Annotated in this window: 93 protein-coding genes, 1 tRNA gene, 3 pseudogenes, 1 CRISPR repeat array and 1 riboswitch (1 of these 99 running past the window's edge); of the genes and pseudogenes, 33 read left to right on the top strand and 64 right to left on the bottom strand. The window is 57.6% G+C overall.

From position 1 onward, the window contains the following. The 4 genes from G1C95_RS00475 to hisD form a co-directional block, all read right to left on the bottom strand. A protein-coding gene (locus G1C95_RS00475; protein ID WP_169170991.1) for a hypothetical protein crosses the window boundary here: on the bottom strand, positions 1–616 show its 5' portion. It extends 185 nt beyond the left edge of the window; 616 of the gene's 801 nt are visible here — the first part of the coding sequence; its start codon is at positions 614–616; its stop codon lies beyond the left edge, outside the window. Then, a complete protein-coding gene (gene hisB / locus G1C95_RS00470) occupies positions 616–1,215 on the bottom strand; it encodes an imidazoleglycerol-phosphate dehydratase HisB (RefSeq protein WP_169170990.1) in 600 nt (199 codons plus the stop codon). Before hisB ends, G1C95_RS00475 begins: the two co-directional genes overlap by 1 nt. Positions 1,216–1,235: 20 nt before the next feature. Then, a complete protein-coding gene (locus G1C95_RS00465; protein WP_169170989.1) occupies positions 1,236–2,411 on the bottom strand; it encodes a histidinol-phosphate transaminase in 1,176 nt (391 codons plus the stop codon). A 126-nt stretch (positions 2,412–2,537) separates the two neighbouring features. After that, positions 2,538–3,935: a histidinol dehydrogenase gene (gene hisD, locus G1C95_RS00460; protein WP_169170988.1), complete on the bottom strand. Its 1,398-nt coding sequence runs from the start codon at positions 3,933–3,935 to the stop codon at positions 2,538–2,540. 166 nt (positions 3,936–4,101) lie between these two features. Here hisD and G1C95_RS00455 point away from each other — a divergent pair, with 166 nt between their 5' ends. Both G1C95_RS00455 and G1C95_RS00450 read left to right on the top strand, forming a co-directional pair. Next, complete coding sequence (locus tag G1C95_RS00455; RefSeq protein ID WP_169170987.1) at positions 4,102–4,890, top strand: DUF4391 domain-containing protein; 789 nt, start codon at positions 4,102–4,104, stop codon at positions 4,888–4,890. 113 nt (positions 4,891–5,003) lie between these two features. Beyond that, complete coding sequence (locus G1C95_RS00450; RefSeq protein WP_417852242.1) at positions 5,004–5,525, top strand: DUF4186 domain-containing protein; 522 nt, start codon at positions 5,004–5,006, stop codon at positions 5,523–5,525. A 376-nt stretch (positions 5,526–5,901) separates the two neighbouring features. Here the strand turns inward: G1C95_RS00450 and G1C95_RS00445 are convergent, their stop codons facing one another. The 4 genes from G1C95_RS00445 to G1C95_RS00430 form a co-directional block, all read right to left on the bottom strand. After that, positions 5,902–7,296, bottom strand: a complete 1,395-nt coding sequence (locus tag G1C95_RS00445; protein WP_169170986.1) for a sugar porter family MFS transporter — start codon at positions 7,294–7,296, stop codon at positions 5,902–5,904. A gap of 41 nt (positions 7,297–7,337) precedes the next feature. Further along, positions 7,338–8,474: an aldose 1-epimerase family protein gene (locus tag G1C95_RS00440; RefSeq protein ID WP_240947353.1), complete on the bottom strand. Its 1,137-nt coding sequence runs from the start codon at positions 8,472–8,474 to the stop codon at positions 7,338–7,340. Further along, positions 8,471–9,379: a carbohydrate kinase family protein gene (locus tag G1C95_RS00435; RefSeq protein WP_169170985.1), complete on the bottom strand. Its 909-nt coding sequence runs from the start codon at positions 9,377–9,379 to the stop codon at positions 8,471–8,473. The genes G1C95_RS00440 and G1C95_RS00435 overlap by 4 nt, the downstream gene beginning before the upstream one ends. Positions 9,380–9,492: 113 nt before the next feature. Beyond that, positions 9,493–10,182 (bottom strand): D-lyxose/D-mannose family sugar isomerase, encoded by a 690-nt coding sequence (locus G1C95_RS00430; RefSeq protein WP_169170984.1) that lies wholly within the window; start codon positions 10,180–10,182, stop codon positions 9,493–9,495. Between the two features lie 333 nt (positions 10,183–10,515). Here G1C95_RS00430 and G1C95_RS00425 point away from each other — a divergent pair, with 333 nt between their 5' ends. The 4 genes from G1C95_RS00425 (at position 10,516) to G1C95_RS00410 (ending at position 13,914) form a co-directional block, all read left to right on the top strand. Further along, positions 10,516–11,268 carry a DeoR/GlpR family DNA-binding transcription regulator gene (locus G1C95_RS00425; RefSeq protein WP_169170983.1) on the top strand — a complete coding sequence of 251 codons (753 nt, stop codon included), beginning with the start codon at positions 10,516–10,518 and terminating at the stop codon, positions 11,266–11,268. Positions 11,269–11,380: 112 nt separating this feature from the next. Continuing rightward, complete coding sequence (locus G1C95_RS00420; protein ID WP_169170982.1) at positions 11,381–12,091, top strand: beta/alpha barrel domain-containing protein; 711 nt, start codon at positions 11,381–11,383, stop codon at positions 12,089–12,091. A 133-nt stretch (positions 12,092–12,224) separates the two neighbouring features. Further along, positions 12,225–12,809 (top strand): 6-phospho-3-hexuloisomerase, encoded by a 585-nt coding sequence (gene hxlB / locus G1C95_RS00415; protein WP_169170981.1) that lies wholly within the window; start codon positions 12,225–12,227, stop codon positions 12,807–12,809. Between the two features lie 127 nt (positions 12,810–12,936). Then, positions 12,937–13,914 carry an AEC family transporter gene (locus G1C95_RS00410; RefSeq protein WP_169170980.1) on the top strand — a complete coding sequence of 326 codons (978 nt, stop codon included), beginning with the start codon at positions 12,937–12,939 and terminating at the stop codon, positions 13,912–13,914. 117 nt (positions 13,915–14,031) lie between these two features. On the opposite strand, the gene G1C95_RS00405 is transcribed toward G1C95_RS00410, so the two are convergent. Then, complete coding sequence (locus G1C95_RS00405; RefSeq protein ID WP_169171474.1) at positions 14,032–15,645, bottom strand: ATP-dependent helicase; 1,614 nt, start codon at positions 15,643–15,645, stop codon at positions 14,032–14,034. A gap of 158 nt (positions 15,646–15,803) precedes the next feature. On the opposite strand from G1C95_RS00405, the gene G1C95_RS00400 reads away from it, so the two are divergent. Both G1C95_RS00400 and G1C95_RS00395 read left to right on the top strand, forming a co-directional pair. Continuing rightward, a complete protein-coding gene (locus G1C95_RS00400) occupies positions 15,804–17,522 on the top strand; it encodes a phosphotransferase (RefSeq protein WP_169170979.1) in 1,719 nt (572 codons plus the stop codon). Between the two features lie 198 nt (positions 17,523–17,720). Beyond that, entirely contained in the window at positions 17,721–17,945 is a 225-nt protein-coding gene (locus G1C95_RS00395) for a DUF3107 domain-containing protein (RefSeq protein WP_169170978.1), read from the top strand. A 109-nt stretch (positions 17,946–18,054) separates the two neighbouring features. Here the strand turns inward: G1C95_RS00395 and G1C95_RS00390 are convergent, their stop codons facing one another. Beyond that, a complete protein-coding gene (locus tag G1C95_RS00390) occupies positions 18,055–18,939 on the bottom strand; it encodes a PHP domain-containing protein (RefSeq protein ID WP_240947352.1) in 885 nt (294 codons plus the stop codon). 373 nt (positions 18,940–19,312) lie between these two features. Between G1C95_RS00390 and G1C95_RS00385 the strand changes: the two genes are divergently transcribed. Then, positions 19,313–19,891 carry a vitamin K epoxide reductase family protein gene (locus tag G1C95_RS00385; protein ID WP_417852241.1) on the top strand — a complete coding sequence of 193 codons (579 nt, stop codon included), beginning with the start codon at positions 19,313–19,315 and terminating at the stop codon, positions 19,889–19,891. Positions 19,892–20,019: 128 nt separating this feature from the next. Here G1C95_RS00385 and dapF read toward each other — a convergent pair whose 3' ends face one another. After that, positions 20,020–20,913, bottom strand: a complete 894-nt coding sequence (dapF, locus tag G1C95_RS00380) for a diaminopimelate epimerase (protein WP_169170976.1) — start codon at positions 20,911–20,913, stop codon at positions 20,020–20,022. 92 nt (positions 20,914–21,005) lie between these two features. Here dapF and murI point away from each other — a divergent pair, with 92 nt between their 5' ends. After that, complete coding sequence (gene murI / locus G1C95_RS00375) at positions 21,006–21,782, top strand: glutamate racemase (RefSeq protein WP_169170975.1); 777 nt, start codon at positions 21,006–21,008, stop codon at positions 21,780–21,782. 91 nt (positions 21,783–21,873) lie between these two features. Then, positions 21,874–22,722: a patatin-like phospholipase family protein gene (locus G1C95_RS00370; RefSeq protein WP_169170974.1), complete on the top strand. Its 849-nt coding sequence runs from the start codon at positions 21,874–21,876 to the stop codon at positions 22,720–22,722. A 125-nt stretch (positions 22,723–22,847) separates the two neighbouring features. Here the strand turns inward: G1C95_RS00370 and G1C95_RS00365 are convergent, their stop codons facing one another. The 18 genes from G1C95_RS00365 to G1C95_RS00280 all read right to left on the bottom strand — a co-directional run bounded on the left by G1C95_RS00365 (position 22,848) and on the right by G1C95_RS00280 (position 41,634). Beyond that, the gene (locus tag G1C95_RS00365) at positions 22,848–23,768 is read right to left on the bottom strand and encodes an SPFH domain-containing protein (protein ID WP_169170973.1); all 921 of its coding nucleotides are present in this window, start codon (positions 23,766–23,768) and stop codon (positions 22,848–22,850) included. Positions 23,769–23,882: 114 nt separating this feature from the next. Further along, positions 23,883–24,545 (bottom strand): amino acid ABC transporter permease, encoded by a 663-nt coding sequence (locus G1C95_RS00360; protein WP_169170972.1) that lies wholly within the window; start codon positions 24,543–24,545, stop codon positions 23,883–23,885. A 152-nt stretch (positions 24,546–24,697) separates the two neighbouring features. Then, positions 24,698–25,534 (bottom strand): amino acid ABC transporter substrate-binding protein, encoded by an 837-nt coding sequence (locus tag G1C95_RS00355; RefSeq protein WP_169170971.1) that lies wholly within the window; start codon positions 25,532–25,534, stop codon positions 24,698–24,700. A gap of 142 nt (positions 25,535–25,676) precedes the next feature. Further along, positions 25,677–26,495 carry an amino acid ABC transporter ATP-binding protein gene (locus G1C95_RS00350; RefSeq protein ID WP_169171472.1) on the bottom strand — a complete coding sequence of 273 codons (819 nt, stop codon included), beginning with the start codon at positions 26,493–26,495 and terminating at the stop codon, positions 25,677–25,679. Between the two features lie 270 nt (positions 26,496–26,765). After that, the gene (locus tag G1C95_RS00345; RefSeq protein WP_169170970.1) at positions 26,766–27,026 is read right to left on the bottom strand and encodes a glutaredoxin domain-containing protein; all 261 of its coding nucleotides are present in this window, start codon (positions 27,024–27,026) and stop codon (positions 26,766–26,768) included. A gap of 157 nt (positions 27,027–27,183) precedes the next feature. Continuing rightward, complete coding sequence (locus G1C95_RS00340) at positions 27,184–28,551, bottom strand: O-acetylhomoserine aminocarboxypropyltransferase/cysteine synthase family protein (protein WP_169170969.1); 1,368 nt, start codon at positions 28,549–28,551, stop codon at positions 27,184–27,186. Continuing rightward, complete coding sequence (locus G1C95_RS00335; protein ID WP_169170968.1) at positions 28,548–30,299, bottom strand: amidohydrolase; 1,752 nt, start codon at positions 30,297–30,299, stop codon at positions 28,548–28,550. Before G1C95_RS00335 ends, G1C95_RS00340 begins: the two co-directional genes overlap by 4 nt. 53 nt (positions 30,300–30,352) lie before the next feature. Beyond that, positions 30,353–31,528: a glutathione S-transferase family protein gene (locus G1C95_RS00330; RefSeq protein ID WP_205832649.1), complete on the bottom strand. Its 1,176-nt coding sequence runs from the start codon at positions 31,526–31,528 to the stop codon at positions 30,353–30,355. An 84-nt stretch (positions 31,529–31,612) separates the two neighbouring features. Then, entirely contained in the window at positions 31,613–32,383 is a 771-nt protein-coding gene (locus tag G1C95_RS00325) for an amino acid ABC transporter ATP-binding protein (protein WP_169170967.1), read from the bottom strand. After that, complete coding sequence (locus tag G1C95_RS00320; protein ID WP_169170966.1) at positions 32,376–33,125, bottom strand: amino acid ABC transporter permease; 750 nt, start codon at positions 33,123–33,125, stop codon at positions 32,376–32,378. The genes G1C95_RS00325 and G1C95_RS00320 overlap by 8 nt, the downstream gene beginning before the upstream one ends. A gap of 50 nt (positions 33,126–33,175) precedes the next feature. Then, positions 33,176–34,051 (bottom strand): transporter substrate-binding domain-containing protein, encoded by an 876-nt coding sequence (locus tag G1C95_RS00315; protein ID WP_169170965.1) that lies wholly within the window; start codon positions 34,049–34,051, stop codon positions 33,176–33,178. 375 nt (positions 34,052–34,426) lie between these two features. Beyond that, on the bottom strand, positions 34,427–35,572 hold the full coding sequence (locus G1C95_RS00310; protein WP_205832648.1) for a glutathione S-transferase C-terminal domain-containing protein: 1,146 nt from the start codon (positions 35,570–35,572) through the stop codon (positions 34,427–34,429). A 51-nt stretch (positions 35,573–35,623) separates the two neighbouring features. Then, on the bottom strand, positions 35,624–36,760 hold the full coding sequence (locus G1C95_RS00305) for a glutathione S-transferase family protein (RefSeq protein WP_205832647.1): 1,137 nt from the start codon (positions 36,758–36,760) through the stop codon (positions 35,624–35,626). A gap of 75 nt (positions 36,761–36,835) precedes the next feature. Next, positions 36,836–38,092, bottom strand: coding sequence for a trans-sulfuration enzyme family protein (locus tag G1C95_RS00300; RefSeq protein ID WP_169170964.1), 1,257 nt, complete (start codon positions 38,090–38,092; stop codon positions 36,836–36,838). A gap of 409 nt (positions 38,093–38,501) precedes the next feature. Next, positions 38,502–39,410 (bottom strand): cysteine ABC transporter substrate-binding protein, encoded by a 909-nt coding sequence (locus tag G1C95_RS00295; protein WP_169170963.1) that lies wholly within the window; start codon positions 39,408–39,410, stop codon positions 38,502–38,504. A gap of 134 nt (positions 39,411–39,544) precedes the next feature. Continuing rightward, a complete protein-coding gene (locus G1C95_RS00290; RefSeq protein WP_169170962.1) occupies positions 39,545–40,324 on the bottom strand; it encodes an amino acid ABC transporter ATP-binding protein in 780 nt (259 codons plus the stop codon). Then, positions 40,317–40,991, bottom strand: a complete 675-nt coding sequence (locus G1C95_RS00285) for an amino acid ABC transporter permease (protein WP_169170961.1) — start codon at positions 40,989–40,991, stop codon at positions 40,317–40,319. Before G1C95_RS00285 ends, G1C95_RS00290 begins: the two co-directional genes overlap by 8 nt. Further along, positions 40,978–41,634, bottom strand: a complete 657-nt coding sequence (locus tag G1C95_RS00280; protein ID WP_169171468.1) for an amino acid ABC transporter permease — start codon at positions 41,632–41,634, stop codon at positions 40,978–40,980. Before G1C95_RS00280 ends, G1C95_RS00285 begins: the two co-directional genes overlap by 14 nt. A 438-nt stretch (positions 41,635–42,072) precedes the next feature. On the opposite strand from G1C95_RS00280, the gene G1C95_RS00275 reads away from it, so the two are divergent. The 4 genes from G1C95_RS00275 to G1C95_RS00260 all read left to right on the top strand — a co-directional run bounded on the left by G1C95_RS00275 (position 42,073) and on the right by G1C95_RS00260 (position 45,626). Further along, positions 42,073–42,720, top strand: coding sequence for an alpha/beta hydrolase (locus G1C95_RS00275; protein ID WP_169170960.1), 648 nt, complete (start codon positions 42,073–42,075; stop codon positions 42,718–42,720). Positions 42,721–42,937: 217 nt separating this feature from the next. Continuing rightward, positions 42,938–43,897 carry a hypothetical protein gene (locus G1C95_RS00270; RefSeq protein WP_169170959.1) on the top strand — a complete coding sequence of 320 codons (960 nt, stop codon included), beginning with the start codon at positions 42,938–42,940 and terminating at the stop codon, positions 43,895–43,897. Between the two features lie 269 nt (positions 43,898–44,166). Then, entirely contained in the window at positions 44,167–45,006 is an 840-nt protein-coding gene (locus G1C95_RS00265; RefSeq protein WP_169170958.1) for a YwiC-like family protein, read from the top strand. A gap of 44 nt (positions 45,007–45,050) precedes the next feature. After that, positions 45,051–45,626, top strand: a complete 576-nt coding sequence (locus G1C95_RS00260) for a GNAT family N-acetyltransferase (RefSeq protein ID WP_169170957.1) — start codon at positions 45,051–45,053, stop codon at positions 45,624–45,626. 67 nt (positions 45,627–45,693) lie between these two features. On the opposite strand, the pseudogene G1C95_RS12725 reads toward G1C95_RS00260, so the two are convergent. After that, a pseudogene (locus G1C95_RS12725) lies at positions 45,694–46,728 on the bottom strand (GTP-binding protein); the annotation flags it as partial. Between the two features lie 42 nt (positions 46,729–46,770). Next, a pseudogene (locus tag G1C95_RS12720) lies at positions 46,771–47,904 on the bottom strand (GTP-binding protein); the annotation flags it as partial. Positions 47,905–48,042: 138 nt separating this feature from the next. Between G1C95_RS12720 and G1C95_RS00250 the strand changes: the two are divergent. From G1C95_RS00250 to G1C95_RS00230, 5 genes are all read left to right on the top strand, one after another. After that, positions 48,043–48,762, top strand: a complete 720-nt coding sequence (locus G1C95_RS00250; protein WP_169170955.1) for a 3'-5' exonuclease — start codon at positions 48,043–48,045, stop codon at positions 48,760–48,762. 256 nt (positions 48,763–49,018) lie between these two features. Further along, complete coding sequence (locus G1C95_RS00245; protein ID WP_169170954.1) at positions 49,019–52,519, top strand: hypothetical protein; 3,501 nt, start codon at positions 49,019–49,021, stop codon at positions 52,517–52,519. Between the two features lie 303 nt (positions 52,520–52,822). Continuing rightward, positions 52,823–53,746, top strand: coding sequence for an ABC transporter permease (locus G1C95_RS00240; protein WP_169170953.1), 924 nt, complete (start codon positions 52,823–52,825; stop codon positions 53,744–53,746). Positions 53,747–53,777: 31 nt separating this feature from the next. Beyond that, a complete protein-coding gene (locus tag G1C95_RS00235) occupies positions 53,778–54,794 on the top strand; it encodes a carbohydrate ABC transporter permease (RefSeq protein WP_240947350.1) in 1,017 nt (338 codons plus the stop codon). A gap of 133 nt (positions 54,795–54,927) precedes the next feature. Further along, the gene (locus G1C95_RS00230; RefSeq protein ID WP_169170952.1) at positions 54,928–56,610 is read left to right on the top strand and encodes an extracellular solute-binding protein; all 1,683 of its coding nucleotides are present in this window, start codon (positions 54,928–54,930) and stop codon (positions 56,608–56,610) included. A 112-nt stretch (positions 56,611–56,722) separates the two neighbouring features. Here the strand turns inward: G1C95_RS00230 and G1C95_RS00225 are convergent, their stop codons facing one another. The 9 genes from G1C95_RS00225 to G1C95_RS00185 form a co-directional block, all read right to left on the bottom strand. Beyond that, positions 56,723–57,514: an isoprenyl transferase gene (locus tag G1C95_RS00225; protein ID WP_169170951.1), complete on the bottom strand. Its 792-nt coding sequence runs from the start codon at positions 57,512–57,514 to the stop codon at positions 56,723–56,725. Positions 57,515–57,606: 92 nt separating this feature from the next. Then, the gene (gene recO / locus G1C95_RS00220; RefSeq protein WP_169170950.1) at positions 57,607–58,350 is read right to left on the bottom strand and encodes a DNA repair protein RecO; all 744 of its coding nucleotides are present in this window, start codon (positions 58,348–58,350) and stop codon (positions 57,607–57,609) included. A 69-nt stretch (positions 58,351–58,419) separates the two neighbouring features. Beyond that, positions 58,420–60,309, bottom strand: coding sequence for an alpha/beta hydrolase family protein (locus tag G1C95_RS00215; RefSeq protein ID WP_240947383.1), 1,890 nt, complete (start codon positions 60,307–60,309; stop codon positions 58,420–58,422). Positions 60,310–60,370: 61 nt separating this feature from the next. After that, positions 60,371–61,582, bottom strand: a complete 1,212-nt coding sequence (gene ispG / locus G1C95_RS00210) for a flavodoxin-dependent (E)-4-hydroxy-3-methylbut-2-enyl-diphosphate synthase (RefSeq protein ID WP_169171466.1) — start codon at positions 61,580–61,582, stop codon at positions 60,371–60,373. Between the two features lie 156 nt (positions 61,583–61,738). Further along, complete coding sequence (dxr, locus tag G1C95_RS00205) at positions 61,739–62,926, bottom strand: 1-deoxy-D-xylulose-5-phosphate reductoisomerase (RefSeq protein ID WP_169170949.1); 1,188 nt, start codon at positions 62,924–62,926, stop codon at positions 61,739–61,741. Beyond that, positions 62,923–64,356 (bottom strand): DivIVA domain-containing protein, encoded by a 1,434-nt coding sequence (locus G1C95_RS00200; RefSeq protein WP_169170948.1) that lies wholly within the window; start codon positions 64,354–64,356, stop codon positions 62,923–62,925. Before G1C95_RS00200 ends, dxr begins: the two co-directional genes overlap by 4 nt. A 170-nt stretch (positions 64,357–64,526) precedes the next feature. Then, positions 64,527–64,600 (bottom strand) — tRNA-Val (locus G1C95_RS00195). A gap of 84 nt (positions 64,601–64,684) precedes the next feature. Continuing rightward, positions 64,685–65,101, bottom strand: a complete 417-nt coding sequence (locus tag G1C95_RS00190) for a DUF3052 domain-containing protein (RefSeq protein WP_335341380.1) — start codon at positions 65,099–65,101, stop codon at positions 64,685–64,687. Between the two features lie 72 nt (positions 65,102–65,173). After that, the gene (locus G1C95_RS00185) at positions 65,174–66,097 is read right to left on the bottom strand and encodes a YlbL family protein (RefSeq protein ID WP_240947349.1); all 924 of its coding nucleotides are present in this window, start codon (positions 66,095–66,097) and stop codon (positions 65,174–65,176) included. Between the two features lie 263 nt (positions 66,098–66,360). On the opposite strand from G1C95_RS00185, the gene G1C95_RS00180 reads away from it, so the two are divergent. Further along, positions 66,361–68,058: a zinc-dependent metalloprotease gene (locus tag G1C95_RS00180; RefSeq protein ID WP_169170945.1), complete on the top strand. Its 1,698-nt coding sequence runs from the start codon at positions 66,361–66,363 to the stop codon at positions 68,056–68,058. A 94-nt stretch (positions 68,059–68,152) separates the two neighbouring features. Here G1C95_RS00180 and G1C95_RS00175 read toward each other — a convergent pair whose 3' ends face one another. The 6 genes from G1C95_RS00175 to G1C95_RS00150 all read right to left on the bottom strand — a co-directional run bounded on the left by G1C95_RS00175 (position 68,153) and on the right by G1C95_RS00150 (position 78,535). Continuing rightward, positions 68,153–69,250, bottom strand: coding sequence for an Mrp/NBP35 family ATP-binding protein (locus G1C95_RS00175; RefSeq protein WP_169170944.1), 1,098 nt, complete (start codon positions 69,248–69,250; stop codon positions 68,153–68,155). A gap of 133 nt (positions 69,251–69,383) precedes the next feature. Further along, on the bottom strand, positions 69,384–72,038 hold the full coding sequence (ligA, locus tag G1C95_RS00170) for an NAD-dependent DNA ligase LigA (RefSeq protein WP_169170943.1): 2,655 nt from the start codon (positions 72,036–72,038) through the stop codon (positions 69,384–69,386). Positions 72,039–72,069: 31 nt separating this feature from the next. Further along, a complete protein-coding gene (locus G1C95_RS00165) occupies positions 72,070–72,693 on the bottom strand; it encodes a response regulator transcription factor (RefSeq protein ID WP_169170942.1) in 624 nt (207 codons plus the stop codon). Continuing rightward, positions 72,690–73,853 (bottom strand): sensor histidine kinase, encoded by a 1,164-nt coding sequence (locus G1C95_RS00160; RefSeq protein WP_169170941.1) that lies wholly within the window; start codon positions 73,851–73,853, stop codon positions 72,690–72,692. The genes G1C95_RS00165 and G1C95_RS00160 overlap by 4 nt, the downstream gene beginning before the upstream one ends. Before the next feature lie 89 nt (positions 73,854–73,942). Further along, positions 73,943–74,764 (bottom strand): hypothetical protein, encoded by an 822-nt coding sequence (locus G1C95_RS00155; protein WP_169170940.1) that lies wholly within the window; start codon positions 74,762–74,764, stop codon positions 73,943–73,945. Positions 74,765–74,968: 204 nt separating this feature from the next. Beyond that, complete coding sequence (locus G1C95_RS00150) at positions 74,969–78,535, bottom strand: tetratricopeptide repeat protein (RefSeq protein ID WP_169170939.1); 3,567 nt, start codon at positions 78,533–78,535, stop codon at positions 74,969–74,971. A gap of 139 nt (positions 78,536–78,674) precedes the next feature. Here G1C95_RS00150 and G1C95_RS00145 point away from each other — a divergent pair, with 139 nt between their 5' ends. The 3 genes from G1C95_RS00145 (at position 78,675) to G1C95_RS00135 (ending at position 83,689) form a co-directional block, all read left to right on the top strand. Then, a complete protein-coding gene (locus G1C95_RS00145; RefSeq protein WP_169171465.1) occupies positions 78,675–80,909 on the top strand; it encodes a hypothetical protein in 2,235 nt (744 codons plus the stop codon). A 243-nt stretch (positions 80,910–81,152) separates the two neighbouring features. Continuing rightward, complete coding sequence (locus G1C95_RS00140; protein ID WP_169171464.1) at positions 81,153–82,811, top strand: aryl-sulfate sulfotransferase; 1,659 nt, start codon at positions 81,153–81,155, stop codon at positions 82,809–82,811. A 74-nt stretch (positions 82,812–82,885) separates the two neighbouring features. Then, a complete protein-coding gene (locus G1C95_RS00135; RefSeq protein WP_169170938.1) occupies positions 82,886–83,689 on the top strand; it encodes an energy-coupling factor ABC transporter ATP-binding protein in 804 nt (267 codons plus the stop codon). Here the strand turns inward: G1C95_RS00135 and G1C95_RS00130 are convergent. Together G1C95_RS00130 and ppgK are read right to left on the bottom strand one after the other, a co-directional pair. Further along, a complete protein-coding gene (locus tag G1C95_RS00130; protein ID WP_169170937.1) occupies positions 83,650–84,804 on the bottom strand; it encodes a pyridoxal phosphate-dependent aminotransferase in 1,155 nt (384 codons plus the stop codon). The genes G1C95_RS00135 and G1C95_RS00130 overlap by 40 nt on opposite strands. A 107-nt stretch (positions 84,805–84,911) precedes the next feature. Next, positions 84,912–85,679, bottom strand: a complete 768-nt coding sequence (ppgK, locus tag G1C95_RS00125) for a polyphosphate--glucose phosphotransferase (protein WP_169170936.1) — start codon at positions 85,677–85,679, stop codon at positions 84,912–84,914. Between the two features lie 168 nt (positions 85,680–85,847). Here ppgK and G1C95_RS00120 point away from each other — a divergent pair, with 168 nt between their 5' ends. After that, positions 85,848–86,633, top strand: coding sequence for a nitroreductase family protein (locus G1C95_RS00120; protein ID WP_169170935.1), 786 nt, complete (start codon positions 85,848–85,850; stop codon positions 86,631–86,633). Between the two features lie 98 nt (positions 86,634–86,731). On the opposite strand, the gene G1C95_RS00115 is transcribed toward G1C95_RS00120, so the two are convergent. Beyond that, positions 86,732–87,745: a glycosyltransferase family 2 protein gene (locus G1C95_RS00115; protein ID WP_169170934.1), complete on the bottom strand. Its 1,014-nt coding sequence runs from the start codon at positions 87,743–87,745 to the stop codon at positions 86,732–86,734. A gap of 128 nt (positions 87,746–87,873) precedes the next feature. Further along, positions 87,874–88,028: riboswitch (FMN riboswitch) on the top strand. A 7-nt stretch (positions 88,029–88,035) separates the two neighbouring features. Here G1C95_RS00115 and G1C95_RS00110 point away from each other — a divergent pair. The 4 genes and pseudogenes from G1C95_RS00110 to G1C95_RS00100 all read left to right on the top strand — a co-directional run bounded on the left by G1C95_RS00110 (position 88,036) and on the right by G1C95_RS00100 (position 91,466). Continuing rightward, a complete protein-coding gene (locus G1C95_RS00110; RefSeq protein ID WP_169170933.1) occupies positions 88,036–88,716 on the top strand; it encodes an ECF transporter S component in 681 nt (226 codons plus the stop codon). A 21-nt stretch (positions 88,717–88,737) separates the two neighbouring features. Continuing rightward, a pseudogene (locus tag G1C95_RS12715) lies at positions 88,738–89,415 on the top strand (ABC transporter ATP-binding protein); the annotation flags it as partial. Next, positions 89,398–91,041 carry a CbiQ family ECF transporter T component gene (locus G1C95_RS00105; RefSeq protein WP_417852240.1) on the top strand — a complete coding sequence of 548 codons (1,644 nt, stop codon included), beginning with the start codon at positions 89,398–89,400 and terminating at the stop codon, positions 91,039–91,041. The pseudogene G1C95_RS12715 and the gene G1C95_RS00105, both read left to right, overlap by 18 nt. Positions 91,042–91,160: 119 nt before the next feature. Beyond that, a complete protein-coding gene (locus G1C95_RS00100) occupies positions 91,161–91,466 on the top strand; it encodes a YhbY family RNA-binding protein (RefSeq protein WP_169170931.1) in 306 nt (101 codons plus the stop codon). Between the two features lie 113 nt (positions 91,467–91,579). On the opposite strand, the gene G1C95_RS00095 is transcribed toward G1C95_RS00100, so the two are convergent. Continuing rightward, positions 91,580–91,945 carry a phage holin family protein gene (locus G1C95_RS00095; RefSeq protein WP_169170930.1) on the bottom strand — a complete coding sequence of 122 codons (366 nt, stop codon included), beginning with the start codon at positions 91,943–91,945 and terminating at the stop codon, positions 91,580–91,582. Positions 91,946–92,035: 90 nt separating this feature from the next. Between G1C95_RS00095 and G1C95_RS00090 the strand changes: the two genes are divergently transcribed. Together G1C95_RS00090 and G1C95_RS00085 are read left to right on the top strand one after the other, a co-directional pair. Further along, positions 92,036–92,680: a TM2 domain-containing protein gene (locus G1C95_RS00090; RefSeq protein ID WP_417852238.1), complete on the top strand. Its 645-nt coding sequence runs from the start codon at positions 92,036–92,038 to the stop codon at positions 92,678–92,680. A gap of 511 nt (positions 92,681–93,191) precedes the next feature. Beyond that, a complete protein-coding gene (locus G1C95_RS00085; protein ID WP_169170928.1) occupies positions 93,192–93,611 on the top strand; it encodes a glycerophosphodiester phosphodiesterase in 420 nt (139 codons plus the stop codon). Positions 93,612–93,842: 231 nt separating this feature from the next. On the opposite strand, the gene G1C95_RS00080 is transcribed toward G1C95_RS00085, so the two are convergent. The 3 genes from G1C95_RS00080 to G1C95_RS00070 form a co-directional block, all read right to left on the bottom strand. After that, positions 93,843–94,829, bottom strand: coding sequence for a D-2-hydroxyacid dehydrogenase (locus tag G1C95_RS00080; protein WP_169170927.1), 987 nt, complete (start codon positions 94,827–94,829; stop codon positions 93,843–93,845). Between the two features lie 67 nt (positions 94,830–94,896). Further along, positions 94,897–96,420: an MDR family MFS transporter gene (locus tag G1C95_RS00075; protein ID WP_240947348.1), complete on the bottom strand. Its 1,524-nt coding sequence runs from the start codon at positions 96,418–96,420 to the stop codon at positions 94,897–94,899. A 211-nt stretch (positions 96,421–96,631) separates the two neighbouring features. Continuing rightward, the gene (locus tag G1C95_RS00070; RefSeq protein ID WP_169170926.1) at positions 96,632–97,522 is read right to left on the bottom strand and encodes a gamma-glutamyl-gamma-aminobutyrate hydrolase family protein; all 891 of its coding nucleotides are present in this window, start codon (positions 97,520–97,522) and stop codon (positions 96,632–96,634) included. A gap of 236 nt (positions 97,523–97,758) precedes the next feature. On the opposite strand from G1C95_RS00070, the gene G1C95_RS00065 reads away from it, so the two are divergent. Further along, the gene (locus G1C95_RS00065; protein WP_169170925.1) at positions 97,759–98,646 is read left to right on the top strand and encodes a hypothetical protein; all 888 of its coding nucleotides are present in this window, start codon (positions 97,759–97,761) and stop codon (positions 98,644–98,646) included. 510 nt (positions 98,647–99,156) lie between these two features. On the opposite strand, the gene fruG is transcribed toward G1C95_RS00065, so the two are convergent. The 11 genes from fruG to G1C95_RS00010 form a co-directional block, all read right to left on the bottom strand. Continuing rightward, positions 99,157–100,185, bottom strand: a complete 1,029-nt coding sequence (gene fruG, locus G1C95_RS00060) for a fructose ABC transporter permease FruG (protein WP_169170924.1) — start codon at positions 100,183–100,185, stop codon at positions 99,157–99,159. Continuing rightward, entirely contained in the window at positions 100,182–101,255 is a 1,074-nt protein-coding gene (gene fruF, locus G1C95_RS00055; protein WP_240947347.1) for a fructose ABC transporter permease FruF, read from the bottom strand. The genes fruG and fruF overlap by 4 nt, the downstream gene beginning before the upstream one ends. Then, positions 101,252–102,796 carry a fructose ABC transporter ATP-binding protein FruK gene (gene fruK / locus G1C95_RS00050; RefSeq protein WP_169170922.1) on the bottom strand — a complete coding sequence of 515 codons (1,545 nt, stop codon included), beginning with the start codon at positions 102,794–102,796 and terminating at the stop codon, positions 101,252–101,254. Before fruK ends, fruF begins: the two co-directional genes overlap by 4 nt. Before the next feature lie 140 nt (positions 102,797–102,936). Further along, complete coding sequence (fruE, locus tag G1C95_RS00045; RefSeq protein ID WP_169170921.1) at positions 102,937–103,932, bottom strand: fructose ABC transporter ATP-binding protein FruE; 996 nt, start codon at positions 103,930–103,932, stop codon at positions 102,937–102,939. 237 nt (positions 103,933–104,169) lie between these two features. Continuing rightward, complete coding sequence (locus tag G1C95_RS12455; protein WP_240947346.1) at positions 104,170–106,041, bottom strand: LpqB family beta-propeller domain-containing protein; 1,872 nt, start codon at positions 106,039–106,041, stop codon at positions 104,170–104,172. Continuing rightward, positions 106,038–107,906 (bottom strand): MtrAB system histidine kinase MtrB, encoded by a 1,869-nt coding sequence (mtrB, locus tag G1C95_RS00035; RefSeq protein WP_169170920.1) that lies wholly within the window; start codon positions 107,904–107,906, stop codon positions 106,038–106,040. Before mtrB ends, G1C95_RS12455 begins: the two co-directional genes overlap by 4 nt. Positions 107,907–107,911: 5 nt before the next feature. Beyond that, positions 107,912–108,616 carry an MtrAB system response regulator MtrA gene (mtrA, locus tag G1C95_RS00030; RefSeq protein WP_169170919.1) on the bottom strand — a complete coding sequence of 235 codons (705 nt, stop codon included), beginning with the start codon at positions 108,614–108,616 and terminating at the stop codon, positions 107,912–107,914. A 72-nt stretch (positions 108,617–108,688) separates the two neighbouring features. Beyond that, the gene (locus G1C95_RS00025; protein ID WP_169170918.1) at positions 108,689–110,557 is read right to left on the bottom strand and encodes an AMP-dependent synthetase/ligase; all 1,869 of its coding nucleotides are present in this window, start codon (positions 110,555–110,557) and stop codon (positions 108,689–108,691) included. Positions 110,558–110,964: 407 nt separating this feature from the next. Next, on the bottom strand, positions 110,965–111,264 hold the full coding sequence (locus tag G1C95_RS00020) for a hypothetical protein (protein ID WP_240947345.1): 300 nt from the start codon (positions 111,262–111,264) through the stop codon (positions 110,965–110,967). A gap of 421 nt (positions 111,265–111,685) precedes the next feature. Then, positions 111,686–112,681: direct repeats of the CRISPR family, unit length 36 nt; unit sequence GCTGGGAATTAGCATCTGCCCTTCTTGATACGCTTG. A gap of 129 nt (positions 112,682–112,810) precedes the next feature. Further along, positions 112,811–113,563, bottom strand: a complete 753-nt coding sequence (locus G1C95_RS00015; protein WP_169170917.1) for an ATP-binding protein — start codon at positions 113,561–113,563, stop codon at positions 112,811–112,813. A 6-nt stretch (positions 113,564–113,569) separates the two neighbouring features. Continuing rightward, the gene (locus G1C95_RS00010) at positions 113,570–114,613 is read right to left on the bottom strand and encodes a Mu transposase domain-containing protein (protein WP_240947344.1); all 1,044 of its coding nucleotides are present in this window, start codon (positions 114,611–114,613) and stop codon (positions 113,570–113,572) included. 122 nt (positions 114,614–114,735) lie between these two features. On the opposite strand from G1C95_RS00010, the gene G1C95_RS00005 reads away from it, so the two are divergent. Continuing rightward, on the top strand, positions 114,736–115,343 hold a 608-nt coding region (locus G1C95_RS00005; RefSeq protein ID WP_169170916.1), incomplete at its 3' end, for a transposase.

The raw sequence follows: 115,343 nt of genomic DNA, 5'->3' as shown, positions 1-115,343 counted from the left end.
CAGGAGGGGCGAAGTTCTGCGCGATTTCACCCTGAATCACCATGTTGACTTCGAGTTTGTCGGCGCGGTTGACCGCAAGAATCACCGGCATGCCGGACACCACGCAGGTCAGGTCTTTGGCAGCCGCCTCAGGGCCGTCGCCGTCCAGATTCCGGAGCACCGCCACGGCACCCTGGTTGGATCCGATACAGCAGGCAGAAACATCCGACAATTGGCAGAATGCGGCGAGCAATTCGGCGGAAGCCACGCGGGTGACGATCAGCGCGACCTTGGCTTTGTTGCCGAGCAAGCCGGCAAGTTCGTTTTCGAAGCCCACGGATGGATCGACCACGTCGGCCATAGCCTCGTTGACGGCGTCGGCCACGGAGCTTGTCGCATCCTCGGAGTTCGCGTCAACTTGATCGGCGGATTGATCAGCAGATTGGCTGGCGGATTGATCGGCAGGCGCTGCAGAATCATCAGCGTTGTCAGACTTAGAATCCTGCGCGGCGAATTCCTGCTCGAAGCCAGCCAGCGCCGCCTCCAGCTCCTCGTCGGAGAAAAGTGATTCGTCCGGGTTGAAGTCGGCGTCGAATCCGTCTGCTGTGTTGTCCGAGCCCTTATAATCGTCGGCCATCACAGCGCTCCCTTGGTGCTGGGAATGCCGTCCACGCGCGGGTCGATTTCCACAGCGAAGCGTAGGGCCCTGGCGAGAGCCTTGAATTCGGCTTCGGCGATATGGTGCGGATCGCGGCCAGCAAGCACCTGCATGTGCAGGCAGATGCCGGCATGGAAGGCAATAGATTCCATAACGTGACGCACGAGGGAGCCGGTGAAGTGGCCGCCCATCATGCAGTATTCGTAGCCGGCGGGCTCGCCGCTGCACACGCAGTAGGGGCGTCCGGAAATATCGACCACGGCCTTGGCGAGCGCCTCATCCAGCGGCACGGTGGCATCGGCGAAGCGGCGCAGTCCGCGCTTGTCGCCGAGTGCCTGCTTCAGGGCTTCGCCGAAAACGATGGCCGTGTCTTCAACGGTGTGGTGCACGTCGATGTCGGTGTCGCCGTGGGCCTTAATGGTCAGGTCGATCAGCGAATGCTTGCCGAGGGCGGTCATCATATGGTTATAGAACGGCACCGAAGTGTCGATGTCGGTTTTGCCGGTGCCGTCGAGGTTCAGTTCGAGGTCGATGTGCGATTCGCTGGTTTCGCGAACGATATGCGCGGTGCGTGCCATGCTGCTCCTTGGTATATGCGTTATTCGGCTTCCACTATACGAAGCGATTCAACCAGAGCGTTGCGGAAACGCTCCATTTCTTCATCAGTACCCATGCACACGCGCAGCCAACCGTCAGGGCCGACCACGCGGATGAGCACGCCGCGCTTCAACAGTTCGTCGAAGATGGCTTCGCGCTTGTCAAAGTGACCACCGAACAGCAGGAAGTTCGAACCGGATTCGGCCACTTCAAGCGGCTGTCCCTTATAGGTTTGTCCCTGAAGCCATGCGGCGGTGGCTTCACGGGTGTCGCGCAGGTGGCCGACGTAGCTCAGCTGTTCATCGGTGTGTTCGAAGGCAGCGAGGGCGGCGGCCTGGGTTACGGCGCTCAGGTGGTAGGGCATGCGCACGATGCGCACGCAGTCGATGATGCCCTTGGATGCGGCAAGGTAGCCCACGCGCGCGCCGGCGAAGGCGAAGGCCTTGCTCATGGTGCGCGACACGGCCAGATTCGGATGGTTCTTGATCAGGCTGACGGCGCTCGGGGTGCCGGGCTTACGGAATTCCACATAGGCTTCGTCGATTACGAGAATCGGATGCACACCCTCGGCGGCACCGGCGACCTCGGCGGTTTCGCAAGCTGCGAGAATGCGTTCGATGTCTTCGAAGGGCAGCGGCGTGCCCGTGGGGTTATTCGGGCTGGTGAGCAGCACCATGCTCGGCTTGACCTGGGCGATCTGTTCGAGCACGGCGTCCACATCCAGCGTGAAGTCAGCGTTGCGGTGGGCGAGCTGCCAGCCGGTGAAAGTATCGCGCGCATATTCGGGATACATCGAATAAGTCGGGTCGGCACCCAGCGCGGTGCGGCCCGGCCCGCCGAAGGCTTGGAACAGCTGCAACATGATCTCGTTGGAGCCGTTCGCACCCCACAGTTCGTCCACGTCCAGACGCGTATCAGATTCGCGGGCAAGGTAGTCGGAGAATGCCTGACGCAGTTCGATATGCTCACGGTCCGGGTAACGATTCAGGGTTGGTGCGATCTCACGCACACGGCGGGCGATGGAATCGCATACGGCCGGGTCGGGGGCATACGGGTTCTCGTTGACGTTCAGGCACACCGGCACGTCAAGCTGCGGTGCACCGTACGGCTCTTCACCCACCAGATCGTTGCGCAGCGGCAGGCTTGCCGGGATGGCGTTGCTGTTGTCCGTGGTCATGTTGTGTTGCTTCCTTCGGTTGTATCGGTGTGCTATCGGTATGCCCTATATACACACCATCGGGCGGCCTGGCTGCTGCTCGGCCGCCCGTTCGCGGTGGTTTTCAGCGCATCTGGCGGCGCTCGCTTAGCGCAGGCCGGCCTGCTCCTCCTGCTCGCGCAGGGTGGCCTTGTCGTACGGATCGGCGACGAAGCGGGTGAGCACGCATTCGCCGTGGGCAGGCAGATCCTCGGAAACGGCGAAGGCGTTAACGCGCGCGGCGAGCTCCTTCAGACCCTGCTCGTCGTATTCGATGACTTCGACGGGCTTCATGAAGGTGTGCACGCCGAGACCTGCGGCGAAGCGGGCGGTGCCGCCAGTGGGCAGCACGTGGTTGGAGCCGGACATGTAATCGCCCAGCGGCACCGGCGAATACGGCCCGCGGAAGATGGCACCGGCGTTCTTGATGCGCTTAACAACGGCATCCGCGTCGGCGGTCTGGATCTCCAAGTGTTCGGCGGCGTAGGCGTTGGCCGCATCGATGGACTGGTCGAGATTATCGGTGAGCACGATGGCGGACTGGCTGCCAGACAGCGACGTGTGTACGCGTTCGGCGTGCTCGGTTTTCGGCACACGCACGGCCAGTTCGGCCTGCACCGCATCGGCGATGGCGGTGGAGTCGGTGAACAGCACGGATCCGGCGAGCTCATCGTGCTCGGCCTGGCCGATCAGATCGGCGGCGAGGAACTTGGGGTTGGCCTGAGCATCGGCGATGATGCCGATCTCGGTGGGGCCGGCGACCGCGTCGATACCCACGAATGCGGAGACAAGCGACTTGGCGGTGGCCACGAAGATGTTGCCGGGGCCGGTGATCTTGTCAACCGGATCGCACAGCACGTCACCGTCCTGCGGTTCGGAGCCCTTGGCACCGTAGGCGAACATGGCGATGGCCTGGGCGCCGCCGACCGCGTATACCTCGCTCACGCCGAGGATGGCGCAGGTGGCGAGGATGGTCTTGTTCGGCAGACCTTCCGGATCACCCTTGGCGGGCGGGGTGGCGATGGCCAGGGACTCGACGCCTGCGGCCTGGGCCGGCACGGCGTTCATGATGACGGAGGACGGGTAGACGGCCTTGCCGCCGGGCACATACAGACCGACGCGCTGAATCGGAATCCAACGCTCCGCCACGCGAGCGCCTTCGGCCAGATCGGTGTAGAAGTCCTCGGGCACCTGGTTGGCGGCCACGGCGCGGGCGCGGCGCACGGATTCCTCAATCGCGGCGCGCACTTCGGGGTCAAGGGTGTCGAGTGCGGCGGTGATGGCCTCGGCCGGCACGCGCAGGTTGACGGGGCGCACGCCATCGAACTTCTCGCCGAAGTCACGCAGGGCCGCGGCACCGCGCTCCTTGACGTCGTCGAGGATCGGACGCACCAGTTCGGTGGCTTCGGAAGTGCCCATCGCGGCGCGCGGCATCGCGGCAAGCAGTTCGGCACGGGACAGGTTCTGACCACGCAGGTCGATGATTCGCATAATGTTCTCGCTCATAGCTCACCATCGTAGCGCCGCAACGCAACCGAGCACCGCGAATCGTCCATTCCCGTCCGACTGGTGGGATACAAGGCGCTTACGCGTGAGCGCAAGCAATCGTTGGTTCTCTGCGCTCGGCGTCGTATAGTTGGAACCATTGTATGAACGGCAAAGGAGGCCGACGATGCCCGCTGCAACCTGTGGTTCCGTATCCGCGCTTACGTTGGGGCTGCCCGTCTCCTACGCTGTGCCTGCTGAAAAGGGCGCATTGCCTAAAGCGGCGTTTGTTGGCAAAGCGCCGGTTAGCACGAAACTTAAGTCCAGCCTGGTCAATGACGTGGCGTCCATCAGTATGCTGGCGATTCTGCGCCCGGCCAACACTGGTGCCGCCGAGGGCGTGCGTAATCGCGAAATATTGGTGCTGGGACTACGGCTTGCGAAGCCGAATGCTTCGATCCCGGTCGAAGTCATCGATCATATCGCCGCCCAACGCTCAGGAGGCATACTGTTTGTGTGCGTGCGCGATGGTAGCGTTGCGGACTCGTCCACCGGAGGTGCCGGAGCCGAAACTGCTGGAGCCGGTGCCGGCGACGGGGCTGCGGACGCCGCCACCCTCACTGAGCAGTGCGCGATCGCCGTGCGCCGTCTGATTCCCGGCAAAGCCGGACACACGGTGCAACATGCCGTATATTCCAGCGATTGGGGTGATCCGAACGATGTATTGCTGGAGGTCGAGGATATGACTTCCATGGATGAGGTGTGGGACAGTCTATGCTCGCAGGCAATTCTCGGCGTCGCCGATCCTCTCGACGTTGACGGGCGCATCATGCGACGTGCTCGAATCGTTGCGCTCGAAGCCGAAGAAGCCAAGCTTGCCAGGGATCATGCCCGTGTCAAGAATCCGGCACAGCGCAACGAAATCTATGCCAAACTGCATAAGGTTCGTGCGCAACTTACCCAGTTGCGCGGCTGACGGACTTTCGACGATCGTGTGATCGGCCGGGCACGGGATACCTACCAAGCAGCGCATATGCAACTACTGTGGTTCACGTGGACGATATCAATGACATGGATGCCACGGATGGCATAAATAACACCAATACCGCAGACGATGCGGATGATACGGACGCCGAACGCGAACGGCAGTGGATCGAGAAGACGCTGGAACGACTGTCGCACTCCCCTTTTCGCGCGAAATTCGTGCTCAGCAGCAAGGATCGGGCGTATGCACGAGCCAAGGGCGAAGTGGTTATTGCCTCCCATGCCCGCGATATGCTGCGTTCGCGCGTAGGGCAAGCGCAGCCCGAACATGATGGCCGACAGACGCCGTGGAAGGGGCATCCGGTGTTCACCGCGCAGCATGCCACCGCCACCTGCTGCCGCGGCTGCATCGCCAAATGGCACCACATCCCCGAAGGCCGAGAATTGTCCGATGATGAAATCAACCGTCTTGCCGATTTGATTATGGCGTGGATCACCCGTGACCTAACCGCCCATCCCAGCCTACGCCCCGGCACGCAAACGAACGGCTCCACCGACAGCCAACCAAATAAACGGACGAACGACCAGCGCAATCCGCAGCCCGGCAACCAACCCACGCTCTTCTGAATATCACAACCCCGAAATTATCGGCATATAATACCGGTTGTGATAATCAAGGCTGTCACAACCTCACAGATATGAGGGTATTTCGGGGAGCGTGATATCGAACGTTCATCACTACCCCAGATATATCGACGTATATCGCAGGTTGTGATTTGCTCAGATTTCACAACCCAAAGAATATGGGCGTATCTCAGGGGTTGTGATATCACGCGCACATCACTACCCCACATATATCGGCATATTGTGGCACCAGTGATATACCGCCATAATCACAACCCCCAGAAAATGCCGATATATCGCAGGTTGTGACAGCACAGGTCATAGAAAACGGTATGAAAAACCGGGATCGGCACCCGACCCCGGCGAAAAACAGTTCGAATCAGTCCTTCATATCCTCCAGAGCGACTCCCTTGGTCTCCTTCATGAAAGTAAAGCCAAAGAAGAACGAGACGAGGGCGAAGAAGGCGAACAAACCGTAGACGAGTCCCACATTCAGGCTCAGCAGCACGGGGAACGAGACAGTGACCACGAAGTTCGAAGTATATTGCACGGCCGTGCCCACGCTCATGCCTGCGGAACGCATGGCATTGGGGAACATCTCAGAGAGCATGCCCCACGATACGGTACCCCAGGTGATGCCGAAGGCAAGCACAAAACCGTTGGCACATACCAAGGCCAGGGGTCCCGCAGCACCGGCGAGTACCGGCGAGCCATCCACCATCGGTGCTGTACCAAAGATGACTGCAAGTCCGCCTTGAGCGATTGCCATGCCGATCGAACCAACAAGCAACAGAGGACGACGTCCGACACGATCAACCAAGGTCATGCCGATCAAAGTGGCGGCAATATTGATCAACGAGGTAATGGCAGTGATGGTGAAAGAATCCTGTTCTGTAAAGCCCACTGCGCTCCACAGGGCATTCGAATAGTAGAAGATCACGTTAATGCCGGTGAACTGGTTCAGAATCATGAAACCGATGGCCACCCATACGATGGGCTTCAAACGTCCAAGCGGCGTGACCAGGTCACGGAACGAAGGCCGATGATCGATGCCGAGCGAGTAACGAATGCGCCCGATTTGGTCGGATACGGCAGAAGGATCGACGCTGATGCGCTCCAGCACACTGGCGGCTTCTGCATCCCGGTTTTGTGCCACGAGATAACGAGGCGATTCGGGTATGGTCATCGCCAGCAGGAAATAGATGATTGCCGGCACGGCCATGCACATGAACATCCATTGCCAAGTCAGCAATGGTCCCAGCGCCACGCTGGCGGAGCCGGAAATGCGCACGAGCAGGGCGTTGACCAATAGAGATACGAAAATACCGACCACAATGCCGAGCTGCTGCAACGCACCGAGCACTCCGCGTTCGTCAGTGGGTGAGATCTCCGCGATATACACGGGCGCGACCATTGCGGCGATACCGGCCGCAAAGCCGCCAAGCACACGAAAGGCAACCAGCATGCCGATGTTTACGGCGAATCCGCAACCTAATGCGCATACGAGGAACAGTATGGCCGCGATCTTCATCATGGGTACGCGCCCAATTTTGTCAGCAATGCGCCCTGATAGTAGGGCACCAACGCCGCCGGAGATCAGTGCAGAACCGACGGCAAGGCCGAGGATAGCTTCGGTGGCACCGAAATCAGAGGTGATGGCTGCGGTAGCGCCATTGATGACGGCGGAATCATAGCCATACAGCAGGCCGCCGAGAGCGGCACACAGGGCAAGACGGTGCACAAGGGCACGCTTGGTTTTGATGTCGTCAGACATGATTGGTCCTTCTTCGTTGAAAGAAAAGATGAGGGGAATTATTACGCGAGCAGTGCGTCACAGCGCGCGATAAGTGCATCAATGGCGGCTTCGCCTTCGATGACGGTGAAAGTGAGGGTTTTACGTTCGCTGGCCTGCGGCGCCAGCATATGCAGGTCGCCGCGTTGCTCATGCCATTGCCGCGCATAGACAGAAGAGTTCGAAGGCTCGAGACCAACCACATAGTCGCCCGCACCCATTGACTTCCATTCCATGAAATGTGGGAAGTGCTTGATGTTGAAGTCGATCACGACGCCAAGGCCCAGCGCACGGTTGACTATTGCAGCAAAGCTGTGACCTTGCTCATCGGCGGCAAGCTCGTGAATATACACGCTTTCGGGCTTGTTGGGCACCGGCGCACCGATTTCATGCCAGACCGTGGTATCGGCGGCAGTTATTTCATCGCGCGGCGTGACCTTGCGACTAGGGATCACCACTTGGGCCCCTTCGCCAAGCAACGGCCAACCGAAGTTGCAGTGATACATCCACATCAACGGTTCGCTGCGGAACGATTCGTTGGTCACTTCGTCCTCGACGGTAATCGACGCCGTGCCGTATCGCGAAGTGATTCGACGCCGTAGCACCATGTTCTCACCGAACAGTTCGGCTTCGCGCATTTCGCCGCAGACTTCGAGTACATACTCGTTATCTTCCCAGCGGGCGTCGGCACGCACATGCTCAGCAGGTGTGGTGCGGATGCGGCCATGCATCGGATAGTCACCGGCCGGATATTGGGACCCTTCCGGAGTGGTGTGAGGACCGCAGATGTTTTCGAAGCCGCAGGTGAAGAACAGCCCGCCCATAATCGAGCGCAGTGCCTCCTGTCCGTTGGTATCAAACTGGTTGCGCCCGTTCAATCCCGGCTTGGACAAGAAGGTGAGGTTTTCGCCACGATATTCAAATTCACAGACGTCTAGGGCCTTGTCGCTCATCGACACGAACCTGAGTGGTCCGTTCTTGACTTCAATGGCACCCAGCCCATGTGCACGACCTTCTCGATATTCAATCGGGCGCACATAGGCGGCCTGCTGGAGCGAACCCATATGCGCGAGCATGGTCGTGCGCCGTGAAGGGGCTTCACCGTTTGCCTTGATACTGGAGGCGTTCAAAACGTCTGATGTCATGTTGCACCCGGTCATGCTTGTTCCTCCTTGAGCGCGTCGGAATATGCAGGCCATGCACCGGAGCAGGTGCAGACGAACGCGGAGACTTCGACCGCACGCCGATGCGCGGTGGCCAGATCGTAGCCTCGCAGCAAATAGGCCAGGAAAGCGCCGGAGAAGGAGTCTCCCGCGCCCACGGTGTCGGCAACCTCAACCTTCGGCGTGGGCAGGATCGAGGTTTCGTCATGCCCCATCACGATGCTGTATGCGGCACCGGCGGTCAGGATGATGACGTCGAGCCCGAATCGATCGCGCAGCTCGCGCATCACTTCCTGCTGTCCACTGATGCTTTCGTCAGGCATGTCGATGCCGAACAACCGCGCGACAACGGGCAGTTCTTCGTCATTGATTTTGAGGATCGTCGCACCATCCAGAAAACGCGAGATAACCTCTTTGTCAACGAAGCCGGATCGGATGTTGATGTCGAAAAACCGTACGGCATCGGCGCGTGCGGCGTCGATCATCGCGTAGATGGCGTCGCGAGTGCCCTGCGGCTCGCGTGCGGCGATACTGCCGTAACAGATGGCGTCGGCTTGTTCGACAAGCCCACGCACCTCATCGGTGAATGCGATGTGGTCCCATGCCACGCCGCGTACCACGTCGTATTCGGGCACGCCGTTGGCATCCAGACTGACGGAAGTGATGCCGGTCGGATAATCGTTGACCTCAGCAGAGACATTCACGCCGTTGTCGGAAAGCAGGGAGACGAGCTCGCGGCCGAGATCATCATTGCCCACGGCGGTGACGGCTGTGGCGGCCACGCCGTTGCAGGCGGCATGATAAACGAAATTAGCTGGTGCGCCACCCGGTTTCTTGCCGTCGGGCAGCATATCCCACAGCAATTCACCGATGGTGACGACGGAAGGAGTGGATTGAGGCATAGGAGATCCTTGCATTGGAAGCATTGGAATAAAAAAAAACTTAAGAAGCGACGGGCGAATCTCACATTGATTCGCCCGTGGCGATAATCATGGTGCGGAAAGACGGCCCGTTTTCAGTTCTTGGCCGCAGCGGGATATTCGTTGCACAGCAGACGGTAGGCGGGCTCGTCCTCCTCGATTTCGGGGAAGCGGCCAACCGGCTCGTAGAAGCGGTTGTCGGTATTGTCGTCGTTGGACATGGAAACCTCGCCGACCAAAGTGGGCACGGAGTCTTCCTTGATGTAGTACTCGTGGTAGGTGTACGGGTAGAAGGTCAGGGACTCGCCCTCGTTGAGCTCGATGTCCTCGCCGGCCGGCACATAATAGCGACGTCCGTCACGGCAAACCAGCACCGGGGTATCGAGCCGCTCCTCAGTCTCGGGATCGGCGTTGTACAGGTGGAAGACGGCGGTGCCGCCTCCGCGCACGATGATGTCTTCCATTTTGTTCCAGTGGAAGTGCATCGGGGAGACCTGGCCGGGCATGGACATCATGATCTTCTCGGCGTAGACCTTGGTGTACTTGCTGTTGTTCACATTGCCGTTGCGCAAGGTGATGAGGGCCAATCCCTTGTGTTCGAAGTCTCCTTCGCCATAGTCGGTAATATCCCATCCAAGAGCGTTGTCACGCACTTCATCCCATTCCTCGCCCTTTTCAGCCCACTGTTCGGGGGTAAAGGACAAGTACGGAGGGATGCGGAACTTGTACTTATCGAGAAGTTCTTCGAACTGCTTGATGGTGGCGTTGATCTCGGAGCGCTTCATAGCGGACCTTGCCTTTCTGAACTGCTGTGTTCGTTACATCGGTTGGTTTTCATTATGGTGTATTGATTCGGCGTTTCGTTTCCGCGCGGTTGGTGCCGACCGGGCGTGTCGCCTCTTCACCCAAGCTTTGCGAAGGCTTTCGTTTTACTTCTGAATTCTTTCGTTTTGCTTGTTGACAAAGTTATAACACAAGGATACGATAGTTGTCAACACGAAACGAAAGGAAAGTGATAAAGAAAATGCAGTAACAAAAGAAAACGAAAACAACGCTGGTATGATGAGCTTCAGACAAATCCAACCAATGCGGTACCCGAATCAGGAAAGGCAACGACAATGATGAAGGCGGAACGACAGGCGCAAATTCTGCGAGCCATTGAAACCAACGGCCGTATCGTCGTCACCGATTACGCCAAACACATCGGCGTTACCGAAGCCACCCTGCGTAAGGATCTGCAGGAACTCGACGATATGGGAGCGGTGCAACGCGTGCACGGCGGTGCGATCAAGCCCGATACCGAACTGGCCCGGTTTGAAAATCGCGTCGACGTGGGCGCGGACGTCAAAAAACGTCTCGCCGCCACCGCGATGGACGAAATCTGCGAGAACCGTGTGGTTTTCATCGATGGCGGCTCAACCAATTACCTAGCCGCGCAGACCTTCCCGCACGACTGGGAGGGCACGGTGATCACCAACAGTCCTGCCGTCGCCCTGTGGATGAGCGACTACAACAAGGTCGAAGTGAACATGCTGCCTGGCACCATGAACCACAAGTCCAAGGAAACAGTCGGATCGACGGCGCTCACCGCCATCAAGCAACTGCACTGCGACCTAGTGCTGCTTGGCGTCTCATCCATCGACGCGGAGCATGGCATCACCACACCGTATCTGGAATCCGCCGAAACCAAGCGCGCAATCATCAGCGCGGGCGTGAAAGTCATGAGCCTCATCACCCCAGAGAAATTCAAGCGCATCTCCACCTACCGCATCGCCGGCTGCGACGCGCTGGACGTCATCGTGACGCTCGGCACGCCTGATTGCATTGACGCGCTGACCGCCATGGGCATCGCCGTGCGAAGCATCAACTGACCAGCAAACTCCAATCCCCCGCCAACAAGGGTGAGCGATGATTCGCCGCACCCTCGGCTCAACACACCCAAAAACGCCACAACCCACACCTTCAACGACGATAGGACACCTCATGAGCGCACCATTTTCCGCACCCCACTTTGCCATCTCCCTGTATTGCTCCGACTTCCGCAATCCCGCTCCGCAGGTCGAATACCTCAATACCGTGGCCGACACCTACCATGTCGACATCATGGATGGGCACTTCTCCCCCAGCATGGGCCTGTGCACGTCCTGGATCGAACAGATCCTGCCGTTGAGCACCCTGCGCAACGAAGTGCACATGATGGTTACCGACCCCGATCATTGGATCGATCAGCTGGTGGCAGCAGGCGCAACCATGCTCACCCCGCACGTTGAATCCCTTGGCGCGCATGCTTTCCGCACGTTGCGCATCATCCGAGAGAACGGATGCGGTGCCGGCATCGCCGTCAATCCCCTGACCTCCTTCGCCGAATGCGAAATGTTGTTGGAACGCGTGGATCTCGTCACCGTGATGACCGTGGAGATTGGCTACAGCGGAGAGCCGCTCATCACAGAGACACTGCGAAAGATCGAACAACTGGCACAGTTCCGCGACACGCATGGGTTGAACTACGAAATCCAGATTGATGGCTCCTGCAACGAAAAGAACTTCAAGGCCATGCGCGAGGCCGGTGCGAACACCTTCGTGCTCGGCAACACCGGCATCTTCAAGCGCGACCCCGACATTCGTAAGGCATGGGGAATGACCTTGGATGCCTATGAAGCATCCACTGGCGAGAAGCCGGCCAATCCCCGCTGACTGGATATCGCACACGCGCCCGCACCCGCCTACGCGCCTGCACACCTGCAATTCATTTCCATACATTCAGACTGCATTTCGCCATATTCCGTGGCATGCCAACACAATTCATCACATCAATAAGGACACCATCATGACCCAAACCCTTGAAACCACCGCCACTTCTTCTTTCCGCAACTGCGAGAAAATCATCGTCTCCGAACTCGCCGACGTGCTCGCGCACGTGGATGAGCAGCAAATCGACCGCCTCACCACTATGATCCTCAACGCACGCAAAGTATTTTTCGTGGGTGTCGGACGCGTCGAACTTGCCCTCGAGGCCATCGCCAAACGTTTGGCACATCTGGGAGTTGACACCGTGATGGTCGGGCAGATTACCGAGCCTGCCATCTGCGATAAAGATTTGCTCATCGTCGGCTCCGGTTCAGGCAAAACCGGATTCCCGCTGTTCATCGCTGGCAAAGCCAAGAGCTTTGGTGCCAAAGTGGCTCGCATCGGCATTGTGGAGGATTGTCCGATGACACAGTTCACCGATTTATTCGTTCATGTGCCGGCAGCGGGCAAGCCCGGCAGCGGCACCAAACCGAGTCAGCAGCCGATGACCAGCCTGTTCGAACAGTCCCTGCTGCTTGTCGGTGACGCTATCGCCATGTCGCTGGTGCGTGAACGCAACATCGATCTTGACTCTTTGTGGGAATTCCACGCCAATCTGGAGTAGCCAGCCGTCATTTGGGATGAAAACGGGTCGCAGCAAGCCCCGCAGGTAGACTCGCTTCGGCGGAAAGCCTGCCGGGCTTCCGCGACCCGTTTGTTGTACGCGTAGGAAGTCAGGGAGCCGCAGGGGTATGGAACAGTTTCGCATCGTGCTTGACCAGTTGATTGGCATGGGTGTGATGATGGTCGTCGGCTTCATATGTGTCAGGGCGAAGGTGCTGGGCGAGCAGGCATTAAGCGGCATCTGCAACCTGATTCTCAAGGCCACGCTGCCGCTGATGGTTTTCTCCAATGCCGTGGCCGGTGCCACACGTCACGATCTGATCGATTCTGGTGCGATTCTGGTGATGATGAGCCTGATGTACGCGCTGCTGATTGTGATTTTCCGTCTCCTAGCGCACCTGATGCATCTCGAAGTCAATCGTGGGCGCATTTTCCAAGCCGCATTCATCTTCGGCAACGGCGGATTCATTGGCCTGCCGATTATTCTGGCCGTCTTCCCCGAGAGAGGAGCGTTGTATTTCGCGCTGATGTCCATCATTGATCAGGTGGTGCTGTGGACATATGGTGCGGCGATTTGCAAACGTGTCGAAGATCGATCCACGCCGATGGATGATAGCCCGGCGAAGAATTGGACGGCCCGGCTCAAAAGCCTGATCAATCCGCCACTGGTCGGTGTCACGATCGCGGTGCTGGCGATTCTGATCGGCATCCAAATTCCCGATGATCTGCTCAGTCCCATGCACAGCGTCGGTTCCACCTCCACGCCGCTGTCGATGATCTACATCGGCGGTCTGCTTGCCCTGCGCGACTGGAAGGGTGTGCTCAAATACCCCGATTTCTATGTCGGCATGCTGGTGCGATTGCTGGCGTTCCCGATTGGCTTCTGGGCATTGCTGACGTTCGTGCCGCCGCTGATCGGACTGGGTGCGCTGGACACCGCGATGGTGCAGGTTGTGACCATCGCCGCTGGTCTGCCCACCATGGCCGCGCTGCCGATGCTTGCCGAAAAGCATCACAACAACCCCGAATATGCCACAGGCATCGTGCTGGTGACCACCGTGGTCAGCCTGTTCACCCTCTCCGCCGTCTCCTTCGTCGCCTTCTAGGCGAAGGTCAGGAGCAATCCGCAAGCTTCGACTTGCCTGTTTACCGTCACGGCATATCCGATTATGCGATCGGTTGCGCCCAATTACGCCCAATCGTGCACGTTCGCACGTTCCGGCCTACAGGAATCGTGAGGGGCGACGCTGCTGCGCGCCGTAGCCGTCTTTGGTTTTGGCATAGGAAAGAGTGAGCGTATCTTCGGCACGAGTAATGCCCACATACATCAGCCGTCGTTCCTCTTCCAGCGTCTCCCCCGGCTCCGGCGCACCGTAGGGCAATAGTCCCTCGGAGCAACCGATCAGGAACACATGCTTAAATTCCAGGCCCTTGGCCGCATGGATGGTGGAGATGGTGACGCCGGGATCGTCGCCTTCGCGAGCACCGGAGGCATCCAGTCCCATGGCTTCCAGCAGCGCACGTTTGGTGGCGGCTTCGTTGGCGAGCGCGTTGGACTGCCAACCGGAGTCCCTGCGCACGCGGAAGCGCAGACCGCAGGATCGCAATGCCGCGCCGAATATGGGCTGCTGGGCGTTGATACGTGTCAGAATGGCGCAGTCGGAGGGTTTTGCGCCGCCAGAGACCAGGCGTGCGATACGAGCCGCCACCCCTTGTGCCTCGTCAAGGTCGGTGTCGTAGGCGATGCGGCCGATTGTCGCCCCACGCTCGCGTCCGGAGGCCAGTTTGAGGTAGTCCTCGCGATTGGGTGCGGCGGCGAGCACCCGGTTGGCCAAGCTGACGACCTGAGGTGTGGAGCGGTAATCGGTATTGAGATTCACATCGGCGGCGAGCGGGCCGAATTCGTCGGCGAAGCGCAGGAGATCCCAACTGGATGCGCCGGCAAACGAATAGATGGTCTGGGCCGGGTCTCCCACCACGCATACGTTGCGGTTCATCACGGCTTTGCCTTCACTGCCGCCACCGCCCAGCCATAGGGTGAGCAGACGATGCTGCAGAGGGGAAACGTCCTGATATTCGTCGACAGTCAGCCAGCCGATGGTGGAGCGGATTTGTGCGGCGGCTTCGGGAAAATCATCCATGATATGGCATACCAGCAGCAGGATGTCGTCGAAGTCGATTTCGCCGCGTGAGGTTTTCTCCTGTTCGTAGGCATCGTAGATGTCGGCGAAACGATCGGCGTCCAGTCCGGCCGGTGGTTGACGTTGGATCGTCGAGATTACGCGTGCATAATCGTCGCGGGCGATCAGTGAGATTTTGGCCCAGTTGATTTCGGCGAGTACGTCGCGTGCAATGAGCGGATCGATATCGCTTCTGCCGATGGCCCGTGTAATGGCTCGGCTCACCGTGTCACGTTGGTCTTCGATCAGATGAGGAAAGGGCGCTTCGCATACATCCGCCCACACGCCATTGAGCTGGCGTAGGGCTGCGGAGTGAAAGGTCGCTGCGGTGACGCCCGGTCCTCCTGCCGTGCCGCCGACGCCGAGCTGGCCCAAGCGGGCGCGCATTTCGGCGGCGGCCTTCACCGAGAAGGTTACGGCGAGCACCCGTTCGGGATTCCATGCCTTGGTAGCGCAGGCGTAGGCGATGCGTCGCGTGATCGTGCGCGTTTTGCCCGCGCCAGCGCCTGCGATAATGCGCACCGGGCCTTGTAATGTGGTCGCGGCCTTGCGCTGATGTTCGTCGAGTCCTTCGAGAATGTCCTGCGGGCTGCCTGCGCCTGCGATTGTTGGGGCATTGCGTTCGCCGTTCGGCTCGGCTTCGCCATCAGGAACCATCTGATCGACAGGGCCGGCTGAAGTGATCGAACTGGTCGAATCTGCCATGGTTGCCGTCCCTTCCGTAGTGTGCATTGCCTTCCATTGTGGCACATCGGTTCAAAAACCTTCCTGTGCTGCGTTGTCAGGCACTGGGCATGTATTAGTGTGGAAGGGTGATGAAACGTAGCAATCTTATGCTGGCGGCGTTGACCTCGGCCGTCCTGCCGAACCTTGGTCTGGCCGGCGTGCGCGACAGCGCTCAGGCCAACGCCACCGACGAGGCCAAAGGCATTGATCTGGCCGTGGTACAGGATGCTTCGGGCAAGCTGTACGACGTGTATGCCACCGACACCCCGGAGGGGCGCAAGCGTCTGGCCAATCGCGTTCGCGCAGCACAAACGCTTGCCGCAGCGAGGGAACCGGGCGTGCTTGGTTTTGACGTGGATCGCGTCATCGCCTTTGTTGCCGGCAACGCTCCCCAGCCCGGCGCCTTCACCACCGCGCAGGCCAAGCAGGCCGCCGAACAGTCTGCTGACGAACGCCCATCAAAGCCAAGCCCCACGGGCGCGGTTTCCGTGCTAGTTACTGCGCATCGCGATGGGCAGGCACGTTCGTTGGATCTGCTGACGTTGGATGATTGCACGGCGGTGGGCACCGCGCTTGGTGCGATTCATCGTCTGCCGCCAAACTTTTTGGCCGCCGCCAAATACCCGATGTTCACCACCGGTCAGATTCACGCGCAGCTGACTGCTTGGATCAAGCGGCTGCGCGATGCCGGCCATGTGCCGCCGGAAATCACCAATAGTTGGGCGCGCGTTATCGAAACCGAGGGCCTGTGGTCGTTCAACACCTGCATGGTGCATGGAGGCTTCCAGGATGGCGACATTCTGTTCTCCGGTTCCACCATCACCGCCGTAACCAATTGGCAGGATATGCAGGTCAACGATCCGGCGCGCGATTTGGCGTGGATTTTCGGCAAGCTGGACGAAACCCATCGCAATGCCGTGCTTTCGGCCTATGGCCGCATGATGGGCTCGCGCTTGGACGATCTGATTATGTTGCGCGCCAATCTGTGGCTGCAAATGGAGCAGGTGGGTGAATTCATTCAGGCCTTGAACCGCGGCGATAACGATCGAATCGTGCAGTTCAAGGCGCAGGTCGAACGATTGGCCCATCAGCTGGGCGTGATCAACCGTGACAGCGAAACACCGGCACCTGCCGCTGCCGCTGCGGCCCGAGCTGCCGGCAAGACGCCGGGCAATACATCCACTCCTGGCCCTTCCACCATCACCGTTGGCACGCTGCTGAAGGATGATGAGCGTCGTCGTGCCGCCGCAAGCACGGTCGCCAATGTGCAGGCACCCGGTTCCCATGCCGCAGCTGATGCGGATCGCACTGGCTCGGCGCATATTGTGGCCGCCGGAGAAGTGGACATGGATGCTAATGATGCCACCGCTGACCGCCAGCATGCGGCACGGCCGGCGAGTGTCGCCGTATCCGATCAGACCGCTGATCGCCAGACTGCCACAGGCACTGGCACCAGCACTGGCTCGACGTCTCCGCAGCCGGTTTCCTCACATTCCTCGGTGACGATTACGCTCAAGGAGCTCATCGAAATGAATGAGCGTGAGGCAGGTATCACCGGCTCCACCAGCCAGTCGAACAGCCAATCCTCCAATGCTGGCAATCGCACGGTTCAAGCGAACCAAGTGAACCAGACTCAGCAGGCAGATTCGGATGATGACACCGGCGAGAGTGAAACGCCTTCAACGGCTTCATCCTGGGCTGAAACCACGGTGATTCCGCTATTGGAGCGCGAAGAGCGTGCCCTGCGCGACGCCCATGCCGGACTGGAAGGTTACGACGCCGAAGGCAATCCGCTGCCCCACCAGTAAGCTCACCAGCGGAATCGCTACATGGCTGTGCCCACAATCGCACATATGGTGTAGTTTGCACGCCATGCGCGTAACTTGCGCCATATGCGCTGCTGCCAGGCAACGCATCGCACATAATCGTATTAACAGCTTCGGCCACCCGACCGGAGCACCAAACCATCAATCGCCGCTCATTCGCCGGGCGGCAGGGAGGAACCCATGGATATCGAACTGGGCATTCAGAATGTGGCTCGACCGGTGAACTTCAGCACCGATGACACCGCCGACGCGGTGAGCGACGTCATCGCCAAGGCCACGGCCAACCATCAGCCGATCGTCCTGACCGACGACAAGGGCCGTCATATTATCGTGCCCGCCGATGCTCTTGGATATGCGATCATCGGCTCGGAAACCAAGCACGCCGTCGGTTTCGGCGCGCTGTGACGGCGGACTTGCTCGCACACGTCGTTAATTCTCGATAAGCGTCAATAATCGCCAAAGGGCCTGTTGCGCTCTGACCTCAACCGTCAGATTGCAACAGGCCCTTGGCGTTTCAGCGGTAGAGCGGCAGCACGCCGCGACGCACGATTTCTTCCACAGTGGCATCATCGGTCAGGTTTTCGCCCAACAGATTCGGCTTGCCCGCTCCATGCCAATCGGAACCGCCGGTGACCAGCAAATCATAGTGCTCGCAGATGCCCAGCAAGCGCTCACGTTGCTCCGGCGTATTGCCGCGATGCCATACCTCCAAGCCGTCAAGTCCTTCGTCGATCAGCGCCTCAATCTGGCTGTCTGATAACAGGCGACTGTTGCGGCTCGGATCTCCGGCATGGGCGATAATCACCACGCCGTGCGCTCCCTTGACCGCCCGGACCACTTCATGCGTGGTCGGCGAGGGCGTGGGAATATAGTATTTCGACGTGGCACTGATTGCGCCGGCAAAAGCATCGGATCGCGTCTCGTACACGCCGGCAGCCACCAGCGCGTCGGCGATGTGGGGGCGGCCCACCGTGGTGTTGCCGCTTTCGCGCATTTGCGCCAGCACCGATTCCCAAGTAATCGGGAAATCCTCGCTCAGCAGTTCGACCATGTGTTTCGTGCGCTTGAGCCGTGCCGCACGGGTATTGGCGAACAGATCCATGATGTGCTGATCATTCGGATCATATTGCAGACCCAGCATGTGCACGGACACGTGCTCGTCGTCCGCGGTGATTTCGCTGCCGCGCAGCAACGGCAGTCCGACTTTGCGGGCACCCTCTTCGGCTTCATGCCAACCCGCCGTGGTGTCGTGATCGGTGATGGATATGCCATGCAATCCAAGCGCTTTGGATTCCTCGGCCAATTCGACCGGTGTTTTCGTGCCATCGGAAAAGGCAGTGTGGCAGTGGATGTCCCACCCGACGGTGGGCGGTGCCACGGGCATCTCATACGCTCTCATAATTCCATCGTAGCCTTATCATCGCCGTCATATGACCATCCACACGGGGTTGTCAGTCGCAATCTTATATTGCCGACGGCAACTGATTCCGAAGCCAGTTCACAAAGCTTCGGCCAGTGGCGAACAGGCCACTCCACTGAACACATGCGCAATGCTTCTGGACGCCGCAGCGACTAGTGTGGAAGCTCGTACATACAGCCACATATCGCACATGCTCTTCGCGCATGGATTCGAGGTATTGATGACCCGCGAACATACGAATACCGCATCGGCGGATACTACAGATAACGCTGCCAGCACCGTTAATATCCAAATCGACCAGCCGCAGCAGTTACGCGGATGGCGTCATGGTGCCGTATGGACGTATCTAATTATGCTCATCGCCTCGGCGGTGGCATTGGGCACCTCATTCATTTTGTCCGCGGAGACCCTGCAGCTGGCGCGTCACCCAGAGGCGGCGCTCGACTGCGATGTGAATGCGGTGGTCTCCTGTTCGGCGGTGGCCCAGTCATGGCAGGCGGAAATCATCAAGTTCGGCGGACTGTCATATCCGAACGCGTTCTTCGGCATCGCCGCCGAATCGGTGTTTGTGACCATCGCGGTGATCGGCATGTGCCGGGTGCGTGTGCCCCGCTGGTTCGCCGCATGCACTTGGCTGGGTGGTCTGGCCGCATTGGCTTACTCGTATTGGCTCAGCACGCAGTCACTGTTTGTGATTCACGCCTTGTGCCCGTGGTGCCTGACCCTGATGTTCGCAACCACCATACAGTTCATGGCATTAAGCCATGCGACCGTGGCCGTGCAGCAGCTGCCAGTTAACAGGAATGGCACGGTGCCGGCCGGGCTCACCAAATACTATCGTCTGAGTTTTGATCTGATGCTCGACGCTTTGTGGATTGTGGCGTTAGTTGCCTTGATTCTTATCGTCGAAGGCCCTGCCCTATTTGCCTGATGGCCGGACTCAGAGCCAGTCCCAGCCGATCTCATACGAACGCCGACGGTACCGGCCCTGCCTAACCTGACATATTTTGACGTGTGTTAGACAAAAGCCGATACCGCCGGCGTTTGCATTACAACAGATTACAGCAGCTCGATTGCACCCACCAAGGTAGCGGAACCGGTGAGCTTCACATCCTGCTGGCTCACATCCACGCGCAGGGTTCCTCCGCGCACGGTGATATCCCAGTGCTCGATGCCGGTTTTGGAGCGCAGCACCACGCCGGTGGCACAAAGGCCGGTGCCGCAGGAAAGCGTTTCGCCACAGCCACGCTCGTTGACGCGCATAGTGGCCTCGCCAATGCCGGTTTGTTCGTCGATGTCGTCGATGCGCACGAATTCGACGTTCTGATCGGTCTCGATGGTGGGGTTGACGACTGGCTTCACGACCAAATCCAAATCTTCAACGGTGGGCAGGGTGGAGAAGGCATCTTCGACGACGGCGACCACATGCGGATTGCCCATATCCACGAAGGTGCCGCGTGCGCTCCCCTTGGTGCCGGGAATAGTGACCTCATAGGCGTTGTCTTCGCCGATGATCCACTTACCCATATCCACTTGGAACACATTGTCGCCATAGGGAGCCATGCTGCCGTGCGGCGTCAGGGTTTTGACGCCGGCACGGGTGCCGAGTCGGAAGGGCTTATTGACGTCGGCCACGCCTTCATGCTGGGCGAACAAGGTGATGGCGCGAGTGCCATTGCCGCACATTTCCGCCAATGAACCATCGGCATTGCGATAATCCATGAACCATTCGGCACCGCCGTCATGTGCTTCCTGCCGTTGGCTGTCGCTCAAGTCAGAGACGAAAGCCGGCTTGGTCAGTCTGATCAGGCCATCGCCGCCGATGCCGAAATGACGGTCGCACAGCAGACGAATTTCTTCGCCCGTGGGCTCCCATTGGCCGGTTTGATCCAGATACACCACGAAATCATTGCCGGTGGCGTGCACTTTGGTTACTTGTTGCGGAATGCTCATGACTTTCACACTACTCCGCCGCCTGTAGCGCAACGACGCCTCCCCGATGGAGTAGGGTGGAGTGCGGCATATATGGCTGGCAGGAGGTTAGCATGAGTTCCACGGCACCGATCGGTGTGTTCGATTCCGGCTTGGGCGGCATTTCCGTGGTGCGCCAGATTGCGCAGGATATGCCACATGAGCACGTGCTGTATTTCGGTGACTCCGCCAATGCGCCGTATGGCACCAAAACGCCAGCCCAGGTGCGCGAACTGAGCTTCCGTATTGTCGAGCGGTTCGCCAGCCAAGGCGTCAAAGCGGTGGTGATCGCCTGCAATACCGCCACCTCCGCGGCGGTGAATGATTTGCGCGACACCTACGATATTCCAATCATCGGCATGGAACCGGCGTTGAAGGTGGCTTGCGACCGTGGGCAGGGCAAACGTCAGCGCGTGATCGTGGCGGCCACTCCCCTAACGTTGCGCGAGCACAAGTTCGCCGCGCTGATGGAACGTTTCGACCAGGACCATACGATTTTCAAGGAGCCGTGCCCTGGTTTGGTGGATGTGGTGGAGTCGGGCAGGCTTGCCGACCATGATTTGGTGATGCACACACTGCATGGCTATTTCGACCAATACGATCTCAGCAGTATTGATTCGGTGGTGCTAGGCTGCACGCATTTCGTGTTCTACCGCGACTATTTCCGTGAGCTGCTGCCTGATACCGCAGCGATCATCGATGGCAATGAGGGTACGGTGCGGCACCTGTCCGTGGTGCTGGAATCATTGGGCAAGCTCGCGCCGGAAACGCAAGACGGTTCGGTGACGCTTGCCAATTCCGACCCGTCCGAGCGCATCGCCGCCTTGTCCCAACAACTATTGGAACGCTAAATTCCCCCATTACGCCAGCCGCATGGTGTCCGCTTTCTTGTCCGTATACGGCGCGTAAGCTCGGCTACTGATATTACGAAAGGGGCTTGGTATGACCGGTACAACGGCAATGGTGGATGTGGGCGGTGGTTTTCGCGCGATTTTCGGCTGCGGTGTCATGGATCGCATGCTTGAAGACGGCATCGATGTGGACATGTGCTATGGGGTGTCCGCAGGCGCGGCGAATATGACATCGTTCCTGGCCCGCCAGCACGGTCGCAACCACAAGTTCTATACGGAATACGCCTTCCGCAAAGAATACGCGAGTGCCGACAGCTTCTTTAGAAACCATAATTTCGCGAATCTTGACTATATCTATGGCACCCTGTCCAACCACGACGGCGAATACCCGCTGGATTATGCCGCGCTGCAGGCCAATCCGACCGGGTTCACGGTGGTGGCGTGCAATGCAGAGGATGGCAGCGCCAAGTACTTCGACAAGTCACGCATCCGTTACGACGATTTCGATATTGTCAAGGCGTCCTCGGCAGTGCCGGTGGCCTGCGAACCGTATGTGGTTGATGGTGTGCCCTATTTCGATGGTGGCATTGCCGACCCGATTCCGGTGGCCAAAGCGTTTGATGACGGCTATGACAAGGTGATCCTGATTCTGTCGCGCACGCGCGACCAGGTGCGCGAGCAGCGCCGCGATCTTGCTCCCGCAAAGATCTTGGAGCGCACATATCCAGCGGCGGCCGAACGACTGCGCGAACGCTATAAGACGTATAACGATGAGATGGAGTTCGCCAAGCAGGCCGAGGCCGAGGGCCGTGTGCTGATTCTGGCGCCCGAAGAACTGTACGGCTTGAACACGCTGTCGAAGAATTTCGAAGGCCTGGAAATGATGTATCGCAAGGGTTATGCCGCAGCCGAGGCGATACCGGAGTTCTTGGCGGCCTGATTGCCATCGCATCACAGGTATCACCGCAGGCATACGGACAACAGACCAGACATATAAAAAGGAAGGCCGGGTATCGATGAAATTTCATCGATACCCGGCTTTCCTGCTGATAATCCTTATAATCGTTACTTCGCTTCGCTGGCGGTAAGCATGGCCTTGGTGACCTGCTCATACAGATCCTGGTATCCGCCAGGTGTGGAGGCGGGCAGCACCACGGTTTTCGCATTGTTCGATTCAGACAGCGAGCGCATCACATCAAGATACTGGTTGAACAGCACCACGTTGTTCACGTCGTTGATGTTCATGCCCACGGCCTGCAGGCTCTTGATCTGGTCGACGATACCGTTGGCGATCTCACGGCGGTAGTTTGCCTGGCCCTCACCCTGCAGACGGGTTTTCTCAGCCTCGGCGGCGGCCTGTGTCTCGATCTGGATACGCTGGGCTTCGGCACGCTGACGGGTGGCTTCCTTTTCGCGCTGGGCGGCGTTGATGGAGTCCATCGCGTTCTTGACCTGCGGCGAAGGATCGATGGCAGTGATCAGGGTTTTGACCACGGTGAAGCCGAAACGGGCCATCTCCTGCCCCACGGTTTTCTGCACATCGAAGGCCACGTCATCCTTGCGCGCAAAGGCGTCATCCAACGTCAGCGCAGGGATGGCGCTTCGCAGAGCATCCTCCATGTAGCTGCGCAGCTGGCCGGCCGGGTCACGCAGCTCGTAGTAGGCGGTGGCCACGTTTTCGGGGTTCACACGGAACTGCGTGGAGGCCACAACCGTAACGAACACGTTGTCGAGTGTTTTGGTTTCCAGCTGCACGTTGAGCTGGTTGACGCGCATATTCGTTTTCATCGCAATACGATCAACAAAGGGAATACGAATATGAATGCCAGCGAACTGCACACTCTTAAACTTACCGAAGCGTTCGATAATGTATGCCTGCTGTTGCGGCACGATGAACAGCGCTGCGGCCAGCAGCACAATAATAATGGCGAGTACGATGAGGAACACGACCAAGCCGATCGCTCCTCCTGAACCTGACGAATACATATCCTCCCCTTCCTGATGAGGGATTATTGCCGCGGCACTACTTTGCGCCGCGACCTGACAGCATCCATCATACTGTGTGGTGCAGTGAATCGCTCGAAGGCTCCTCAGGAACCATCAGAAATGCTCGGCAAGCCTGCGTTCGCAGTAATGCTGCAGCACGGTAAGCAACGTGCAGAAGAACAGGTACACCACACCCACTTCGATATACAGCACCAGAGGCTCATAGGTGGTGGCCACAATGCGCTGGGCGCTCATGAACATTTCCACCACGGTGATATTGGCGGCCAGCGAGGTGTCTTTGACCAACGCGATGAACGAATTGAACAATGCTGGGAACGCCGAGCGGAAGGCCTGCGGCAATACGATCTGGCGCATAATCGTCAAATAGCTCAGATTCACGGTTTTACCGGCTTCGATCTGTCCCTGCGGCACGGCAAGAATCGCGCCGCGCAACGTTTCGGAGGCGTAGGCACCAACATTGAGCGAAAACGCGATCACGGCGGCGGGGAATGCCGGAACCACCACGCCGATCGACGGCAGGCCGAAGAAGATGACGAACAGCTGCACCAGCAGCGGAGTGCCGCGGAACACCCACACATAGAACTGCACGATTTGGCTGGCCACGGGCACACGAGCCACGCGAACCACTGCCACCACGATGGCCAGCACCAAGCCAATGGCAAAGGAAATCAGTGTCAGCGGCACTGTGACGGTTAATCCGGGAATCAGCAGTTTGGGTATGGAATCAATGATGATGCCGATGATTCGATCATCCATGATGATTCATTGTCCTTTCGTTTGTGGCTTGTTTCGCTTGTGGCTTGACTTCCCGCCACCTATGCCTTCGAAGTGTTCGCCTAGCGTATGTTCGTTCAACCAGTTGATGCCCGACCTATTGAAGGCCGGACATCAACGATAACTTCCTGCAATCATTCCTTAACGGACACGTCCTGACCGAAGTACTTGACGCCCAACTGCTTGAGCGTGCCATCCTTCTGCAGCTTCGCAAGCGCATCGTTGATGGCCTTGACCAAATCGTCCTCGCCCTTGCGAATCGGGAATGCGGCGGCGGGCGTGGTTTCGGAAGTAGCGGCGATCTTGATGTTCGCGTCGGGCTTCTGCTTGAGATAATCGAGCACGGCAAGCTTGTCGTTCACGGTCACATCGGCGCGCCCGGAGCTCAACGCATCCACGGCCTGCGGGAAATCATTGATGGACACGATTTCGGCACCGTTGTCTTGTGCAGTCTGATTCCAGTTGCTGGTCAGCGTCTCGGCGGCCTTCTTGCCCTTGATATCAGAGAACTGCTTGATGGAATTGTCATCTTTGGTGGTCACCACGGCACCGGCGGAATAGGTGTACAAATCGGTGAAATCATACTTCTGTTTGCGCTCATCGTTCGGGGTGACCTGATCGGCCACGGTATCGAACTTCTTGGTGTCAAGGCCTGCGAGCAGCGAATCCCAGTTGGATTCCACGAACTTGGCCTTCACACCCAGTTCCTTGGCCACGGCCTGGGCCACTTCGACATCGTAGCCGACCAGCTCATTGTTGTCGGAGTCATGGTAGCTGAACGGCTGGTAGGTACCTTCGGTGCCGAAGACGATTTCGCCGTTGGCCTTGATTTGCTCAAGTTCGCTTTGTGCGGCATTCGATGAGCCGGCCGAACCGGAGTTGGCGGAACCGCAGGCAGCCGCACCGATCAATGTGGCTGCAGCGAGTAGCACGGCAGCGGTTTTCTTGGCTTTGGTGGCGATAATAGACATAGTTCTTCCTCCCTAATAATGATTTGATATAAAAAACAGCCATTAACGGCAACTATTGATGTAATCCAAGCAATCCAGAAACCGAAAATGACGCACTTAACCGCTGCGATATCCCGGCTAAATAATATTCAACTCTTAATATTCAGCGCTGCGCAATCGATGCCGCAGTGGCATCTGCAGTATGCGCCGCTGCCAAGGCCTCCGGCTTCCAATCATCCAGCAAACTGGAATCGTGAATGGACGATAGGAATTGTGCGGTACGCTCCTGGGTGGGATGGTTGAAAATCTGCGACGGACTGCCCTGCTCCACAATATTGCCGCCTTCGAAAAACACCACATGATCCGAGGCGTTGCGGGCAAAGCGCATCTCATGCGTGACCATCAGCATGGTGGTGCCTTGATCGGCCAAGGTTTTGATCACGTTCAGCACACCGGATACCATTTCCGGATCCAGCGCGGATGTGGGCTCGTCCAGCACCAGCAGTTCGGGTTCCAGCGCGATGGCGCGGGCGATGGCCACACGCTGCTGCTGGCCGCCGGACAGCGAGCTTGGGTAACGGTCGGCGAAATCGGCCAATCCCACACGGTCGAGCTGCTCGCGGGCGATGCGCTCGGCCTCCTTGCGGGATTTTCCTTTGGCGTGAATCAGTCCCAGCGTCACATTGTCTAACGCAGACTTGTTAAGGAACAGGTTGTAATTCTGGAATACAAAGCCTATTTTGGATCGCACGGAGGCAATGGCACGAGGCTTGCTGGAGGTCAAATCCACTGGCCCATCGCCGAAATCGATGGTGCCGGAGTCGGCCTGTTCCAAAAAGTCGATGGCGCGCAGCAAAGTCGACTTTCCCGAGCCGGACGGTCCGATTACGGTAACCACCTTGCTGTCGGGCACATCCAAGCTGACATTGTTCAGCACTAGCTGATCACCGAAGCGTTTGCTCACTGATGTGATGCGAATCATGGTGGTTGTTCCTTTCATCCCCCGCCTTACGACGGGTTTGCCGCCGACTGATTCGACCATATCCGAACACACGCGCCGATGAATCGGCGTTGCTATATGCGTTGCTTATGAGCAGTTATGAATAAACAATCGGATAGCAGCAGGCGTTGTGCCCACTGCTATCCGATGTATCGATGTGAGTGATGCGGCAGTTGTTCGTGACGTAACCGTGACGCGCACTGTGGCACATCTGTTGCGTACCTGTCGCGCACTCTTCGCGCAGCTGTTGCGTTAGGCAAGTCCCAGTTCTTTGACTTTGGTCTCAAGCTGGCTGTTCGTTGGCTCCACGAATACAGTGCCGTCCGTGAACTGCAGCACCGGGATATGCTGCTGGCCGCTGATGGCGACGGCCTGATCCGCCGCGCCTTCCTCCTGCTCAAGATCGTGGTAGGCATAGGCCACGCCGAGCTTGTCCAGCACGGATTTCGCGCGACGGCAGTCGCCGCACCATGAGGCACCGTAGAATTCAATGGATGGTTGCGCTTGTGTCATGATTGTTTATTCCTTTCTGTCGATAATCGGCTTAAGCACCGCACTGGTCTGTGCACTATTGTCACTATCGCTACGGTATTGGGTTGAGAATACCAGCATCGCCTGTTCCGGATGATGCTTGCCGTAACGAATCATGTCGTTGAATTCGGTTATTTCATCAATATGCCCGTCTGATCGCCTGATCCAAATCAGCGATAAGATCTTCCGGTTCTTCAAGCCCGATGGACAATCGAATCAGCTGATCACTCACGCCGCCACGAATGCGGTATTCCTCTGGCACTTCGCGGTGGGTGATGCGCGCCGGGTCAACGATCAGCGAGCGCGCGTCACCGATGTTGGGCACGTACGAGAACAGTTTGACGCCGTCTATAACGCTGTGCACATTGTCTTCGGTGCCTTCGAGCACGAAAGACAGAATTTGCCCCACGCCGCGAGGATAGTATTTGTCCACCAAATCAGACTGTGCAGTGTCACCTAATCCTGAATAGTTGACCTTGGCCACATGCGGGGCGTGACGTAGGTATTCAGCTACGGCGGTTGCCGATTTGACTTGCCGGCTGACGCGCTCGGGCAACGTTTCCAAGCCGATCAATGTCAGATAGGCGTTGAAGGGGCTGGCGACGGCGCCAAAGGTGCGCAGGTATTTGATGCGGACGCGACGAATGAATGCCTCACGCCCAAAACGACTGGCGAAACTGTGCTCGATGCCGGCACGTTCGTCGCTGACGACCAGTTCGGGAGTGGTGAACTGCGGGAATCGTCCATTGGTCCAATCAAAGCGGCCGGCATCGATGATGACGCCGCCGATGGCGTTGCCGTGCCCTGTAATGCCTTTGGTGGTGGAATGCACCACGATATCCGCGCCGAATTCGATGGGCCGGAACAGATAGGGCGTGGGCACCGTGTTATCGATGATCAGTGCGATGCCGTGACGGTGGGCCAGTTCGGCCAGGGGTTCGATGTCGAGGATGTCGGTGGAGGGATTGGCTACGGATTCGGCGAAAATCGCACGAGTGTCCGGCCTGATTTTCGCAGCAACCTCATCAAGATCGTTGATGTTATTGACGAAATCGGTATGGATGCCGAATTGGGGGAAGAAGCTTTCCATGGCATCCACCGAGGCACCGTAGAGGTTTGTCGGAGAGATGATGCGGCCGCCGCCCTCGGCCGCGCAGAGGAGAGCGAATGATACGGCTGCCATACCGGAAGCCACGGCTACTGCGCCGATGCCGCCTTCCAGAGCAGCCAGACGCTGTTCCAGCACAGCGACGGTGGGATTGGCCACGCGCGAGTAGGAGAACCCGCTTGTTTCGCCTGCTGCCAGCAGGTCGCCGCGTACTGCGCTTTCCATATTGAAGGCGGCGGATGCATAAATCGGCGTCATCGCGGCATCTCCGTGGTCCAGTTGTTCGTATCCGGCATGTACTGCAGCTGTGGCGAAACTCTGGTCACGGTATGGCGAACCAGTTGACGACGTATTGTTACATTCCGTCGTTGCCTGATCCTTATCGAAATTGTTACTCATTGAACTTTCTCCCCGTTCAGTTCCTGCAGTGCCGCAACCGCCAATTGCGACAAGAATTGCGCGCCCGGCACAATAGCCCTTGGATCAGGCGTGAAGCGCGGCGAATGTATGGATTCAGCGGCGAAGTGTGAACTGCCGACGCCCACGTGGACGAACAAGCCAGGTTTGCCGGTCACCTGCGTGTAATAGGAGAAATCCTCGCCTCCCAAAGTGGCGGGCGATTCACGCGTCTCCAATTCCACGTCGTTTACCGCTTGACGCGCTACCTTGGCCCAGTGCACATCATTGATTACGGCGGGTGCATTCGAAGACCACACCAGGTCCGCACTCGCTCCCCATGCGGCGGCCACACCACCAACAACCTGACGCACGGCCTGCTCGATGGTGTCGCGGTCGGCGGGATCGCACGTGCGCACAGTGCCTTCAAGGAAGGCCTGCTCAGGCACGATATTCCATGTGGTTCCGGCTTCAACATGCGTAACGGTGAGCACTCGCGGATGTGTGGGATCCACGCGCTGCCCGGCAATGGCCTGCAACGCGTCGACCATGGAGCTCAGTACGGAAATCGGGTTCACGCCACCGTCCGGATGCGCGGCATGCGTGCCCCGGCCCGTAATGGTGATCTGGAACTTGTCCACTGCGCCCGAAGCACCACCTTCGCGCACACCGATTACGCCTACCGGCAGGGCGGCCGTATCGTGGGTGCCGAAAAACACGTCAACGTCATCCAGTGCATGGGTGTTGAGCACACGCACGGCACCCGTGGGCGTATGCTCGTCGGATTTGACCTCTTCCGCAGGCTGGAAAATGATTTTGACCGTGCCGGCGAATTCGGCGCGACGCCGCTGCAGCAGCAGAGCCGCCCCCAACGCCACGGTGAGGTTGATATCGTGACCGCAGGCATGTGCCACGCCAGGTGTGGTCGAAGCATATAGCAAGCCTGTGTCTTCTCGTAACGGTAAGCCATCAATATCGCCGCGCAGCGCGATCACAGGGTTTTGGCTACGAGCACTGTGCTCCCCCGCATGCGATTCTGACGCAGTGCCACGCACTACAGCAATCAGGCCTGTGGACAAATCGGTATCCAGAATCTCAACACCATGCCGTTGCAGGATTGCCTTAATGCGTTCCGTGGTTGCAAACTCTTGATAAGACAGTTCAGGATGGGCATGGAACCAACGGTATTCCTGTTCCAACTCGTCGAAATCAACAGGATCGTCAGTATCAGCCACGAATACCAGCAATCGTTGCCCGCCATCAACCACCAGTGTTTCCAACTCCCGGTGCCGCACAAAGCCACAGCGATAATACAGCCGATGAGCCGTCTTCATGTTCGGCCCGGAATGAATCAGTAGTCGGGGGAAACCGAAGAATCGCCCCAAGTCAAGGGCATGGCGTACAAAGGATCGTCCCACTCCCCTGCCTTGGGCTGTCGGCAGTACGCCCAGAGTATTGAATCCAAACGTATCAGGTTCTTCCGTGGCATCAGGTTTGGGAGTCAGATATGCGCCGATGATGCGACTATCAGCATCTTCGGCCACCCATACATGTTCGCGCTCGCTGCGTTGCGCAATGGATTGCAGTCGATTGCGATACAGATCGGAGATATGGTCGTTGGCTTCGAATGCCTCGACCAGGACCTTGGCCACAACAGGGTACTCATCTTCGCGCGCAATGCGGATAACCGCGCCATGCCCGATGTCGCGATGCGTCAATGACTTGGGCAAATCCGCAATTGTGTGCGTCATATCCCACAACCTTTCTTAGGAGAACGATCCTCTACATCTGGATGTTATGCCGCTCAGCCTTGGAAAGGCTGAGCGGCCGATTCAGGTCCGAACTGCCAAAGCTCATACGAACCGCCCACACCGGGGCCGGAATATTGAGCAGAACCAGACAGTTCATCTCGGCCGGCGGGTTCCAACCAACGTTCGTATAGAGCCTTGCGCTGATCTTTGACGGCTTGTGAAGTGTTTTTGTCGGCTTCGGAGAATGGGTCGCGAGCATAGTTACCGTTTTCATCGGACACGTACCCTAGGTCAAATAGTTCCTGATCGTCGATGAAACCGGGCGTCTGGAACAAGTCACGCGCGTAGGCGAACAAATTCGGATAATCCCAGACATGCACCACTTCGTCATCCGAAAGTCCCAAGCTTTCCAGGAATTCCGGACGATAGCCGATCTCATAGGATTCCAGCGTTTGGAACAGTCGCACATCACTGTCCGTCAAATTCGGGCCGAACAAGTAGCGACGCGAGGCGAGACGGAAATCGTAGTCAAACAGTCGTGCTTTGAAAATCTCGTAGGCGGCCTTGGCAGCCCCGCGCGAGGTGGCGAAGTTCACCTTATAGGTGCCGTTGTTCACGTCATCGAAAATCTGCTGGTTCAGCAGGTCGATTTCCTGACGCAATGCCTCCGGATACAAATCCGGCGCATCTGGCTTATGAAATGGTTTGAACGCGGTTTCGAGGTCGTTGCTCAGAATGTGATAGTTATTCGTTACGACCTTGCCATTGGTCATGTCGATAACGGTAGGCGACGTGGCACGGCCCTGATAATTGGGATCGGTGGCACGGTAAGCGTCGTTGAGACGTGTATAGCCGAATTTCTCGGCCACACCTCCTGGCACATTCGTGAGTTTCCACCCATTGGCATCACGTCCGTAGATGATTTCCGGAGTGAACACGTCCCACAGACCAAGCAGACGAATGACGATACGCTGACGACGGTTCCACCCGCAGCCGGTTGCGCCCAACACATGGTAGCGGCCCGGTTCGGCCGGCGCTTGCCCCGGCTGATCACCAAAGCGTACGGTGAACTCATTGCGCTGCCGACGGAAGGCCCCGTCGGGGGTCTGCTCGACGGTGGTTTCCTCAGCGGGACGGTTGCGCCCCTGAGGATCGGCCGTGGCTGCTCGGTGGGCACGCACGCCGCAAGCGTTGGAATCGCCGGCATTGAAATGAAGAATGTTGGTCATGTGCGTTGGTCCTTTCTTTTTGCCCTTTGCCAAGGCATATTTGCGGTACTGGTGTGTTCTGGGGTCGTGCTTGTGCCGAGTTGTTCAGGCCTGAGGGCTGAGCACCACCGGCTTGGGATCGTAGGATTCGATATCAGCTAGAAAACTCTGCAACCTTGGGGTCTTGGGATTGGCGAAAATCGCCTCTGGCGAACCCTGTTCAATGATTTTGCCTCCGTCGAGAAACAGCACTTTGGAGGCGATCTTGCGCACGAATCCCATTTCATGGGAGACCAGCAACATGGTGTTGCCCTCCTGTGCGGCAAGGCTGATCGTATCCTGCACTTCCTTGACACGCTCAGGGTCAAGGGCTGAAGTGGGTTCGTCGAGCAACAGCAGCTGTGGTTTCATCGACAGCGCGCGGGCGATAGCCACGCGCTGCTGTTGGCCGCCAGACAGATGCTGAGGATAATGATTCTGATACTCTTCCAATCCCACATTGCGCAATTCAGACAATGCACGTTGGCGCGCTTCGTTCTTAGGGATTTTCTTGACGACACGAAGTCCCTCCTCCACGTTTTCCACGGCGGTGCGATTCTTGAACAGATTGAACTGCTGGAACACCATGGCTGTGGAACGGCGCAGTCGTAGCGTCTCCTTTTTGGAGATATGTGACAGATCGTAGGTGTCATCATCAAATTGGATGGTGCCTGAATCAGGCTTTTCCAACAGGTTCAACGAACGCAGGAACGTGGACTTACCTGTTCCCGATGGTCCGATGAATGCGACGACTTCTCCCGGTTCAATATCGAGATCGATGCCGTCAAGCACGGTGTGGTTGTTGAATTTCTTGACAAGATTGCGGATTCTAATCATTGGTCACGGTCCTTTCCACGGCCAGTTGCAGTTCGGGGGCTTCCTGCGGAATCGATAGTTTCTTTTCCAGCAGTCGCGCCAACCATTCGAGGACCGCCGTGATGATCCAGTAGATGATGGCGAGTGAGCAATACATTTCGAAGTAGCGGTATGAGGCACCGGCCATAATCTGTCCGGCGGCGGTCATCTCCACCACTGCACACACGAAGGCCAACGATGTTCCTTTAATCAGTCCGATGAGCGAATTCATCAGACCCGGCAGCGCGATAACACCGGCCTGTGGCAGCAATACGCGCAGTCTCACTTGGTTGGCGGTCATGCCCAACGATTCGGCTGCTTCGACCTGTCCCTCATCCACCGCCTGGATGGACGAACGGATGATTTCAGACATGAACGCCGATTGGTTAAGTCCCAAGGCCAGAATGGCAAATACCACAGGGGGCACGCCATTAACATCAAAATTCGTGCCATTCCAATAGTTGATGTATTTGAGCAGAATCGGAATACCGAAATAGCTGATATACAACTGCACGATAATCGGCGTGCCTCGCAGCATCGAAACATACACAACAACGATCTGCTTAAGCACGGGAATATCCTTCACCCGCACTATGGCGATGAGCACGCCCAGCAGCAGGCCAATCACGCCGGCCGCCACAGTCAGCTCCAATGTCACCGGCAGATACTTGAGCAGTTCAGGTATCTGCGTAAACACCAGCTTGATATCAAATAAATCGGGCATTGCTGTTCCTTATCAACTATTGCGAGAATGGACTGGGAGACTATGCCGCGTTATTTGGCATCAGGATCGGGAGTCTGATCAGCGCCGAACCACTTCTCATCGATTTTCTTGGATGTACCGTCTTTAATGATTTCCTGCAGAGCTTTATTCACATCATCGCGAAGCTTTTCTTCGCCCTTCGGGAATACCAGGTAGCTGTAGTTCTGGTTCTGGAGCTCTTCATCGACCTTGTCGCTAAGTTCAACAGTGTTGAGTTTAAGACCGATTTTCTTCTCGTAATAGCGAACCGTGGGAGCGTCAAGAATCGAGAAGTCAACCTTGCCGTCCTTGACCTGCTGCAGCTGATTGACCTGATCGGCGGAGTTGTATTCCAGTTTGATGGTGTTGTCGGGATTGGCCTGATTGTATTTCTGCAGGGCAAGCTGGACATTGCTGCCATCGGCGGAAGTGATGGTGGTCTTCCCTGCCAAATCAGACAAACTGTCGATGTTCTTGATACCGCTTTGCTCAGAGACCACCGCGACATACTCATTCTTGTACATCGGCGTGGAGAAAATATACTTTTGCTCACGTTCCGGAGTTTTGGCGAAGTTATTCACCGCAATTTGGTAACGGCCAGAATCCAGTCCCGGGAAAATGCCCTTGAATTCAGCAAAGGATATTTCCAGCTTGTACTGGGGAAGACGCTTGAATACTTCCTGAACAAGTTCGATGTTCTGTCCGTCTGGCTTGTTGTCCGTATTCTTCAGCGTATATGGCGCAGGCGTGCCGCCAGTAACAGCCTGAATAGTGCGTACCTCGTCACCATTGCTATTGGTGGCGGATGAGGATTCAGAAGCTGCTGCGGCTCCGCAAGCCGTCAAAGACGCCAAGCATGCCACCGAAGCGAGTATCGTCACCGCTTTTTTGAAAGTGCTGTTTACCATAGTTGTTCCCTTGCTCGTAAGTCCGATGGATTGCAGTCACCGTTGCGTCACACCACATTCGCACGGTGCTTTTGTATTGTTTCGATGTCTTGTGCATCGCTAAATCCTGTTGTACAGGAATCGACACAGCGGCAGGACGGGGTAATTATCGCCGATGCTTACAGCTCGGTATAACGCATAGTTATGCTCTCTGAACTATGTCGAAAGAATGGCTTTATTCCAACATTTTACGGACTATTCAGATGAAGACGCTTCCCCTAGTGCGTCTTTTGCATGGGTATATCAGTTGCTTATAGACAGTTATCGACAATAATCAAACACACAAAAAAGGGCGATCGGATCAATCCAATCGCCCTATGTCATGTGCCACAATAATCAGCGTGCAAAGCTCCACAAAGCAGCAGTGCCACCAGTGCCTGGACCGCTAAATTCGGGAATACCGCCCAATGACTCACGGTTTGCAGGCTCTTGCCAGCGCGCCAAATATTCCTTACGATTCGCCGGCCCCGGTTCGGCGGACGGATCGTTCGTTTTCACGTATCCGAAGGCATACGCGTAGTCACCATCGTCAAACGGCACGAATCCAAGCGCACGCAGCTCTTCGTCATCAATGAATCCGGGGGTGGCGAACAAGTCACGTGCGTATGCCCACAAATGTTCGAAATCCCATAGATGCTTGACCTCGTGTCCGACGGTTTCCACGACCTTAGGACGATATGTAACCTCGTACGCCTCAAGCGTTTGGAACAGACGAACATCACTGTCAGTCAATTGCGTGCCAAACAGGTAACGTCTTGTCTTCAGTCGGTAATCCAGCTCAGCCAAGCGAGCTTCAAACACGCCCAAGGCAGCTTCGGCGGCTTCACGTTCGGTGGCGAAGATGATTTTATAGGTACCGTTATTCACATCCTCAAACAACTGCTGATTAAGCAGATCAATTTCAGGGCGCAACTCACGCGGGTACAAATCCGGTGCACCCGGCTTGTGGAATGGCTTCCATACGGTTTCCCAATCCAAGCTCAATGTGTGGTATTCGTTGGTCACCACCTTACCGGTTTGATTATCAATCACTGCCGGCGAGGTTGGGCGACCGGAAAATCCCGGCTTGGTATGCTCATAGAAATCACGGATATGGTCATAACCAAACTGTTTGCCGAGACCCTCGGGGTCGAGAATCCATCCGGAATCATCGCGTCCGATTACGGACTCGATACGCACGACCGAATCCAGGCCCAACAATCGTAAGACAATACGCTGTCGTCGATTCCAGCCACAACCAATCAGGCCGATAATTGTGTATCTATTGGCGATAACAGGAACATCATCATGTCCATAGCCAAAACGGTATGGGAACTCATTGCCCTGACGCCGAAATCCCCCATCAGGAAGAATTTCCGGACGAACATAAGTATTGGTTGCCTTGTCATCCTCTGCTCCGTTCTTGACGGACACCGGAGCCGACGGACGAACATCAATGCCGCAAGCCGGTGCGGCTTCGGCGCGAAGGGATAGCTGTGCCATAAAGTATTCTCCTTGTAACAATTGCGCTTATCTAGTATTGGAATTGCACACTCATAGTGCCGGATAGTGGTGCTCGCCGAACTGCCAGTACTCTTCCAAACCAGCAGTTCCCGGACCGGAATACCGGACATCTCCTGTCAAAGACGTACGATCAACAGGCTCAGTCCAACGGGCCAGATAATCCGTTGTTCCTGCGGTGGTTTGCCCTGAGAACGGACCGGTTTCTTCACCTTTGCCTGTGGCAAATCGCGAATACTTGCCATCAGCGTCTGGAATGAAACCGAACTCGTATTTCTCTTCGTCATCAATGAATCCTGGCGTGGCATATAAATCACGCGCATAGTCCCAGAGATTGGGGTAATCCCATACGTGGAGCACGTTGTTATCCCCCAAACGACGTGCGATGCCGGGACGATACATTGTTTCGTATGCTTCCAGCGTCTGGAATAGACGAATATCGCTATCAGTCAGTTTCGGGCCAAACAGATATCGACGGCTTTTTAAGCGGTAATCGTAATCATCCAAGCGTGCTGCGAACACGTTATAGGCGCGTTGTGCAGCATCGTCATTATTGGCAAACAAAATTTTGTACGTATTGTTGTTCACATCATCAAACAGCTGCTGATTCAGCAGGTCGATGGCCGAGCGCAGTCCAGCAGGATAGAGGTCCGGAGCTCCCGGCTTGTGGAATTGCTTCCAGGCGATCTCCAAATCAGCTGGCAATGTGTGGTAATTATTGGTTACCACTTTGCCGGTTTGTTCGTCAATCACGGCAGGCGAAGTTCCCTTACCCTTAAAATCGGGATCAGTGAATGCGTAGAAATCACGAAGATGAGTAAAGCCAAAACGCTTGCCCAAACTATTGTCTTTCAACACCCAGCCGATGCTGTCCTGCTGCGATTCCACGGATTCGATGGCGATAACGTTTTCCAATCCCAGCAAACGCACCAATATGCGCAAGCGCCTGTTCCAACCGCAAATTGGTACGCCAATAATGCGGTATCGGTTGGCGATGACCGGTACCTGCTCTGGAGCATCGCCAAAACGTTTGGTGAAATACACACGCTGCCGATCGAACAAACCGTCCTGAGTGCGGCTTTTATATTGCATCGGCGTCTTGTCATCCGAAAACACATCCACACCGCATGCCGGCGCGGCTGTTCGGGCATGCAAATTCAGCGTTGTCATTATATTTCCCCTTCTGATAGTTGTTTCAGTGCACTTCACTAGTGCAATATCAAATGCGATTTGCGAAAGCGCTTATTAGCGCACGCAGGAATCATTGGCCACCGTAAGTACGTCATCTGCAACATTGGTAATGCCGTCAGACGCAACACGGTTGGAGCGTTCCAATGCCTCGTAGGCAACTTCAAACGCCTGACCCAGATCTTCAATCAGATCGGCGGCATCTTCAATACCGACGGACAGGCGAATCAGCTCGTCGCTGATGCCGATCTTCAGACGTTCTTCGCGCGGCAGTTCGAAATGTGTCATGCGACAGGGCAGTTCGGCGAGGCTTTCCACTGCACCCAGCGAAACTGCCAGATGGAACAGGTGCAGATTGTCAAGCACGTCGGCCGGATCCACGCCGGGCACCACCTCGAAGCTCAGCACGCCGCCACCGCCCTTGAGCCCTTTGGCGGCGAGATCTTCGCTGGCGGAAGGCAAGCCAGGATAGTGGACGGTTCGAACCAGCGGATGGGCAAGCAAGTATTGCGCGATGGCCAGCGTGTTCTCCTGCTGGCGCTCCATGCGCAGGGCTAGGGTCTGGATGCCACGGCGTACCGCATCGCATTCGGCGGGTGCCAGCACCCCTCCCAGACGATTCTGGTTGAAGTAGATGCGGTTGGCGAGATCATCACGCCTAACCACTACCAGACCAGCGTTCACTTCGGAGTGACCGGCAAGATACTTGGTCGCGGAGTGGATCACCACATCCACGCCCAGATCAAGCGGCTGCTGCAGGTACGGGGTCACAAAGGTGTTGTCCACGATGGCCAGCGCACCGTAAGCATGAGCGATTTCAGCAATCGCATGAGCATCGTTGACCTTAAGCAGCGGGTTGGTCAGGGTTTCGAAATAGACGGCCTTTGCCGGGGCGATGCCATTGTTCTGATCGCCTTTGATGGCAGCTTCGAGCGCCGTCAGATCCTGAGCATCCACGGACTCGATCTTCAGCCCCCAGCGGGTGAAGAACTCGTTGAACTGGGAGTAGGAACCGCCGTAGATGTTGTCACCGACGATGATGCGGTCACCGGGTTGGAAGATGGCGAGCACCGCGTGGATTGCGGCGAGGCCGGAAGCGAATGCGAAACCGCGCGTGCCGTGTTCGAGCTGGGCAATCTGGCGTTCCAGAAAATCACGGGTCGGATTGCCGCTGCGCGCATAATCATAGCGGGGCATGGCGTTGACACTCTCGAAAGCGTAGGTCGTGGAATTGTAGATTGGCGGATTGACGGCTCCGGTGTTGTTGTCATTAACCGGCAGGCCGTGAACCAGCTGTGTGTTGAAACGTGCCATGGCACCCCCTTGATTGTGTAATATTTGCGGCGCGAACCCTACCGCGCCCTGTGTGGTTCCCACCATAATGAGTGACGCCATGGCTTGGGTCGGCGTGGCTATATGGGTTGATTATGAGGGGCTATACAGGCCATATTTCTCAGGTTTCATCCCGTTAGCCCGAATTCCGTTCCAGTCATCCCAGTCATCCCGGCCATCCCAAGTCCCATCCCAGGTTTGGGACGCTGCGGCAGACTCAGCGTCCCAAAACTGGGAAAAACCCAAGCCACTTCCCAAGTTCGAGACGCTAAAGACGAAAAAACGTCCCGAACTTGGGAAACACCAGTCATGTTTCCCAAGTTCGGGACGCTGAAATAGCAGTTGGAGTTGGATTACGGCCGGATCAGTAACAGGCCACCCAACGGGCTGCTCAGACGTTACCGCCCTCAACCACAATCTCATCAGGATCGACTTCATCGCCGTATACCGGCTGCAGGGTCTCCTCGTAATCCTTGTGGAAGAAGTTCTCCTCGCCGAGCTTGTCGATTTCCTCGTTCACCCAGTCGAGCAGCTCCTTGTTGCCCTTCTGCACGGCGGGCGCAATCGTATCATCGTCACCCAAATGGGTGATGCCGACGGTGAAGCCAGGATTGGACTTGGCCCAGGCGAGCACCTCGGTGTTGTCGGTGGAGAAGGCGTCGCCGCGGCCGTCGAGCAGCGCGTTGTAGGCGTCAGCGTACTGGTCGTACTTCTGCAGGTTAACGTTCGGCGCGTTCTTTTCGAACCAGGTTTCGGCGGTGGTGCCCTTGGCGATGATCAGGGTCTTGCCGTCCAGCTGGGAGACGTCCGTAATCGGCGCGGACTCAGGCGAAACAACGCCCAACGCGACCTTCATATACGGCTTGGCGAAGTCGACCTTCTCCTTGCGCTCGTCGGTGACGGTGAAGTTGGCAAGCACGAGATCCACCTTGTTGGAGGTCAGTACGTCCACGCGGGCGGCCGGATCGACAGAAGTGTATTCGGGCTCCACGCCGAGATCCTTGGCAAGGCGTTCGGCGAAGTACACGTCGTAGCCCTGGTATTTGCCGTCCTGGTCGACGTAGCCGAACGGTGCCTTGTCAGAGAATACGGCGATCTTGATCTTGCCGGATTCCTTGATCTCATCCAAGGTGCGGGCAGTGGCGTTGGCTTCGGAGGACGAGTTGGCCGAGCTATCGTCGGCTGCGGCATCAGACGGCGTGCCCGCAGACGGTCCGCAAGCGGCAATCGACGTCATCATCAGCAGCGCGGCACCAGCTGCGAGTAGTCCTTTAGTTTTGGCCCATAGCGTATTGGTCATGGGTTTACCTCTCTCTTGTGATGGTTGGTTGGTGTGAGATTAAGTAAGTAGTTAAGTAGGTAACTTGTATTGGTTGGCAAGCCCAGATACCGGAGCTGCCAGAGCACGCCGGAACAGGCCCGAGACCATACCAATTACTCGAATTCGAAGGTGCGCAGGAACTGCTGCGCGCGCTCGGTGTTCGGATTGGTGAAGAAGGCGTGCGCGTCGTCGGATTCCTCCACGATGTGCCCGCCGTCCAGCAGAATCACATGGTCGGCGATGGCGCGCGCGAAGTTCATCTCGTGCGTCACGATCATCATGGTTTGTCCGGATTTGGCGAGGCCGAGCATCACGTCGAGCACTTCACGCACCATTTCGGGGTCGAGCGCGGCGGTCACCTCGTCGAACAGCAGGACTTCGGGGTGCAGGATCAGCGCACGGCAGATGGCCACGCGCTGCCGCTGCCCGCCCGACAGTTCGTGGGGCCAGGCATCCTTGCGATCGGCGAGACCGACGCGTTCGAGCAGTTTGACCGCCTCCCGCTCAGCTTCGGCGCGGTCACGCTTCTGCACCAGCGTGGGTGCCAAGGTGATGTTGCCGAGCACGGTTTTGTTCGGGAACAGGTCGTAGCTTTGGAACACCATGCCGATGCGCGTGCGCAGCGCACTGGAGCGTCGCGAACGCCCGGCTTTGGCGGAGTCGGGGCGACCGGTTTCGATCACCTCGCCATCCAGCGCGATGGTGCCGCCCTGAATCGGCTCAAGGCCGGCGATGGTGCGCAGCAGCGTGGATTTGCCGGAACCGGAGGGGCCGACCACCACAAACACTTTGCCCTTGGGCACGGTGAAGGAGATGTCGTCCAGCACCGGATGGTCGGCGTTGGCGTATTGCTTAGTCAGATTGCTTACAGACAGTGCCGGTTGCTCAGTCATTCGCCCACCTCTTTTCCAGCCGGCGCGCCACGATGGACAGCGGCCAGCACACGATGAAGTACATGAAGAAAATCACCCCATAGATCCACAGGGTGCCGCTCGGGTATTGGAATCGGTTCGCGTCGATGATCTGCTGACCCACTTTGATGACCTCGACCACACCCAGCAGCACGGCCAACGACGTGGTTTTGACGATGCGTGTGGCCAGATTCACGCTTGCCGGCAGCAGTCGACGCAGCGCCTGCGGCAGGATGACGCGGGAGAAGGTCTGCCAAGCGTTCAATCCCAGCACATAGCTGGATTCGAACTGCACCTCGGGGATGGAGACCAGTGCGCCGCGCACCAGATCGCCGAGTTCCGCGCCTCCCCACAACACGAATACCAACACGCAGGCACCGGTGGCGTCAAGATTCCAGTCGAACCAGCGGGCAAAACCATAGTAGGCAAGAAACAGCAGGGCCAACTGCGGCATGATGCGGATGAAATCCAGATACACGCGCATGATGACTTTGACAACACGATTGTTGAGCGTCATCAGCCAGCCGGTGAGCAATCCCACCGGAATGGACAGCCCGACCGATACGCCGGCGATCCACACGGTAACCCACAGGCCTTGCAGTAAGCGCGGGAAAACGCCCGGCTGCAGAAGAATTTCAGCGCCTTGCATAGTCGAACCTCCGCTCAAGCCAGGTGCCGGCAATCGAAATCGGCAGCAGGATGACCAAGTAGCTGACAACCAGCAGGAACAGCGATTCGTAGGTGCTGTAGTACATGCCGATCAGATCCTTGGCCATATACATCACGTCGGCGAGCGCGATGGCGGAGACCACGGAGGATTCCTTGATCAGGAAGATCACGTTGGCCACAATACCGGGCACGGCCGTGGAGATGGCCTGTGGCAATACCACACGGCTGATGGATTGCATGGGGCTCAGGCCCAGCACGTAGGCGGTTTCCCGTTGCACTTCTGGCACGGCTTCGAGTCCGCCGCGCATCGCTTCGGCCATGTAGGAGCCGCCGAGAAATCCCAGACCGATGATGGCACAGGCTTCTGCTGACCAGACTATGCCGAGTTTGGGCAGGCCGAAGTACAGGAAGTAGAGTTGCACGAGCAGCGGCGTATTGCGACTGAGCTCGATGTACACCCTAACTATCTGTCGTGCAACGGGTATTCTGGCCAGCTCAATGCCGGCGCACACCAAACCCACCGCAATGGCAAGCAGGATGCCGAATATGCTGATGAATAGGGTCATCAGCGTGCCGTTGACGAAGAAGGGGGCATAGCGATGCACGAACGACCAGTCGAACATGGCATGCTCCTTTCGTTGTCTCGTCTTGTATCCGCCGAAGCCGACGGTTGGCGTGTTATACGCCATGAGGTCTCACCCTCGTTGTGCCGGTGGCCGTGGCGGTGCCGCTGACGCTGTTAGGCCCGCGGCCTGTCACACGGCTTCGTTCAGGTTCCGTCGCGCCCGTGTGGCAAGTCGCTTCATTGTTGCACAAGCGTGCGCGTTACGCCTCATGCGAAGCGAACATGCGTGCACATACATGCAGGTCATGGTATGCAGCACGCGTCTGCCGTGCAGCGGCGTGGCTATAGGCGTTGCTTATAGGCCGTGTATGGCGACGCGGCCATGTAGTCTCAGACTACTGAACCAATGCTCAATCTGCGGTAATTGTTGACCGTAGTTTGAGATGTCGCATCATGCATGTGCGCATGCGTGCGATGAAGGATGAAAAGAGGACCTATGGAAGTCACCACTGCAATCACCTCGCTTCGCGGCAGCAACGATCTGCCGGTGTTCGTGCTGTTGCACGGTTGGGGATCGAATGAACATGACTTGCCCGATTTGCTGAACTACTGTGCCCGTGGCGCCGATTACGCGTCGTTGCGCGCACCGATCGCCTACGGTATGGGCTACACATGGTTCGATGAATGGGCGCATGAAGGCGTGCCGGAGGGTGAGTCGCTCGACCGTCAGGCCCTGCGCGCGGCCGAAGCGATTGACCGTTGGGTCGCGGCGAATATTCCGGAGTCACGCAAGGTGGTGCCAATGGGCTTCTCACAAGGCGGTTTGCTGGCGGCGCACATGCTGCGAGTAAATCCGGCGCGCTACATGGCGGCGGTTTCCTTCTCCGGCTGGCTGGCACCTGGTGCGCTGGCCGGCGACGCCACGTTGGCCGAATCGAAGCCGCCAGTATTCTACGGGCACGGTTCGGCTGACACAATCTTCTCCCCCGCCGAGGTCTCCGCGATGAGTGATTTCTGGGAAGCGCATGGCACGCTTACCGAACGCATCTACCCTGGCATGGAACACAGCATCAACATGGAAGAAATGCGCGACGTGGCCGCATTCCTAGAACACATCGGCGCCGTCCGCCCCACCATCTGGTAAAACTCCCTTCCCCGTCCACGGTCTGTCCGGCAATCAAGTCGATGGACAGACCGTGGCCTCCCCATCGATGCCATCGCACGCAAACTAGTAATTCGTTCTCGCGCAGCCCTCAATCATACGTAAGTTATCCACACCATCGCACGCAAAAGTATGAAGCTCTCTCCACATTGGTCGGAATAGCTTGTGCAAACGCCAACCGTATGCATAGCGTGGTCTTATGAAAAAGCATTTGGGGGTAGCAGCGGCGCTTGCTGAGGCGCGTAGACAACAACGCTGCGCATACGGCAGTGACGCCACGTTGCGCAAAGCGTTCAGCAGACGCGTGCGCAACGGTGAACTGATATCACCGTTTCGCAATGTCTTCATCGAACGTGATGTGTGGAACCAACTGAGCAACTGCGAGCGCACACGCTACGCAACCCGCACCCTTTCCATATTGCACGACCACTGGGTATTCGCAGGACTCACCGCTGCGGATATTCATGGACTCGATCACAGCTGGCGTTTGCACAACGGCAGTGTGCAAATAGTCGACGGCAAACGGTCAGGATTCATTTCCCAGCAACGTATTGAGCGCCTATATAAGGCAACGGTGCCTACAGTATCGGTTGGGGGAATGATCGTCACCGATGTGGTGTGCACCGTCATCGACTGTTGCTTGGCGCTTCCCTTCGACCAAGCATTGCCTATTGTGGATTCGGCGTTGCGCAACGGCCTGACCATCGAGACATTGCAAGCACGTTGTCTGTCGCTCACTGATGGCAGGGACGACATGAACCGACTACTGAAATATGCTGACGCCAGGAGTGAGAATGGCGGTGAATCATGGGTCAGGGCCATGATCGTCACCATGGGGTTTGCTCAGCCCGAATTACAGGTTGAGTTCGAGAATCCGGACAATCCCTATCAGCGCTACCGGGTCGATTTCCTGTGGCGAATCCACGATGGACGTATCATCGTCCTCGAATTCGACGGCACTCGCAAATATGTGGATCCGAATATGACCAATGGCCGGGCGATTAGGCAAATCGTCGAACAGCAGCTCGAACGTGACCGCGTTTTACGTCAGGCTGGTGCGACCACAATCGTTCATTGCTTTCTCGATGAGGTGCCCACCCAGTTATTCGATAAGCTCAAGGCTGCTGGAGTCCCTTGGATAGGCCGTCCATTCTCCTAACGGACGGTGCCGTCGCCCTGACAGACAGGTGGTACCGTCCCGAACTTGGGAAGGGTAAGGGGCTCTTCTCAAGTTCGGGACGCTTATTTCGTTTCAGCGTCCCAAACCTGGGAAACAGACCGGTTTCTTCCCAAGTTTGTCCCTCTTAGCGCAATTCAGCGTCCCAAACCTGGGAAATAGGATGGGAAGACCCGACAACACCCCGTCATGCCGAGCAAAGTCGGGGTATTTCATGGCCTTTCCGGCAGCCTTCCTTTATGATGGCTAGCATGGCTCAACCTGTTTCTTCACACCGTTTATCGGCACGTCTGTGGATTCCCGACCAGCCCGGCGCTTGGGCGATGGCGCTGTTGCCGGCCATCGCCGGGGTGGCATTGGTTGGTGCAAGTGCGGCCAACCTGTGGCTGCTGGCCTTGTGGGCGCTGTGTTATTGCACGCAGTTCACCGCCGCCCGATGGGTGAAGTCACGGTTCCAACGTCGCTATCTGATGCCCATGGCAGTCTATGGCGTGCTGCTGGCGGTATTCGGCCTGCCGTTTGTGGTGATGCACCCCCGCGTACTGATATGGGCACCTCTGTATGTGGTGGCCTTGGCGTTGTCGATGCTCGCAGCCTGGCGTCGGCAGGAGCGCAGCCTGTGGGGCAATATCACGGCGATTGTCGCCGCCTGTGCGATGGCAGTGGTGACGGCTTCGTTCGGCGCTGACGTCGAGGCCGGTGTGATGCCCATGTCCGAAGGCGCTCCGTTGGAACAATATCTGACGAATGTTCAACCGCCGTTGCCAAGAGTCGGCGTGATTGCTGCACTGTTATTCGCCGTGACGCAGTTCGGATCCGTGCTGTTCGTCAAAACGATGATTCGCGAGCGCGGCAGCCGCGCGTATCTGATCGCGTCAATCGTCTGGCACGCGGGGTTGGTTATTGGCGGGTTCCTGCTGCATCCCGCACTGTTGTGTACCGCGCTGGTACTGTTGGCGCGGGCGGTGGCATTACCGCTCATCGCACGCAAACGCTCCGTCAAGCCGGTGATCGTCGGCATCACCGAACTGTTCACCAGTGTGTTGATTGTTGTGACAATTATTATTGTCGTTCCACATCTGACGATATAACCGATATAGCCGATAGAGCCAGCTCTTCCGCGAAAGAGCGCATAATGGAACGCATGCTTACGATTCGTCACGCCACGCTCGCCGACCTTGATGCCATTGCCGCCGTGGAGGCTGCCTGTTTCCCAGCAGCCGAAGCCGCCAGCAGCGACGCGATCCGTACCAGACTTGCAACCTATCCCGACTATTTTTGGCTACTTACGAATGGCGAAAACCAAGGCAACAACGAAGAGGCAGCCTGCACTAATACCTGCACTAATAACAGGAGCACCGGCCACATCCTTGCCTTCATCAACGGGTTTGTCACCGACTCCCCCGATTTAAGCGATGACATGTATGATGACGCTTCGCTGCACAATCCCCATGGTGCCTGGCAGATGATCTTCGGCGTGGATACCGCGCCCGAATACCAGCATCAGGGCTATGCCAGTATGCTGATGCGTCGGGTCATCGCCGACGCCCAAGCCGCCGGGCGCCGTGGCTTGGTGCTCACCTGCAAGGAGCGGCTCATCGGCTTCTACGCCCGGTTCGGTTTTCTTGATGAGGGCGTCAGCGAGTCCACGCATGGCAATGTGGTCTGGCATCAGATGCGTCTGACATTCGAGCCTGCACAACGCAACTGAGCGGTAACGTCAGAACAGCACTAAAACGGACCAAAAACGTCACTACAACGGCACCAGTTCCAGCCTGTCACACCTCGCCGTCGGCTTGCTGCACTGAAGTCCCGTCCGTCGCCCAGCCCAGATGCATGAAATCGGGCACGCGATACCATTTGACCGGGTATCCGGCGCCATGCGCGCAGAACACCGAATCGGGCGTATTATCCAGATCCGCTTCCGGGTCGTAGTTGGCTTCCTCAATCACGCGATCAGCGTCGTGGCATGGCTTGTAACCGCCGAACGTCGCCTGCAAGCGGCCACGCCCGTGCGTGTATTGGTTCACGTCCATCGCATAGTCGCGCATTTCGGCAACCGGCGCCTCGCCTTCGATCAGCGCATATTCGCCATCCGTTTCGGGAGACTCGAAGTTGCCACTCATACGTTGGATGTCGCTCATCGCACGGCCCAGCATCGGCGACGGCACCTCCAGCCGGAAGCGATACCACGGTTCCAACACCCGGCAATTGCCTGTCCCCTCAACACGACCGGCAGCAACCTGCTCGGCATTGGGATGCCCGATGACGCCGGCTGCGGCCTCCATCAGACCCTGTCGAATCGCCCGATATGTGGCTTGGCGGAAGTCACCGCCTTCGGTGTGTTTCAGGTGCGCCCTGCCAGCCACCAACGTCATTTTCAAGTCGGTCAAAGGCGCGCCAGTGAGTACGCCCAAATGGTCGCGTTCCGTCAAATGCGTCAGGATCAGCCGCTGCCAGTTACGATCCAATTCGTTGAGCGATACGGCCGAAGCCACACGTATGCCGCTGCCTGGCTCCCCCGGTTCCAGCAGGATGTGCGCCTCAGCATAATGACGCAGCGGTTCGAAATGGCCGACGCCTTCGATGGGCGCGGTGATGGTTTCCCGGTACAGTATCGAACCCGGCCCGAAGGAGACGTCAAGGCCGAATCGGTCGTGCAGCATCGAGGCGATGATTTCCAGCTGCACCGTGCCCATCAGCTGCACATGGATTTCGCCCAGACGCTCCACCCATACGACATGCAACAGCGGATCCTCATCCTCCAGTTCACGCAACGCGGTGAGCACACGATGCAGGGTCAGGTCGTCGAAATGCTCCGCCGAACCCGAAGAGGATTCGTCGGCACCAGCCGCCGGCAGCACGGTATAGGTCAGCACCGGTTGCAGCGATGGTGATTCCGCGTGTGGTTCGGCACCCAGACCTTCGCCGGGGAATGTGCGCTCCGGACCGGTGACCGCGCATACCGCACCCGCCGGCACTTCGGTTACCGTCTCGTATTTGGCACCGTTGTATACGCGCACTTGATCGATCTTTTCAGCGTGCGTCGCCTCTTCGCCGCTGGTAACGCCGCCAATAACACCGTCACCAAAACCAACGCCATCGCCGGCACTATTACCGGCACCGCCATAGGGCGCAATCATGGCCTTGGCCTTCAACGTGCCGCCGGTTACGCGCAGCCAGGTCATGCGATTGTGCTGGGAATCATGCGAAATCTTGAACACACGCGCCCGGAATTCCTCTGGCCATTGCGGCTCCACACAGAAGCGCTCCAAGCCATCCAGAAACGTTTCGACGCCCTCCAGTTTCAGGGCCGATCCGCAATACACCGGAAACACCTTGCGCGTGGCGATCATCGCACGCAGACGCTCGTCGCCAACCGTGCCGGTTTCCAAAAACTCGTCCATCGCAAGCTCATCCTGCATGGCCAGGTCTTCCCAAGCATCCTGTGGCAGAGTGGCAGCCTCGCCGACCTCGTCACCATCGTTGGCGCTCCCATCGCCCACGCCACGGCTCAACGGCCCGAAATCCGCGCAGCCGTCCGACAAGCGTCGTTTCAGCTGGGCCATAATATGCGTTTTGTCGAATCCGTCCGCATCGCATTTATTGACGAACACAAACGTCGGCACATGGTAGCGCGCCAGTAGTCTCCACAACGTTTCAGTGTGCCCTTGCACGCCGTCGATGCCGGAGACCACCAGAATCGCATAGTCAAGCACGCGCAGCACACGTTCGGTTTCCGCAGCGAAATCCACGTGCCCCGGGGTATCCAGCAGACTCAAACGCAGCGAACCATGCTCGACCATCGCCTGATGCGCGAAAATCGTAATGCCGCGCGCCTTCTCCAGCGCATTGGTGTCAAGGAACGCATCGCCGTGATCCACGCGGCCCAGCCGGCGAATCTCCCCCGTGCGATACAGCAACGCTTCGGACAACGTGGTTTTGCCCGCATCCACATGCGCCACGATTCCCGCCACGATTCGTTTCATGAGCTGCCTCCACACGTTGCCATCCACTGCGACCTCTTGCACGCCAAAATCTATCACGAGCATGGCGCAAGCGCGTCCGGCGCACACCGCCGCTACAATAAACTGTTGCGAATATCGACCTGCCTATAAGGAGCCACCGTGAGCGTTTCCGGCATCAACGTGTTTGGACTTGCCGCCAACACCACCAGCGTCACCGCCGACACTGCCCTTACCAGCGATGATCCGGCCGGCTTCCCTCTCGATTATGTGGCCCTTGATTTGGAGACCACAGGTTTGAATCCCAGTAGTAGCGCGATTACCGAAATCGGTGCCGTGCGCGTGCGCGGCGGCCGTATCATCGACCGATTCCAACAGCTGATCAATCCGTTGCGCCCGATTCCCAGCCGCATCACCGCGCTCACTGGCATCACTAATGAGATGGTTGCCGGTCTTGATCCAATCGATGAAGTGTTCCCCCGTTTCCTGTCTTGGATTGCCGAGCCGGGCGCAGAAAACGAACGCACGGCCGGCGAGCCCATCGTGGGGCATAACGTCAGCTTCGACCTGCGATTCTTGAACTACAACGCGCAGCGCATCGCCGGCGTGGATTTTGCCTGTGTGGATTACGACACGATGCAGATCAGCCGCACGCTGTTCCCCGACTGCCGGCATCACAAGCTGGTCGATCTCATCCAACGCTTTGGCATTGCCGACACCGAAGAGCACCGCGCGCTGTCCGATGCCATCCAAACCCAGCAGTGCTTCGAATGGATGCGACAGTACACTTGCGACAACCGTGACCTCGGCACATTCGACTGGAGAATCAAGCCGGCCACAACCAGCCCCTGCATCATCAACCGGCAGCTGACGCTGCGCTAACGCAGCACCCAGTCACATCGTGTTCCAGTCGCGCCTAAAGCAAGAATCAACGCTTCGCCCAATATCACAAAATTGCTGAAGTGTTTTGCAGAACTGATACAAATCATCGATAACAGCTAATCCCCACAACAAGAAATCGCTTTCATGTTACTGTGCTCTTTCGTAGGACGACACAAACGTCCAGATGTCGCAGCAACACCATACCAGCAAGTCTGCGATCGCACACACAACAATGCAAGAGATATTGGGGAATTCAATGATGAATACAGTAAATCTGCTGCAACAGTGGATTGTGGATTATGAAGACGGTAAGGCATCGATGTGCTTTCCCTCCTCAGCAACAGGAAATCTGTTCCAGCCCAAAGGATTCCTGTCCGTCTCCGACAAAGCATTCGACGCTTCGACTTACGCCGGCTTACGTCTGACATTCACCACGGCAACAGCCAACACCACCATCACCGTTGCAGTATCCACGTTGGACGAACACTCCGGCCAAGTTCGCACGGCTCATGCTTCGTTCACCATAGCCTCTTCCAGCCAGCATGCCATCAATCTCGCTTGGGGCGACTTTGACGTTCCGACATCGAACCGCGCCTACTGGCGGTTCGTAACTCAGGTAAGCGTGCACTGGAATGGAGCCGCACAACTGACGGATGCCGAATTATGCCCAGCGTTTGGCCTGGCAGCCACTTGTGACGTTCGCGGCCGCAGCATACAAATCGGCGACACCGCCGAATATGACATCACCGTATCGAATTGTCTGGGGAAAGCAGCTTGCGTGCGCGCCTGCCAAACGTATTACGGATGGGAGTCGATGAATGCGCAGATCAAGCCACAAACATTCTGCTTGCAGCCGGGAGAACGGACTGTGGTTCATGTAACGGTACCCATGCATGATCGTATCGTTCCCGGTGGCCGCGAGCGCACAACCATTCGCTTTGTAGCCGACGGTGATTCGGATACCGCCGTGCAAATCGAATTGTTCACCATGCGCACGATGCCCCACCCTTATATCGTTCACACCGCTGAAGGCTGGAGTGACGTCGCGTCACGCATCGCCGCATATCCGAAATTCCATGCCGAAGTCGCCGACTGGCACCAACTGGCCGACGACTGGACACCCAAGCCAACAGCCGAAGGCGAGGCATACTGTTACCCCACGCAAGTTGAAAACAATCTTATGGCTTGCGCCTACCTGTATGCCGTCACCGCAGACAACAGTTACGCAGACAAAATCGCACAATTCCTCCTGTTCTTCGCAGATGAGAAACGCGGCTATCCGGCTCGTCTACGCGGATGCCACCAGAGTTTCGTGCAGGAGGGCCATTTCTTTCAGCATCTGGCAATCGCTTACGATGTCGTGCTGTCAGCCGGAATCCTCGATGACAGCCAACAGTCACGCATCAATCATTGCCTGCGATTGTATATCGGCATGGTTGATGACTGTATCGCAAGTGGCGGCATCTCCAATTGGGTGGTTTCCGAGCTGACGAGTGCTCTGTTCGCAGCTCTGGTATTACAAGACTGGTCCATGGTGGATCGTTTCGTTTACGGCACATGCGGAACTATCGAACAATTTCGCTACGGCACGCTGAACGACGGGTGGTGGCATGAGTGTTCGATCGGATACAACACCTGGGTCTCCTCCGAGTTCCTGATGACCGCTCAAGCCCTGCTGCCATTCGGTGAGGATCTCGCCCATCGGAAGTTTGCGCTGCCGCACAATATGAGCGTAAGCGCCTCATACGCTTGTGAAGCGGACTCAGTGGGCACACCCGCCACATGGGTGTGCCTGAAGTGGGGAGGCAATGTGCATGAGACCATTGGATTCAAAGCTCTGTTCGACGCGCCTCTGAAATTCATCGACTGGCGCGGTGTGATGTTTGGCGTCAACGATTCGGATGAAAAGAAAATTGACACCACACATTGGAATCCCACATATGACCTTGCCTATCGTTTTTACGGCGACCCCGAATACATCCCAGTGATGGAACGATTCGATAATCCGGATCCCGTATTCGGCATTCCCGAGCTGCCTTCATATGCCGAAGCACTTCACGCGCGTGCAATCATCGACGGGCGCACGCCCGAATCCTCCCCCGCCCGCTTGTCTGGCCGCAACGCATATTCGGACAATATCGGTTTGGCAATGCTGCGCAGCCAAACTCCCGGGCGCGAGCAACGCGAACAGATTCAAGCCACATTGCACTACGGCTCGCACGGCGGCGCGCATGGCCATTTCGACATCACCGATTTGCTCAGCATCATGCGCTACGGACGTAGCCTGTTCAATCCGGAAGCCAACTGGTGGGGATATGACAAATTCATGTACAAATGGCATGTGCAGGCCTCACTGACCAAGAATATGGTCAACGTGGATGACAAAATGCAGCTGCCCGCAGATTCCCGTCGCACACTGTTCTACTCAGGAAAGGCTCTGCAAGCCGCTGCCATCGATACCGCCTGCGAATGGGCTTACGCCCCCTACCTCGGTATGGACTACGGGGATTGCGGCGGCATTCAAGAGCGACTGGCAAAGAACCACATGTCATTCCCCGTTCAGTCTTCCCTCGCATACGCACAAATCTCCGGCACAACCGAACCCATTCGGCAACAACGCGTTATGGCCGTAACCGACGACTATATCGTGGTGTTCGATGCAGTGAGCGGTGATATGCCACACCAATACGAAACCACATGGCAGTTGAAAGGCCTTCGTGGAATAACCCCATTGAGGGAAGGCAAACTAATCGACACCGGGCACACCGCCCAATACACCGATAACCCCGCTTCCGACGGGCAGGTAATCACTGATTGTCAGTGGTATCAGGCTGAGGGCACAACCCGTGCAAGCTTCGAGAATACCTTCGATCCCAACTGGCTGGCATCAGAAAAAACCTGTATTCGCAGCTCATACAACGAGCCTGGAGTGCTGCATACCGACGTATATACGGCATGGCCTCTGCACAATGTGCAGGTCACAGGACAAACCGCCTCGTATTACGGGTGGGCTGCTGACAACTCCGGCTACAACATTCCGTTACGCTGGCAGGTCGATGTTGACGGCGAGACACAAGCGCACGGCGCGTTCGATGGATGGATTTTGGGACGAGACAACATCCATATTGATCTGACCGGAGCGAGCAGCATCACGCTGCGTTGCACCCAAGGCGATGTAACCGCGGAAAACGGAGCACCCGTACGCACGCCCGATAGCATTTTCTGGGGAAAGGCCGAACTAGTCACAGCCGACGGCCAACATCTTGCGCTCGCCGATATCGCCCATACCGCCACAAATATCGCGCCCGGCTATGGGCCAGGTAAAGACTACAAGGGCGGGCGCGTAACGATTCAGGGTGAGGAATTCCCGAACGCCATCCCCGCCAGCCCCATCGATCACGACAAGGAGGGCATACTGACCTGGCAGATTGATGGATTGAATGCGGTATCGCTGGAAGCCTGCATAGGCGTGGACGCCATTCCCGGTGACGAAAGCCAGAACCGAATGTTCTATGCGGTGCGCGCAACAAAGCCAACGCCGTCAGCTCGTTTCATTACCGTCATCGAACCTTATGAAGCCACACGTTGTATTAGGAACGTGCAGGCGTCCAGTGCGCAGGAAGTGACAGTGACACTTGCCGGCGGACGCAGCCAGACGATTTCGCTGGTCGACGATGAGGAGAAACCTGCTGTTTGCCTCATAGAACGATCTGCTGATGGCACGGTCTTGCGTAAGGAAACCTCACTGAATCAATAAACTACTATCCGCGTTATGCCACGGCACCGCATCAGGGCATGGTATTGGGGGTTCTCGCTTGAGTTTTCAAGCGAGAACCCCCAATACCATGTTCTCCCCTCCGCTTACCACAGACAGCAATAAATCACAATATCGCGATTGTTTTTCTTAATCCAGAAACCGGTTTCACACTATGATGAGTTATAAAGACAAAGCACAGAACAGTGGAAGTTCTCGCCTTTGCCCTGTAACCGAAGAAGATATTCGTTGTCGATTGTTGTGCTTCTTCGATTGATAAGTGTTGTCACTGTTTGAGGGGTTCATATGAAGAAACAATTGCCAGCGTTTTTGGCGCATCGGTGGAGGCTGGTTTACCTGGTTCTGCCATTCGTGCTATTCGTTTTCGTATTCCACTATCTGCCTATTCTGGGCTGGTATTTCGCCTTTGTGGATTTCCAGCCCGGCGTCGCGCCATGGCAAATGCCATTTGCGGGATTGAAATGGTTCACTTCCATCATTTCCTCGCCCGAGCAAATCAACACCATCATTCGCGTGATGAAGAACACGCTGGGATTGAGTTTCCTCGGATTGCTGACCAGCGTTTTCCCGCTGATTTTCGCCGTATTGCTCTATGAGCTTAGAAGCAATAAACTGCGCCGCCTGGTACAGACGCTCTCCACCGCACCGCATTTCGTCTCTTGGGTGCTTGTCTACTCGCTGGTATTCGCATTCATCTCCGTAGACAACGGAGTTGTCAACAACCTGCTTATGCAGTGGGGCGTTATCGACACTCCTATCAACTTCCTGCTTGACTCCAACCATATGTGGCTGAAGATGACCGTACTTGGCGTATGGAAGTCACTGGGATGGAGCGCCATCATGTATCTAGCGGCCATCAACGGCATCGATCAGGAACTATACGAAGCCGCCTCCATCGATGGCGCCTCACGGTTCCAGCGAGCCATCCACGTCACCATACCGGGTCTTATGCCCACGTTCTTTGTGCTTATTTTGATGAATATCGCCAATATCATCAACACCGGTATGGATCAGTACTTCGTGTTCTCCAATGCCATGAATAAGGATGCCATCGAAGTGCTCGATCTGTACGTGTACAACATTGGTATTTCCGACGGCAATTTCTCATTCGCCACTGTGATATCCATCCTGAAAACCGTGGTCTCGCTGATTCTTTTGTTCACCGTGAACAAGGCATCGAGAATCGTCCGCGGCGAATCAATCTTCTAACTCACTGCGCATAAGGAAAGGAGCAACGATTATGACTTCCATGACAACGACACGTCATATCCACGATAATGACATCGCACTTAATCGGGCTGCCAAGCCCCAAGGCGCAAAGAAAGGATTCTTGCGGCATAAGCAGGTGAATCGCAACCCGATGGATCAAATGTCATTGGGCGAGAAGGTGTTCAATGTTTGCAATACGATATTCATGCTCTTCTTTGCATTCATCACGTTCTATCCCTTCTACTACATTCTCATCAATTCAATTTCGGACAATCAGGTAGCTTCGAAGGAAAGCATCCTATTCCTGCCTAAAGGCATACATTTCCAGAACTATATTGATGTGCTGCAATTGCCCGGCATTTTCAGCGCCGCAATGGTATCCCTTGCCCGAACCATACTCGGAACAGCGCTGACGGTATTTTGCTGCGCTTTTCTTGGCTTCATGATGACTCAGCAGAAAATGGCGCATCGGAAGTTCATCTACAGGTTTTTCGTGGCAACCATGTATGTGAACGCCGGAATTATCCCCGGCTATATTCTGTACAACTATCTGGGACTGCTGGATAACTTCTTGGTCTACATTTTGCCGGGAGCTGTTTCGGCGTTCAATATCGTGCTGGTCAAAACATATATCGAATCCTCGATTCCTGCGTCATTGCAGGAGGCCGCAGAAATCGACGGTGCCGGCACGTTAACGGTATTCTTCAAAATTGCCTTGCCCCTGATGGGACCGATTCTGGCGACATTGGCCATTTTCACTGCCGTTGGCCAATGGAATAGCTTCATGGATACGGTAATCTACGTGTCCAGCGAAAAGCTACAGACCCTGCAATATGTGCTGTACCGCTATCTGAGCCAGGCGGAGGCCATGGCAAACATCATGTCCGACGGCGGCAACGTTGACGAACAATCGTTGGCCACAGCCGTCACCCCGCAGTCAGTCAAACTCACCATCACCATGGTTACCGTGCTGCCTATTTTCATCTTCTACCCATTTATGCAGAAGTACTTCACCAAGGGCATCACTATCGGCGCGGTCAAGGGCTGATCACAACCACAAGCACTCACCGCCAAACATATCAAGAACTTTCCTTGCCGATTGAAGCAAATGTTTCATCGGCAAGGAGGGAATAAATAGCCGATCGCATGGAAGCATCGGCAACATAGAAAGGAACATTGGGATGAAGATCAATACGATCGTTACCCGAACCGTAGCGGTAACAGGAGCGATGGCGATGCTGCTGTCAACCGCGGCATGTGGATGGGGCTCCCCCAGCTCATCCTCATCGTCGGACGCACTCACCATTTTCACCACAAGCGCCACCTATGAAGGCAAATTGGATGGATGGACAGGCAAGCTGGTCAAGGATAAGACCGGCTTGAGCATTGATGTTGTCCCCAGCGTGGTCGGCGGTACCGACCGTTTCCAGACCCGACTGACCACCGGCAACCTCGGCGACATCATCATTCTGAAAAGCAGGGATGCGCTGGAGGATGCCATCAAAGCCGGTGCCGTTGAAGACCTCAGTGGCGTCTCCAGCAAGCTTGACAACGCCTTCCGCTTTACCGACGCCATCGACCGCGTCAAACAAATCGACGACGGCAAAGTCTATGGTCTGCCAATGGGCGTGACGAATGAGCATAAGGCCACCGGCGTTGATCCCAAGACTGTGCCGTCCATGCGTTACGACTATTACAAGGAGCTCGGATCCCCCGAAATCCATGATTTCTGGGATTACAAGGATGTCGCCAAAGATATGGTGGCCGCACACCCGAAAACAGAAGAAGGAAACAACTTCTACGGACTGTCGTTGTTCTCCGAATGGGATAAGACCAACATTTCCCAGATCGCCGGCATCGGCACGTTGATGGGTTTGGCTTCCGGCGACGGCATCAACAACTACAGCTTCATCGCCATCGATCCTCTGAACAAGAAAACCGTGCGACTGCTTGATGAAGACAGCTACTATATGCAAGGTCTTCAATGGGCCAACGACTTCTATCGCGAAGGACTGCTGGATCCCGATTCCGCCACACAGACATGGGAATCCTATCTGAAGAAAGCACAGAATGGCCAATCGGCAATCTGGCTGCTGGGATACATGGGCAACTACAACTTCAATCCGACGCATACGGATATGACCGCACAGAAGAAGGGCTATGAGCGTATTCCATTCGAAACCCTCAACTATGCGGAAAGCACGTCCACGTTCGGTTCCGGCTGGTATTACTGCGTTTCCTCCAAGTCCAAGAACAAAGAAGGCGCCTATAAATTCCTGAACTGGATTTATTCCGACGAAGGAGCTTGGGAATTGACCAATGGCCCCGAAGGCATGCTGTGGAAGATGAATGATCAGAAGCAGCCCGTGCTGACGGAGCTTGGCAAAAAGGATTACGAGCAGGCAGTGCCTGAAGAATACGGCGGCGGCAAGATCGGCGACAATTATGCCAAGCGAGTGAACGGCCCGACTCTCTCCGGTGTCATCGAACAATACGGCTATCCGGCAGGCACCAACGAGTGGCCCGAATCCATGAAGGAAAATCAAACCGAGCTTGACAAGGAGTGGAGCGACGATCATGAAGGCGCGCTCAACATGAAGGAGTACATGCTGAGCAATGATCAGGTACACACTTACGAGGTCAAGAATGTGCCAGCTGTCACTTGGTCCGACACCGATTCCGTTGTGGCCTCCCAGGTGGGTGATGTAATCAAGCAATACTCTTGGAAGATGGTATATGCCAAGGATGATGCCGAATTCAACAGCCTGAAGGAAGAGATGATCTCCAAGGCAAAGAATCTGGGTCTTGACAAGCTGGTTGCCACTGAAGAAAAGACCGCACAAGCCTTCTTTGATGCGCAGTGATTGCAGAAACAGCGATCATATAGGCAAAGCAGCATGATAATGGGCGCATGGCTTATCGTAAGCCATGCGCCCATTGCATATGGTCGGTCACTTTTGGATATGTTGGCGCCGTCTACTTCTTGACGCCGCCGAAGCGACGGTCGCGGTGGATGTAGTGGTCGATGGAGCGCCAGAGCACCTCGCGGCCGCAGTCGGGGAAGAGTTCGGGCACGAAATCCAGTTCGGCGTAGGCGGCCTCCCACGGCAGGAAGTTCGAGGTGCGTTGCTCGCCTGAGGTACGAATCACCAGATCGCAGTCGGGAATGTCCGGATTGTAAAGGTGGTCGGCGATCATTTTCTCGGTTACGCGATCGCCGCTGATTTTGCCATCGCGCACCTCGCGTGCGATGGCGGCGCAGGCGTCGGCAAGTTCCGCGCGTCCGCCATAGTTGATGCAGAACACCACATCAATCACCTTATTGTGCTTGGTGCGCTCCATTGCCACTTCAAGTTCATCGATAACCGACTTCCATAGCTTCGGGCGGCGGCCCGACCAGCGCACGCGCACACCCCATTCATCCATCTGCGCCACGCGGCGGTGGATGATCTCGCGCGAGAAGCCCATCAGGAAACGCACTTCCTGCGGGCTGCGCTTCCAGTTTTCGGTGGAGAACGTGTACAGCGACAGGTAGCGCACTCCAGCTTCGATAGCACCGGCGATGGTGTCGAACACCACGGGTTCGGCGGCCTGATGGCCGTTGGTGCGAATCATGCCGCGTTCCTTGGCCCAACGCCCGTTGCCGTCCATGATTACGCCTACATGGCGCGGCACCTTGTCTTTGGGAAAATCGGGAATACGCGACGGATCGGAAAACGGCGCCGCGGGAATGGACAGTGACGTGTAGTCGACGTTCTCAAAAGCCATACCTCACAATCTACCAACCGCCCGTAACCTTGGTAGCCGACAGGCGCAACGCAAAGCATCAGGCACCAGCATCCTGAATGATGCGCACAGACTTATGCACGTACAGCCGAACCATCATGCACAGCAGACAGACGCAGAGACCGCAGGGGGCGTTCCAAGTAGTATTCGGCCCAGTCTTCGACTATCTCCCCGGCGGAACGCTCCAGAGGTGCGGAATCCAGCACAGACCAATCGCCATCGACCAATGCAGCAAATTGACGCAATGCCAAGGGCGCGATGCGACGGGCGTCGCGCGTGTGATCAGCCTCGCACATCACGCCACCTGCGGCAATGGACAGATACGCGGTTTCGGCGCGTCCGCACACCACGCAGGCGCGCAGTCGCGGCGACCAGCCGGCGATCGCCAGCGCGCGCATCACATAGGAGTCGGCGATAGCGTGCGGATCGTGGGCATGCTTGGCCAGAGCATTCAATGCCCCGATCAGCAACCTGTACTGCTCCCCCACCGGTTCATGCTCGCTGGAGGCGAGTTTGTCAATGGTTTCCACGATGACGTTGGCGGCCTCATACGCCGCATAGTCGGCGGCGATGGGCGCGCCATAGGCCGCTATCGATTCGGCCTGTGAGACCACGTCCAGCGAACGACCTTCGGCGATCAGCACGTCAACGCGCATGAACGGTTCCAGTCGCGCGCCGAACCGTGATTTCAACCGTCGCACGCCTTTGGCGACGGCGCGAATTTTGCCATGGGTAGCCGTCAGCAGGGTGATGATGCGATCGGCTTCACCCAACTTGGCGGTTCTGAGCACCACGGCTTCGTCGCGGTAGAGCGGCATCACGCCTCCTTGTCAACGGATATTGGGTCAGTGGGTAACGAATCAGCGAATCAATCGGTAGATGACCAATCAGTAAATGAACAGTCCCCAGAATGCGAAGAACAACATCACATACAGCATAGTGACCGCGACCACCCAAAACAGCACGCGACCGAGCCTCGTGGAGGCCAGCACCGGTTCGGCACCGGTGACGATGCCACGCACCGAGCCTTTGCGTGGCGGCCACTGCAGGATGCCGCGCTGGCTGGCGACTTCGATCAGTCGCATGAACACGCGCGACCACGCCCATACCACCATCAGCGTAACCGCTTGGATCACCGGCCAACTCCAATACATCACACCTGGTGTTTCACTGGGCGCGTCTCCCCAAGCCAATCGCACCACGCCCATAATTACCTGTCCCAAACCGGCGGCGAAAATGGCCAGTGTGGCCATGGTGGTGACGGTAAGCGTCAGCAGTGCGCTGCCGAACCCGTGCGCGAAGCCAAGCACCACCGGTTTCGCTGGCACAGGCATCTTGCTGCGGGCTGCGGCATGTGCCTGGCGACGCCATCGTGCACGCACCATAATCGTTCGTATCAATGCCGTCACCGACACGGCCAATGAGGCCAGCATCAGCACCAGCATTGAGACGTGCAGAATCACACCGTATATGGTGAGTGCACGCCTGGGTTTGAGATTCGTGGGCAGCGCGACCGATTGGTAAAGATCCGCGCCAGCAACCCGCTCGCTGGTTTGCGCTAAACCGCGCGTTGTACCAACCGCCCAATCGATGAGATCATTCGTGTAGGCGTCGGCGAAAGGGGTGCCGGATTCGGATTCGTCACCGAGTTTCAACACATGGTTGGCGACCGGATAGCTGCGGATGGTCACGTCCCAATTGTCGCCTTGGTGGGCTTCGAACAGCATGCGGCGTGCACCCTCCACCTGTGCGGTCATCACATCCTTTGATCCGTAGGCGATATAGGTGGGAATTGCGAACGCCTCGGGGTTCAGCGTTTGGATATCCAGGTTGGTTAGCGAGAACAATGAGGCGTCAACGCTGAACACTCGTTGCACGATGGATTGGTAGCCGTCGTTCGCGCCGACCAGTGCGAAATCCTGGGTTACGAAGAAGCCAAGCGCCTGGCGCGGGGTGAATACCATTGGGCTGAGCAGGATTTGGAAGGCGATGTTTTTGTCTTGCTGCAGCAGATATGAGGAGATCCACGTGGATTCGGAGGTGGCATAAATGCCGATGTTGTCGGCATCCACGTTGCTTTGGCTGCGCAGGATTCTCACGGCTTGTTCGTAGGCTGTGGCGGAGGCTGGGTAGTCACGGTTGATGTCGGTGGTGTCCCACACCGGTTTGTCGATTACCGCGGTGACAAATCCCGCTGAGGCAAGCTCCGTAGCAACGTCGCCGAACGAATCGTAGGCGGTGCCGAATCCTGCGCCATGCATGAATAATACGCCGGGAAACCTGCCGTTTATGCTCTGATCGGCATCGCAGGTGGCGCTTGCAATATCACCACTCTCCTCATCTACCGCAGTCTGCCCGTCTCTCGAACCATCATCAGCATCGGAATCATCAGCGTTAGCGGTGGTTCCAGTCGAACCGGACGTATCCGCCAGTCGCACAGGCTGGCGAATCAGCATGGTGATGGTTTGCATGGCATCGTCTCCGGAGCCCTCGACCTGCCAGGTGGTATCTTCCGCCTCGTTCACATCGCTATTCGTCGGCTGGCCGACCAACGATCCGTCGCGCGCCAGACGGAACGTCATCGCGCGTTCGCAGGTTTCATACGTGCCTTTGCCCGGCAAGCTGGCACCGGCGGGATTAGCGAAGGTAACGTCCGTATCCGCACTCAGCGTGGCCATGGACATTCCGGTGGGTTCGATATTCCACGGCACAGTAATGGCGTTGGAAACGAACACAAGTATGCCGACCAGAATGATGAAAATAGGCAGGCTAACCATCAGCCGGCGCATTCCGGTCCACGGCTTGGACTGCTGATCGGGTAAAGACACGTACGGTATTCTAGCGTGCGCTATGGTTCGGGTGCTGAATCGGCACGACAACCGGCCCGGTGGCACCCGCGGGCACCTGCCCGTCGGCTTCCATCTGCGCGGCCATCTCCTGACTCATCGTCAGCAGTGTGTCAACGATCTGATCCTCAGGCACTGTTTTCACAACTTTGCCTTTGATGAAGATCTGCCCCTTGCCATTGCCGGAGGCCACACCCAGATCGGCTTCGCGCGCTTCACCTGGCCCGTTGACGATGCAGCCCATTACGGCCACGCGAATCGGGGCGGTAACGTCCTTCAAACCTTCGGTTACAGCACTGGCCAGCTGGATCACGTCCACTTGGGCACGCCCGCAGCTTGGGCAGGAGATGATGTCGAATTTGCGCGGGCGAAGACCCATGTATTCGAGCAGTTTGCAGCCGACCTTCACCTCTTCGACCGGCGGCGCGGAAAGAGATACACGAATCGTGTCGCCGATGCCTTCGGCCAGCAGGGCGCCGAACGCAAGACAGGATTTGATGGTGCCCTGCCAGGCGGGTCCGGCTTCGGTAACGCCCAAGTGCAGCGGCCAATCGCCTTTGGAGGCGAGCAGACGGTAGGTTTCGACCATGGTGATTACGTCATGGTGCTTGACGGAGATCTTGAAATCATGGAAGCCCACATCCTCGAACATGTGAGCTTCCTTCAGCGCGGAAGCGACCAGCGCTTCAGGGGTCGGGCCACCGTACTTGGCGTACAGTTCTTTGTCGAGGGAGCCGGCGTTGACGCCGATACGCAGGGAGATGCCCGCATCGGTGGCGGCCTTGCAGATGGAGGGGCCCACCTCGTCGAACTTGCGAATATTGCCGGGGTTCACGCGCACGGCCGCGCAGCCGGCGTCGATGGCCTGAAACACGTACTTGCTTTGGAAGTGAATGTCGGCGATAACTGGAATCGGCGATTTGCGGCAGATTTCCGGCAGTGCGTCGGCATCGTCCTGACTGGGCACGGCCACACGCACGATATCGCAGCCTGCGGCGGTCAGCTCGGCGATCTGCTGCAGGGTGGCGGGCACGTTCGCGGTCAGCGTGTTCGTCATGGATTGCACCGAAATCGGCGCTCCCCCACCCACCGGCACAGGGCCGACCATGATGCGCCGAGAGGCGCGACGCGGATGGAGCGGCGATTCGCTGGTCAGTTCAGCGGGGTCACCGGTTTTGCGGAATGGCTTGTCGATGGTCGGCATGGTGCTTTCGATGGTTTCAGGCATGGGTTCCAAACTCGTGGGGTTGCATGGTTCGTCTCGCGTTTGCGCCGTCGTTCGCCGCTGTGCAACACTGTCTGCGCGGCGGCGAACGACGGCACGGCTTGCTCCCCAATCGGGAGCCGCCGTGGCGCATCACTACTGTCGGTTTATCAGATCGTCGGCCAGACGGCGGGCTTCCAGCTCGATCTGGCTCATTTCCTCCACGCTGGCGAACAGCGGGTTGCCGCGCATCTCAGCGTCCATGTGATCAAGCACGCGCTGCACCGTGTCCACAATGCCCAGATAAGGCAGTCGATGCTCGAGGAAGGCATGCACGGCCTGTTCGTTGGCGGCGTTCAGCACAGCCGTATGCTTTTCGGAAGCCGCAAGGCAATGCCGCGCCAGCGACACGGCGGGGAATGCCTCATCATCCAGCGGTTCGAAGGTCCAGGTGGCGGCTTTGGTCCAGTCGCAGGCAGCGGCCACATGATCCATGCGGTCGGGCGCCGACAAGCCCAAAGCAATGGGCAAACGCATGTCAGGCGGCGAAGCTTGGGCGATGGTGGCACCATCCTGGAATTCCACCATCGAATGCACGATGGACTGTGGATGCACGGTCACTTCGATGCGGTCGGGCGGCACGTCAAACAAACGCGAAGCCTCGATCACCTCCAAGCCCTTGTTCATCAGCGTAGAGGAGTTGATGGTGACCACAGGCCCCATATGCCATGTGGGGTGATTCAAGGCCTGCTCGGGGGTGATGTCAGTCATTTCAGCACGTGTGCGCCCCCGGAACGGGCCACCCGAGGCGGTGACCACGAGTTTGGCCACTTCACCATGCGTGCCGCTTCGCAGCGACTGCCAGATCGCGGAATGTTCGGAGTCCACGGGGTTGATCTGCTGTTGGCGCACTCTGGCGTCGAACAGCAAATGCCCGCCGGCCACCACGGATTCCTTATTGGCCAGGGCAAGCTGTGAGCCGGCTTGCAGCGCCGCGATTGAGGGCTCCAGTCCGATGGAGCCGGTGATGCCGTTGAGCACCACACCGGCACCGGAGCCGGCGAGTGAAATCACCGCATCCGCGCCGCCGGTGACGCGCGTATGGTGAGCGCCCGCCTGTTCGAGCGCGGCCTTGAGCTGAGGCACTTTGGTAGCGTCGAATACTGCTACTTCGGGCACATGGAATTGCGCGGCCTGCTGGGCCAGCAAGTCGATATGGGCACCGCCTGCCGCCAGTCCCGTAACGGTGAACCGATCACGATGGCGGGCGATAACATCCAAGCCCTGAGTGCCAATGGATCCGGTGGATCCGAGTATGACGACGGTGGAATTGGCTTGGTTCACTGTTCCTTCTTTGGTTCGGTTATGAAGGGCTTGACATCATCACCAGTATCGTCAAGCGTTGGGAAATGCAGATCCGGAATGTCCAAACTGGGCAAATCAAGATCAGGCATCATGGGGGTAAAGGATGACGTATCGACCACGGGGGTTTCCTGTGTGGATTCGGCCATCTGTGCCAAGGCGGCCAATGAGGCATTATCCTGCGCCATCATATCTACTTGAGGTGCCGGCACAGCCTGTCGTGTCGTTTCTTGGGCAGTATCGACGTGAGCAGTGGCAGAAGTCTCAGCGGTGGACTCACCATGCGTGCTGGTGGGGAATGATGGCGGCATAGCATTCGCCCGTCCCGTTTCAGCCGTAGCGGCACCGGTGGCCGCCGCAGCACTTGGGCTTGCCAAGGGGCGCAAAATCTCGGTTCGCTCCTGGCTGGAAATATTCTTGGCGGAGTCATCATCGCCGGTGGTTGCCGTCTGAGAGGAAAGAACAGCCGGTTTCGGCGCGGCAGGTGGCGCAGGCGCAACGGGCGGCACCGGGGCGACCAATGCTGCCAACGGCGTTTGCGTGGCAGCAGCGACGGGGGTATAGGAGATCGGATTGGAGGGCTGTGCGGCAGCCGAAGCCGCGAACAGGCTCTGTTCGGCCTGATGCAGCGCGTCGAAGGATTCGGCGGCAACGTCATCTCCAGCTGCGGACACCCCGGCCTGATACTGTCGGGCACCATCAGCGAACAACGGGGAAACACCGCCGTTCGCCGCCGCGGTACCAGTATGCGATAAGGAATCAGCGTGGGCGCCATCCGCATCGCCGGATACATAATCGGCCACACGTGCATAGGATTCCAAACGGCTCAGCAATTGCACGCAGGAGTTCAGGAAGTAGTCGACCTGACGCTCGTCATAGCCTTTTTTGCCTTTACGCTGGGTGAACACCACATTGTTCACCGAGGCTGCGGTCAGATCCGCCAATGCGCGCGCATCCTCCGAGCCTGCACCGTCAAGGCCCAGCGAGGCGGCGGCTTTGTTCACGATTTGATCGGCAAGACGATCAACCTGCTTGCGATCGTACGAAGGCTGCTTGCCTGTGCCGGGCCTGAATCGTTCACGCTCGGCCCTTGCCACATGATCGGCGATCTGACGGTACAGCTTGTCGGTCTGAGCCTTCCAGGTCACACGCCCATGCTGGGAAATCTCCCATTCGGTTTGCTTGTCGACCACGGCACGTTCGAGACGCCCCAACGCAGCATCAACCTGAGCGATCACATAACCGTTCTTAACCACGTCGAAGGAGACGTCCTGAATGTCATGCTGGCTGAGGGTCGGTCCTTCGCTTTCATACAGGGCATGGGCATGTTCGAGGAATTCGTCTACCTGGGCAGGGTCGTACCCGTACTTACGCTTGCCCGCACGTGCGATGCCGGGAAGTTCTTGCGCCATCGGCTTGTTAACCTCCTGCTGGATGAAATAGTCTGCCTTAACAATACGTGATATTTGCGACGCAGGTGGACTGTATCGCCCGATCATTGGAGACACAATGCGTGTCGTAACAGGTAACGGGCCTTGGCGAAACAACGAAATGATGCCGTGCGACGCGCACAGGCAGAGGGTGGTTCCGTCCGGACTCGAACCGGAGACACCCGCCGTGTAAAGGCGGTGCTCTAACCAACTGAGCTACGGAACCGTTGGGCAGGTCATGCGCACAGCATGTGATTGTGGCAGACCCGCCAGACAGAATCGTGCGAATCGTGTGGAGTCCGCGTGGCTGTCAGCGTCCTTTGCCGAACGCGCGCAGGCGGATGCCGTTCCAGTCCGGGCTTACGGTGAGCGGAGTGGCGGCGTTCATACCGGCGGTTTTTGCGGCGGACTGCACGGTGGAGGAGCTTGCGGCACCCGTGCGGCCTGGCTTAGGGGTGAGCACCCACAGCGGGCCATCGTCGCCGAGCACGGCGTAGGCATCGACGATGGTATCGGACAATTCGTCCTCGTCATCGCCGTCGCGCCACCAGACGATTACGCCATCAACGGCGGAATCATAGTCTTCGTCCACGAGTTCCTCACCCGTGAGCTCCTCGATCTTGGCGCGGATTGAGTCATCCACGTCATCATCCCAGAGCCATTCCTGGACGATGTCGCCGGGCTCAAATCCGAATTCTTCAGCGTTCTGTGATGCCGTTTGATTCACAGGGGACACAATAGCAAGCCGTAGCGAACAAATATGTTAACGTGCCCGGAATATGACGCGGAATTTGCTGGCTTACGCCTCGCAGTGTGGCAACGTGTCGCCCTGTCCTTTGCCGATGGCCACCAGCGCCTGATACGCCTCGTCCAGCGTGGCGACTTTGACGTCGCGCAAACCTTCGGGCACGTGTCCCACCACTTCATCGCAGTTGGATTCGGGTGCCAGGAACCATGTGGCACCGTCACGCTTGGCGCCCAGCATTTTGAGGCGTATGCCGCCGATGGCACCGACCTTGCCCTTGGCATCGATGGTGCCAGTGCCGGCAATAACGTTGCCGCCGCTTTCTTCGGCGGGGGTGAGCTTGTCGATCAGCCCCAGCGTGTACATCATGCCGGCCGAAGGTCCACCGATTTCATCGACGTGCATCTCGACTTTTGCGTTATCGAGTGTGGCGGCGTCGATGCCGAGTTCGTCGGCGTGTTGCTTGGCGTAGGCCAGGCCGACTTCGCTGGCCGACTGTTGGGAGCCGGACATGTCGTTGTCGACCTCCTGCTGGTATTCGTCTGCGGTTTGCCCAACTGGCACCACCGCTTCGCGCGGCGTGACCTCAACCTGTGGGTTCGCCCACCCCCAGACGGCCTGCGCGTTGGTGATTGTGTAGCCTGGCACGCCCGAAGCGCTGACCGTGACCAGCAGCAGTTTGCCGGAATCCTTATGGATGGTCACCCCGTCGCCTGATATGGCGATGACTTCCCCCTCGCTCACCTTGCCGAGTACGTCCTGCGTGGGGCCGGGCATTTCGATGACATAGGGGCTGGGCAGCAGCAGGATCACCGCCCCCAGCAACACGGCGAAGAAACCGGCCAGATACCTTACGGATCGGGTGGCGAAGTAGTGTGTGACGCGAGTTTTCAAACGACGCACGCGGCCGGTGCGCTGCGGCTGCGCTTCGGGCTGTGCATTGATCGGCTGCGCGTCAGTATTCATATCAAGATTCATATCAAGCGAATCGTTGTCTGGCTTATTGGCAGGCTCAACGGCCGGTTGCCTCGTATCAGGTTGCATCGTGTGGTGTGGGCGCATAATCACCAGTGTATGCGCGGGGCGACGCATGCGCAGAACACGCGCAATTCCTTGGCTTCGAGCGAACGGGCGCACCCACAACCTACACTTGGGAATGTGTACACCCGCGGCACGCCGGCTCAAACCCTGTGCGCCGTGGGATAACAATACCGTTTTTCGCGGCGAACAGAAGGATGCGCATGGACGACAACGCGATTCACGAATGGCTGATCAAATGCTTCGGCCCGGTTCAGGGTGAGATGGCATGGCAGCAAATCAGTCAGCTGCCCGCCGAAATCCGCGAACAATTGATGAGCCAGGATGCCAGCCGTCTGCCCAATCCAGCCGAAGTGCAGCAGATGATGGCCGCGTTCACCGCCGGCGGGCTCAATACCATGGGCGATATGCAGCGCACGGTTGAAGAGGGGCCGATTAACGTCAAGCTTGCCAAGTCCATCGCGCTGCAGCAGGCGAATGCCGCAGGCAGCCAGTCCAGCGTGTCGGCAATCGATGGGCAGCGGGCGCGCCGCGCGATGAGTGAGGCGAACCTGTGGCTGGATTCCACCTGTGATTTCAATCCCGCTCCCGGCGAGCCCGAAGTGCTCACCCGCGCCGGATGGGTTGAGCAGACAATCGACCAGTGGGCCACGTTCGCGGCGCCTGTGGCCGAATCGATGAACGATGCGCTGGCTTCGGTGATTGGCGAGCGTCTGGGCGGCATGTTCGGCGAAGGCGAGGTGGCCGGCATGTTCGCGGGCCCGGTGCCGATTCCGATTCCCGATGGCATGAAGGATCCGGCGCAACTGATGAAACTGTTGGGCAATACTTCCTTCGCTATGCAGCTTGGGCATGCCGCCGGCAATTTGAGTCATGAAGTGCATGGCAGTTTCGATCAGGGCATCGCACTGTTGAAGAATCCGGCCGGTGCGCTGATTGTGCAGAACGCCGCTGAATATGCCAAGTCATTGAACGGCGAACAGCCCGCTGGCACCAGTGAGACGGCCACTGCGACTGGTGACATGCAGACCGATGCACAGACCAGCGCACAATCCAATCCGATTGGTTTTACCGCCCCCACCAATGCCGATTCCACGACCGCTGCCGACGCTTCAGCCGATGAGGCTGGAAAGGTGGATTCCGCTGAATCCGCCGAACAGGCTGCGGCTTTCGAACAGGCATTCGCCGGCTTCACCACCGCGCAGCATATCCCTGAGGATGAGGTGCTCTCGTTCCTGGCTTTGCAGGAGATGGCGCACGCGCGCCTCTATGCTTCGGTGCCGTGGCTGATGCCGCGATTCGAAGCGCTGATTGGCAAATACGCCCGTGGCATCACCATTGATTTGGATGCCATGGAAGAGCAGCTGCGCGATGCGGCGAGTATGGATCCCGAATCGATTTCCGGCGCGGTGAATCTCGCCAAGGTCGGTATTCCCGACACCCCCGAGCAGCAGGAGGCGCTGACCTCGTTGGAAGCCCTGTTGGCTTTGGTTGAAGGTTGGGTGGATTGCGTGGTGTGGCGTGCCGGCATGGCTCACCTGCCGCATATCGAGCAATTGCGTGAGATGATGCGCCGTGAGCGGGCTATGGGAGGCCCGGCTGAACGCACTTTCGAGAATCTGCTCGGTCTTAAGCTGCGCCCCAAGCGCATGCGCGAGGCTGCAGGATTGTGGGAGATGATCACCGCTGCGGAAGGTGCGGAAGATCGCGACGCCAAGTGGTCGCATCCGGATCTGCTGCCCGCGCTGCCAGGCGACAAGCCCACGCCTGCCAGCGGCGCTGGTTCCGCGCATCCGGCTGCGAATGGCGGCGGAGCATCCGGCGAGACCATCGATTGGGATGCGGAATTGTCCAAGCTGCTTGACGAAGGCGACGATAGCGACAACAACGACAATAAGTAATACATACAAACCATTAGCGGCGGAGGGCTCGGAAACATCGCACGAATGTTTCCGAGCCCTCCGCCGCTATCTGTTGTGTCTTATCGCCTCGTTATCAGTGGCCCATCAGTTCGGTGGCCAGATTCCTGAATATCTCAGCGACCTGCTCGTTGTCCAATACCGCCGGACGCCCGGCTTCGCCGGTTTCGCGCACTTCGGGCAGCAACGGCAGCTGCGCCATCAGGGGCACGTCATAGCCCAAATCATGGCTGAGCTGTTCGGCGACCCGCTGGCCTCCGCCCTCGCCGAAAATATGCAGCCGCTCGCCCTTATGGTCGTAATACGACATGTTCTCCACCACTCCCCTGACCTTGAACGGCACCTGCAGAGCCACCAGGCCTGAGCGCACGGCGATATCGGAGGCGCTCGGCTGCGGGGTGGTGACAACGACCAGTTCGGCGTTGGGCAACGCCTGTGCCACGGAAATGGCCATATCGCCAGTGCCCGGGGCCATATCCAGCAGCAGCACGTCCGGCTCCCCCCACCACACGTCGGAGAGGAATTGCTCAAGACTGCGTTGCAGGCGCGGGCCGCGCCACAGAATCGCCCGATCCGCGCCGGCGAACATGCCGATGGAAATCAGTTTGACACCGTGGGCGGTGACAGGCATCAGCATGCCGTTCAAATTGGTGGGCTGGGTGGTCACGCCGAACAGGCGCGGCAGGGAGAAGCCATAGATATCAGCGTCGATGGCCGCAGTGTCATAGCCCATCGCAGCGAATGTGGCGGCAAGATTCGCCGTCACCGACGATTTGCCTACGCCTCCCTTGCCAGAGGCGATGGCGAAGATGCGGGTTTTGACGCCCGGTTTGGTGAACGGGTTCTGTTTGCGTTCGGCTTTGAGTCCGGCTACCAGATCGGCGAGCTTGTCGCGGCTCATCGAACCGACCTCAATGTGTGGGGTCAATGTTGCGCCCGGATAGGAGCTCACCGCGCCGTTGATCTGATTGGTGATAGTTTCGCTTAGGGGGCAACCGGGCACGGTCAGCTCGACTTGCACGGTCACGTCCCAAGCGTCCTGCCGGCCGTCTGCGGGCGCGGCCTCGATGGCGGCGATCATGCCCAGGTCGGTGACCGAACGGCCTAGTTCCGGGTCGATAACCCGGCTCAATCGTTCATAAATGTCCGCTTCGATCTGGCGTGCGCTGCTCATAACCCTCCCTTAGGAAATTACTGTAACAATCCACTGTGTTCGGCAAACCGCCTACCACCCTAGCGGTTTATGCGCTCCCACGCCAGAGTCCTGTACGCCGCCTGTGTGATTCAGACGACGTGCAGGCACGATGTCACAGTCCGTCCGGGCCTTCGTCAAGCAATATGGCGAATTGGGCCTCATCAAGCATGGGAACGCCGAGTTCTTCGGCTTTGGCGGCTTTGGATCCGGCATTCGCGCCGACCACCACGAAATCGGTTTTCTTGGATACCGAGCCCGCGGCCTTGCCTCCGCGCGCGATAATCGCCTCTTTGGCGGAGTCGCGCGAATAGCCTTCCAACGAACCGGTAACCACCACCGTCAGCCCCTGCAGCGTTTGCGGCAGCGTACTGGTTTCGGCCTTGTCCATGCCCACGCCGGCGGCCTTCCATGCGCGCAGCGTTTCGCCGCGCCAATCCCCCGGTTCGCGGGCGGCGGCGAACCACCCGACCACCGATTCGGCGATTTCCGGACCCACGCCGTCGATAGCGGTCAAGTCTTCGACACTGGCCTGCTCAATCGCTTCCAAGGATCCCAGCGACGAAGCGATCAGGCGTGCGGTGGGCGGTCCAAGCCGGCGGATGGACAGCGACACCAACACACGCCACAAGTCGGCGTGACGCGCCTTGTCAATCTCCTGCAGCATTTTGCGCGTGTTTTCCATCGGTTTGACGATGATTGGCACCACCGTCTGCCCGTCGCGTGTGCGTTTCGTTTCCTCGCGCACGATCACGGCGTCAGCGGGTACATCGTAGCCGGGGTAGCGTGGGTCATCCGGCTGACCGGCTTTGACTTTGGTGGCCGGGGATGGTGCGGTCCAGAAAGCCGGCACCTGATGCCATAGGCCGGCTCCACCGATACGCTTGCGGGTTTTTCTGGGTTTGCCGTTCGCGCCAATGGTTTCGCGCACTTCGATAATCGGCGTTTCACGCCATACGCGCACATCTTTGAGATCATCCGCCGTAAGAGAAAACACACCGGCCTCAGATTTGAGCGTCGGCGTTTGCACCGCCGGCAATTCCAGTCCCGGCACCGGTTCGTAAGGTTCCGGCTCCTCACCGGGAGCGACAAGGATTTCCGTGATATTCGGCGCATATTCCGCCACCGATCCGGGGCGGTTGTCTTCGGGGTTGGTCAGTGCGATTGCCGACTGTTCGCCCAGATGCTCGATATCGAAGGCCTTGCGCATCGACAGTGAGATGACACGCTCGGTCAGCTGGGCGGGGCACGATTCCATATTCGGGCAGCGAATATCCTTATCACCCTCCTTGGCCGGAGCAAGGCGCGCCCCGCAGCTCGGGCAGTATTCGGGCATCACGAATTCACGCAGCTCCGCTTCACGCCCCTTGCGTCGTTCGAGTACCGGTCCGACCAGTTCGGGGATCACGTCGCCGGCCTTGCGCACCACTACGGTGTCGCCGATCAAAATGCCCTTGCGTTTGACTTCGAAGCCGTTGTGCAGCGTGGTGCGTGCCACGGTGGAGCCGGCCACATACACAGGTTTCAGAATCGCCACCGGCGTCACACGGCCGGTGCGGCCCACCTGCACGCGAATGTCAAGCAGTTCGGTGTTGACCTCCTCAGGCGGGTATTTGTAGGCGATAGCCCAACGTGGCGCACGCGAGGTGGCACCCAGCGTGCGCTGCAAAGCGAGATCGTCAACTTTAACCACAATGCCATCGAGCGCGTGTTCAATATCGCCGCGATGTTCGCCGTAATAGTCGATCATGTCAAGGATCTCATTGAACGACGAAACCGAACGGTTGTGCGGGGAAACAGGCACACCCCACTTGGTGTACAGCTCGTAGGCTTCAGATTGGTCGTTGACCTGATCATGGGTGTCGGCCGCGCGACCCTGCCCCCAGTCAAGCCGTCCGATGCCATGCGCGTAGAACGAGAGCCGACGGGTGGCGGTGATGCGCGGATCCTTCTGGCGCAGGGAGCCGGCCGCCGCATTGCGAGGGTTGGCGAACGGCGCGCGCCCGGCATCCTCCTGCTGTCGGTTCAAGGCATGAAAGTCATCCCAGCGCATGAACACTTCGCCGCGTATTTCCACAAATTCGGGCACATCTTCGGCAGGACCCGCAAGGTTGGCCGGAATGGAGCCGATGGTGCGCACATTCAGCGTGATATCTTCGCCGGTTACGCCATCACCGCGCGTCAAGCCCTGCTCGAGCACGCCGTTGCGGTAGATGAGGTTCAGTGCCAGACCGTCGATTTTCACTTCGCAGCTCATCGGCAGGGGCTTGGATTCGGGCCAGTCAAGATCACGAATCACCGAATCGTACCAGTCCCGCAGCTCTTCGATGGAGAACACGTCATCCAAGCTCATCATGCGGCTGGGGTGGCGTACAGAGGCAAAATCATTGGAGAAGGTGCCGCCGACGCGGTGTGTGGGCGACTGCGGGTTATCAAGCGAGGGGAAGGCAGCTTCCAGCCGCTCAAGGCAACGCATGCGCGCATCATAGGCGGCGTCGGAGCTTACGGGAGCATCGTCAATATAGTAGGCAATCTGATCGGCTTCCACCCAAGCGGCCACGCGCGCCCACAGGCGGGCGGCGGCTTCGGCGCTCAGCGTGTTCACATCCAGACGATCCAGGCGCGTCGCATCGTCGTCGGTGGCCTGCAGGGCGGCGATCCACTGCTCACTGCCCGGGGCGAAACGCGCAATACCCTCATCGACGACGATGACGTCGCCATCCCCCTCGTCGAAATCCCATGCCAGTTGTTCGGTTTCGTTCGTGCTCATGGGAGCCCATCTTACCGGCTGGCTGGGCCAGTTACAGCAGCCCCTCCTGAATGCATACCTTGATTGCTTCGATTCTTGAATGCACGCCCATTTTTGAATACGCATTATTCATATGGCTTTTGACTGTGCCCTCGCTCATATGCAGCAATCTGGCAACCGAGCTGGTTGTGCGGCCTTTCAAGTATTCACGCAACACAGTGATTTCTGTATCTGTTAGCAACATCCGGCTCGCAGCTAACGATCGTTCTTCCCAAGTCCGAAGAAAATCCTTACCGGTCACCACGCCAACTGTGTGCACGTATTCTTGCACACTTGCCTCTTTACGCAAAACAGCTTTGATTCCAGCTTCAATCAGTTCTTGGCGTGTATATGTAAGATTGAATGCAGTTATGCCAATCATAAACACGTTCGCCCAATGTGTCGTAACACGGTTAGCAAGATCCTTGCCACTCATAGTAGGCATCTGCAGATCCGTAAAAATCACTTCAGGACGCATGGCATCACACGAACAAAGGCTAAGAGCTTCACGCCCATCGCATACACTCCACATTACTTGTAATGGAGTAGGACGATTCGTAAACATGTCTTCCAGCGCTTTGGCGACCAGAGGATCATTATCAACAATTCCTACAGTAGCGACATTGTTCACATTCATAAAATCACTTCACTTCTGTAATGGGGAATAGTGATATATGTTACCCACTCACCATCCTGTTTCCCATATGACATACTACCATTTATATCGTGAATCATCTGTTCAAGTAGCATTAATCCAGCACCAGAAGAAAAAGATGATGACAAAGCATCCTTAGATTCAGGTGAACATTTATTCGACGAAATGATAATTGTGGCACTATCTTCAACAACCACCGTAAGAATATATTCGCCCTTCACACCATGTTTAGCGATATTACTGCTCAACTCATTTATACAGTTAACAATCACATGAGCAACATCATTCGACAATAATCGCAGCGGTCCCAAGCATTGCGGTTCACCTATAAAACCAAGTTCAGACAGATGACCACCAATCACAGACATACATTTTTTAATATCATAAACTTCATTATGAGATACCTCTGATTCTATACGAGTATCATTAATTTCTTGGCTTTCCAGATGTTGACGCTCAGGGATAATGACACGTTGACGCAGTTCCGACAGACAATGTTCAAGAGTTACACAAATATCATCCAACAAATTATCTTGATTATTCAAATTTAAACTTCTGCATCGTGTAACAACATACACCAAATCATTAGCAACGGAATCATGCAACACATGCAGCATCTCTAACTGGCGACTCCGATAACGTTCTTTTTCTTCAGCTACCAACAATTGCTTCTGATTATTAATTGCAAAACGTATTATTACCCCAACAGTCCACGCAAGCAATATCAAGAACAACATTGAACAAAACCCAGATACTATCTGATACTGCATCAATGAAGTAACCAAGTACAGAGTTTCTACAACCACCAAACAAATCACAGACAGGCGAATACGGCCCTTACGCATACCCAAAACAATTATCGATGCATAAAATGACATCGTCGAAATCCAGTACGCCCCAAGGCTTGGAAAAGGCATAATCCACAAAATAATACTAGAAACTACATAGATTATACTTCCATACACTGGATATAAGGGCCAAACCAAAAAAAGAAAAACCATAATAGACAACTCACCATAAAGCAGTGGCGTCATTCCTTCTATACCTAAATTATATATCACCATCCAGCTTACACATACCCACGATGTTGCAAAATACATCCATCGTTCTTTCCAAAGTTTCTTCATCGTCTCACCACACATGAATCCACACCTCTAGCACGATTAGAATTCCAGCTCCCAACATATTCACCTCTTTGAAATCAATCCTATACAAGATAGGATTAGTCATTTTACTCAAAATACGTAGGCACAGGTGGAACTAGATTTACAGACTGGTTATCGATTTTAACGACAACAAAAGGACGAAATACTATTTTTTCCGATCGTATTTTCGCTTTTGCTTGAACCTGCATTCCTTTTTCTGATTTAACTATTTTTTTATCAGTAATATCAATCTGATCAAAATGATTAGGATAATAATATGAAACATCTGAAACTTCAGCTGTTTGACCACTAATTTCATAATCAATAGAGGCAACCCCTTGATCAGAAACCTGCGACTGCATAGGGGTCGAAGTTATCGATAAAACTTTCTCATCAACCGTCTCTTTTTGATCTAGAATATACTGAGAAAAATCGTAATTCAACACTTTGTCATCAAGACATATGAATTCAATACGCGTAATTCTTGTCTCGTTATCAAAAACACATTCATCCACCTTAGGCAACAGCACCAAGGTTAAATTCTGCTCTTCTCCTGCTACTTTTACAACCGTCCAAACCAACTCAGCAGTTTTATATATCATATCTGCTTTAGAATATAATTTCGCCTCCTTTATATTATTCTTTAACTCATTCTCAATATCTGACTCAGACAGCTGATTGCTAAAGTGTGATTTAAAATAGAATGGAATCCACCTATTATATCCCGAATCATCATTTTTACTAAGTGAAACATATGCATCATTTTGATCAAGCTCTAATGTTTGAGAATTAAACTCAGAAATTGATGATTTACTTTTCATGTTTTGTACGTACATAAATACCATAGCGATCACAGCGATTGCTGCAACAAAAACACATATTCCACGATACCAAATCTTTTTTTGCATTTTCTTTTCCATTCAATATGGGTGATTCGTATCAAACTCAATACGACACTCCCCCACAAGTCGAACTATATTGTCAGTATGACGACTTCTTTATCGTCATACTGACAATATAATTCTTCAACGGCTCGGCACCGCCGGAAAAAATCATACAAACGGTCAGAAAACACAGGCAAGCCGCGTAAGCGACACCCAAGCGGAAAAGCCTTAGGCCGACAGGGAGCGCAGGAATTGGGCCTGGATCACGTCGATATTGTCGCCTTCGCCGTCGTTCATGCGCGCGGCGGCCACCGACAGGGTGCGGGCCGGCACGAACATGCCTTCGTCCACGCACACGCGGGCCGCGTCGTTGACGATGTCGGCTACCTCGGTGTGCGGCCAGACAGGCAGATCATGCGCGGCGAGCACATGGGCCGCAGCCTCCACGCTTTCGGGCACGCGAATGCACTGCGAGTCGGCGCGAGAGACCAGCTCCTGTAACTCGCCCTCCAGCGAACCGATGGCACCGGGGGCAATGTGGTCGGACATGATGTACGCAGCGACCGCGGTATCGAAATGATCCAACATCCATTCCGAATAGGCGAAACGGTAGTAGGCGAAGGCTGCATCGTCGCGATCCAATGCCACGCGCAACGCATTAAGGCAGGCGGCGCGCGCCGAATCCCAATCCTCCAGGCGGGCCAACTGAATCGCCAGCTTCAAATGCGACAGCGGATAGGCCGGCGCATAGGCGACCATCGTGTTCAGATGCCCAATTGCAGCTTTGGCACCCTTGATCTGGCTGAGCACATCGGCCAATTCCATATGCGCATAGAAGAGGTTGTCGGGAATAAGCACGGTGCGCTCGTCCAGCGTGGCGAACAGGCGGTTGTACACCACTCGCTCGGCATAGGAATTGAAGTAACGCGGCACACCAGGATTGGCGGCGAGACGCTGATCCAGACCATCGACAGCGGCCTCGACCGCTTCCAATGCCTGATCGACCTGACCGGAGAACAGCATGTCGCGAGCACGCATACGCTCCTTATCAAGATCGTCGGCCATGGAGAACGTGAAGTCCGGCGTATCCTTGCCATCAATCAGCGCGCTGGTGACCTCAGGGGCCAACGCCGTCAGCTCAGGGTCGCTGATGGATTCGATCAGGCGCATGGCCTGCTGCGCTTTGGAGACGGAATCCAGTGAGGAATCGCGGGCGATGGCATGGAATGCGTTGACGCCATGCTGCAGCAGATCCACGCGCTGAATGGCCAGGCCGGCGCTGTCGGCGGCGCCCAGCACGCGCGCGGTGGATTGCCCGAACGTACGTTCAGCCAGTTCAGGCTCCTCCTGGGATCCCGCCGGTGAGAATCGGCTGTCGCGCAGGTCGAAGTCGGCATTGATCGGCTTGAGGCCTCCCTCGCCGTCCACGTCCATCACCGCGTCGAACATGCGGTAGGTTTCCTCGGGGTGTTCCAGCCCATCGGCGCGCAGCCTGCGTTCGAAGGCCTCGCGCGTGAAAGTGACGGTAACCATGTTGCGCACGGTGGGGTTGCGGCGCAGCGCACTCATTGGATCGTTGTCCGCATCATTGCCATCCGAAAGCGCATCCTGCCCGCTCATATCACCAGCATCGGCGCCAAAAGGTTCGGCACCGACAGTGAACGGAACGGACGCATCCTCCCCTGGATTGGCGTTCCCCTCGTTTCCTGCGGAAAAGGCCATTTCGTCAATATCGAGCCCCTTCATCAGGTTCTCGAACTGTGCGTCAATAGATGCCGCATCACCGTCCGTTGCATTGTCATCGCCTAACGTAGCGTCGCTGCCGCCGCCCGTAGCATCGTCGGACGCTTCGGGCGCATGGGTGATCGGCAGGGACGGGTCGCCGTGGAAGTCGCCGTCTTTGGGATCGGCTTTGGAACCGGCGCGGCCCACGTCAGTCGAACGCATGTGTTCGAAGGCAAGCAGGGCTTCGCGCATCATCTCTTGGATGGCGCTGTCTTGTTCGGCGATGGCCTCTTCCAAGCCGATCGAATCAATATGCAGGGATACGCTGCGCACCGCCGGATCGGCACCGAAGCTCAACGCGGCCATAATCAGACCGACGCGCAGATTGTATTCGGCGCTCATGGTCGCCCGTTCGGCGCTGCTCAACGTGCGCCAGGTGCGGCGGTCAGCATCGTAGCGGCTCTCCGGCATCATCGATGTACCCGCCGTGGTGAAGCCCAGAGCCACGTCGCCAGCCGCCAGATGGGAACGGAATTCCACGTCGAAACGATAGGGCAAGCGCAAACGGCGCAGCAACGACGACAAAGTCTGCCGATATACCCATTCGGAAGGTTCGCTGGCTTGCCCGCGCGGATCAGCGAACTGGTCATTGATTTTGATAGCAAGCCGACGCGCGGTCGCCATCAAGGCAAGCATCTCGTTGCCGCCCTCCTCAACCGCTTCAAGCGGCGTCAGCGCCATAATCGCCGGATTTTCCAACAAACGCATGTCGATTTGCGCCGCTTCGGCTCTGGTGACCGTGTCTTCCGTGGGGTACACTCCTTGCGTCGCGTTGCGCTCCAACCATGCGCTCACTGTGGCGAAACGATTGAGATTACCTTCAATTTTCAGCGATTTCAGCGCTTGGGCGAATGCCAACGACTTGTCCCAAGTGAAGAAATACGTGCCTGCATAGGTCGAGGTGTACAGGTGCAACGGTTCGGCCCCATGCACGGCCTCCAAGCCGGGCGTGGTATCGAGTGCGCCGGCTTCGCGCATCAAGTCGGCGAAATGATCCTCAAGCCCGGAGGCGCGCATGCCATGGGCGCGGGCTTCCATGGTGTCGCGCACGCAGCGGCGGATTGCGCCAATCGGCGCTTCGCGGTTGAGACGGCGGAAGATGTTGCCCGAGCCAAAGCCGATAAGCAGCCCGTTGATTTGCGGCAGCATGTATGCGGCGAAGAACGCAATGGTGATTGCGTCGCGGTATTCCAGATTCTCGCGCATATCGGCCGGCAAGTTGGCGCGCATCTGCTCCAAGGTGTACCGATTGCCAGATTTGAGCCATGAGGCAAGCCAGGTCATGCGACCAGTGTCGTCGCGCCCGACCACTCCGCCGACAACCGCCTTCACGCCGCTACCGTTAGCACCGTTAACACCATTAACACCATTGGTGTCATTACCAAGCGTGCCAGACGTGTCGGCAGCCCCATTGTGGCCGGAATGCTTGGCATGCAGGGCCGCTTTGGCCGCTCCCATCGCCTCCGCAGCACCGCGCTTTACTCCAAGCAGCGTGTTGCGCCAGCCGTTCGCTTGGGTTTCATTTCCGCCAAGACGGGCGCTTGAGGACAGTTCCAGGTCACGTTCCTTGCCGAACATGAAGCGCGGCTGCATCTCCTGCACGTCCATATCGGGGTCGGAGCCCACAAATACGCGGCCGTGACGGTCGGCGAACGCCACCTGTGCGAAGTGATCCTTGTCGGTGAAGATGCCGAGTGAAAACCCGCGGCTGTGCTCGCTGGGCAATTGCGCCCAGCCAAGCGTTAGTCCTTCGGGAACGTTCTCCAACTTGGCGAAAGTGCGGCGTTTGGTCAGCGGAGACAGCGCGATCGCATGGCGTGTCAATTCATCGATGATGCCGCCGGTTCGTGCACTGGCTTCTTCCAGCGCCTCACCGAACGGGTTGGCGTGTGTCGTCTTGCTCGGGGCGGCAAGCCCCAAATCGACGGCGAGCGCGCCCATTGACGCCTTCGCCCCTGACAGTAGGGAAGACAGGCTCAATCGTTCGTGGTTCGGCATTGGTTTCGGCATGGTTCACATTCTCCCCTGCTTGCCTGACATGAAGCCCATAGAGTAATGCCTATAGAATAATGGGGTGCATGCCAAGAACCTCACGCCCGTCAACCGCGGCGACGCGCCTCAATCCAGTGCGCGACGCGGGCATAAACGCCTGCTGTTCGCGCTGATCGCCGCCATTGTGCTGATTGCCGCCGCTGAATGTGCCGTATTCAATCTGCCGTTCTGGCGCACGCTTGGTGCCAGTACCGACACGAATGCCGTGCACAATACGCTGGGCGCCGGTTTGCAACGCACCGACGAGGGACTGTTGCGTGTCACCGATCCGACCAAGGCCTATCTTGAATTAACCGCCGATGGAACGTCGGATTATCTGCGGGTCGATACCGTATCCGATGAGGCTATCGAACAGGCGAATCAGCAGGCGCAGGCCGATACGCAATCCGACGCCGCGACCGAATCCTCCGACGGCAACACCGAAGGCAACACCGACAGCAAGTCCTCCAAACCGCTTTCTTCCATTCATATCCGTGTGGATGTCGGCGGGCAGGCGGGCCGTGTGCAATGGTTGAGTCCATCGGTGGAGCGCAGCCATATCGTCAAAGCGTCGGGTTCGGGCACGGTGCGCGTGTGGATTGTCGAAAAGCTTGGCGCGGTGGTACCGATCAGCGACGCGCGCGCCAATGTGCGCGTACCATTCGCCGTCAACGGCCTGCGCATGGCCGCGATGGCTGTAATTCTGCTGCTGATTGCTATTTGGCGTCCGGGGTCACGACTGTGGCGCATCGCCTTGAATCCATCCAGCACGCGCCAGCGGCTGGCGTTCACCGGAATCATGCTGGTTGTCTGCGCGGCGTTTGGCGCATCCATTATCTGGCAGTTGCGCCATGCTCAACCGCTCGTTTTCCATACGGAGAACGGTTATACCTATGATTTCGACCAATATGCGCATGTGGCGGATTCGCTGATCGCCGGCCGCTCCTGGCTGGATCTGCCGGTGCCCGATCAGCTTGCGCAAACCGCCGACCCCTATGATGTGCCGACGCGATTGAAACTCCTGGAGGATGGTGTCAGCCCTATTTACTGGGATTACGCGTTCTACAACGGCCACTGGTATTCGTATTTCGGCGTGCTGCCGGCCGCGTTGCTGTTCGTGCCCTACCGTCTGTTGACTGGCATGATACTGCCGACTTCCGCTGCCGAACAGTTCCTGACCATGCTGTTCATCGTGTTCTTCTCGATGCTGGTGTTGCGTGTGGTGCACCGGGTGATGCCCGCCACTTCGCTGGCCGCCGCATCACTTACCGTAACCGGCGCGCTGTTGGGCGCGCAGGTTGGCTATCTGGCGTATCGCACGAATTTCTATCAGGTGCCGTTCGCTGCCTCCCTTGCATTGACCAGCCTCGGCCTATGGTTCTGGCTCGGTGCCGACACCTGCGCCCGGCCATTGCGCAAAGCCGACCGTTGGAGTGTTGGCGATACCAAACCATTGTCTCTGCCCAGACTTGCCGCAGGAGCATTATGCATTGCGGCGAATTTTGGCTGCCGTCCGACGTTCACGCTGACGGCTTTGCTGGCGTTCCCCTTGTTTTGGCCGCAGATTCGCGCCCTGGTCGGCGAACTGCGCGCCCGGCGCATCAGCTGGGGCAAGGCTCTGCACGCGCCGTTGGCGGTGATATTGCCGGCTGCCGTGGTGGTTGCGCCGCTGATGGTATGGAATCAGGTGCGTTTCTCCAGTCCGTTCAACTTCGGCAACGCCTACCAGTTCACCGTCTCCGACATGACGCGCTACACCACGCCGCTGGAGGATATGCCGGCGACCATCTGGTATTACCTGTTCCTGCCGTTGCGCTTCACCAATCACTTCCCTTGGTTGTCCATCTCCCCCGCCCCGATGCCGGTTTGGGGCTATTACGAGGTGATGGTGGGCGCATTGTTCACTGCCACCCCGCTGATGCTGCTAGCGTTTGCATTGCCGTTCCTGCGTAAATTGGAGATGCACGGACTGCGCCCTTGGCTGACGGGATGCCTGGTGCTAGCCGGCGTCTTAGTGGTGTTCGATAGCTATGTGGGTGGCTTGGGATGGCGGTATTCCTGCGATTTTGGATGGCTGGCTGCCTTGGCTGCCGCACCATGTCTGCTGTGGCTGGTTAATGGTCGCGAACCAAGCCGTACGCTTGCCGGTGCGAATGACGCCGTTTCTGGCGATGGTATCGCCCATGTCACGCCATGGCGATGGCTGACCCGCTGGATTGTGACGTTGCTGACCATCTGGACGCTGATTATCGCGGTGCTCAGCTGTTTCGTATTGTCTCGTGATGACTCGCTGATTGTGAATAATCCAAGCGTCTGGTATCAGGTTCAATCCTGGTTCTCACTATTGCAGTAGTAGACGCAGGCAGACGCTACACCATACCATCTGTGCGGTGTACGGCATGTTATAACCAAAATCCCAGTGGGTTTTCAGCAAGTGACCCCGGCAACACCAAGGCACGGGCCTTTAGAGTATGGTGCGTAATCGTTTTGTGTCCTACTATTTTCCGGGAGTTCACCCGTGCCTATCGTTACCCGTAACCGCGCCATAAAAATCACCGCCGCTCTCGCCACGGCAGCCATCGCGCTCGGCCTGTGCATGGTGTCGCGCGACGACGTAAGCGCGGCCATCAAACAGCATCGCATCGAACGACTGAATGCGCAGGTGGAGAACATCTACACCACCGACTACCAGCAGATGATGGACGATGAGCTGACTTCGCAGCGCGACGATGAGGAACGCACCGTCGACAACATCTACACCAAAACCAATCCCTACGGCACCAATACCACTTCGCTGTATGTGTATTTCACCACCGACGAGCCGTCCACCATCAGCTACACGGTGCATGCCGAGGGCTATCCGGATTATTCGGCCGATGCGGTCACCAGCGACGAGGCCGCTGAAACAGTGACGCTTGCAGCTGATACCAGCGACACCAGTAGTACTAGCGACACCGCTGACGCTGATATCGCATCGACCGAACACGAGTTCCTGGTGTTGGGCTTGATTCCAAAGGTTAAAAACACCATCACCCTAACCATCACCAGTGAAGATGGTGCCTCCACCACCCGCACGCTAAGCGAAACCGGCCCCAGCCTGCTTGGTTCCGAAGAAGTCCAGCTGGAGACGACCGTCGCCCCCAGCGACGATGCGCTGGCCACGCTCGGCAACGATCTGTACGTCATTCTTGGCAATGATTCCGACGAGCAGGATTTCATGACCTATTACGATGCGAACGGCGTGCTGCGCGGCGAGGTGCCGATTCTCTACTATCGTGCGCATCGTCTGCTGTTCGACGACAATGGGCTGATGTGGTTCTCGGCATCCACCAAAACCTTTGTTGGCATGAATCGTCTCGGCAAGCTGGAGCGCATCATCGACTTGGGTGACCAGTACATTCTTCACCATGATTATGCGTTGGATTCCGACGGCAATATCGTGTCGTTGGCCACCGATCTGACACGCGACGACCATGCCGTGCAGGATCAGGTCATCAAAGTCGATACCGATTCGGGCGAGGTGACCTCGCTGGTGGACTTCGGTGAGATGTTCGCCGACTACAAGGCTTCAACCGATCACTCCGGCATTGACGAATCCGATCCGACGGCCTCGAATCGTTGGGATTGGATTCATTTCAACACCATTCAGCTGCTTGAGGATGGCTCCGCACTGCTTTCCGCGCGCGAAACCTCCACCATCATCAAGGTGAATGATCTGGAGAGCGATCCCACGCTCGACTATATGATCGGCGAGCCTTCCGTATGGTCCGGCTTCGAACAAACCGACAGCTTCCTGACCAAGAATGGCGACTTCCCCGACACCGGCGGGCAGCATTCGATCACCTATGTCGCCGATGATTCGCTTGCCGACGGCCAGTATTACCTGTACATGTTCGACAATAATTTCGGCTATGCCATGACCCGCCCGGATTTCGACTGGACCGTAATCGATGGCATTTCCACCGCGCAATCATCCAAGGATGAATCCTCGCACTCCCAGTTCCGCAAGTATCTGGTCGATGAGCAGGCGGGCACCTATACCGAAGTGCAGTCCTTCGACGTGCCGTATTCGCCCTATGTCTCCTCGGCACAGGAACTGTCCGATGATCTCAACTTTGTCGATTCGGGCATGCAAGGCATCTTCGGCGTCTACAACGACGACGGCCAGCTCGAAGCCCAATATCATATGGAATTGAATACGTCCTACATATATCGCGTGTATAGCTACGGGTTCAAGGGCTTCTACTTCGCCTGACAGCTGTCCCGCCTCCTTCTGATGCGCCTCATTGTCGGTCTCGCGTTTCCCACGCCTGACCTACAATGGGGCGCATGGCATTTCTCTTCGCACGCCCCCAGCAACCAGCCCCTTCCTCGCTGACCTTCACGCTGCAGGAAGCCGGCCACACCTATGATGACGGCCATATCGGCTTAAAGCCCACGTCTCTGACCATCGCCGAGAAGCGCGTGGCCATTATCGGACTGAATGGTGCAGGCAAATCGACACTGCTCGGCCTGTTGGATGGCTCCCTCACCCCGTCCACCGGTTCAGTGCGCATCGCCGGCGGCGAGGAGACACTTGATCCGACGTCGAAGCGCGATACCAAGCGCATCGAACAATTGGTGGGCAAGGTGCGCCGCGAAGAAATCCCGAACTCCTTCTACCGTGCCAAGAACATCGCCGAAGCCGTATCCGAAGCCTTGAAGAAGCACAAAGTGCCTGAATCGGAGCGTCAGGCTCGTATCGGCAACCTGTTCGCACATTTCGACTTGGCACAGGTGTCTCGGCGTGCGGCCGGCGAGCTCAATAGCGAGCAACGCCATCTGCTGGCCATTGCTGCGGCCCTAAGCTTCGAGCCGAGCGCCATCGTGGCCGATGAGCCCAGCAAGGGGCTGGACGAAATCGGCACCGCGCATGTGGCCCAGGCCCTGCTCAGCTATGACAAGCAGGTGATCTTCGCCACGCACGATACCGATATGATCCGCCGCCCCGAATACGCGATCGACCGCGTACTGGTGCTTGACGAAGGGCGCATCGTATTCGACGGCACTCCGGATGAGGCCGTAACCTTCTACAACGACCTCATTATGGCGCGCTACCGCAGCATGTCCGCCACGGTGTCAAGCACCGACTGAATATTGCGTTCGAATTCGGCCGGTTCAGGCAGCAGCGAAACAGCCAGATAGCCGTTGGATTCCATGTCGAAGAAGTAGCCGGGCTGCCCGGTGAGCCGGTGCTGATCAATCAGTGTGAGCACCAGTTCGTTCTCATCCAGCACGGCAGGCACGCGCAGCAGCACATTCCACCCGCCTTCGGCACGAAGCACACTGACCAGACCGTGAGGGTCAGCATCCAGCAGCGCGTGTAGTCGAGCCAGATTGCCCTGCACACGTTCACGCACCTTGTCGCTTTGTGCTTCGGCAGCATCCAACAGATCGGGAATGTCACGCGCGATGATGTCGCTCATCGGCAGGTAATCATCGGCGATGACGTCAAGCCTGCGCTGGGCTTCGGCCACGTCCTCGCTAGGACCAGACACCTGAATCCAACCGACTTTGGCATGGGGTGCGGCAAGCATTTTGGAGAAACCATCCAGGGCGAAGGTGAGCACCCCACTCTCGCCCGCCAGTCTGGCATTGCCGGGGAACGGTTCGAGCGCGTACGTGAAAAACACTTCGTCCGCGATCAGCGCGATGCCATGGTCACGGCACAGACGCACCAATGCCTCGCGTTCCGAAGGCTTGACGTAGGAGCCGGTGGGATTGTTGGGGTTAATCACCACCAACGCCCGTATGCGCGTGCCTTCGGCGGATTCCAGCAGTTCTGCGATGGCGGCTGTGTCGATGAACCAGGAGCCGTCGAATTGCAATTGGTATTCAAGTGTTTCCACGCCTTCGAGACGACAGATCGATTCGATCAGCGGATACCCGGGCTTGGGTGCCAGCACTGCATCCCCCGGATCACACAAGAGCTTGACCAGCCAGGAATAGGCTTCGGATGTGGAGCTGAGCAGATACAGCGCATCCGCGTCGGCACTCAGGAAAGCAGCCAGAGCCTGACGTGCGGCTTTCGGCCCGCGCGGGTCGGCGCTATAGATGCTGGGCACCAGTTCGGGGGCCAATCCATGCCGGGTAGGGTTGGAATCATTCAGTTTGCCCAGCGCAATGCCCTGTCGCTTGGCCTCCTGTTCCGCAGCGGCAATCGGGTTGGGCGCGGAAATATCCACACGGGAAGAAAAATGCACGGTCATACCATGTACTGTATTGCCCCGCAACAACAAAATCCTCCCGACGCCTGTGTTCAGGCGTAGGGAGGATTATCGATTATCGCGCATTGACGCCGGTATGGCGCAAACGCTTAGTTCTGCTTGACGCTGGCGTAGTAGGCGGCGCCGACGATGCCGGCGGAGTTGCGCAGCGTTGCGGGCACGATCGGCGTCTTGATGTCGATATTGGGCAGGAACTTGTGGCTGTCCTTGCTCACGCCGCCGCCGACGACGAACAGGTCGGGGTTGAAGTAGTGTTCCATCAGACCGTAGTACTTGGTCAGGCGCTTGGCCCACTTCTTGTAGCTGATGTCTTCGAGATCCTTGACGGAGGAGGCTGCATACTTTTCGGCGTCCAGATGCTTGGCGTCAAGCACGATGTGGCCCAGCTCCGAGTTCGGGATCAGCACGCCGTCATAAATCAGCGCGGTGCCGATGCCGGTGCCCAGTGTGGTGGCGATCACCAGGCCGTTCTGGCCTTTGGCGGCACCATACTGCACTTCGGCGAGGCCTGCGGCGTCGGCGTCGTTGACCACAACAACCGGGCGACCACATGCTTCGGAGAACACCTCGGTCACGTCCACGCCAACCCAGGACTGATCGAGGTTGGCCATGAAGTCGAGCTTCTGGCCGGGCTTGATCGGGGCGGGGAAGGCCACACCGACCGGGGCGGATTCGGGCACCTCGAAGTGGTCAAGCTGCTGCTTGACGATCTTGGCGACAGCCTCAGGAGTGGAGACCTCAGGGGTGAGAATCTTCAGACGCGGCTCGGCAAACTCGCCCTTCTGCAAATCGACGGGGGCAGCCTTGATACCAGAACCGCCGATATCAACACCGAATGCCTGTGCAGTTTCAATCATCGTTGACCTTTCCTTTTACCTTTCCAAGGGGTGGTTGTTTCGAACCGGTGGGGCCAGTGTAGCGCACCCCGGCCCCAAGACGAAAACCCAAACGCACGAACTGTGCAAACGTGTGCATAATTTGTATTGGACACGCCGTGGCGCACCCAGCGCGCGATAATGAGAAGCATGGCAGAACATACTCAACTTATTGATGCAATCAACATCCGCACCGCCGTACGCGCCTTCGATGACGAGCCGATCGATGACGACATGGCCCGTCAGCTGACCATGACGCTCGAACCGATTAATCTGCTCGCTGATCTGAGCATTCAGCTCGTGCGCGATCAGCCGAGGGTATTCACCGAAGCCAATGCTTCCGGGCACCTGACCAATGCGGCCAATTATCTGGCCATCGTCGGCCCCAAGAACGATGACGAAGCCAAGGAGCGCGCCGGATTCTATGCCGAACGCGTGGTGCTCACCGCAACACTGCGAGGTCTGGGCACCCTCTGGGTCGCCGGCTCCTGGGATCGCGAGCAGGCCGCACGCCACTGCCGTGTGAGTGACTCGCAGGAGCTCTATCTGGGTGTGGTGATTGGCTACCCGGCCAACCATCTGGAATATCAGGCGAAGTCCTACGAGCAGCTCACCGAGGTGCAGCGCACGCACCGCACCTCGAAAACCTTCGAACAGTTCACGCCCACGATGAGTGACGAGGAGCGCCAGAGCGCCCCCGATTGGTTCAAGGCCGGCGTTGAGGCCGCGATGAAGGCACCGAGCGCCATGAATCGACAGCCGATTACCTTCAGCTATAACGCGGCCGACGACACCGCCGCCGCACATATCGATCCGACTGCCGGCGATGAGCATTGGGCATTGAACGATCTGGGCATCGCAAAACTGCATTTCCAGATCGGTGCCGGCCAGGGCAAGTGGGCTTGGGGCGACGGCGGCCTGTTCATTCACCGCTGATCCCTCGTTCGGTTATCGTTCGGTTATCGCTCGGTGGCAGGCCACTGGCTTGTTATTGCACCTGCCACTGGCCTGCCACCAATGCCGCCGCTCATACGCTATTTCAGCGACGGCATCGGCTTCCAATCGGCGTCGTGCAGCAGCTTTCGGGAATCCCACCAGCCCTTGGCGATCTGCACTACGCCGGTTTTCAGGTGTTCGCGATCCACCATCACCAGTCGGATCAGCTCCTTGGCGGCGGTGGCCAGTGTACCCAAACCGAACAGGAGGGGGCGGAAGTCGCCGTACACCATGAAATAGCGGGCCATATAGCCACGATTGCGCATGATGTGGTAGCGGTTCATGTCGGAAGTGGAGTTGAGCTGGCGCACGCCGGCGATATCCCAGTTGCCGATTTCGCGCGTGCGGCGCAGAATCACGTCGGGCACCACAATCGGATTGGTGACCTTGCTGGCACGATAGCCGTAGATCGTGTCGTCCCAGTAGATGAAGAAGCGCGGATCCGGCAAACCGATTTCGGTTACGATGCGCCGGGAGAACAAACCGCCTTCGAAGCATAGCGTGTCCATCACACGGTAGCCGGCCGGGCCAAACGCGGCGGGCGCGATCGGGTTCGGAATGCCCAGCGGCACGATGAAATCGTACTGCCAGTAGAATGGCCCGCCGTCATAGTCGAAGCGGGAGCCTTGGATGACTTCGTGACGGTCGGTCCAACGAGCCAGTTTGGCGATGGCGTCAGGCAAGACGGCCACATCGTCATCCATCACCCAGAACCATTCGGCACCCAGTTCGTAGGCCTTCTTCACTCCGGCGGAGAATCCGCCCGCGCCACCCAGGTTTTCGGTTTGCGGCGCATAGACCACGCGTTCCTCGTTGCCGCTCTGATCGGCAATGGTGGTGCCCCACCGGCCGGTCACCCTGCCAGCGAAGGCGGCGACCATATTCGCCGTGTCGCCGGAGTGCTCATTGTCGACGATGACAATGCGCCACGGTGCCTGCTCCAACGCCAGAATCGAATCGAACAGGGTGGCGAGCAGTTCCTGACGCTTATAGGTGGTGACGATCAGCGCCAGCTTGTCGATAGTCTTTTTGGGGGTCTTCACTTGAGCCATAGGTTCCATTGTTGCACCTGACGGGCACAAACACCCGCACCCCACGCTTCTCGACGATATCGATCGCACATCTCCCCCAGTGAACACATCACTTGCGTAATACCACCAAACGATGTATGAATAAGGCTTGTCAGTTTCAGGGAAGGTGCAATTCCTTACTGGCGGTAATCGGCTATCCCGGGATTCATAACGGGATCGGCCCCAAGCCCGCGACCCGCCACCAGGCGGCTGATTCGGTGAGATTCCGAAGCCAACGGTATAGTCCGGATGGAAGAAACGAGGAGCTCACTATGAGCATGTTTTCGCATATTCACGATTATCGCTACCGTCATATCCGCACTGTGGCACCCACGGCCGAAAGTGGATCTGATACTACGGCGACTACTGCGGCCACGACGCCAGCTACAACGACACAATCCGGCTCCCATGCCACGGGCGTGGCCGATTCCGGACGCTGGTCCACGCGTCGCATCGCCATATACGCGCTGTTCGTGGCGTTGGCGATGGTGACCAGTTTCATCGAATTCCCGATTACGCCGGTGGCTTGGCTGAAATACGATCCCTCCGGCATTGTCTGCCTGATTGCCGGCTTCGCATTCGGCCCTTCGGCTGCGGCGATTGTGTCGGTGCTCGGTTTCGTGCCCCATATGTTCGCCGATCCGTGGGGATCGCTGATGGCGGTGCTGGTGGCACTATGCCTGTCGGTGCCGGCCGCACTCATCTACCGCTCCCACCGCACGCGCAAGGGCGCTGCGGCCGGTATTCTTGTGGGCGCGCTGCTGGCCATCGTGGCCGCACTGCTGGGCAATCTGGTGATCACGCCGATTTACGCGCATATGAGCTATGCACAGGTCGCTGCGATGATTCTGCCGATTCTGCTGCCATTCAACGTGGCCAAGATGGCGATCCACGCCATCATCACCTTCCTGATTTACAAGCCGGTATCCAATCTGCTCGCCCAGCGGCACTAATCGGGATCCGCTACTGTTCACATGATCGATACCACGATTCGCCGCCTCACCATCGCGCGGCTGGATAATATTCGCTTCAGCTATGACGGCGGTGCCTCTTGGGCTTTGGATGGTGTTTCGCTCACCATTGTGGAGGGCGAACGTATCTGCCTGACCGGGCCAAACGGTTCGGGAAAGTCCACGCTGGCACGTTTGATCGCCGGTCTGGCTGCACCCGACTCCGGTACCGTGACTTTGCTGGGGCGGCGCGTGTTCGATGATGCCGGTCCGAACGCCGACGAATACCGTCAGGCGCGACGTGGCATTGGCGCGGTGTTTCAGAACCCCGAGGACCAACTGGTCACCACATCATTGGAAGATGATGTGGCCTTCGGTCCGGAGAATCTGGGGTTGCAACGCCGCCTCATTGGCGAGCGCATCGGCGGGGCATTGGTTGCCGTGGATTTGAACGATCGCCGGCATGCCGACCCGACGCATTTCAGCGGCGGGCAGCAGCAGCGCGCCGCCATCGCCGGTATGCTGGCGATGCGTCCGCGCTTGCTGGTGTTGGACGAACCCACGGCAATGCTGGACGAAGTCTCCCGCGCCGAAGTGTTGGAGATTCTCGACGAACTACAGGCGCGTGGCACCACCATTGTGCATGTCACCCATCACACGGGTGACACCGTCCACGCCGATCGCGTGCTGCGCCTTGAGGCCGGACGGGTACAGGCCGATGTGCCGGCTGATAGGTCTGATGAGGCGTCGCTGTCGGAAGGCACAACCGCGCAGGATTCGATTGCGCCGGTTGTCGCATCGCATGCCCCGCACGACTCCAATGCGCCGCAGCAACCCTTCGCTATCGTTGCCGATCATCTCGCCTATGGGTATCAGAATGACCGGCAACCGGTATTTACCGATGTGTGCCTGCGCATCCGGCAAGGTGAAACCGTGGCGCTGATGGGTGCCAACGGTTCGGGAAAGTCCACGCTGGCTCGTCTGCTGTGCGCATTGGCCCGCCCTGCTGCCGGCTCGATTATGGTTGCAGGACTGCCGATTGCGCCCGCGAAGCCGAAGCGCAAACAATTGACCGAACTGCGCAAGCGCGTAGGGTATGTGATGCAGCACCCGGAACGCCAGTTGTTTGCGGATACGGTGGCCGATGATGTGGCGTATGGCCCGCGTAACCAGGGCCTATCCGATGATGAGGTTGATCAGCGGGTCGGCGAGGCGTTGCGTCTGCTGCATATCGAGCATTTGGCTGACCGCTCTCCATTCGAGCTTTCCGGCGGCCAGCAGCGGCTTGCCGCCATTGCCGGAATCGTGGCGTCGAAGCCCCAAGTGCTGGTGATGGATGAGCCGACCGCGAGCTTGGATGCCGCCGCCAGGTCACGCATTCATGATCTGGTGCGTGCGCTCCGCGCGCAGGGCGTCACCATGCTGATTATTACGCACGATCGCGCCGAGGCCGCCATGCTGGCTGATCGCGTGCTTGATATGAATCAGCTGTGCCGCTCCAATGCCGCCAGCCCAAGTGATTCTGAAACAACGGAAACAACAGAAACAACGTCAGTATCCGCAGCCAAGCAACACCATTCCTTGTTGCAACGGCTCGACCCCCGCGTGAAAATGGTGGGGTTCCTGATCGTGATGTTTTCCATGTTCGCCGTATCCAACCCGATGCAGCTGGCTGCGGCCGCACTGCTCACGCTGGCCGCGATTCTGGCCGCGCGCATGAATCCGCTCGAAGTCGCGCGCACCGTACATCCGATTCTGGCGATGCTGGTGCTGATGGGACTGCTTAATCTGTTCGTGGTGCGCACCGGCACCCCACTGGTCGAGCTTGGCCCAATCAGTATCACCGATGACGCCGTACGGTTCGCGATACTGTACACCTGTCGTTTCGCGCTCGTGATCATCCAGGGTGCCCTATTCCTGACCACTACCGGCCCCACGGCCATTACCGATGCCTTCGCTTCACTGCTCAGCCCTTTGGGCCGTCTGGGGTTGCACACCCAGGAGCTGTCGCTGGTGATGAGTCTGGCTCTGCGCTTCATTCCCACACTCACGGATGAGGCGCTGGCCATACGCAATGCGCAGGCGGCGCGCGGCGGTTCGATAGAGACCGGCTCCCCCAGCCAAAAACTGCGGGCGATGGCCGCGATTATCGTACCGGTGCTCGCCGGCACCATGCGTCATGCCGACAATCTGGCCTTGGCGTTGGATGCGCGATGCTATGAGGAGGGCATACACCGCACGCACTGGCGGCAACTGGCGATTCGCTCGCACGATATCGCATGTATTGCGTGCGTATGCGGTTGGCTTGTTGTGCTGGTAACGCTGTAAACCGCGCCTATCAGCCAGCCAAAACTGCGGGAAACCTATTCCCACAGTCCTATGCCGGGCTTCATGTATGCTGTTGAGGTTATTCGGATGGATGAAGCGAACGTAAGGTAAGGAATCCTATGGCATTGACCAAGAAGCAAATCAAACAGCTGCGTGCGATGGCGAACAGCCTCAAACCCCTGTTTTATGTGGGCAAGAATGATCTGACCGAAGCGGCCATTAAGCAGGCCGAGGAAACCATCGACAAGCATGAGCTCATCAAATGCGCCGTGCAGGATGGTTCCGGCCTGACCGCCAAGGAAGCGGCCGAGGCTCTTGCCGAAGCGCTGGGCGGCGAAGTGGTGCAGTCCATCGGCAACCGTTTTGTGCTGTTCCGTCGCTCGAAGCGTGATGATGTGGAGCATATCCGCCTCGTGCGCGAGTAACGCTTGCCAGTACTCCAGCTGCCAGTGCTACAACAATGCCCCGGGTGTGCGACTTCAGTTGGTCGCATAGCCCGGGGCATTACTATTGCTGCGGCGGTATTGCTAGTCGATTGCTAGTCGCCGATAATCGCACCGACGATACCTGAGACGATGGTCATCACCAAAGAGCCGAGCACGGACCACCAGAATCCATCAACGATAACGCCCACGCCGAACAGGCTTACCGCCAGCCAACCGGCCAATCGCATGAACAACCAGTTGATGATCAGCGTGACCAAACCAAGCGTCAGTATCGCGAATGGTAGCGAAATCAAGTGGACAATAGGTTTGATTGAAGCGTTGATCAGCGCCATGAACAGCGCGAATGCGGCGATGCCGAGAATCGGCGGATCCCCCACCGGCGTCATGCCGGGAATCACAGCGACCATCGCTGCGGCGGCGATGGTTAAAATCAGCCAGTTCGTCAGAAAACTTCTCATGGGCCCCATCGTAATCGGATGATTGGGTTATTCGACATGACGTGCGACAATGGTGCACAGCTTCATCGCACTTGGACGAAAGGGTTATCAATGAGCGACAACCAGCAGCAGCCTTATGGCGAGCCTACGTCAGCAGAAACACAAGCCACATCCACAAATTCGCAGGATGCGAACTACGGCAGCCAACAGCAATACAATCCGTATGCGCAGGCTAATGCTTCCCAGGGCTATGCCCCGCAGTATGGACAGCCAGCCGCGGATCAGCAATACGGCGGCCAGCCCTACGGCGAACAACAGTATGGCGGCCAGCAGTATGGAAGCCAGCCTTACGGCCAGCAGCCGTATGGGCAACAGCCTTATGGATACGCGCAGCCGGACTCGCAGCAACCCTACGCTCAGCAGCAGGGCCAGCCTTATGGATATCCTCCGCAGGGGCAACCGTACGGCTACGCGCCTTACGGCCAATACGGCCAGTCCTACCCGATCAGCACCAAATCGAAACTTGCCGCAGGCTTGCTCGGTATTTTCCTTGGCTCGCTGGGCGTGCACAACTTCTATCTAGGCAACACTACCAAGGCCGTTATCCAGTTGCTGCTGACGCTGGTCGGTTGGATTATCATTATCGGTCCGCTGATCTCAGGCATCTGGGGACTAATCGAAGGCATCCTAATCCTGTGCAGCCGCTATGGATCGCCGTGGCATAAGGATGCGGAGGGCATGGAGCTTATGGACTAGAGCCAGCCATGGATTGGCGCCAATCAACTCAACGACATTAACCAACCAGTCGATATCAGTCGACATACACCAATCTGACAGCCGGCGATCGATGAGGCCCATCGATCGCTGGCTGTTGTATTGTGCGGCTTGCGTCGAGTTCCCTGCAACTGGCGGCAATTGATATGGCACTCATGCGACACGCCGAAGCTTCGATATTTTTGCGTCATGTTGCCATAAGTTTCCTCTGATTTCACACAAAATACAACATTCTTCATGTTCGTTTTTGACTGCAACAACACACAGCATGACATTGCACATCAGAAGCATACAACTTGGTTACTACAACGTTAATTTCATCTAAAAGGCGTAAACACAGCCTTTTATACGTGCTATTCTCATTCATGTCATCAACGGATGGCACATAAACAGCACAGCAGTGATGTCAATTTTGTTGTTCGAATACATATGAATATGAACATATAAACGAACACACCTGAGAAGAGCACATCACCTAGGGAAAGAGGCACACATGGCCGAGGACAAGAAGATCGTCGTCAACGCAGACCTGTTCGGCGAGGACGCCGCCGCCAAGACGGCAGCAGCCAACGAGGTGGCCAAGAGCTTTGGCATCACCGACGAAGAGCTCGCCCAAGTGGAGGATTTCAAGGCCGAACTCACCAAGCACAACGCCTGGGATCTGCCGTTCATGGGCTATGTGAATGAAGACGGTTACGGCTATGCCTATGTTCCGGATGCGGCCATCACCATGACCCCGTACTGGGATGCACACAAGGCGTTCCTCGCCCTGCCTTACAACGTGCAGACCGCATTCGCCATTCGTATGCTGTTCACGCACCGCCCTGTCGACCGTTATGGCGCCGACATGTTCCTGCACTATCAGCGTGGCTTCAAGGTGACCTTCGAAGGCACCGGCGCGAATAAGTACTGATTTTGTCGAGCTGACTTATTCCCCTCAACCATTCCTCTAAACGCGCATGGGGCACACAATCCCATGCTACGAGCCACGCCCATAGGCAACGAGGGGCTGGAACGCATAGGCATATATATGCCAAGCTGTTCAGCCCCTCGTCATATTTATGTGGCCCAGCAGCATGTGCCAGCACGCGTCAGCATATGTCATGCTTTGCGCGGGCGGCATACGCTATCGTGCCACCGCACATCAGCGGCGCACAATATTCTTCAATTCCCGCCCTTGGGCATAACGCGTCACATTTTCCAATGCAATCTCGATAATGCGCCGGCCGGTCTGTGCAAGATGCAAACCGCCCGCCACATGCGGGGTGATCAGGCATCGCGGCTCGTCCCATAGCGGATGATCCGCCGGCAACGGTTCGGGTTCGGTAACGTCCAATCCCGCAGCGCGCAGTTTGCCTTCGCGCAGGGCCGCAGCCAGCGCCTGGCAGTCGATGGCATCTCCCCTGCCAGCGTTAAGCACGATGGCCGTGGGTTTGAGCAGCGTTAGCCGGGCAGCATCGATCAAATGATGCGTTTGCGGCGTGCTGGGCAGCGCCATTGCCACCACGTCAGCAAGCGGCAACAGCGCATCCAAGTCTTCGAAACCATGCATGCGTTCGATGCCTTCGGCACCCACGCTGGCGTTACGACGCACACCGATGGTCTGCATGCCGACGGCTTGGGCCAACCGACCAAAGTGAGAGCCGATATCACCGGTGCCGATAATCAACGCCACAGCGCCGTCCGGGCTAGCTGCCGGCCCCTCGTCATGCCATACATGATCGCGCTGAGCGCTGGCGTAACGATGCACCTGCTTCATCAGCGTCCACATCATGGCAAACATATGCTCGGCAACGCTTTGCCCATACGCTCCAGTGGCGTTGGTAATCATCACGTCACTCGGCAGCCCGCCCGGGCGCGTGTAAGCGTCCACACCGGCGGAAACGGTTTGCAGCCATTCGATTGCGGTGTACTGCGCCGCGTCGGAGGCCGGGAAATTGCCGATAACCGCGCTGGCACGCGCACGCCACTGTTCGGGAATATTCGCCCGCCAGACCATCTCGCCGCGCATCGCCTCGTCGCCCACGAACACCTGCGGTATGCCGCAGGCGGCCTTATCGAAGGATTCGCGCTCCTCGCCGGTAAGCGGCAGTGCGTTGACAATCAGTTTATTCGCGTTCTCCTGTGTCATGCACTCCAACCTAGGCGGCAGTGGGGATATTGGCACAGATCAATGGGAATACAGCTCAACGGGCACGTTAGGCGCGCCGGGCACGTATACGGAAGGCCAGGAACAGGGACGCCCAGCTGATTGCGCAAATCACAATCATCACGGCGAAAATCCACGTGCCGCCCTGTGCGGTGGCATGCATGAACTCCGCGCTGCCTTCTTCACCATGGCCGGCTTGTGCGACGGCCAGCATGGTGGAGAACAATGCGGTGCCGGCAGCGCCGCCGAACTGCAGTGAGGTGTTGAAAATCGCGTTGCCATCGGGGGCGAATTCGTGCGGAATCTCGCTTAATGCGCTGGTCATCACATTCGCGTTGCCCATGGCGAAGCAGAAACCGAAGATGAAATAGAATCCCGCCAGCATGGCGGGGGTCAGGTGCAGCGAGAAGATGCACAGCAGCACAGGGCCCAATGTGGCCACACCGAACGGCACCAGAATCGGTCGCGTGGCACCAAATCGGTCATACAGCCAGCCGCCGATGGGCGCGCAGACCGCGCCAATCAGTGCGCCGGGCAGCACCAAGGAGCCTGCCAAGAAAGCGTTTGTGCCGAGAGACAGCTGGGCGATGTTGGTAATCACATAGCCGAAACCAATGGATACGATCGGCATGATGAGGTAGGCGACCAGATGCAGCAGCACCACTTTGTCGCGCAGAATACCCAAGCGCAGCAGCGGCGAGAATGCCTTTTTGGACAGCAAACCGAATGCGGCAAGCGAACCGAAGCCCACCACAAACGCAATTGCAGCAATCACACCGGAGGTCACGGCCGGATGGCCTGCCACTGCAGCGCTGACGGCCACACCGGCCTGATTCAGGCCCAGCACCATGCCGACCAGCGCAAGCACAATCGTGCCCAGCTGCAGCGGATCAAGATAGGCGGCTTCGGTAGGCGACTTCTGCTCGATGCAGGCGAGGCCAACCACCAAGGCGATGATCATCAGCGGGATTGCCGCCACGAAAATGGCGCGCCACGGCAGAATGCTGGTCACCGCGCCACCCACAGTCGGGCCGATGGCCGGCGCAACCGTGATCACCAAGGAACCGACGCCCATCAGTCGGCCGATTTTGGAGCGCGGCGACTGTTCCAGGATGATGTTCATCATCAACGGCGTGGCAATACCCGATCCCACGCCTTGGATGACACGAGCGATGATCAGCCACGGGAATGCGGTGGCCACGATCATAATCAGTGAACCGATCAGCGCCAGAGCCACGGCGGCCACAAAAATCGTTTTCAGTTTGAAACGACGCTTCAGGAACGAGGAAACCGGCATGGTGGCGGCCACAGACAGCAGGTAGATCGTGGTGATCCACTGCACGGTGGCGGTGTCCACGCTGAACTCGCGCATCAGTGCAGGGAACAGCACGGTCATCACCGTTTCGGTCAGAATGCCGATGAAGGCCAGCGACCCCACCGCAACAATCGCACCCAGCAGTTTGCCTGGTATTTTCTCGTCTATCTTCTCGTTGATGGGCGCAGCGGCGTTCACCCGATTCTTGGGATTAACGGACTCGTGAGACATCAATTCGCTCTCTTCCTCATCATTCATCAGCGCGAGGGTGCTTCACGCGCAATTCGGCCGATGCACGTCTTTGACGCGCATGGTGTTCATGGAATATAAGGTTTGCCAACCGGTCGAGCCGCTGTTATCACCGTCCGTATGCATAAGTCACGCGGAAGAATCGCGTGCAAGACGTGGTGCCCACTCAAAACCAAATGACCAATGTAGCCGACATGACTGGACAAGTCACCCAATCAATTTAGCCGTGGCAAGCCGCGACAAACACGTCGAACAGCTGTTGCGAGCGCGGATCGACCTTATAAAGGAATTCGGGATGCCATTGCACCGCCCACAGAAAACGACTGGCAGGCCGGCGAATCGCTTCAACGACGCCATCCGGCGCCTCGGCCATGACTTCAAAGCCTGCGGCGACCTCGCGCACGGCCTGATGATGGTAGCTGTTAACCGCTATCGTCCACTCCCCCGCGAACAGTTCGGCCAATGGCGTGCTCGGCGCAAGCATGACGTCATGTCCGAAGGCATCATAGGGCGGGTTCATATGATGTTCGACAGCGCTGGGATGTTCGCTGGGCAGATCCTGCCACAATGTGCCGCCGAACCATCGGTTGATGAGCTGAATGCCGCGGCATATACCGAATACCGGCTTGTCCAACTGCACAACGTTGTGCAATAGCAGCGTCTCCATTCGATCGCGTTCCATGCTCAGCGCTTCGCTGCGCCCTGTGGCGTCGTCTTCGGCATCTTCGGCATCTTCAGTGTCGTTAGCGCCGCCAGTACCGCCAACATCAATCGCCGAAATGGCCTGGTCGGCAATAACGGCGTTCCCGCCCAATATCGTATTACCAGCCGGCATCGCAATGTCTGTCGCAACCGCACCGCCAGTCGGGCATTCGCGAACCGTCTTCCCCGGTTTCACCCACGGGCCGACGTCCGGACCTCCGGTGAACAGAAATCCATCGAATTGACGGGCGCACTGCTCTATAACGACCGGATCCCCACTCAGCGGCAGCATCACCGGCACGCCGCCGGCACGTTCGATGGCCTCCATATATCCAGGCAGCATCCACAGACTGTCACGCCCATAATCCATCAGTGGGGTCAACGCAATCATCGGACGATCAACGGTCATGCATCCTCCCACAAAGTCATAACTCTCAATAACACCTAACACCAAGCGTAACCGCCCCCACGTAACGAACCCAATACCCTGCCGCTGCGCTAGCCGACCATCATTATCCACAATTGTTGTGCACAACTCAACGCAATCAACTGCATCAATCGATTGCTGTGGACAAGCATGGCAAGCTCGCTCCACATACCCTGTTTTTCGTTTCCTCGACCCCACGAATGCGTTATGGTGCGCTCATGGACGACTACAAACCAGTATCAGCAGCCTCATTGGAGGAGCTTCAAACCTCCACGATGGCAGTCTGCCGCGCATTGAACGTGAGGTACCCGTTTAGCCATACCACCGCGCTCGCTTTGCTGAAGGTCGAGCAGCCCACAACCAACACACTGAATGGCTCCATGCTTCATGCCACGGTTTCCAAACGTAACAAGCTGCACCGCAGAGTCGGTCTGCAGCTTCATTTGCTGTCCACGCTAACCAGCGAGCACATCATCACCATCGACCGCAATCTCCATGTGCTCAGGCCCGAAATGGTCTGGCACCAGCTTGCCGGTTACACCAGCATCGACGAACAAGTGGCGCTGGCCGAATCGATGATTCGGCACAACATTTGCGATATGAAGGATCTGCAACGAACTGTGGCCGGCGAGAAGTTCCCCCATCGCAAGCAGTGCATTCGCGCGCTGTCGTTGGCATCTCCGGGCAGCGATTCCCCTAAGGAAACCCAATTGCGGCTGGTGCTGCTGCGCTACGGAATGCCGGCGATGGTGGTGAATTACACGTTTACCAATCTGCATTACTATTCAGGCAAACCCATCAGCCTTGATCTGGCGATCCCCGAATGGAAGATAGGCATAGAGTACAACGGCGATCATCATCGCACCGATCAACAGCAATGGAGACGCGACAACTGGAAATGGAATATGCTGCGATCCAAGCATTGGGAAATTGTCACGGTCGACCAGCTGGATTTGTCGGATGAATGGCATCAGCAGGTGCTGGCCTGCAAAGTGGCGCAGGCAATTATGAAACAGACAGGCAAGGTGGTGCCGATCCAGCCGCGTCTCAGTCTCGAACAGCTCACCGATAAGCGCAGAAAACTGACACTGATCCGCACTTCCTAGCAGCGCCGCACCAACGCAAGCCCGATTGCAAAGCTAATTCGACCTTCGTAGGTGTCAGCCCCAAGCAACGTTCCAGCATTCATACCCTATAAACCGCAGAAACAAGCCATTTTCATACTATTAATCGTGTGCATGGCAATATGAAGAACACCTACGAATGCGCATTTACCCGCCTATTCGGGCTTCCGTAGGTGTGCGCCAAACTTTCCGGCATACCAGCGGATCATCAAAACCGCGGAAACAAGCCATTCTCATGCGCCGCAATTATGCGCTTGCTGCTAACAGACACCTACGGACGCCGAAATAGCTCTGCAAACGGGCCTTCGTAGGTGCGTCCTCACGCATAATCTCGATGTCATGCCCTAAACGCAATATCATGCCCGAACATCGGCGCAAAAAACGTTTCGGGGCGTGGTCTGGAAGCAGGCCACGCCCCGAAACGCTGAAAGGAAAGGGGAGGAAAGTGTTCAGTTATGAATATTCAGTTATAATTCCGGCACAAGAAACCGGCTATTTTTTATCTCCGCTCAGCGCGGTCACCGCACGCTGCAGGACCACGAAGATCAGGATCATGGCACCCACCACGATGGTGGTCCATTCGGCCGGCACACCGAAGTCGGAGGTCAGCGGGTCGATGATGGAACGGACCAGAGCACCGATCACGGAGCCAAGCACGTAGCCGAAGCCACCGGTGATCAGGGTACCGCCGATGACGACGGACGAGATGGCGTCCAGCTCCCAGCCGACACCCACGGTGTTCTTGGCCGAACCGACGTTGGCCGTGTACACCACGGAAGCCAGGGCCGCCAGCGTGCCGGAGACAAGGTAGATGATGTAGTTGGTGCGCTTGGCGGGCAGACCCATCAGTTCCGCGGAGGAGCGGGAGCCGCCGATGGCGTAAATGGTGCGTCCGGTGCGGGTCTTGTGCAGCAGGATATAGCCGAAGATCACCACGAGCACGGCGATGATGACGCCGACGTTGATCGTAAGATCATGGCTGATCTTGGGACGGTCGATGATCTTGATGTCCTGGCTGATGAAGTCGAAGTTGTTGCCCTCCGGCAGGGTCAGCGAGTCAGTGGAGATCATCGAGGCGATACCGCGGGCCAGGAACATCGTCGACAGGGTGGCGATGAACGGCTGCATGTTGAATTCCTCGATGAGCACGCCGGCCAGCAGGCCGAACACCACGCCGAGCAGCAGCATCACGATGATGGCGACGAACGCCGGCACACCGGCCATGGTCATCTTGACGCCGACAACCGAGGTGATTGCCACGATGGCGCCGACCGACAGATCGATGCCGCCGGTGAGAATCGGCAGGGTCATTGCCACGGCCAGAATGATCAGGTAGGCATGATCGACGAACAGCGACGAGAAGAAGCCAAGTCGGGCGTAGGTGCCGAACAGTGCCTGGCCCATCACGAGCATGAGGATGAAGATGACGACGGCCGTGATGGTCGGGATCATCTGAGGATTGAAGGAGAATCCCTTCGTGGCCTTCGTGGCCTTTGCAGCCTTGCGAGTTGCCGTTGTCATGCTGCCACCGCCTTCGCTTGTTCCTTAAGCGCGCGTTTACGTTTTATTTCAGCGCCGAGGTTATGAATCTTGGGAGCCTGCATCACGCAGATCACGATCACCACGATGGCGAAGAAGGCCGGAGTTGCAGCCGAATCGATGCCGAGGGTGATGATGGTCTTGCGGATCATGGCGATGATCACGGCGCCGAGTGCGGAACCGGCAAGCGAGAACTTACCGCCCAGCAGCGAGGTGCCGCCGATGACGACCGCGAGGATGGCGTACATTTCCAGATCCTGACCGGTTTTGGAGATGTCGACGCGCATCACGGATGCGGTGGCGAACAGGCCGGCGACTGCGGCCAGCAGGCCGGAGATTGCGTACACCAGGAAGAGGATCTTCCTCGGCTTGATGCCGGTCATGCGGGAGGCCTCGGGGTTGATGCCCACGGATTCGATCATCATGCCCATGGCTGTCTTGCGGCAGATAAGCGCCACGATTGCGACGATTACCAGCGCGATGATGAAGTTGGCCGGGATGCCGAGGATGAAGCCGTTGGCCATCCACTTGAGCGGGCCATTGCCGGCGACCGAGCCAGCGTCGGTGTTCTCACCGGAGGTGATGACCTTTGCCAAGCCACGGCCGGCGAGCATCATAATCAGTGTGGTGATGAACGGCTGAAGTCCCAGAACCGAGACGAGCATGCCGTTGAAGCAGCCGATGGCCAGACCGATGAGCAGGGAGAGCAGGATGGCGGCCCACACGTTGACGCCGCTGACCAGCAGCTGCATCGCGGCGGCGCCGGAGACGGCCATCACCGAGCCGACCGACAGGTCGATGCCTGCGGTGGAGATGACCAGGGTCATGCCGGTTGCGATCATCAGGTAGCGCGCGGATTCCTGCAGCACGGTGATCAGGGGGCCTGCCAGGCCGCCGGTGTTGTCATTCCAACGCAGCGACAGGAACCCATCGGAGAAAACGGTGCAGATGACGATAAGAACGAGCAGCGCGACGACCGACCAGGTCAGATTGGAGCCCAGCAGCTTCTTGATAATCGGGTTTCCCGCTTTTTTCTTGGTGTCAGCCATCATGCCTCCTTTCCGGTGGAAATGGTCGTATTGGAGATCGTGTCGACGATGGTCTGCTGAGAGACGGTGTCACCGTTCTCGATCTCGGCGATTTTATGACGGTCCTTGAGCACTTCGATGTTGTCGGAGAGACGCACGACTTCCTCAAGTTCGGAGGAGATGAACACCACGCCCATGCCCTGTTCGGCCAGGTCAAGCACAACCTGCTGGATTTCGGCCTTGGCGCCGATATCAATGCCTCGGGTTGGTTCGTCCAGAATCAGCAGATCCGGGTGGGTTGCCAGCCAACGGCCAATCAGCACCTTCTGCTGGTTACCACCAGATAGATTCTTGATCGGACGATCAGGATCCGGCGGCTGGACGTTGAGCTCCTTCATGTACTTGGCAACGATCTCGTCGGCTTCCTTCTTGGGAATCGGCTTGAGCATGCCACGCGTCGCTTGCAGGGCGATCAGCATGTTCTGACGCACGGTCAGGTCGCCGATGATGCCTTCGTCACGACGGTTTTCGGTGGAGTAGGCGATCTTGTTCTTCAGAGCGGTGTAGGGGTCGGAGATGGAGACGGTCTTGCCCTTGAGCTCGTAGGAGCCGCCGGCATCCGGCTTGTCGGCACCGTACAGCAAACGTCCCAGTTCGGTGCGGCCGGAACCCAGCAGGCCAGCGAAGCCGACAACCTCGCCGCCGTAGATGTCGAGATCCACGGGGTTGATGGTGCCCTTCTTGCCCAGCTGCTTGATCGACACGATCGGCTTTTCGCCGGCATCAACCGCGCGACGTGCCTTCTTGGCGCCAATCTGGGAAAGTTCCTCAGCGCTCTTGCCGATCATCATGCCGATCAGCTCGTTGCGCGGGGTGTCCTTGACCATGACTTCCTTGATGAAGCGGCCATTGCGCAGGATGGTCATGCGGTCGCAGATCTCGTAGATCTGGTCAAGGAAGTGGGAGACGAACAGGATGGCCACGCCCGAATCACGCACCTTGCGCATGATCTTGTACAGATCCTGCACCTCGTTGGCGTCCAGCGACGAGGTGGGCTCGTCGAGGATCAGCACCTTGGCGTCGATGACCATGGCGCGGGCGATGGCGACCAGCTGCTGCATGGCGATGGAGATCGAGCTCAGCGGCGTGCGCGGATCGATGTTCTCCAGACCCATCTGAGCGAGGTACTGCTTCGCCGCCTCATGCGTCTTCTTCCAGTTGATGCCCAGCGGACCGCGCACTTCGTGTCCCAGCATCACGTTCTCGCCCACCGTCAGGTTGGTGCACAGGTTGACTTCCTGATACACGGTGGCGATGCCTGCGTTCTGTGCGTCGAGGGTGCCGTTGAACTGCTGCGGCTTGCCATCCACCACGATGGTGCCGGCGTTGATTTTGTACACGCCCGTCAGGGCCTTGATCATCGTCGACTTGCCTGCACCGTTCTCGCCCATGAGGGCGTGGACCTCACCCGGGAAGAGTCGCAGATCGACACCGTCCAGGGCTTTGACGCCCGGGAATTCGATCGTGATGCCTTTCATCACGACGATTGGTTGCTTGTCTGTCATGTCGTTGCCTTACCAAAAAGGATTGTTACCGTTTTGTGATAATTCGCGCCGATACGAACGATGGTGTGCGGGAAGCCCTGCACACCATCTTGTTCGCGGTTTATCAGTTATGAATTATTTGAATCGTGAGAAGAGGTTGATCAGTACTGACGCTCGCCGGAATCGAGAGCGGCCTGAGCTTCTTCCTTGGTGAAGGTCTTGGAGTCGATTTCGATGTTGGCTTCGACGTCCTTGCCATCCAGGTAATCCTTGACAGCCTGAGCGGTCTCCTTGCCGAAGATCGGGTTGTATTCGATATCGAAGGCGAGATCACCATCGGCCACGGCTTGCAGAGCGGCTTCGGTACCATCGTTACCGATGATGGTCACCTGGCCCTTGAGGCCGGCGGCGTCCACAGCCTGGGCAGCGCCCAGAGCCATCTCATCGTTCTGAGCCCAGATCCACTTGATGCCCTCGGACTTGTACTTGTCAAGCAGGCCGGCGGTCACGGTCTTGGCCTCATCAGTGGACCAGTTAGCGGACTGGGATTCGAGCACCTTCTGGTTGGAGGCGATCTTGGAATCGAAACCAGTCTGGCGATCCTTGACCACGGACAGGCCGGCGATGCCTTCCAGGATGATACCGTTGGCACCATCCGGATACTGCTCGTTGAGGAACTCGGCAGCCTGCTGGCCGCACCATTCGTTGGACGGGCCGATGTGGGAGACGATGGCCTTCTTGGCTTCGGCATCCTTGACGTCCACGTTGCGGTCGACCGTGAACACCGGGATTTCCGCCTCGGCGGCCTTCTTCAGGGAGTCATCCCAGCCGGAGTCCTCGGTGGAGGACAGGATGATCGCGTCCACTTCGTCGTTGACGAACTTGTTGAACGCCTGAATCTGCTTGGACTGATCAGAGTTGCTGGTCGGGGAATAAATCAGGTCGAAGCCGGCATCCTTGAAGGCGTTCTGGATATCCTTCTCATTGGCGGAGCGGAAGCCGCCCTCGGGGCCAACTGCCACGAAGCCGACGGTCTTCTTGCCGCTGTCGGAGCTACCGTTGTCAGCGGCGTCGCCATTGCTGGAGCCGCAGGCTGCAAAAGACACCAGAGCCGCGCCGGAAACGACGAATGCGATGGCCTTCTTCCAATTCTTCATGTTGTACTCCTCCTCGGGTACGTTGCGCAAAGGTCCGTTCCTTTGCCCGATGACGGTTGTCATCTGATGGCTTCCATTATGGTTGGCGGGAACGGGTCGTTCAATCTCAGATGGTAACGAAACCATAACAGCTCGATAACAGTTTGATAACGACGAACCGTGTCTATGCGTGTCTCATATCGGGGGGAAAGTGCTCAACAACGGGGAAGGCTTAGGCATGCTGCGGCGCAGCTCCTACTATTGTTCGCCCAAGGCGACGACCTGGCTGTCGGCAATGCTCCAGGAACCGTCAAGCGTGCCGGACACCGAACGCACGGTTCCGGAATCATCGAGTGCCGCCAATCGGCGAACCTGGGCGATCTGCCCTGCCGCTATCGATACCACGTCGGCATCCGGCAAACGCTGTGTATTTGCCGGGCCGGGCGTAATCTGGCGGAATCCCTCCTGCACAACATCCTGACCGGCTTTGGTGACATACACCAAGCTAAGTTCGTTATAGAACGTCAGCATGGTGACATGGCGCTGCGCACTTACCGTCACGGCATCGCCGCCCAATGCAGTTGGCAGGCCATCTGAATCGCGGGCCACGCCGGTCATCATCACGCTGGCCGATGCATGAGCGTTCTCGGTTGTCTCGTCATTCGTCTGATCCGTTGTATTGGCCTTGTCTGTATTGGCCTTGTCTGTATTGGCATCGTCGCCGGACTTCTGCGCATTGTTCTGGTCGGAAGTCTCCTGATCGGTTTCGACTGCCAGAGCCAGGCGCGCGCCCTCTGGGGAAACCGCCAGCGAAACAATACGGGTCCCCGGATCCAGCCACGATACGTTCAGCACTGCTTCTTTGCCGTTGCGCGACACATGCAGCGTGCGGCCATCCGCGCCAATGCCCCAAATCTCGCCGTCGATGCCCTCGCTGATCGCATTCATATGTTCGCCGGAGAACAGCTGGTTGCAAGACTTGCCATCGGCATCAAGACAATCGACAACATGATTCTCGCGCAATACTGCGCCACCGGTTGCCGAGAACACGAAACCCTTCGCATGCTCGTAGCCAGGCACCTCACCGACGCGCAGCGGGCTTGAGCTTGACAATGACACCACATACCCTCCGGTCAGGGTATAGACGCCATTGCTTGGCAGGCTTTCTGTGCCCAACGTCAGTTCGCTGTCCGCATCCGAATAGTCAACTCCCGCACCCAGCACCTTGATCTGATACTCTGTGCTGCCATCGCCCAAGGTCATGCGAATGCGGCGCACCAACCGCGCCCGCTCCCCCTCGTCGAGTTCGGCGAACGCGCCGTCAAGGTTCACTTCGGCCGTGCTGCCGTCCACTGGAACGGAATTCACGGCCAGGCGCACATCGCCCGGATTCGGGTCGCGCACCACACCGCTGAGCCAATCCGACGCATCGGCGAGCACTTCCTTGACGGCTTGGGTGCGCCAGTTGCGCCAGCTGAGCCAGCGCACATCCGGAATCGCACAAGTGCCGGAATGATCAACCTGATACACCGATACCTGCCGGAATACCTGCTCAAAATCGGCCTTGGAGACCACTACGCCATTGTCGAGCGCGGAAATGCGCCACTGGTTGCTCTCCTTGGCCAGCATATACGTCAGGCTTGTTACCTGCGCACCTTCATAGGCCGTATACAATCCATGCGAATCGAGTTTGCCGACAACTTTCAGGTCGACTTCCACCACCATCGAGCGGTCATCGGAATGCGCCGAACCCATTGCGTTCACACGGCGGCGGATATCCGGAGTACCGTCGTATACCAACGCCGAAATATCGCCATTCCAATCGGCGGCGGCTGCCTTGGTGAGATATTCACGGGCCACTTCATAGCCGTCGGACTGCACGCCAGCCGGCATGGCATCGTAAAATCCACTGACGATATCTTCCGGAGGCGCGTTATCGTCGGGGCCTTCAGGATTGGTGTATACGCGCTGGGTCTGCTGTTCGACGGGTGCCAGCGTCTGCACCATGCCTTTGGTGGGCAGGCCCAGAGGCCCATAGCCGCATGCGGCCAGGGTCAGGCAACAGCTGCACACCATGGTTGCCGCGACGAATCGTTTGATTCTTGGTGCAAGAGTTGCAATCGATGTCATAGTGGTCTTCCCATCATGGTGTCGCGTCGTGTCTCGTCGGTGCCGGAAATGCGACTTTGCGCCACACCGAATCCTCCGGTGATGCGCAGGTCATCAGGGCTGTCGAAAGCGAAATTCAACGGCAGATCTGCATCGGGAACTGCACCTGCGTCGGGATCGCGCGGCAGAATCACCAAAAACCATGTGCCCTCCCCCTTGCGCGAACGCACACGAATGGTGCCGTGATGCAGCAGCGCATCGGTCATGGCGATAGACAGGCCCAATCCCGTTCCCCCGGTGATGCGTGAACGTGAGGAATCGCCGCGCCAGAACCGGTCGAATACATGTTCCAACTGATCCGGTGCCATGCCGGTGCCATAATCGCGCACGGAAATCACCACAGCCTTGCGATTGGCCGCAACGCGCATGTCCACAGGCTTATCATCGGCGAAATCGACGGCATTGGCCAACAGATTGCGCACGATGCGAATCACACGCCGCGAATCGATACGAGCCAGTACTTGCACGTTCGGCAGATACTGGTGAATCAGCACATGCTTGGCTTGTGCGATGCCGGCAACCTGACCGGCAGCGGCCTCCAGCGGCTCGCGAATATCGGTTTCCACCAAATCGAGCGCGGCATAACCGGCATCATATCGGGAAATCTCCAGCAAATCGGCAAGCATATCCTGGAACCTGTCGATCTGGCCAGACAGCAGTTCGACGGTGCGGCGGGCCGCAGGGTCGAAATCGTCCTTTTTCATCTCCAGCAAGTCGCAAGCCATGCGCATGGTGGTGATAGGCGTGCGCAGCTCGTGGGAGACATCAGAGACGAAACGTTTCTGTGAAACACCGGCGGCTTCGAGCTCATCAATGGTATGGCCCAACGATACTGCCATGGCGTTGAACGATTGCTGCAGCACGCCGAGCTCGTCTTTGCGGTTCACCGTCACACGGGCATCGAGATCACCGGATGCCATATTCTTCGCCGCCGCGGCCACATGTTCCACCGGGCGCACGATGCCGCGGATCGCCGACCACATTACCACGCCCACAACCAGACTCAGCAGCACGCATACCGCCAGCAGATTGACCTGAATCTGCATCAGCGATTCCTGCTGCAGGGCATACGAATACACGGCATAGAACTCAAGATTGCCGACTATGCCAAAGTCAAGCATGGTGCCCAGTACCGCACCGGGTGTTGATTCCTGCGACTCATTCGACGACACCGGCAATTCAATGGGCTGGTAAAAAACATTGCTGCCAAGGTTGGAGGCCACGGATGAACGAATATCATCCGAAATCACCCGCTCATAGGTGGGCTCGGTGGAAATCGGCACGATGGCGCGCGACGACGAGTCGCGACTCCATAGGTATATGCCCGCCAGATTCGACGAGCCGTCGGATTGCAAGGTGGAAGCCAGGTCATTCACCAGTTGCTGAATCTGCACGGTTGTGCTCACATCGGCGGCATCCAGACTGGCCTGCGCGCGGCGAACCATATTCGAATAGTCCGCGCGCGACTGTGAGGTGATTTGGGACAGCAGCGAGGCGCGTACGGAAATCAGCGACACCATGGAGAACACCACCGCCACCGCCAGGGTCAATGCCACGGTTAGCGCCACGGTTCTTGCCTGCAGCGAGCGGCGAACCTCGGTGCGGCCGTGGCGAATCAGCCGGCCGAAGCTGAAAGTGCGCGTGCGTGTTCTGGGTTTTGTCTCCAACTTCGGCTGCGATTCTGCATCCGCCGGCGCAAGTTCCGCCCATCCCTGTGCTGGCAGCAGCCATCGCCGAGCCCGTTTGAGGCCTGGCGAAACCTTTGACGTGTCATCAGACGTGTCATCGGGCCGATTGGCCGGATGATCTTCGGCTTGTCCCCGCATCGCCGTCAGTTTTTGGGCGTGACGAACTTATATCCGATGCCGCGCACGGTCTGGACGATCTGCGGATTTTCCGGATCGTCCTCAACTTTGGCCCGCAACCGTTGAATATGCACGTTCACCAAACGAGTGTCACCGGAATTCTCATACCCCCACACGCTTTTGAGCAATGCGGACCGACTGATGGCCTCGCCTGCGGAGGCAGCAAGCATGAACAGCAGTGCGAATTCCATTGGCGTGAGGTTCAGATCGGCACCGTTCTTGGTGGCGGTGTGCTCGATGCGATCGATCACAATGGGGCCGCGCTCGATGCGATCCGCAACGCTCGCCGGGTCACTGGAATCGGATGGCGCGGCGGCCACGCGGAATCGCGCACGAATGCGGGCCAACAGCTCAGCAACCTTAAACGGCTTGGGCACATAGTCGTCGGCTCCGGTCTCCAAGCCGGCCACCACATCAAGCGTGTCTGACTTGGCGGTGAGCATGATAATCGGCACATTCGAGGTCTCTCGAATGCGACGGGCCACTTCGGTGCCGTCGAGGCCGGGCAGCATCACGTCAAGCAGAATCAGATCGGGCTTGACGATGGGAAACATTTCCACCGCACGCAAGCCATCCATGCAGGTGACGGTCTGGAAACCTTCGTTTTCCAGCACCAGACTCAGCATTTCGCCGATGGCTTGGTCGTCATCGACTATGAAAATGGTCGCCATTGGGCGCTCTCTCCTTTACCACTTCTACTACTTCTGCTGATTCTAGCGCCTCTGTTGCTGATGCTGCTCTCGCTACTGCTTCTGCTGCTTCTTGAGCGGCACGTAAATCACCGTATCAATAAGCTCGCGGTAATGCTGCACAATCTGAGCGCGGCGTGTTTTCATACTCGGCGTCAGCATGCCGTTGGCTTCGGTGAATTCGTCAGACAGAATCTCGAACTTACGAATGGATTCAGCGCGCGAAACGTTGTCGTTAGCGGCGTTCACCGCGCGTTCCACTTCAGCGTGCACGATGGCGTTGCCGGCAAGAGCGTTCAGATCAGGCTCCGGCTTGGCTCCCTGAGATTCCAACCAGGCGTTCGCGTCGGCCAAGTCCAAGGTGACCAGTGCGGCCACGAACGGCTTCTTATCGCCGATCACCAAGCACTGGTTAACCACCGGAGAGGTCATGACGGCAGCCTCCAGCAGTCCCGGCGACACGTTCTTGCCACCGGCGGTGATGATGAGGTCCTTCTTGCGGCCAGTGATCGAGATGAAACCATCCTCACTGATATCGCCCAAATCACCGGTATGCAGCCAACCATCGGTGATCTGCTGGGCGGTGACCTCGGGATTGTTGTGGTAGCCCTTGCACACCAGCGGGCCCTTGACCAACAGTTCGCCGTCCTCGGCGATGCCGGCGGTCACGCCGCACATTGGCATGCCGATGGTGCCGATACGGTTGTCTTCCGGCAGGCTCACGCACACCGGGCCGCAGGTTTCAGTCATGCCATAGCCTTCGAGCACGGGCATGCCGATGCCGTTGAAGAAGTGCGAGAGTTCCGCGTCCATGGGAGCGCCGCCGGTGATGGCGAAATCGGCGTTCGGCCCGAAAATGGTGCGGATCTTCTTATACACCACCTGCTCGTAGAAGGCGTGGGCGATGCGGCCGGTGATGGGCAGTTTCTCGCCGTGTTGCTCGGCCCTGGACCAAGCGCGGGCGTTTTCGGCGGCGCGCATGAACAGCTTGCCCGCGATGCCGGAGCCTGCACGCTGGGAAGCGGCGTTATAGACCTTTTCGTACACGCGCGGCACGGCAAGCAGCAGCGTGGGGCCGAAGGTTTCGAAATCCTTGACCATGGTCTTCATATTGGAGCTCAATGCCAACGAAATGGTGCCGGCAAAGCTGAAGAATTCCATGAAGCGGGCGAATACATGGCTCAGCGGCAGGAACAGCAGCAGGCGGCGGTCGGGCCAAGCGCCCGCACGCGGCATGTATTGCAGGGCGCCGAGCACGAGAGCGGCGAAGTTGCCGTGGCTTAATTCCACGCCCTTGGGTGTGCCGGTGGAGCCGGAGGTGTAGACGATGGTGGCCAGGTCATCGCCGTGGGAGGCGTTCTTGTATTCCCAGAATTCGGTTTCGGTCACACTTGCGCCATAGGCCGTGATGGCGTTAAGACCGCCGGCTTCGATAACGAACACATTGCGCAGTCCGGGCACTTCATCGCGCACGGATTCGATTTTGTCGCGCTGCGCGTCGTCCTCGGCGATGGCGAGTGTGACCTTGGCATCGTTGAAAATCCAGCTGACCTGGGCGGCGGAATTGGTTTCGTAAACGGGCACGGTCAGTGCGCCGATGGACATGATCGCCATGTCGAGCGCGGTCCACTCCCAGCGGGTGCGCGAGACGATGGCCACCGAATCGCCCTTGCCAACGCCAAGTCCGATCAGGCCACGGGCCAGCGCGATCACCTTGTCGCGGAATTCCCGAGCACTGTAGGGTTGCCACGAGCCGTCGGCGGCCTTGTATTCGATCATGTTGCCGTCAGGATCGCGCTGGGCGCGGCGGTCAAGCAGATCAAACAGGTTGATGTCGGCGTCGACAGGCTCCTTGAAGGCGTTGGAGAACTGCTTGACGACGTGGGTGTCGTTAACGACCTTATCGGCGATGTTTTCAGTCATACTACTTATGTAACTCCACGGCTGCTACAAACGTCGGGGTAGCGGGTGGTAGTTGACTAATGCCATGGCGACTATCTGCGTTCCGCCATAGGCGACGATCAGGCTTCGACCGACACCTACGTGGTAGTTGACTGATGTTGTGGAGGCTATCTGCATTACGGGTAGTGGATTTACGTGTTTGCGGACATCTATCTGCGTTACTGGTAGTGTGCTTTCGGCTTTGTCTGGAGTACGAGCCTTGAAATTCCGCCAAACATACTCAGCATATGCGTGAATTGACACTACCAGTAACGCAGATAGATGTCTGCAAAGTCTCGAATCCACTACCCGTAACGCAGATAGGACCGATATCGTTCCTGTCGAAACATCATTCTCTTCATCGGGATTATAGAAGCACACGATTTTTGTCATTCACAGCCTACTTTTCGCACTGCAAGTTCAAGCTCTAGATCATGAAGACCATGATAAGCTTTTTCAAGGAAATCTACCGGGACTTTATGTATCACCTGTGCACTCGGCATATTGTAATACCACTGGTAATATGCATAGAATTCACCTATCCAGTCAGGTATAAACCCCGCAAGCGCTTCGCCTGGACGTAATACATATCCTTCGGTTTTACAGAAATACTCCCATAATTCTTCAGCACTCATGGTATTGACGTAAGCCTGCGCTTGGTCAATGCTCTTTCGAGTTTTGCTGTTCATATAAGCATTAATGAAATCGACCGTATCCTTGTCCGGAAACGCAAACGCTACAAAATCGAATAGCTTCCCCCCTGATTTTCCACCACGTCAGCCAAATAAGCTTCAGGATACGCATGCATGTCATCACCCGAATTGCACGCAGGAACAATCCCTTCATAAGAGCTATTACAATACAACAACAAACCCCTCACTTCTCAGTACCTCAGCAAAGCATTAGAGTCAAAGACCAGCAATCATTGCATGACATCGTAATCATCATACCTAACTCATCACTCTCAATGAAGTGCTGGAAAATGGGAATTAGTATCCGCCTGATAAGCTTGCAACAGTGCGAACATGCTTAGCCGTGGTGTAGGGAACTAATTTAGTATCCGTCCTTCTTGATAAGCTTGATTCCTAGCTGCAAAATACTTACAAATACGCTGGGAATTAGCATCTGCCCTTCTTGATACGCTTGGAAACAAACCGAAAGGACAAACCATGGAGCTGGGAATTAGCATCTGCCCTTCTTGATACGCTTGCTCCCAGACGGTCACCGCGCTTTTGTCGGCTGGGAATTAGCATCTGCCCTTCTTGATACGCTTGCGGCGCGAATCACCATCCGCGAGGCCCGGCTGGGAATTAGCATCTGCCCTTCTTGATACGCTTGTTTATCGTCCGTGAAGCAACGAACTATGGCTGGGAATTAGCATCTGCCCTTCTTGATACGCTTGTCCAGAAGCGTCCTTCGCAAGACGATGCGCTGGGAATTAGCATCTGCCCTTCTTGATACGCTTGATCGTAGAAGCAGTAAAACCAAAAATGGGCTGGGAATTAGCATCTGCCCTTCTTGATACGCTTGCCCAGCTCACCCGCATCGCCAGCGAACCGCTGGGAATTAGCATCTGCCCTTCTTGATACGCTTGGAGTCCAATTCATCCACTGACGGGAGACGCTGGGAATTAGCATCTGCCCTTCTTGATACGCTTGCCAACCAAACCAAGGAGACCAATCATCAGCTGGGAATTAGCATCTGCCCTTCTTGATACGCTTGCCATACCGGCAGCGAGACGTATGGAGAGGCTGGGAATTAGCATCTGCCCTTCTTGATACGCTTGCGAAAGCGCCACACGTGGCGTCATTAATGCTGGGAATTAGCATCTGCCCTTCTTGATACGCTTGATGCTGGCGATGGTCTGACGTTGGACAAGCTGGGAATTAGCATCTGCCCTTCTTGATACGCTTGACCACGAGCGGTTGGGCACAATACACGAGCTGGGAATTAGCATCTGCCCTTCTTGATACGCTTGACAAGCAAACGTGGTTCTTCGAGGACATGCTGGGAATTAGCATCTGCCCTTCTTGATACGCTTGACAAGCAAACGTGGTTCTTCGAGGACATGCTGGGAATTAGCATCTGCCCTTCTTGATACGCTTGACTCGCGATTCTTGCCAGTTCGGTTGAGTATTTGTAGCGTTTGAGGTCACTGGTTATTGTGCTTGAAGGCCGGGGGTATGGTGTGGGGAGGCCGGTGGCGGATTGGTTGGATGCCACCGGCCTGTTTGGCTAGTTGTCGAGCGTGGTTTGTCCGTGTCGTTGTCTCATGTTGTATTCGCCGGTGTCGATCCATATCGTGTTGTGCACGATGCGGTCGAGGATCGCGTCGGCGATGGTGTCGCCGCCGAGCCGGTTGTGCCATTCCTTGGTCGCCAATTGGGTGGCGAACGCGGTGCTGGCGGTGTCGTAGCGCAGCTCCATGAGTTCGAGGAGGAAGCGTTTGAATGGTTCGTCGGGTTTGTCGACGAGCCATTCGTCGATCGCGAGCAGGTTGTAGGTGGCGTATTTGCGCACGAGCTTGGGCACGCCGCCCGGCTTGCCCGCCGCCGTCAGGACTTGTTCGGCGAGGTCGGGCATGCGGATGTAGGCCGCGCGGTATCTTCCTCGGCACGCGGATTTCGCCAACGCGCATAATAGGTGAGATTTGCCTGATCCGGTGGCTCCCTGGAACACGATGTTGACCCGTTGTTCGAGGTAGTTGCCGGCGTCGAGGCCGGCGATCGAGCCCCGGTCGAGTCCGCGTTCCTCCATGAGGTCGATGGTTCGCAGGTCGGCCTGGGGGTAGCGCAGTCCGGCGCGTTTGACCAGCCGTTGGATCTTGGCGTCCATGTGGGTGGCGTGCGCGTTGTCGACCGCGATCCTGACCACCTCCGCGTGGCTCAATGGCATGGTGGTCCGTTCGTCGAGGCGTTCGAACGCGGCGAGGAGGTCCTGGGCGTCCATCTCGCGCAGCTTGCGTCTGGTCTCGGTGTCGATGATCATTGCCCGTCACCTTCCCATGTTCGCGTAGTAGTCGCCGCCGCGCACCCAGCCGCCGGTCTCGGCACCGCCGACGCTTCCGTCGGGGATCTCACCGGTGAGGTCCTGCCCGGATTCGAGGATCGGCCTGATATGCGAATGTCTGGGGGAGGCGATCGACCCCAACGCCAATGCGCACGCCTTCTCCAAACGTCGCGCGGAATACCGTTTCGACAGGCGCAAGACCGCCAGCGCGGGTTCGACGCCCTGCTCGTCGAGGCGTTCCATGGCGAACAGTCTGCCTATCACGGTCGCGCAGTCGGGGCCGATCCGGTTCGCCCATCGCTCGCAGCGTTCGCGGTCCCATTGCCTCCACATGGTCTTGCCGGGAAGGTCCGCCTCGTTCGTCGAGTACCGGTTGGAGGCGGTGCCGGGCAGGAGGCGGTGCGTGCAGAGCCTGACGCCCTTGTGCCAGATTTCGAGCGTGTTCGCGCCGATCCTGAGGTCCACCGTGGAGCCGACGTGCGAGTACGGGGCGGAATACCAGTTGCGCGCGTAGGAGACGTGGCAGTTGGCCTGCACCCTTCGGCCATAGACCCAGTCCGCCACCTCGTACGGCAATGGCGGCAACGCGATGAGCAGCGGCTTCTCCTCCGATTCGAACACCGACAGCCGGGATCCGTCGCGTTTCTGGAACGGGCGCGCGTTGTATTCCCTGAGCCAGGCGCGTATCGCCGTGCGCAACTCGTCCAACGACGTGAATTCGCGGTCGCGCATCGCGCCGATCAGCGCCATGGTCGCGTGCCACACGGTGTTCTCCGCGGACGGCTTGTCCTTCGGCTTCCTGACCCGTCCGGGCAGCACGGCGGCGGAGTAATGCTCGGCCATGGCCCGGTACGCGTCGTTCAATACGACCTCGCCCTCACGCGGGTGTCTGATCACGCCGGTCTTGAGGTTGTCGCACACCAGACGGGGCGTGGATCCGCCGAACCAAGCGTACATCGCGATATGGCAGCGCAGCCACTGTCTGTGTTCAAATAATGCTGGTCGGTGTCTGCACTGATTCGTGAACACTTTCTGCGTTCATTTTGTACGGTGTCGGCGGATGGCGTCGGATGCGGATGAGGGCACCGATGCCGGTTCCTTGGTAGATTCCCGAGTGCTAACAACCATTCGAGGTTCTCGGGAGGAAAGGAATGACGACACCGATGCGTGTTCAACAGACTATCAGGCAATTGGAGGCGAAGGGCATGAACCATTCGCGGATCGCCAGGGAGCTGGGTTTGTCCCGGACCACGGTGGTCAAGTACGCCAACAAGGACGACTACTCGCCCCGATCCGGCGGATCGGGGACGGGACGCTCCCTGGTGGACCAGGGCTGGGCCGACATCGTGGACGGCTGGCTTACCGCGGATCTGCGCCTGCCGGTGAAGCAGCGGCACACGGCCGTGCGCGTGCATGAGAGGCTCGTCGCGGAATGCGGTTTCCCGGGCGAGTATCCCTCGGTGCAGCGTTGGGTCCACCGCTGGCGCGTGGCGCACGCGGACGAATCGGACGGCTTCGCGGAGCTGGAATGGGCGCCGGGGTGCGCGCAGGCCGATTTCGGCCAGGCCAGGGCCGTGGTGGCCGGCGTGGAGGTCGTGACGCATTTCCTGGCGGTCTCGTTCCCTTACTCCGACATGCGCTGCGTGGTGGCGCTGCCGGGTGAGACCGCGGAATGCCTGTGCCACGGTCTCGCCGTGGTGTTCGAGCATATCGGCATGGTTCCGCGGGTGCTGGTGATCGACAACGCCACGGGCGCCGG

Origin of the sequence: Bifidobacterium oedipodis, from assembly GCF_012932425.1 — a bacterium.
In the GTDB taxonomy this organism is placed as follows: domain Bacteria; phylum Actinomycetota; class Actinomycetes; order Actinomycetales; family Bifidobacteriaceae; genus Bifidobacterium; species Bifidobacterium oedipodis.
Note: the sequence above shows the minus strand (reverse complement) of the source record. Positions and strands in the feature narration are given on the sequence as shown.

What these genes read in the sequence shown, in the direction of transcription:
- hisB (WP_169170990.1), bottom strand. Translation starts at nt 1,215, where the DNA reads ATGGCACGCACCGCGCATATCGTTCGCGAAACCAGCGAATCGCACATC.
- G1C95_RS00175 (WP_169170944.1), bottom strand. Translation starts at nt 69,250, where the DNA reads ATGAGCAGCGCACGCCAGATCGAAGCGGACATTTATGAACGATTGAGC.
- G1C95_RS00065 (WP_169170925.1), top strand. Translation starts at nt 97,759, where the DNA reads ATGGACGACTACAAACCAGTATCAGCAGCCTCATTGGAGGAGCTTCAA.
- G1C95_RS00020 (WP_240947345.1), bottom strand. Translation starts at nt 111,264, where the DNA reads ATGAACAGCAAAACTCGAAAGAGCATTGACCAAGCGCAGGCTTACGTC.
- hisD (WP_169170988.1), bottom strand. Translation starts at nt 3,935, where the DNA reads ATGAGCGAGAACATTATGCGAATCATCGACCTGCGTGGTCAGAACCTG.
- G1C95_RS00435 (WP_169170985.1), bottom strand. Translation starts at nt 9,379, where the DNA reads ATGCCTCAATCCACTCCTTCCGTCGTCACCATCGGTGAATTGCTGTGG.
- G1C95_RS00225 (WP_169170951.1), bottom strand. Translation starts at nt 57,514, where the DNA reads ATGGCTTTTGAGAACGTCGACTACACGTCACTGTCCATTCCCGCGGCG.
- G1C95_RS00095 (WP_169170930.1), bottom strand. Translation starts at nt 91,945, where the DNA reads ATGAGAAGTTTTCTGACGAACTGGCTGATTTTAACCATCGCCGCCGCA.
- G1C95_RS00165 (WP_169170942.1), bottom strand. Translation starts at nt 72,693, where the DNA reads ATGAATGTGAACAATGTCGCTACTGTAGGAATTGTTGATAATGATCCT.
- G1C95_RS00275 (WP_169170960.1), top strand. Translation starts at nt 42,073, where the DNA reads ATGGAAGTCACCACTGCAATCACCTCGCTTCGCGGCAGCAACGATCTG.
- G1C95_RS00180 (WP_169170945.1), top strand. Translation starts at nt 66,361, where the DNA reads ATGGACGACAACGCGATTCACGAATGGCTGATCAAATGCTTCGGCCCG.
- ppgK (WP_169170936.1), bottom strand. Translation starts at nt 85,679, where the DNA reads ATGATTGAAACTGCACAGGCATTCGGTGTTGATATCGGCGGTTCTGGT.
- G1C95_RS00140 (WP_169171464.1), top strand. Translation starts at nt 81,153, where the DNA reads ATGGTGTCGCGCGACGACGTAAGCGCGGCCATCAAACAGCATCGCATC.
- G1C95_RS00385 (WP_417852241.1), top strand. Translation starts at nt 19,313, where the DNA reads ATGCTCATCGCCTCGGCGGTGGCATTGGGCACCTCATTCATTTTGTCC.
- fruF (WP_240947347.1), bottom strand. Translation starts at nt 101,255, where the DNA reads ATGATGGCTGACACCAAGAAAAAAGCGGGAAACCCGATTATCAAGAAG.
- G1C95_RS00280 (WP_169171468.1), bottom strand. Translation starts at nt 41,634, where the DNA reads ATGTTCGACTGGTCGTTCGTGCATCGCTATGCCCCCTTCTTCGTCAAC.
- G1C95_RS00235 (WP_240947350.1), top strand. Translation starts at nt 53,778, where the DNA reads ATGACTTCCATGACAACGACACGTCATATCCACGATAATGACATCGCA.
- G1C95_RS00155 (WP_169170940.1), bottom strand. Translation starts at nt 74,764, where the DNA reads ATGCAAAAAAAGATTTGGTATCGTGGAATATGTGTTTTTGTTGCAGCA.
- G1C95_RS00440 (WP_240947353.1), bottom strand. Translation starts at nt 8,474, where the DNA reads ATGACCGGGTGCAACATGACATCAGACGTTTTGAACGCCTCCAGTATC.
- G1C95_RS00400 (WP_169170979.1), top strand. Translation starts at nt 15,804, where the DNA reads ATGAAACGTAGCAATCTTATGCTGGCGGCGTTGACCTCGGCCGTCCTG.
- G1C95_RS00330 (WP_205832649.1), bottom strand. Translation starts at nt 31,528, where the DNA reads ATGACCAACATTCTTCATTTCAATGCCGGCGATTCCAACGCTTGCGGC.
- G1C95_RS00130 (WP_169170937.1), bottom strand. Translation starts at nt 84,804, where the DNA reads ATGACCGTGCATTTTTCTTCCCGTGTGGATATTTCCGCGCCCAACCCG.
- G1C95_RS00240 (WP_169170953.1), top strand. Translation starts at nt 52,823, where the DNA reads ATGAAGAAACAATTGCCAGCGTTTTTGGCGCATCGGTGGAGGCTGGTT.
- G1C95_RS12455 (WP_240947346.1), bottom strand. Translation starts at nt 106,041, where the DNA reads ATGACATCGATTGCAACTCTTGCACCAAGAATCAAACGATTCGTCGCG.
- G1C95_RS00390 (WP_240947352.1), bottom strand. Translation starts at nt 18,939, where the DNA reads ATGAGAGCGTATGAGATGCCCGTGGCACCGCCCACCGTCGGGTGGGAC.
- G1C95_RS00355 (WP_169170971.1), bottom strand. Translation starts at nt 25,534, where the DNA reads ATGTCTATTATCGCCACCAAAGCCAAGAAAACCGCTGCCGTGCTACTC.
- G1C95_RS00265 (WP_169170958.1), top strand. Translation starts at nt 44,167, where the DNA reads ATGGCTCAACCTGTTTCTTCACACCGTTTATCGGCACGTCTGTGGATT.
- G1C95_RS00015 (WP_169170917.1), bottom strand. Translation starts at nt 113,563, where the DNA reads ATGATCATCGACACCGAGACCAGACGCAAGCTGCGCGAGATGGACGCC.
- G1C95_RS00465 (WP_169170989.1), bottom strand. Translation starts at nt 2,411, where the DNA reads ATGACCACGGACAACAGCAACGCCATCCCGGCAAGCCTGCCGCTGCGC.
- G1C95_RS00110 (WP_169170933.1), top strand. Translation starts at nt 88,036, where the DNA reads ATGAGCATGTTTTCGCATATTCACGATTATCGCTACCGTCATATCCGC.
- dapF (WP_169170976.1), bottom strand. Translation starts at nt 20,913, where the DNA reads ATGAGCATTCCGCAACAAGTAACCAAAGTGCACGCCACCGGCAATGAT.
- G1C95_RS00100 (WP_169170931.1), top strand. Translation starts at nt 91,161, where the DNA reads ATGGCATTGACCAAGAAGCAAATCAAACAGCTGCGTGCGATGGCGAAC.
- G1C95_RS00420 (WP_169170982.1), top strand. Translation starts at nt 11,381, where the DNA reads ATGAGCGCACCATTTTCCGCACCCCACTTTGCCATCTCCCTGTATTGC.
- G1C95_RS00310 (WP_205832648.1), bottom strand. Translation starts at nt 35,572, where the DNA reads ATGGCACAGCTATCCCTTCGCGCCGAAGCCGCACCGGCTTGCGGCATT.
- ispG (WP_169171466.1), bottom strand. Translation starts at nt 61,582, where the DNA reads ATGCCGACCATCGACAAGCCATTCCGCAAAACCGGTGACCCCGCTGAA.
- ligA (WP_169170943.1), bottom strand. Translation starts at nt 72,038, where the DNA reads ATGAGCACGAACGAAACCGAACAACTGGCATGGGATTTCGACGAGGGG.
- G1C95_RS00365 (WP_169170973.1), bottom strand. Translation starts at nt 23,768, where the DNA reads ATGTATTCGTCAGGTTCAGGAGGAGCGATCGGCTTGGTCGTGTTCCTC.
- mtrB (WP_169170920.1), bottom strand. Translation starts at nt 107,906, where the DNA reads ATGCGGGGACAAGCCGAAGATCATCCGGCCAATCGGCCCGATGACACG.
- G1C95_RS00395 (WP_169170978.1), top strand. Translation starts at nt 17,721, where the DNA reads ATGGATATCGAACTGGGCATTCAGAATGTGGCTCGACCGGTGAACTTC.
- G1C95_RS00445 (WP_169170986.1), bottom strand. Translation starts at nt 7,296, where the DNA reads ATGTCTGACGACATCAAAACCAAGCGTGCCCTTGTGCACCGTCTTGCC.
- G1C95_RS00185 (WP_240947349.1), bottom strand. Translation starts at nt 66,097, where the DNA reads ATGAATCTTGATATGAATACTGACGCGCAGCCGATCAATGCACAGCCC.
- G1C95_RS00340 (WP_169170969.1), bottom strand. Translation starts at nt 28,551, where the DNA reads ATGAGTAACAATTTCGATAAGGATCAGGCAACGACGGAATGTAACAAT.
- G1C95_RS00070 (WP_169170926.1), bottom strand. Translation starts at nt 97,522, where the DNA reads ATGACCGTTGATCGTCCGATGATTGCGTTGACCCCACTGATGGATTAT.
- G1C95_RS00090 (WP_417852238.1), top strand. Translation starts at nt 92,036, where the DNA reads ATGAGCGACAACCAGCAGCAGCCTTATGGCGAGCCTACGTCAGCAGAA.
- G1C95_RS00215 (WP_240947383.1), bottom strand. Translation starts at nt 60,309, where the DNA reads ATGGTTAGCCTGCCTATTTTCATCATTCTGGTCGGCATACTTGTGTTC.
- fruG (WP_169170924.1), bottom strand. Translation starts at nt 100,185, where the DNA reads ATGACAACGGCAACTCGCAAGGCTGCAAAGGCCACGAAGGCCACGAAG.
- fruE (WP_169170921.1), bottom strand. Translation starts at nt 103,932, where the DNA reads ATGAAGAATTGGAAGAAGGCCATCGCATTCGTCGTTTCCGGCGCGGCT.
- G1C95_RS00360 (WP_169170972.1), bottom strand. Translation starts at nt 24,545, where the DNA reads ATGGATGATCGAATCATCGGCATCATCATTGATTCCATACCCAAACTG.
- G1C95_RS00320 (WP_169170966.1), bottom strand. Translation starts at nt 33,125, where the DNA reads ATGCCCGATTTATTTGATATCAAGCTGGTGTTTACGCAGATACCTGAA.
- G1C95_RS00080 (WP_169170927.1), bottom strand. Translation starts at nt 94,829, where the DNA reads ATGACACAGGAGAACGCGAATAAACTGATTGTCAACGCACTGCCGCTT.
- G1C95_RS00325 (WP_169170967.1), bottom strand. Translation starts at nt 32,383, where the DNA reads ATGATTAGAATCCGCAATCTTGTCAAGAAATTCAACAACCACACCGTG.
- murI (WP_169170975.1), top strand. Translation starts at nt 21,006, where the DNA reads ATGAGTTCCACGGCACCGATCGGTGTGTTCGATTCCGGCTTGGGCGGC.
- G1C95_RS00425 (WP_169170983.1), top strand. Translation starts at nt 10,516, where the DNA reads ATGATGAAGGCGGAACGACAGGCGCAAATTCTGCGAGCCATTGAAACC.
- G1C95_RS00295 (WP_169170963.1), bottom strand. Translation starts at nt 39,410, where the DNA reads ATGACCAATACGCTATGGGCCAAAACTAAAGGACTACTCGCAGCTGGT.
- hxlB (WP_169170981.1), top strand. Translation starts at nt 12,225, where the DNA reads ATGACCCAAACCCTTGAAACCACCGCCACTTCTTCTTTCCGCAACTGC.
- G1C95_RS00300 (WP_169170964.1), bottom strand. Translation starts at nt 38,092, where the DNA reads ATGGCACGTTTCAACACACAGCTGGTTCACGGCCTGCCGGTTAATGAC.
- G1C95_RS00305 (WP_205832647.1), bottom strand. Translation starts at nt 36,760, where the DNA reads ATGACAACGCTGAATTTGCATGCCCGAACAGCCGCGCCGGCATGCGGT.
- G1C95_RS00285 (WP_169170961.1), bottom strand. Translation starts at nt 40,991, where the DNA reads ATGCAAGGCGCTGAAATTCTTCTGCAGCCGGGCGTTTTCCCGCGCTTA.
- G1C95_RS00025 (WP_169170918.1), bottom strand. Translation starts at nt 110,557, where the DNA reads ATGACTGAAAACATCGCCGATAAGGTCGTTAACGACACCCACGTCGTC.
- G1C95_RS00430 (WP_169170984.1), bottom strand. Translation starts at nt 10,182, where the DNA reads ATGAAGCGCTCCGAGATCAACGCCACCATCAAGCAGTTCGAAGAACTT.
- G1C95_RS00315 (WP_169170965.1), bottom strand. Translation starts at nt 34,051, where the DNA reads ATGGTAAACAGCACTTTCAAAAAAGCGGTGACGATACTCGCTTCGGTG.
- G1C95_RS00345 (WP_169170970.1), bottom strand. Translation starts at nt 27,026, where the DNA reads ATGACACAAGCGCAACCATCCATTGAATTCTACGGTGCCTCATGGTGC.
- G1C95_RS00120 (WP_169170935.1), top strand. Translation starts at nt 85,848, where the DNA reads ATGGCAGAACATACTCAACTTATTGATGCAATCAACATCCGCACCGCC.
- G1C95_RS00085 (WP_169170928.1), top strand. Translation starts at nt 93,192, where the DNA reads ATGGCCGAGGACAAGAAGATCGTCGTCAACGCAGACCTGTTCGGCGAG.
- G1C95_RS00455 (WP_169170987.1), top strand. Translation starts at nt 4,102, where the DNA reads ATGCCCGCTGCAACCTGTGGTTCCGTATCCGCGCTTACGTTGGGGCTG.
- G1C95_RS00335 (WP_169170968.1), bottom strand. Translation starts at nt 30,299, where the DNA reads ATGACGCACACAATTGCGGATTTGCCCAAGTCATTGACGCATCGCGAC.
- G1C95_RS00135 (WP_169170938.1), top strand. Translation starts at nt 82,886, where the DNA reads ATGGCATTTCTCTTCGCACGCCCCCAGCAACCAGCCCCTTCCTCGCTG.
- G1C95_RS00370 (WP_169170974.1), top strand. Translation starts at nt 21,874, where the DNA reads ATGACCGGTACAACGGCAATGGTGGATGTGGGCGGTGGTTTTCGCGCG.
- G1C95_RS00230 (WP_169170952.1), top strand. Translation starts at nt 54,928, where the DNA reads ATGAAGATCAATACGATCGTTACCCGAACCGTAGCGGTAACAGGAGCG.
- G1C95_RS00410 (WP_169170980.1), top strand. Translation starts at nt 12,937, where the DNA reads ATGGAACAGTTTCGCATCGTGCTTGACCAGTTGATTGGCATGGGTGTG.
- G1C95_RS00200 (WP_169170948.1), bottom strand. Translation starts at nt 64,356, where the DNA reads ATGGCGCAAGAACTTCCCGGCATCGCACGTGCGGGCAAGCGTAAGTAC.
- G1C95_RS00150 (WP_169170939.1), bottom strand. Translation starts at nt 78,535, where the DNA reads ATGCCGAAACCAATGCCGAACCACGAACGATTGAGCCTGTCTTCCCTA.
- G1C95_RS00245 (WP_169170954.1), top strand. Translation starts at nt 49,019, where the DNA reads ATGATGAATACAGTAAATCTGCTGCAACAGTGGATTGTGGATTATGAA.
- G1C95_RS00115 (WP_169170934.1), bottom strand. Translation starts at nt 87,745, where the DNA reads ATGGCTCAAGTGAAGACCCCCAAAAAGACTATCGACAAGCTGGCGCTG.
- G1C95_RS00270 (WP_169170959.1), top strand. Translation starts at nt 42,938, where the DNA reads ATGAAAAAGCATTTGGGGGTAGCAGCGGCGCTTGCTGAGGCGCGTAGA.
- G1C95_RS00260 (WP_169170957.1), top strand. Translation starts at nt 45,051, where the DNA reads ATGGAACGCATGCTTACGATTCGTCACGCCACGCTCGCCGACCTTGAT.
- G1C95_RS00160 (WP_169170941.1), bottom strand. Translation starts at nt 73,853, where the DNA reads ATGTGTGGTGAGACGATGAAGAAACTTTGGAAAGAACGATGGATGTAT.
- G1C95_RS00290 (WP_169170962.1), bottom strand. Translation starts at nt 40,324, where the DNA reads ATGACTGAGCAACCGGCACTGTCTGTAAGCAATCTGACTAAGCAATAC.
- G1C95_RS00350 (WP_169171472.1), bottom strand. Translation starts at nt 26,495, where the DNA reads ATGATTCGCATCACATCAGTGAGCAAACGCTTCGGTGATCAGCTAGTG.
- G1C95_RS00405 (WP_169171474.1), bottom strand. Translation starts at nt 15,645, where the DNA reads ATGGTTCCTGATGGCGAAGCCGAGCCGAACGGCGAACGCAATGCCCCA.
- G1C95_RS00075 (WP_240947348.1), bottom strand. Translation starts at nt 96,420, where the DNA reads ATGAATGATGAGGAAGAGAGCGAATTGATGTCTCACGAGTCCGTTAAT.
- fruK (WP_169170922.1), bottom strand. Translation starts at nt 102,796, where the DNA reads ATGACAGACAAGCAACCAATCGTCGTGATGAAAGGCATCACGATCGAA.
- mtrA (WP_169170919.1), bottom strand. Translation starts at nt 108,616, where the DNA reads ATGGCGACCATTTTCATAGTCGATGACGACCAAGCCATCGGCGAAATG.
- recO (WP_169170950.1), bottom strand. Translation starts at nt 58,350, where the DNA reads ATGCCGCTCTACCGCGACGAAGCCGTGGTGCTCAGAACCGCCAAGTTG.